This window comes from Leptospira sanjuanensis (assembly GCF_022267325.1).
GTDB classification, from domain to species: Bacteria; Spirochaetota; Leptospiria; order Leptospirales; family Leptospiraceae; genus Leptospira; species Leptospira sanjuanensis.
This window is the reverse complement of the sequence record NZ_JAIZBG010000003.1, coordinates 1-81,554: the sequence shown is the minus strand read 5'-3', so window position 1 is coordinate 81,554 and position 81,554 is coordinate 1. Positions and strand designations below refer to the sequence as shown.

The 81,554-nt window shown below is 40.5% G+C and carries 78 protein-coding genes and 1 pseudogene; 38 read left to right on the top strand and 41 right to left on the bottom strand.

What is annotated here, in order from left to right:
• From LFX25_RS20760 to LFX25_RS20735, 7 genes are all read left to right on the top strand, one after another.
• Positions 1-438, top strand: a 438-nt coding sequence (locus tag LFX25_RS20760; RefSeq protein ID WP_238732158.1) for a hypothetical protein, incomplete at its 5' end; no start/stop codon positions are given.
• A gap of 529 nt (positions 439-967) precedes the next feature.
• Positions 968-1,420 (top strand): LexA family protein, encoded by a 453-nt coding sequence (locus LFX25_RS21015; protein ID WP_406600556.1) that lies wholly within the window; start codon positions 968-970, stop codon positions 1,418-1,420.
• A complete protein-coding gene (locus LFX25_RS20755; RefSeq protein ID WP_238732157.1) occupies positions 1,404-2,669 on the top strand; it encodes a Y-family DNA polymerase in 1,266 nt (421 codons plus the stop codon). Before LFX25_RS21015 ends, LFX25_RS20755 begins: the two co-directional genes overlap by 17 nt.
• 72 nt (positions 2,670-2,741) lie before the next feature.
• Positions 2,742-3,458: an SOS response-associated peptidase gene (locus LFX25_RS20750; protein WP_238732156.1), complete on the top strand. Its 717-nt coding sequence runs from the start codon at positions 2,742-2,744 to the stop codon at positions 3,456-3,458.
• A 297-nt stretch (positions 3,459-3,755) separates the two neighbouring features.
• Positions 3,756-4,766: an AcrVA2 family anti-CRISPR protein gene (locus LFX25_RS20745; RefSeq protein ID WP_238732155.1), complete on the top strand. Its 1,011-nt coding sequence runs from the start codon at positions 3,756-3,758 to the stop codon at positions 4,764-4,766.
• A gap of 307 nt (positions 4,767-5,073) precedes the next feature.
• Positions 5,074-5,766: a hypothetical protein gene (locus tag LFX25_RS20740; RefSeq protein WP_238732154.1), complete on the top strand. Its 693-nt coding sequence runs from the start codon at positions 5,074-5,076 to the stop codon at positions 5,764-5,766.
• 196 nt (positions 5,767-5,962) lie between these two features.
• A complete protein-coding gene (locus tag LFX25_RS20735; protein ID WP_238732153.1) occupies positions 5,963-6,619 on the top strand; it encodes a hypothetical protein in 657 nt (218 codons plus the stop codon).
• A gap of 172 nt (positions 6,620-6,791) precedes the next feature.
• Here the strand turns inward: LFX25_RS20735 and LFX25_RS20730 are convergent, their stop codons facing one another.
• Complete coding sequence (locus tag LFX25_RS20730) at positions 6,792-7,649, bottom strand: hypothetical protein (protein ID WP_238732152.1); 858 nt, start codon at positions 7,647-7,649, stop codon at positions 6,792-6,794.
• Between the two features lie 217 nt (positions 7,650-7,866).
• Between LFX25_RS20730 and LFX25_RS20725 the strand changes: the two genes are divergently transcribed.
• The 3 genes from LFX25_RS20725 (at position 7,867) to LFX25_RS20715 (ending at position 9,167) form a co-directional block, all read left to right on the top strand.
• Positions 7,867-8,250 (top strand): hypothetical protein, encoded by a 384-nt coding sequence (locus tag LFX25_RS20725; RefSeq protein ID WP_238732151.1) that lies wholly within the window; start codon positions 7,867-7,869, stop codon positions 8,248-8,250.
• A 226-nt stretch (positions 8,251-8,476) separates the two neighbouring features.
• Positions 8,477-8,869 carry a type II toxin-antitoxin system RelE/ParE family toxin gene (locus tag LFX25_RS20720; protein WP_238732150.1) on the top strand — a complete coding sequence of 131 codons (393 nt, stop codon included), beginning with the start codon at positions 8,477-8,479 and terminating at the stop codon, positions 8,867-8,869.
• Positions 8,859-9,167: a helix-turn-helix domain-containing protein gene (locus LFX25_RS20715; protein WP_238732149.1), complete on the top strand. Its 309-nt coding sequence runs from the start codon at positions 8,859-8,861 to the stop codon at positions 9,165-9,167. The genes LFX25_RS20720 and LFX25_RS20715 overlap by 11 nt, the downstream gene beginning before the upstream one ends.
• A gap of 56 nt (positions 9,168-9,223) precedes the next feature.
• On the opposite strand, the gene LFX25_RS20710 is transcribed toward LFX25_RS20715, so the two are convergent.
• From LFX25_RS20710 to LFX25_RS20625, 18 genes are all read right to left on the bottom strand, one after another.
• Complete coding sequence (locus LFX25_RS20710) at positions 9,224-9,853, bottom strand: hypothetical protein (RefSeq protein WP_238732148.1); 630 nt, start codon at positions 9,851-9,853, stop codon at positions 9,224-9,226.
• A 7-nt stretch (positions 9,854-9,860) separates the two neighbouring features.
• A complete protein-coding gene (locus tag LFX25_RS20705; RefSeq protein WP_238732147.1) occupies positions 9,861-10,508 on the bottom strand; it encodes a hypothetical protein in 648 nt (215 codons plus the stop codon).
• A gap of 312 nt (positions 10,509-10,820) precedes the next feature.
• Positions 10,821-11,561, bottom strand: a complete 741-nt coding sequence (locus tag LFX25_RS20700) for a hypothetical protein (RefSeq protein ID WP_238732146.1) — start codon at positions 11,559-11,561, stop codon at positions 10,821-10,823.
• A 91-nt stretch (positions 11,562-11,652) separates the two neighbouring features.
• The gene (locus LFX25_RS20695; protein WP_238732145.1) at positions 11,653-13,326 is read right to left on the bottom strand and encodes a hypothetical protein; all 1,674 of its coding nucleotides are present in this window, start codon (positions 13,324-13,326) and stop codon (positions 11,653-11,655) included.
• A 53-nt stretch (positions 13,327-13,379) separates the two neighbouring features.
• The gene (locus tag LFX25_RS20690; RefSeq protein WP_238732144.1) at positions 13,380-14,027 is read right to left on the bottom strand and encodes a hypothetical protein; all 648 of its coding nucleotides are present in this window, start codon (positions 14,025-14,027) and stop codon (positions 13,380-13,382) included.
• A gap of 48 nt (positions 14,028-14,075) precedes the next feature.
• Positions 14,076-14,507 (bottom strand): hypothetical protein, encoded by a 432-nt coding sequence (locus LFX25_RS20685; RefSeq protein WP_135779663.1) that lies wholly within the window; start codon positions 14,505-14,507, stop codon positions 14,076-14,078.
• Positions 14,508-14,509: 2 nt separating this feature from the next.
• Positions 14,510-16,318 carry a hypothetical protein gene (locus tag LFX25_RS20680; RefSeq protein ID WP_238732143.1) on the bottom strand — a complete coding sequence of 603 codons (1,809 nt, stop codon included), beginning with the start codon at positions 16,316-16,318 and terminating at the stop codon, positions 14,510-14,512.
• Positions 16,299-16,526 carry a hypothetical protein gene (locus LFX25_RS20675; protein ID WP_238732142.1) on the bottom strand — a complete coding sequence of 76 codons (228 nt, stop codon included), beginning with the start codon at positions 16,524-16,526 and terminating at the stop codon, positions 16,299-16,301. The genes LFX25_RS20680 and LFX25_RS20675 overlap by 20 nt, the downstream gene beginning before the upstream one ends.
• Positions 16,513-17,298, bottom strand: coding sequence for a hypothetical protein (locus LFX25_RS20670; protein ID WP_238732141.1), 786 nt, complete (start codon positions 17,296-17,298; stop codon positions 16,513-16,515). Before LFX25_RS20670 ends, LFX25_RS20675 begins: the two co-directional genes overlap by 14 nt.
• Positions 17,299-17,371: 73 nt before the next feature.
• Positions 17,372-18,118, bottom strand: coding sequence for a hypothetical protein (locus tag LFX25_RS20665; RefSeq protein ID WP_238732140.1), 747 nt, complete (start codon positions 18,116-18,118; stop codon positions 17,372-17,374).
• A gap of 63 nt (positions 18,119-18,181) precedes the next feature.
• A complete protein-coding gene (locus LFX25_RS20660) occupies positions 18,182-19,630 on the bottom strand; it encodes a capsid protein (protein WP_238732139.1) in 1,449 nt (482 codons plus the stop codon).
• Positions 19,611-20,432 (bottom strand): hypothetical protein, encoded by an 822-nt coding sequence (locus LFX25_RS20655; protein ID WP_238732138.1) that lies wholly within the window; start codon positions 20,430-20,432, stop codon positions 19,611-19,613. The genes LFX25_RS20660 and LFX25_RS20655 overlap by 20 nt, the downstream gene beginning before the upstream one ends.
• A complete protein-coding gene (locus LFX25_RS20650) occupies positions 20,429-21,358 on the bottom strand; it encodes a hypothetical protein (RefSeq protein WP_135779655.1) in 930 nt (309 codons plus the stop codon). Before LFX25_RS20650 ends, LFX25_RS20655 begins: the two co-directional genes overlap by 4 nt.
• Positions 21,359-21,814: 456 nt before the next feature.
• The gene (locus LFX25_RS20645) at positions 21,815-22,204 is read right to left on the bottom strand and encodes a hypothetical protein (protein ID WP_238732137.1); all 390 of its coding nucleotides are present in this window, start codon (positions 22,202-22,204) and stop codon (positions 21,815-21,817) included.
• A gap of 181 nt (positions 22,205-22,385) precedes the next feature.
• Positions 22,386-26,900: an LPD1 domain-containing protein gene (locus tag LFX25_RS20640; protein ID WP_238732136.1), complete on the bottom strand. Its 4,515-nt coding sequence runs from the start codon at positions 26,898-26,900 to the stop codon at positions 22,386-22,388.
• A gap of 49 nt (positions 26,901-26,949) precedes the next feature.
• Complete coding sequence (locus LFX25_RS20635) at positions 26,950-28,518, bottom strand: hypothetical protein (protein WP_238732135.1); 1,569 nt, start codon at positions 28,516-28,518, stop codon at positions 26,950-26,952.
• 24 nt (positions 28,519-28,542) lie between these two features.
• Positions 28,543-29,244, bottom strand: a complete 702-nt coding sequence (locus LFX25_RS20630; RefSeq protein WP_238732134.1) for a FapA family protein — start codon at positions 29,242-29,244, stop codon at positions 28,543-28,545.
• Entirely contained in the window at positions 29,241-31,151 is a 1,911-nt protein-coding gene (locus LFX25_RS20625) for a hypothetical protein (protein ID WP_238732133.1), read from the bottom strand. The genes LFX25_RS20630 and LFX25_RS20625 overlap by 4 nt, the downstream gene beginning before the upstream one ends.
• Before the next feature lie 70 nt (positions 31,152-31,221).
• Between LFX25_RS20625 and LFX25_RS20620 the strand changes: the two genes are divergently transcribed.
• From LFX25_RS20620 to LFX25_RS20600, 5 genes are all read left to right on the top strand, one after another.
• On the top strand, positions 31,222-32,412 hold the full coding sequence (locus LFX25_RS20620; RefSeq protein ID WP_238732132.1) for a baseplate J/gp47 family protein: 1,191 nt from the start codon (positions 31,222-31,224) through the stop codon (positions 32,410-32,412).
• The gene (locus LFX25_RS20615; RefSeq protein WP_238732131.1) at positions 32,413-33,012 is read left to right on the top strand and encodes a hypothetical protein; all 600 of its coding nucleotides are present in this window, start codon (positions 32,413-32,415) and stop codon (positions 33,010-33,012) included.
• Positions 33,005-33,787 (top strand): hypothetical protein, encoded by a 783-nt coding sequence (locus LFX25_RS20610; protein ID WP_238732130.1) that lies wholly within the window; start codon positions 33,005-33,007, stop codon positions 33,785-33,787. The genes LFX25_RS20615 and LFX25_RS20610 overlap by 8 nt, the downstream gene beginning before the upstream one ends.
• Before the next feature lie 443 nt (positions 33,788-34,230).
• Complete coding sequence (locus LFX25_RS20830; protein ID WP_255717879.1) at positions 34,231-34,407, top strand: DUF6171 family protein; 177 nt, start codon at positions 34,231-34,233, stop codon at positions 34,405-34,407.
• A 30-nt stretch (positions 34,408-34,437) separates the two neighbouring features.
• Positions 34,438-34,734: a hypothetical protein gene (locus LFX25_RS20600; protein WP_238732129.1), complete on the top strand. Its 297-nt coding sequence runs from the start codon at positions 34,438-34,440 to the stop codon at positions 34,732-34,734.
• Positions 34,735-34,975: 241 nt separating this feature from the next.
• Here LFX25_RS20600 and LFX25_RS20595 read toward each other — a convergent pair whose 3' ends face one another.
• From LFX25_RS20595 to LFX25_RS20525, 15 genes and pseudogenes are all read right to left on the bottom strand, one after another.
• Positions 34,976-35,230 (bottom strand): hypothetical protein, encoded by a 255-nt coding sequence (locus tag LFX25_RS20595; protein WP_238732128.1) that lies wholly within the window; start codon positions 35,228-35,230, stop codon positions 34,976-34,978.
• 16 nt (positions 35,231-35,246) lie between these two features.
• Positions 35,247-37,574 (bottom strand): ParB N-terminal domain-containing protein, encoded by a 2,328-nt coding sequence (locus LFX25_RS20590; protein ID WP_238732127.1) that lies wholly within the window; start codon positions 37,572-37,574, stop codon positions 35,247-35,249.
• A 7-nt stretch (positions 37,575-37,581) separates the two neighbouring features.
• Entirely contained in the window at positions 37,582-38,094 is a 513-nt protein-coding gene (locus tag LFX25_RS20585; protein ID WP_238732126.1) for a hypothetical protein, read from the bottom strand.
• Positions 38,095-38,110: 16 nt separating this feature from the next.
• Entirely contained in the window at positions 38,111-39,238 is a 1,128-nt protein-coding gene (locus LFX25_RS20580) for a hypothetical protein (protein WP_238732125.1), read from the bottom strand.
• On the bottom strand, positions 39,235-39,486 hold the full coding sequence (locus tag LFX25_RS20575) for a cold-shock protein (RefSeq protein WP_135779642.1): 252 nt from the start codon (positions 39,484-39,486) through the stop codon (positions 39,235-39,237). Before LFX25_RS20575 ends, LFX25_RS20580 begins: the two co-directional genes overlap by 4 nt.
• Complete coding sequence (locus LFX25_RS20570; protein WP_238732161.1) at positions 39,462-39,986, bottom strand: hypothetical protein; 525 nt, start codon at positions 39,984-39,986, stop codon at positions 39,462-39,464. The genes LFX25_RS20575 and LFX25_RS20570 overlap by 25 nt, the downstream gene beginning before the upstream one ends.
• A gap of 27 nt (positions 39,987-40,013) precedes the next feature.
• A pseudogene (locus tag LFX25_RS20565) lies at positions 40,014-40,985 on the bottom strand (hypothetical protein); the annotation flags it as partial.
• A 578-nt stretch (positions 40,986-41,563) separates the two neighbouring features.
• Positions 41,564-43,003, bottom strand: coding sequence for a PBSX family phage terminase large subunit (locus LFX25_RS20560; protein WP_240009209.1), 1,440 nt, complete (start codon positions 43,001-43,003; stop codon positions 41,564-41,566).
• Positions 42,960-43,565 carry a hypothetical protein gene (locus tag LFX25_RS20555; protein WP_238732124.1) on the bottom strand — a complete coding sequence of 202 codons (606 nt, stop codon included), beginning with the start codon at positions 43,563-43,565 and terminating at the stop codon, positions 42,960-42,962. The genes LFX25_RS20560 and LFX25_RS20555 overlap by 44 nt, the downstream gene beginning before the upstream one ends.
• A gap of 57 nt (positions 43,566-43,622) precedes the next feature.
• On the bottom strand, positions 43,623-44,579 hold the full coding sequence (locus LFX25_RS20550; RefSeq protein ID WP_238732123.1) for a DNA-methyltransferase: 957 nt from the start codon (positions 44,577-44,579) through the stop codon (positions 43,623-43,625).
• Positions 44,576-45,493 carry a helix-turn-helix domain-containing protein gene (locus LFX25_RS20545; RefSeq protein WP_238732122.1) on the bottom strand — a complete coding sequence of 306 codons (918 nt, stop codon included), beginning with the start codon at positions 45,491-45,493 and terminating at the stop codon, positions 44,576-44,578. The genes LFX25_RS20550 and LFX25_RS20545 overlap by 4 nt, the downstream gene beginning before the upstream one ends.
• Positions 45,494-45,615: 122 nt before the next feature.
• The gene (locus LFX25_RS20540) at positions 45,616-46,557 is read right to left on the bottom strand and encodes a DNA-methyltransferase (protein ID WP_238732121.1); all 942 of its coding nucleotides are present in this window, start codon (positions 46,555-46,557) and stop codon (positions 45,616-45,618) included.
• A gap of 90 nt (positions 46,558-46,647) precedes the next feature.
• Positions 46,648-46,914 (bottom strand): hypothetical protein, encoded by a 267-nt coding sequence (locus LFX25_RS20535; protein WP_238732120.1) that lies wholly within the window; start codon positions 46,912-46,914, stop codon positions 46,648-46,650.
• 256 nt (positions 46,915-47,170) lie between these two features.
• Positions 47,171-48,364, bottom strand: coding sequence for a helix-turn-helix domain-containing protein (locus LFX25_RS20530; RefSeq protein ID WP_238732119.1), 1,194 nt, complete (start codon positions 48,362-48,364; stop codon positions 47,171-47,173).
• A gap of 5 nt (positions 48,365-48,369) precedes the next feature.
• Positions 48,370-48,708 (bottom strand): hypothetical protein, encoded by a 339-nt coding sequence (locus LFX25_RS20525; RefSeq protein WP_135779633.1) that lies wholly within the window; start codon positions 48,706-48,708, stop codon positions 48,370-48,372.
• A 767-nt stretch (positions 48,709-49,475) separates the two neighbouring features.
• On the opposite strand from LFX25_RS20525, the gene LFX25_RS20520 reads away from it, so the two are divergent.
• The 6 genes from LFX25_RS20520 (at position 49,476) to LFX25_RS20495 (ending at position 54,762) form a co-directional block, all read left to right on the top strand.
• Positions 49,476-49,901 carry a hypothetical protein gene (locus tag LFX25_RS20520; protein ID WP_238732118.1) on the top strand — a complete coding sequence of 142 codons (426 nt, stop codon included), beginning with the start codon at positions 49,476-49,478 and terminating at the stop codon, positions 49,899-49,901.
• 438 nt (positions 49,902-50,339) lie between these two features.
• The gene (locus LFX25_RS20515) at positions 50,340-51,089 is read left to right on the top strand and encodes a ParA family protein (RefSeq protein ID WP_118966442.1); all 750 of its coding nucleotides are present in this window, start codon (positions 50,340-50,342) and stop codon (positions 51,087-51,089) included.
• Positions 51,076-51,729 carry a hypothetical protein gene (locus LFX25_RS20510; RefSeq protein WP_238732117.1) on the top strand — a complete coding sequence of 218 codons (654 nt, stop codon included), beginning with the start codon at positions 51,076-51,078 and terminating at the stop codon, positions 51,727-51,729. Before LFX25_RS20515 ends, LFX25_RS20510 begins: the two co-directional genes overlap by 14 nt.
• Positions 51,730-52,212: 483 nt before the next feature.
• Positions 52,213-53,559, top strand: coding sequence for a DNA-binding protein (locus LFX25_RS20505; protein ID WP_238732116.1), 1,347 nt, complete (start codon positions 52,213-52,215; stop codon positions 53,557-53,559).
• A 165-nt stretch (positions 53,560-53,724) separates the two neighbouring features.
• Positions 53,725-54,177 carry a hypothetical protein gene (locus LFX25_RS20500; protein ID WP_238732115.1) on the top strand — a complete coding sequence of 151 codons (453 nt, stop codon included), beginning with the start codon at positions 53,725-53,727 and terminating at the stop codon, positions 54,175-54,177.
• Between the two features lie 69 nt (positions 54,178-54,246).
• A complete protein-coding gene (locus LFX25_RS20495) occupies positions 54,247-54,762 on the top strand; it encodes an endonuclease (protein ID WP_238732114.1) in 516 nt (171 codons plus the stop codon).
• A gap of 7 nt (positions 54,763-54,769) precedes the next feature.
• On the opposite strand, the gene LFX25_RS20490 is transcribed toward LFX25_RS20495, so the two are convergent.
• Genes LFX25_RS20490 through LFX25_RS20480 form a run of 3 tightly spaced genes read right to left on the bottom strand, consistent with a single transcriptional unit; the run spans position 54,770 to position 57,586 of the window.
• Positions 54,770-55,345: a hypothetical protein gene (locus LFX25_RS20490; protein ID WP_238732113.1), complete on the bottom strand. Its 576-nt coding sequence runs from the start codon at positions 55,343-55,345 to the stop codon at positions 54,770-54,772.
• A gap of 4 nt (positions 55,346-55,349) precedes the next feature.
• Positions 55,350-56,714, bottom strand: coding sequence for a kelch repeat domain-containing protein (locus LFX25_RS20485; RefSeq protein ID WP_238732112.1), 1,365 nt, complete (start codon positions 56,712-56,714; stop codon positions 55,350-55,352).
• The gene (locus LFX25_RS20480; RefSeq protein WP_238732111.1) at positions 56,711-57,586 is read right to left on the bottom strand and encodes an LA_3334 family protein; all 876 of its coding nucleotides are present in this window, start codon (positions 57,584-57,586) and stop codon (positions 56,711-56,713) included. The genes LFX25_RS20485 and LFX25_RS20480 overlap by 4 nt, the downstream gene beginning before the upstream one ends.
• A 321-nt stretch (positions 57,587-57,907) precedes the next feature.
• On the opposite strand from LFX25_RS20480, the gene LFX25_RS20475 reads away from it, so the two are divergent.
• The 4 genes from LFX25_RS20475 (at position 57,908) to LFX25_RS20460 (ending at position 66,476) form a co-directional block, all read left to right on the top strand.
• Positions 57,908-65,068 carry an RHS repeat-associated core domain-containing protein gene (locus tag LFX25_RS20475; RefSeq protein WP_238732110.1) on the top strand — a complete coding sequence of 2,387 codons (7,161 nt, stop codon included), beginning with the start codon at positions 57,908-57,910 and terminating at the stop codon, positions 65,066-65,068.
• Between the two features lie 16 nt (positions 65,069-65,084).
• The gene (locus tag LFX25_RS20470) at positions 65,085-65,363 is read left to right on the top strand and encodes a hypothetical protein (protein WP_238732109.1); all 279 of its coding nucleotides are present in this window, start codon (positions 65,085-65,087) and stop codon (positions 65,361-65,363) included.
• 111 nt (positions 65,364-65,474) lie between these two features.
• Positions 65,475-65,798 carry a hypothetical protein gene (locus LFX25_RS20465; RefSeq protein WP_118966451.1) on the top strand — a complete coding sequence of 108 codons (324 nt, stop codon included), beginning with the start codon at positions 65,475-65,477 and terminating at the stop codon, positions 65,796-65,798.
• A gap of 378 nt (positions 65,799-66,176) precedes the next feature.
• The gene (locus tag LFX25_RS20460) at positions 66,177-66,476 is read left to right on the top strand and encodes a hypothetical protein (RefSeq protein WP_238732107.1); all 300 of its coding nucleotides are present in this window, start codon (positions 66,177-66,179) and stop codon (positions 66,474-66,476) included.
• A 694-nt stretch (positions 66,477-67,170) separates the two neighbouring features.
• Here the strand turns inward: LFX25_RS20460 and LFX25_RS20455 are convergent.
• Entirely contained in the window at positions 67,171-67,569 is a 399-nt protein-coding gene (locus LFX25_RS20455) for a hypothetical protein (protein ID WP_238732106.1), read from the bottom strand.
• A gap of 116 nt (positions 67,570-67,685) precedes the next feature.
• Here LFX25_RS20455 and LFX25_RS20450 point away from each other — a divergent pair, with 116 nt between their 5' ends.
• Complete coding sequence (locus tag LFX25_RS20450; protein WP_238732105.1) at positions 67,686-68,105, top strand: helix-turn-helix domain-containing protein; 420 nt, start codon at positions 67,686-67,688, stop codon at positions 68,103-68,105.
• 5 nt (positions 68,106-68,110) lie between these two features.
• Here the strand turns inward: LFX25_RS20450 and LFX25_RS20445 are convergent, their stop codons facing one another.
• Positions 68,111-69,013, bottom strand: a complete 903-nt coding sequence (locus LFX25_RS20445) for an LIC10906 family membrane protein (RefSeq protein ID WP_238732104.1) — start codon at positions 69,011-69,013, stop codon at positions 68,111-68,113.
• A gap of 20 nt (positions 69,014-69,033) precedes the next feature.
• Positions 69,034-69,663 (bottom strand): LBL_2463 family protein, encoded by a 630-nt coding sequence (locus LFX25_RS20440; RefSeq protein ID WP_238732103.1) that lies wholly within the window; start codon positions 69,661-69,663, stop codon positions 69,034-69,036.
• A 197-nt stretch (positions 69,664-69,860) separates the two neighbouring features.
• Here LFX25_RS20440 and LFX25_RS20435 point away from each other — a divergent pair, with 197 nt between their 5' ends.
• From LFX25_RS20435 to LFX25_RS20420, 4 genes are read left to right on the top strand one after another with little or no spacing between them, the layout of a single operon-like run.
• Positions 69,861-70,250 carry a hypothetical protein gene (locus LFX25_RS20435; RefSeq protein ID WP_238732159.1) on the top strand — a complete coding sequence of 130 codons (390 nt, stop codon included), beginning with the start codon at positions 69,861-69,863 and terminating at the stop codon, positions 70,248-70,250.
• 1 nt (position 70,251) lies between these two features.
• Positions 70,252-71,748 (top strand): hypothetical protein, encoded by a 1,497-nt coding sequence (locus tag LFX25_RS20430; RefSeq protein ID WP_238732102.1) that lies wholly within the window; start codon positions 70,252-70,254, stop codon positions 71,746-71,748.
• The gene (locus LFX25_RS20425; RefSeq protein WP_238732101.1) at positions 71,745-73,109 is read left to right on the top strand and encodes a hypothetical protein; all 1,365 of its coding nucleotides are present in this window, start codon (positions 71,745-71,747) and stop codon (positions 73,107-73,109) included. Before LFX25_RS20430 ends, LFX25_RS20425 begins: the two co-directional genes overlap by 4 nt.
• Before the next feature lie 5 nt (positions 73,110-73,114).
• Positions 73,115-74,263, top strand: coding sequence for a hypothetical protein (locus LFX25_RS20420; RefSeq protein WP_238732100.1), 1,149 nt, complete (start codon positions 73,115-73,117; stop codon positions 74,261-74,263).
• Here LFX25_RS20420 and LFX25_RS20415 read toward each other — a convergent pair.
• Positions 74,260-75,888: a phage portal protein gene (locus tag LFX25_RS20415; protein ID WP_238732099.1), complete on the bottom strand. Its 1,629-nt coding sequence runs from the start codon at positions 75,886-75,888 to the stop codon at positions 74,260-74,262. The genes LFX25_RS20420 and LFX25_RS20415 overlap by 4 nt on opposite strands.
• 146 nt (positions 75,889-76,034) lie before the next feature.
• On the opposite strand from LFX25_RS20415, the gene LFX25_RS20410 reads away from it, so the two are divergent.
• From LFX25_RS20410 to LFX25_RS20375, 8 genes are all read left to right on the top strand, one after another.
• Complete coding sequence (locus LFX25_RS20410) at positions 76,035-76,337, top strand: hypothetical protein (protein WP_238732098.1); 303 nt, start codon at positions 76,035-76,037, stop codon at positions 76,335-76,337.
• Position 76,338: 1 nt separating this feature from the next.
• The gene (locus tag LFX25_RS20405) at positions 76,339-76,794 is read left to right on the top strand and encodes a hypothetical protein (protein WP_238732097.1); all 456 of its coding nucleotides are present in this window, start codon (positions 76,339-76,341) and stop codon (positions 76,792-76,794) included.
• A gap of 80 nt (positions 76,795-76,874) precedes the next feature.
• On the top strand, positions 76,875-77,813 hold the full coding sequence (locus LFX25_RS20400) for a hypothetical protein (RefSeq protein ID WP_238732096.1): 939 nt from the start codon (positions 76,875-76,877) through the stop codon (positions 77,811-77,813).
• Positions 77,814-78,056: 243 nt separating this feature from the next.
• Entirely contained in the window at positions 78,057-78,344 is a 288-nt protein-coding gene (locus LFX25_RS20395; protein ID WP_238732095.1) for a hypothetical protein, read from the top strand.
• A 37-nt stretch (positions 78,345-78,381) separates the two neighbouring features.
• Complete coding sequence (locus LFX25_RS20390; protein ID WP_238732094.1) at positions 78,382-79,062, top strand: hypothetical protein; 681 nt, start codon at positions 78,382-78,384, stop codon at positions 79,060-79,062.
• A complete protein-coding gene (locus LFX25_RS20385) occupies positions 79,059-79,397 on the top strand; it encodes a hypothetical protein (RefSeq protein ID WP_135779606.1) in 339 nt (112 codons plus the stop codon). Before LFX25_RS20390 ends, LFX25_RS20385 begins: the two co-directional genes overlap by 4 nt.
• 900 nt (positions 79,398-80,297) lie before the next feature.
• Positions 80,298-80,939 carry a hypothetical protein gene (locus tag LFX25_RS20380; protein ID WP_238732093.1) on the top strand — a complete coding sequence of 214 codons (642 nt, stop codon included), beginning with the start codon at positions 80,298-80,300 and terminating at the stop codon, positions 80,937-80,939.
• Between the two features lie 18 nt (positions 80,940-80,957).
• On the top strand, positions 80,958-81,371 hold the full coding sequence (locus LFX25_RS20375; protein ID WP_238732092.1) for an AlbA family DNA-binding domain-containing protein: 414 nt from the start codon (positions 80,958-80,960) through the stop codon (positions 81,369-81,371).
• Positions 81,372-81,554 lie beyond the last annotated feature (183 nt).

Below are 81,554 nucleotides of genomic sequence, written 5' to 3'. Positions count from 1 at the left end.
TCCTTTGATCCGAATCCAGTTTCTTTCATTCCTTCTTTTTATAGCGTTGATGAATTTTACAGAAATGTTATTAAATTTACTATGGCCGAAAAAGAATGTGTGCGATTCTGGATTTTTATAGAAAATACGAGTGAAGTTCCAATTTCAAGTATCTCGATTTCAATGAATATTGCGGTTTCGAATAAATTCTATATTTATGATTTCTCTGATTATCCTAGGCAACCTGCTCGATTTTCGGATTTAGATAATGTAATGATTGATTATTCGACGATGATGGTAGTCTTTACGTTGAAAAACGCACCTCTACCTATTCAATTACTTCCAATTTTAAAATGCTTTTGCCTGGTGAAAAAAAATGGTCAGAAGATCCTTTTATTATCGGTGCTACTGAAGATTCTGTTATTCATGTTAAAGCAACAGTTATGGGGAAACAAATAAAAAGACCTTTTGAATTTAATTTCGAATTAAATTTTAAGGTTCAAAACCTTGTTTATGGCAAAGATGATTGGATAGACTCAATAATTCGTTGTCATTCATAGCATTTTAGATTTAAAATAAGGGAAGATCCTTCCGATTATGAAGTGGGCTTTTTGAGATTCTGGCAATTATGATTTTCCACGATCGCGGGCCGATTCCCGTCACCGCAGTTCGAACTTTTTCGGAACTGAATCTTTCGTTGATAGCAACGACGGCTTTGTGAGTATGTCTGAACCCTCTTGGTAAAAGAAATGTGATTGTCGTGTCGCTTCATTCTTGAGCTCTGAAAGCATAATTCCATTTATTTGTATCTATAACCTTTCTTGAAGTATATATTAACACTGTTGCTGCAGTAAAATCGTATTTCAATAATCGTCAGAAAGCAATACCTTAAATTATGTTCTCCAAACTGCGAAAAAAAACGAAAAGTTTAGCGATCTAATTTGATTCCCGAATTGACAACGTTTGTATAGTAAACTAATGTGTATATGTGAATTTTTTTACTAATCATACTGAATTTAATTCCAAGAAAAAAAATGAATTCAGTCTTATAACTCCGGTACGGGCCGGATTCCCGTCGCCCGCCGACGAATACATCGAAAGGGTCTTAAACCCTCTGGAATTGCTCATACCGAATCCTGATTCCAGTTTTCTTGGAAGAGTTCTCGGAGACTCGATGAAAGATGTCTTCGTTCGAAACGGTGATTTGATCGTAGTGGATAAGTCCGAGGAGGCACTCAACGGAAGTGTTGTTGTTTGCACGCTTGACGGAAGTTTTTTAACGAAGATCCTGCGAATAGAAGGACGAAAACGGATGCTCGTTTCTGCCAACCAGCAATTTCCTCCGATTCCGATCACAAACGAGAATGAATTTTTACTCTGGGGTGTTGTTTCTTGGAGCTGTCATAATTTGTTAAGGGGGAGAGGTGTACGGCCTCGTTGACTGCAATTCGTTTTACTGTTCGTGTGAACGTGTATTCCGTCCGGAGCTCCGGACGCGGCCGGTAGTTGTCCTTTCCAACAACGACGGATGTGTGATTTCGAGAAGCAAGGAAGCGAAAGAACTTGGAATCAAAATGGGTGAACCTGCCTTTCTTCGAAAGGATTATTTCGCCGTAAAAGAAATCGAGGCGTTCTCTTCGAACTACGCGTTATACGGCGATATGTCAAGACGCGTTATGAACCTTCTTAGAAATTTTTCTCCGCACGTCGAGGTCTACTCAATCGATGAAGCATTCCTCGGATTTTCCGGATTTCAAAATGAAAAACTTCCAGAGGTTGCAAACAATATCTTTCAAAGAATTCCCAAATACACCGGAATTCCGGTTTCAGTCGGAATTGGACCAACGAAGACACTCGCGAAACTTGCGAATCACCTCGCAAAAAAAAAGGAGGAGTATCGCGGTATCTACATCATAGATTCTGAAGAAAAACGAATTGAGGCGTTAAAACAAGTTGCGGTCGCGGACATTTGGGGAATCGGTCCCGCGTATGCTCGAAAACTCGAAGCGGTTGGAATAACAAACGCTTGGGAATTTTCGCGTGCGAATAAACATTGGATTCGTAAACACCTGACCGTTGTAGGCGCGCGGATTGCTTACGAACTCAATGCGATCGAGTGTTCGACACTCGTAACCGTGGACCCCGCGAAAAAAACGATCGGAATCGCTCGTAGTTTCAGTTCGATGCGTGATTCTTTGGAATCCTTGGAAGGAGCGGTCGCGACCTTCGCGACGCGAGCAGCGTATAACCTAAGAAATCAAAATGGATACACAAACCTAATCCGGGTTTTCGTTCATACGAACCAGCACCGTCCGGATCTAGAACAGTATGCGTGCAACACTGAAGTCCCGTTGCCCGTACAAATGCAGGATACGATTAAGATCGTTCGTTTCGCTCTTTTCGGTCTCAGGAGAATTTATAGACCAGGTCTCCAATACAAAAAAGCCGGGATCATTCTTGATCGGATCACCACAGATATAGACCGGCAAGACGACTTATTCAGTGACTTTAACCGGATGCGCGACGAAGAAATCTCGAATACGATCGATAAAATCAATGTGAAGTTCGGAAAAGAAAAAGTGAAACTCGCGGTCGCGACCAAACAAAACGCTTGGTCCCTCCGGCAAGCCAATAGGTCACCACGTTATACTACGAATTGGAAAGAGATTCTTGAGATTCGAGCGGGGTAAGAACAAAGGATTTTCACGTGTGGACAAAAAAAATATTTTGAAAAATCAAAGAAGCCTAATACAGTAAGTCCAATGTGCTATCATAACTCGCTAACTGCATCGGCGCAGAAACTTTCTAATCGATTTAGCGCAGGCCTTATTGAACAACCGGATTTTCGTCCAGTCTTTCACGAAAATGGATTTGAACACAAACCGCGACCTGTAGTAACGCGGGGAGTTGAAAATTCATTTTTATATGCTGGATGGGGGTTAATTCCGAAATGGGTGAAGAGTGTTGAGCAAGCAAAACTAATGCAAAATAGGACATTAAACGCAAAGTCGGAAACGATATTTGAACTGCCTTCTTTTCGCGAAGCAATTTTAGAACGAAGATGCCTTATACCTTCGACAGGATTCTATGACAGCCAAGAAGTCCGAAAGAAATCATATCCGTATAGAGTGTATTTACAACACGAAGAGATTTTTTGTTTAGCGGGGATTTGGGAAGAGTGGACGAATCCCGAAACCAAGGAAGTGTTAAAAAGATACTCTATGCTTACGACACCACCCAATAAAAAATTCTCTCAGATTCATACACGAATGCCGCTTATACTTCCGCGCGAATTAGAAGACACATGGATCGATCCAGCCCTAAAAAGTAAACATGATATAGAACCTCTTCTTCAAATTTATCCCGAAGAAAACGTAGAATTCTATACAATCCGAAAATTCCGACCTGGTGATGAGTTTGAAGAAGATATACTTAAAAAAGTCGAATACGAAGAATTGAAACAACAAGAACTTTTTTAGAAAGAGCTCGCAGAGTGAGAATGAAAAGTATGCGTATCGATAAATCTAATACAAAAGGAAAGTTCTACTTAAAGGTATTCTAATTCGTTAAATAAATACTTTACAATATACTTTTACGACAAAATTTAATAAGATTTTCATAATTATTATGAATCGGAATGGATAATTTTAAAGAGCTGGAAAGGGGGAAAGGCTCTCAAATTTGAGATCGGATTCAAGCCTTTAAAATTCCATATTTTTTGTAGACTTAATGGAAGAGGGATGTCAATTATGAGTCCCGAACTATGAGGGGTGGGAATGAAATCTTTAAGACGTTCGAATCGTAAATCAATTAAGAAAAAGTCCGGACCGGAAATGCTATGGGATGCAATGAAAATACAATTCCCAAATTGGAAAGAATATACAAAACAAACTTTAGAACAAAAAGGAAAAGCCCTTCCGAATTGGTCTGACAGCGTTTTTGCTCCGTTTCCATCATTTCTCCCACTCGTATTTAAAGGAATTCCGGACAAGAACGATCCAAAGTATCCAGATAAAATTGCATTTACGAGCATGTTGACCGCGCTCATTCCTTGGAGTTTCACAAAAGGAATATATCGTTTCAGTCCAGAAATCTTCGAAGAGTTATCAGATTCTAAATTTCCAGATAAGGTTCCGGTCGAAATTTTGAAGCGATTGCCTCAGTGGTCAATTTACGTCGAACTGCCCGAAGAAAACGAATTCAACGCATTTGGATTTTTTGCCCATTTTGATTTTAATGGAATTTCGGAAGAATTCAAAATTGTTATAGTGTTAAAGAATCATTTACCGCAATTGCTTTCTTTCAGATTAGAAACAGAAACTTTTGAGGAGTCCTTCGAAAAAATGAAAGAAGGTATAAGGGGCAATCTAAAATACCTAACCTTGAATGATGGAAATGAAGCCAAATATTCCAAGCTAATTGAATCGCAATATATTGAAGATTTTAAAAAATTACTCCCGTACGTTCTTTATCTCTGCTCAGAGGACGCGGAATATAAAGGCTCCTTCTCGCATGAGAATTTTAGAAAAAGAGGAAACGAAAAAAATCCAGAGGATTTTCAAGAAACTTCAAGCGCGGTAGTTTGGGACGTAGGAGTTGAGATCAGTAGGCAACTAAGAGAGTATCGAAATTTAGAGAAATCTAAAAACGCCAGCGATGGAAAAAAGACCCCACATATTAGGCGAGCTCACTGGCATCACTTTTGGGTAGGAAACGGAGAAGAGCGTAACTTGATAGTCCGATGGTTGTCGCCAATTCCTGTGAAAATGGATATTGGAAAGAATTAAAATCAATTCCGGACGGGGACCAATTTGGATGAAGAAGTGAGAGTGGATCGGGACAGAATTACATATTATCGGAATTGGGGTAGGGGTAAACTCCGTGTAAATTAAATAAAAAAAGGGTAGGACGAGAGTCTTTTTTCTTGAAATCAATAGGCGCCTCGTCTTATGTTAGTTAGAACTTAATGATATTCGTATATTTCTCCAAGTTTATTGTTTAGGCGAATTACAATAAAAATGAGTTAGACGCCATAAGCAGTTTGAAAATTATCATTACTAAGCAAATAAAACCGTTATATAATAAAGATATCATATGACAGATAGAAACATTGAACCACATAGAATAACGAGACCTATTCAGTTACTGGCAGCCTGGCTAACTGGTTTGACCGTTGTTAATGCTAGTTTTTTAGCAAGTGCGTCACTTATTCATGAGCCGAATTGGATTCCAGCGATGTTATCTATTGCGGCAGTTGTAAATGTTCCGGTTTTTATCGTTAGTCTATTTTTGTTGCAGACGAAGTTTAGACCAGAAATGCAAGAAGATGAATTTTATTCTAAATATTTAGAAAAGAAATATTCATCTGATAACACCGTTGTTGCTGTAGACTTAGAAGACCAATTTAAAAAGTTAGCAGAAGAATTGGCTTCAAAGATACCTTCAGTCTCTAAAAATAATGAGAAGGAAGTACTTGAAATTCTGAGGAATTCAGAAATAGCGCAACTATCCGGTCGATTTTATAAAAGTAGGTCTATATCTGAATTATTTATGCACAAAGACGGTTGGGGTGAGATTGTAGAATCATGGAAAAGTGATCCTTCTTTTATAGCCGATATCAATGAACTTGTGCAAGCAGGGTTAGTTCACCTTTCAGGTGAAGGTGAGTATAAGGATGCAACATTGACGAGCATTGGTTACGAAGTCGCAACAAAGTTAAAGGCTGAAGGAAAATTATGGAATTTACGTCATAAACGAAGAATGAATGATAAAGAGAATAAGCAATAAATAAAAGTTGCTTACGGCGTCTAACTTCGTCTCCTCGCTCCGTTCGAGATCGCTAACGCGACTCTAGCTTCGGGTTTTACAACATTTCGCTTTGTCACTCGCCTTGCAGGGCAAGTCTCGCATAAGTGCTTGCGAACTCGAGAAACGTCGTAATACTTTGTTTGTTATTCGAAATTAATGGGACTAAGAAAAACATATGCCTACAGATATTCAATCCTTCTTTCGCTACCTGATTCCTGGATCCGTTCTACTGTTAACCATTGGTCCTTGGATACCGCCAACATTGCCAAATGTAGTCACGAAAGATCTCGCGACCATTCTTGGTAGCCTTCTCTTGTTGTCCATTCCCCTCGGAATTCCACTCTTCATTATTTATTTCTCCATTTATCACATTCCTTTCGAAAAACATTTTATGCAAATCGCAGAGGTTCATACGCTTTACGAAATTCCGGGTCGTACTTATACTTGGACGAGTCCATTAAAAAATCGTGACCATGTTGAAAGCACATCATCTTCCATCTGGTACTTCATCGACTCACAAACGCCTGCCTCAATGAATCACTGGCTCCGTGGGATCGGTGCCTACTTGCACTCACTTGGCGCTTGTTTGGTCGCTCTTATCATCGGGAGCTTCTTTGTTCATTGTGGCTGGTTTGATTTAAAAAGTCCTTCCGTTGAAATTATCGTAGCGCACACTTTTGCTGTCCTTTTCTTCGCCGTAACAATCATCGTCGCTCGTATCCACTATCGGGGGCGCTACATGCGTCGACTTCAACGTCTAATTGCTGATAACCGTAAGAAAATTATTAAAATCGATCGACGTGAAGGAAACAGTCGCAATAACTTCGCCTAACTAACGCTTGGAATCTTTCTCAATTTTTATTTATGGAAAATCGCGCTCCTACAACCGTGTATATATACTTTATGCGACAGAACATACATTAACGGAAGGTATATTGAACCCATGCAGAATTATCTGTTGTTGACCTAAAGGAGACTTTATGAATTATTTTCTATTAGTTCTTTTATACCTGCTTTTTACTTAAACTGTATAATAATACGAAGCAAAGACACGTAGATATTGTGTAATATGTAATTTCAAAACGAATTTGCCAAAAGTCCCAAAACACAACTCCGGCCGCTTCAAGAGCAATAATTAGATCTGAATTATTTTCATCAACTTGCAATCGAACCTCCGAACCAGAAATTAGATAAGAATTTCTAATTAACTCTCTATTGGATGACGAGAGATTCTCTGTCCTAAGAATTTCATCAAAACGTGCATTTTCAAAACGCTCAGGAGCGACCTTTCTTTCTACGTACCCGAATATACGCCCAACTTTATTATTGTCTTGTTGCTCTTGGGAAATAGAGGAAGTATTTTCGAATCGAATACGTTTTAGATATTCAAAAAGATGTATTAGCAAATCACGCAAAGATCGAAAATTTACAGTAAAGGTTTGAGGTTGCGGCTTGACATATCTTAGCTTGGGAAAATGTATCTGTGAGATCGTAAGCAATACATCCCTTTCACTTTTCACCATGTCAACATTCCAATCAGGAACTATTTCGTTTAAACGTTTTAGAAGCGAAGGGAGGTTATGTTTGAAGTCGAGAATTTGGTTCAAGGTTACAGTGCGATCAGTTACAGCGATATAGTATTTCAAAAACTTCTCAATGAAGGAATGACTGAATTGAAGATGATGAAATAAGTCCGGCATCGGAACAGTATCCGTGATAGTATCAGGAACTCCATTTTCAACAATATTCCAACGCACCGAAAAGCCAGGACGATATTCAGAGGATTTGAAAAAATGCTTCTCCAAATATGCAAAATCGTATAAAGCTGAATAATAAAGTCTTTGACACTCAACAATTTCCATTTCATTAGACTCCGATTTTAAATATTCGAACAAAACTTATAAGCTTGTCCGAGAATATTTGTTTATATCTAATTAGAAAATAATAACTAAGGAGAATAGTCTCTATTTTTTCGAATCGTTAGGTTTTGACTCGAAATGAAAGCATTGGTATACATACGCACGAACAATCATTGACATAAAAGTTATATTAGCAATACTTTAATCTATCAGGTAAATTATGGAAGAGTCTACTAATTTAGCGAAAGCTCCACTAACTTCGATTTCGGAAGAACTTGGAAAACTATTGGTTCGCGCATTAGACCAAAGCGATCATCTCTTTACTCGAAATAAGTTTTGTTTTCTAAATGGATATGTGGCTTCCGTGATAAAGCCTTCTGACGATTTCCTAAAGGTCAGTCAGAATAATTATATTGAATTAAGTATCGAGAAGTCCGAAGATTTTACAACTTTGCAAGACTTGATGCTGGAACTAACCAACGGCGTTGAAGAGATTAGTAAACGATTCTCCATTGATGATGTAGAAGGAGTAGCGGACTTTTTACTTAAAATCGCGCGGCTCCCACCGGAAATCAAAACCCAAAAATTCATTGAACCTGAATGACGCATCATTCACTTCCGATAATCATCATTTCTTCTCTCAAAATGAGACATAATTCTAATGCGACAGAATTCACATTATCGGTAGTCATATAATAAGCAAATATAAATTTAGTATTTTATCCCCGATCGCCCTTTCAAGCTGAATTATCGTATTTTTACTTTATTTTACTTTTTATTACCTTTCAAGTTTGACAAAGCAGGTGTAACATTATATTGTTACAGTGAAAATGAAGGAGACCTCAGAGTATCTCATCTATAAAGGTCCGGCTTTTTCGATCGAGTGGTACTTTGATAAAAACTCAAAGTCCATATCTATGGAATTCTTTGAGAGCCTTACAATCGACGAGCAAGATGACTTTCTTGTACTCGTTAAGAAAATGGGAGATTCCGGAAAGATATTTAACGAACAAAAGTTCCGAAATGAAGGTGATAAGATTTTCGCCTTTAAGCCGAAACCGAATAGATTCCTTTGTTTTTTCTCCGTGGGTAAGAAAATAATAGTCACGAATGGATTTCTAAAGAGACAAGATAAATTGCCCGCACATGAAAAAGATAGAGCGAAAGCGTTTCGGAAAGATTATTTAGAAAGGATTGATGCAGGAACATATTATGAAAAGTAAATCTACTTTCGACAGAATTATGCAAGACCCTCAAAGGCGAAAATCTTTCGAAAAGAAGTATAACGAGTTTTATCTTTCTGAAATGATAAGCGAACTTATGGAACAAGAACATATATCTGTGCGAGAGCTTGCGGAAAAGACCAATCTATCCCCAACCGTAATTCAAGATATTAAGTCAGGAAAAAGAGACAACCCTACTTTCAATAGCTTGATAAGTGTAATTGAAGCACTCGGGGCCGAAATAGTATTCAAAAAAGGCAAAAAAGAACTCTACCATGTTCCGAAAGTCCATGTGTAACCCTAACTTCCTTGAATGTATGTTCTGTCTTCTTGTTTGAAAATCAAACTTAGTATTCAAGAAATAGTACATAAGTAGACGCAAGCATTTTCATAATAAATAAGTTTAAAATAAATTTCGTTATTTTTCTCGATGTATGAATATTGAAAAATTTCAGGATTTTTTGTGGAGCTCGCCGGAAAATTATAGCTTCGAAGTTTTATTCTATTATCTAATTCCCAAGATTTTAAAGATGATGAAGTCGTTTCGTCCTTGCTTTGGAAATCTGTATGAACATACCAATTTCCTACAAAGTTCTTTTTAAATTCATGTCTATAAAGAGCATATCCGACACCTATAAAGTATTCTGTTAACCGCTCCTGATCGATTTTTATAGATTTTGTTAATTCACCTTTATAAAATATATCTTTTGCATTCTTGAAAACTGTGGATAAAAAAAATCTGCTTCTTTTGAAAGAAGCTATTACCTTTGACTCACTTAATTTATATCCTGTATCATTTACTCCAGCATTGATAGTTAAGAGATTTCTTACATATTCGTCATCCATTGACTTCGCATTGTTATGAAGGTCACAAGATGGCACAGTAATTAAATCGATTCTTTTATCAGGTGGAAAAAAAGATTTAGCTGGTACATGCTCCCTTGATGTTTCAATTTCATCGCATTTATAGCATTTTTCTTTCATGTTTCCTTTACTTTCTAAAGTCTAAAGCGGTTTGGTTCTCTACTCTTAAGAAATGGATATATAGTTTTGTAATGAAATAGTAATAACCTAGCTGAGTTAAGGAGGCTATTTTATTTATTTTTCCTTCTCTTATTCTTTCTTCTATTAAAGTTTTCGAGAAGCTGGATACTTTTGTGAAGTCAGCGACTAAGGATTTTGAATCGTCCGAGCTATTGGCGAAAGTAAAGAATTTATAATATAAATTATCAAATAAATCTTTCTCACTTTTTACATGATTTTTTACTTCAGAAAATGGATAACAACCTGCGAAAATAATTAAGCTATCATTTTCGCAATCGCATGAAGCAGAAATTATCACAGAAGGAGTCCTTAACTCAGAAAGATTGCCATTGTTATCTAAAATTAAAATTGGTATTCCATCTATAATATCACCTTGCATTAATACAGGGTGCGGATCTTTGGTGATTTGAATATTTATGCGCTCTTCGAATTTAGCGGAAAATCCTTTAATGGTGAGTTCTCTCTTTCGGAATTGTTTGAGCATTTCGTCGAGAGTTAGAACTTGTCCGGGTTCTGTATTAGGGAATGCTTTTTTGAATAGATTAATAAATTCTAAATTTATACTTGGCTGTGAAGTAAAATTCCAAAACGTCATAATTATAATACAGATTTTTTAATGATCGTTTTTTTCGATTCTATATAATTATCGTATAAGTTCTGTTCATCCTTATCAAGATCCCTCATTGGTCGTGGTTCAATGTCAATAAAGGGAATTAATTGGTTTCCTTTTGAAAATGAGTAATTTTCATCAGGCATTGTTTGACAAAGATTGTTAATGAAATATTTCGGATCATTTCTATGGACGGGGATTGCAAATATTTGAGTCTTCGTATAATCGCTCCGCTTCCCTCTTCCTTGATTAGCTTCGATTGTGGTAGCAAGAATAAACGCGTTGACGAAGCTCATTTTACGCCTCCCCTTTATTAAACAATGAATCAAGCTTATTAGAAATTACATTATCCATATATTCTAACAATTTAATGCTAGTCTCAATATTTGAACGGTAGCCTCTAATGAAATTTGAACCGAATCTATCATTAATATCAATATTAATTGTAAGTCCATATTCAATTGGTGTTAAATATGCAGGAATTGGATTCATTACGCTGGAATCTAAAAGATACTTTATGGTTGAAGAATATGCGTAATTTATAAAGAATTCATTGTTTAGCTTATGAACAAATCTAAAATTAAATTCGTGTAGATTGTCAAATTTTTTTTCTGGGAAAAGAACTTTGTTAATATGCTCCATTACACTTTTTTGATTTGGGAAAGGAAAAAATAGCGTAACGGTTAATCCGCAATATAAGAATGAATTTTGAGATAGATGATCGGCGATCTTAAACAAGAGGCTCTGATTACCATGGAGGTATTCAAAACACTTTTTCCAATCAGATTCCCACCCATTATCAAAATTTGTTATTAAGCTGATATTAGATTGAGCAACACTTAGGTGGGTATGATTGTTAATGGATGCCGCTTGAATTCTTGGAATTTCTTCTGGAGCTTCATCTGGTACTTGAATCATCGTAAAGGGTGTTACAAAACGGTTGTTAAGTAACTCCTCTAGATCAAATACCATTCTTCTTATATTCGGAATTTTTGGAAAAAAAACGGCTAATTGGCTATTTTCTATTCTGAAATTCATGATTCTTGACTATTATCGGCAAAATGGGTGTAAAGTCAATAAAGGTATTGAACCGATTTTGCTTCTTCTGCTCCATATATTTTTAAAAATTTTACTTTGACCTAATCAACATCCCACTCGGGTTCGAAAAAAACTTCGCCATATCCTTAAACATTCCAGTTATCGTTTGCAAATCGCTTACAATCATGGAAATCCCTGTTGAAACTACCGGAAGAACTGCCTTCTCAATTCCCCCTACTACTTGAGTCAGACCCCTCATTGCCTCCTTGTTTTCCTTGAAAAGATCGATCATTCCCTTGTTCAAATCATATCCGACCTGGGCCGCTTCCGCGCCGACGTCGGTCGCAAATGTCTCTTTTTTCAGGTTATCAAGTTCTAACCCCTTGTTGTAGCCCGCCTTAATGGGAGAGTTATCATTCCCAAAACCCTTGTACCCGAACTTCATATCCGACATTTCCGAGAAGCTTCCGCCGGACATTTTCTGAATGATCCCGCGTGTATTCCCGTCAAGACCAGAAAGAGCGGAGGTCATATACTTTCCGGGATTTTTTTCTGAATCGCGGATTGCTTTGAAGACGTCGCCTCCGTTTGCTTTCAAGGATTCCGCCATAGAGAGAGAACCGAAAATGCCTCCGCCAAACGCCCCACTTCTTCCCTGATCGGAAAGCTGTTCTGCAAGAACCATTTTTCGGGTAGGGTCCATTTTGGATCCGTCCCCGTGACCGAGTCCCGCTGAGAACTTCGCATAGTCTGAAATATCTCCGGAGTAGCCTTTCGAACGAAGCCCCTCAGAGATACTTGCAAGTTTTGAAATATACTCGGATTGGCGTAGCTCACCGAAACCAGTAGCATTCGCACCACCTCGCAAGTATCCAAGACTTGCGTTTTTCGATTCTTTTCTGATCGTTTCGAGCTCGCGAACAACCTCTGAAATCCCTTTTCCTTGGGAAGACGCAAACTGAATCGTATCGGAATCAATTTGGTTTCCTTTTCCGAAAACTGAATCGCCGGTGATGCGACCGCGCATAACGTTCGCTTGCGCGAGTTCGGCATTAGAAAAATAACCTCTGCCACCTCCGAGATAACCTCCAGTCGCTCCTATCGTCGCGGACTGCGATTGCATAGCGGCGTGATACTGCTCGCCAATTGCAGAAATTGTTTTTAGAATTCCACCTGCAACCGCGAATACTGCCCCTACAACGGGAAGCGCGCCCGCCGCCGAGGACATCGTCTGTCCTTTTACGGAACTGCCGTCAGTACTGCTTCCTCCCCCACTTCCAGGAAGGTTTCCAAGACCTCCTTTGTCGAGGTTTGCAGATTGAATTTTAAGTTCTGCTTTTTGAATCGAGAACTGTTTTGCGGAACTTGGGTTCGTAAGCCCTTGTGTGGGACTCTCACCTGTATCTTCTTCGCCATTTCCGTTTTTCTTTTTCTTCTTAGCGAAAAAGTCCTTAGCCGCAGAAATTTTTTTATCAAGAGTATTATAGTAGCCACCGTGCTGAGTCTCATCAAGGTCAGAGCCGTCTGCTCCGATCTTGTTTGCGGCCGCACTCCCGGAATGATATTTTGAAGCGGACTCTTTAAAACGTTTTTTAAAGTTCTTAGAATTCCAAGACTTATCCTTTCCGCCATTTCCGCCTCCACCGGAAGAGTCTGGAATCTTTACGTTCTTCTTGGCTTTTTTTGCAATTCGATCGAGTTCTTTGTCGACGCCTTTGAAATCAGGTTCCGCGTGAACTATTATCTCAATATGTTCACTAGACATTTTTTAACTCGGAATCAATTCGGTTGAGAATTTCTTTTTTCTTGAGTTCCGCCTCACGTTCCAGCATCTCTTTTGAATACCCGGCTTCTGTTTCCAGGATAGTTTTTAGAGTCGGGGATATATCCGTTAGGAATTTGTCGGGATGTGTTTTCTTCACCTGACTTCTTTGAGAAAGAAGATTGATTCTCCGAAGTAGCCTCTCTTGATCCACTCTCGCTATCGCTTCGACCAGGAATCGTTTCTGTTCTAGAAATAGGTTCCCGAGGTGTTTCACTCCTCTCGGCAGAATCTGATATTTCGTCATAAGAAGAAGATCGTAAAGGTTCTCCTCGTTTGAAAGCGCGTCGAGAGTCCCGATTTTTTTTTAACTCTGATCGAAAACAGTCTTCTTTCTTTTCATATTCTTTAAAGAGGTGAATCACAAACTCTTTGTCCCTGATTCGTTCGAAGTTCTCAAGATCAGGATAGGGAAAGTTCTCAGGGATTTCTTTGATAACGTGGTTAAGAGTTGTGGTTGCACGGATATAACCATAGGTGTAATTGCGGATGGATTCTAAATATGCACCGTTAAGACGTCTTGCGATCGCTATATCAATGTCGATTTCTACGGAAGGATCAGCGATATCTGCTTCGAACTTGTATGTCTCTCCTTCGTATTTTGCTATCAATGTAACTCGTGTATTCGGATCTAAAATTCTCATACAATAATACTAAACCGAATACACGAGAATCGGAAAACTTGATTGAGGTTAGTTAAACGCCTCCATAGGTTCCCAATCAACGAGTTCGAATTCAATCTCGCGCGCAGAAAGTTCGTTGTTAGAAATTCCGAATCCTTCCGTGTTCACTGCCCCCGTAAGAAGTCCAACGCGTTTCCCGGAAATCTTGTCGATAACGAGAATATCGTAGAGGTCGTCTGCGTGTTCGTCGTGATAGGTATCGATCACGACAACACCTTCAAGAGCGGTTTTAAGAATATGAAACTCACCCGACGCGGTTCCCTGCCAATCGAGGGATTTTAGTCCTTTCGGTTTTCTTGTACCGATAGCTTGAATTCTCTCCTGGTGGTTATTGATATTCACACGAAGAGATTTCATAAAACCTACGGCTTGCCCGTTAATTTTTACGATCGCGTCATTTCCTGTTAGTACCTCGGGGTTTGGTCTTGCGGATTTTGCCACGCTTAACCCCCGTTACTCGCGCCGCGCACGACATCGAGGTTTATCAGGAAAAACATGTAGTTGATCGGGGTTACGATCTTACCGTCCGGGAAGACAAAGTAGATTACGTCTCCGTCGCGGCGTATATCGAAGTCCTCGCGGAACGCTGGTTCTCCCGTGTAGATGTTGCGCGTAAGCCAACCGAACTGCGCGACATACACATTACGAAAACGTTGTATGACTGCGGTTCGAATGTCCGCGTCCGTTAAGTTGGAACCTAACGCGGAAGGGTCTGTCGGAACCTCACCGATGAAAGTAGAATCAAGCCACTCTCTAAAATCTTTTACAAGAGCAAGAGCCGTGCAGATAGTCGAGGCTTGGTTTTTGATAAGGTTCTGGTTTTGGAAACTAGTAACGGCAAACTCAAGCTTAAAGGGTCCGCCGTTAGGCTTTCTTGTAATGACAAGGCCGCCTGCGCGAAGAACTTTCTTGATTTGGGTTTTAGTAAGCTTCTCGGGTGCATCGACAATATTCAGGTCTTTGTAGGTGACAGTTTCACGAACGTTAGCACCGGCTTTAATCGCGTTGTGAAGAACGGACAACATCCAACCCGGATACGTTTTCAAAGTGATCCGATCGGATGCGTAACGAGTTAAGGGGGAGAAACCGAGTACTAAAAACTCGGAGTTTGTCGCCTTAATGTCGTCGATTCTTTGATCGACTGATCTCGTAAGATCAAGACCAGCACCACCGAATCTTTCGTCCGCGCCCTCGGGTGAGTTTGCGTGTGCGAGTTTATCAGCGAGGTAAAGAACTACACTTGGAAGTGAAGTACAAACGTTTACATAAAAACCTTTGCAAATCTCCGTATCAAAAACGGTATCGATCGCATCAAGATACGCTTGAGGCGTTGCGACTCCTGTGCTTCCACCGGAAAGATAAGCAAACGAAGCCATATCCGCAAGCGGCTTACGAACGGGACCCGACTTAATCTCAGCAAGACTGTTTCCGAGAAAGAATAATTCTTGTTGAAAGAGAAGACTCTTTAAAACTATTGCGGAAGTTTTGACGTCTACGTTTTCGCTGATGTTTATGTGATCGAGTGTGGAAGTCTTTTTGTCCGGCGAGGAAAGAAGAGTGATTTCGTATCCGTTTCTACTCGAAACAAAGCCGACAACCTCTTGTAAGGTTTGGTAGTCTTTAACAGGAACTGCAAGGTCCGCCGAACCATCCGTCGGCGCGGAACCTGAAAGTGTAACCCTTATGTCTGTCCCATCAAAAGAGAGAGATGCGTTTCCAGCGTCACCGACGTAACGTATTCGAAGCTCACTTGCTTCGAGTGGAGTCGAGGTTTGGATACCATCGGCGTCCCCAACCTGGAGAATGGTTCCCCCACTCGTTACGCGAAAACGTATCTGATTTCCGCGCGGTCCGGGAATGACCCCCCTTACGATCGCAGTCGTTCCCGCAAGGACTGTGTTTGCGGTAAAGCTAGCTCTCACGTTAGGCGCAACGTTTAGGGCTTTAATCGTCTGCGGACCCGAGGAAAACCTTGAGTCCTTCGAAGGAGAAAAAGCGTTAACTACCGCATCCGCTAAATCTCCGGAGTAAAGAACAGATCTGGCTTCGTCGGCTCCGCTAAACTCAAGGATTCGTTTAGAAGTTTCTTGAGTTAAATCGTTCGCATCGAATCCGTTGTCAGCCGGACCGATTAGAACGAGTGTATTAAGATCGGGTGATATACCCGCACTTTGTGATTTAGTACGAAACGCGCCTCGCGCGCCCGGCTGAATGTACCCTCTTCCGAGAAATTCAACGTCCCTTGTCCCCAAACAACCCCCTCCAAACCTCTTCAATAGGTCTGTTAGCGATTGCTTTTAGCTCCGTTTTGAATCTCTCCCGGAAGCGGGGAGAAATGGCAGTACCCTGTTCTTTTTCTTTTTTTAAAAGAAACTCGTCTGGGCTTGGAATTGCGTTTGGTTTAGAAAGATTTTTTGGATCCGCTTTTAATTTCTGAAACTGAAGTTCATCTTCTTTCAAGTCTTCTATCACCTAAATCAAAGCCTTGAAACTCTGTTCGGCTTTTATTTAGGAATACATCGAAAGACTTCATATCGGGAAATAACCAGGAAGGTTTTGTTCGAAAAATCGATTTGGTTTGAACAAGTCTTACCTTGATTTCAAAGCCCCAAAAAGGTTCCGAAAAGTCAGTCGTTGAAAGATTAGGTTCCGTGTCCTCGGGTAAGAAAACCGTAAGTCCCGGATAAAGGATCGGAAGATCATTTGCAAGAAGGAGAGTCACCGCGAGGGAGGCGTCATACAAAAACTTATTCGTGTTTCTACCTGCGTTCCCGGTTGCAAATCCAGTGACAATCACATCGGATTCAACGTTAAATTGAAGCTGTTGGAAGAATTTATTCCGCGAGAATTTATCAAGGAATGCTTTACTTGCAAGTCTTTGACTTTCAGGTAACTGCGAAATCTTTTCCAGATACTTCAAAAACTCATCCGAGTTTTGAAAATGCAGATCATTCAGTCCCAAAAACTGAGTGTGTCTTTCCGAAGAACATTCAATCCCGATCTTTGGAAATTTTGTATTCGTACCCTTTGTCGAGATTCCTTCCTGGAATAGCGGGTGTCCGTGTTCTACCGGAACATCCAAATTTCGTTTCGAAATTCCTGTGAGCGGAAGACAATCCCGAAAAAAGCTTACTACGCTGTCCTCGGGAGGAGCGGGATACGTGAAAAGGATCGCTCCTTTGTCCCGTCCGTCATCTCGCCGGACGCTTTCTTCTCTAAGGCTCATGTCCATAGAAAGTAAGAATAATCCAAAGATTCCAAAATCGGATTTTGATAATTCTTTAAACCAGATATTTTAGTTTATCCTAGGTTCTCTTTCTTTTCTTTAAAAGATCCAGTATCAAAGCCTTAGAATCGGAGGCAACAGCACTTCTTAGAATCTTAGATTTTAAGGCTTTGTTTACGTCTTCTTTTACACTAGCAAAAATCTTTTGAGCGGGGATTGCGGGTTGAAAGAAGTTTTTACTGAATTGATTTACTACGACGAACTTCAAGTAAGAGCGTTTCACATTTCCATTTTTGTATTTTTGTTCCGCGACAAATGCGTTACCGCGTCCGGTCATTCCCGGATCAATTCTATACTTGTATTTGTTTCTGGTTACCATTTGACCGTGGGCGTTTTCTTCTTTAAACGTCCCGATCTTTATAATCGCTGAATTGATTAAATTGTTTTTAGGGCTAACAGGCGTACCATTTTCATTTTTTCGAATCGGAACAATGACGTAGGGTCCATTCTCACCCGTACGTGCGCGACTTCCTCCGAGAAGTGAAGGACGCATGTCGTAACGCCCTCTCCCTCGTTCTAAAGTGGCAAGGTAATTGTATTTTCCTTTATTCGGATGATAAACCTTGTAGCCACCCGGAATTCTTCCGAGTAGTATCCCACCTCCCCCACCGGCCTTGTTCGACATCGCCATCCGGCCCCACCATGCAGGTTTCGCGGCGAGTGTTTTTTGGATGAGCGATTCTTTAGCCGAAGTCGCAATTTGGTGAAGTACCCTTTTTGTATCGGGAAACTTCCCTTTTTCAAAGAGCTGTTCGAAACTGCTCATCTAAAAAGAGGGGGACGAAAACTCATCCCCGAAATGTAGATTCATGAGTGAAAGAATTTATGATTAGATTCTCACAGGAACGTTAGTGAAAACCCTAAATTTCTCTTCCGCTAAAATCTGAAGAACGCTGTAATTCTCAACGACTCCAAGACGGGAACGTACCACTCCCCCTGCACCGTAAGGAAAAAGAGTTTTTGTAAATCCAAGAAGTTCGGAAAGAATCAAAGTTCTCGTATCATCTGAGGAGGACTTTGAGTTAAAGTCTCCCATGACCATAATCGTTGTTCCGGGAAGATCTTCGTTAAGATCCTGAACGATCGTCGTCGGACCCGAAGTATTTTTCTTCACCTCTCTCATGTAACGGATAAGCCCGGAGTTTGGTCCTGTTTCTCTAAAGATCGCGTAACGCGTCTCAGGAACCCCACCCACGCCCGGAGTTATGGTGAGTTCGGATGCTCCGTTTAAAGGAATCGAAATACTTTGTGCTGAACTTGCGCCCGACCAGTTCTTTAGATCCCCCGCACAAACTCTGTATTTGTAATCACCGACATAGGAACCTGTGAACAAAGAACCAGGAACTGAATTCAGTACAGAAATGTTAAACGAAGGCATCGCCGGTGATTGTGTATCGGAGGTCGGACCTTCTACCCAATGACCGTATTGATCTCTTCTTAGAGGCACTCCCCATTCGTGACGATCCATCCAAATGTCATCGTCAAAAAAGATAACCCCGTCTTTTGCGTTGGAATCAGCGACCCCACTCACGACGTTCGACATCGTTGTAGAACCCGGAGTCTGGTTGTTATTCTGAATTACAATTCCGTTGCCTGAACGATCATAGGTTTGGTCGTAAAGAGCTTTGGTAGCCGGGTGCATTTTAGCATAATTGGTAAGACCGAAGTGACGCGTACGAATTTGAGAGGAATAGTATTTCATCTGATCGACCGCAGGCAGTGATCCGCGACAATCCGTAAAATAATCTTTCCCTAACGCTTTAATCTGAGTTTCAAAACCGTCCTGTTCGAGTTTGTTTAGATCTTTTTTCCCAAACCAAATCCGGCGCATCTGAGACTCCATACCTCTTTTAAGCGCGGCGTTTGACTGTGCTAGTTCTGGATCTTGAGAATTATTTACCGTATCTACGACTTTGTTGTATGAGAAGCCTTCCGCGATATAGTTGACTTCGTTGTAAAGTCTTTCGAATACCGCGTCTCTGTATGTCGGTTCGTCGGACTGACCAATATACGAAGAGTTGTACCAACCGCCACCGTGTGACTTGTTTCGATTGTATTCCGCAATGACCTGATTGATGTTTCTTCTTGGAGTTTCTTTTAGAAACTTGAAGTCCTTGTCAGTCGAAACCGTTGCGACAAAAACTTTGTCAAGTGATTGCATCGAGAGAACAGCACCCGAAGAATTGAAGTCGATAAAGGGTGAGGCTCCGTTTTGTGCGGTGTTTGCCTCAAATGCTTTTTTAATTTCTACTAGTTGTTCAAAGCTGTGTGGACCCACTTTTTAACACTTCCTTATATTCGTTAAGGAATGCTTGGGCGCGGTCAGACAGTTTCCAAGTAGACTCGAAGTACGCCACGTCTTCGAGTTGGCATTTTCCTAACTCAATGCCTTTGATTATTTGATTACTTACCTTTTCTCGGTCAGCACCGGAGACGATTCCAGATATTACACCTGAACTACCATTCGGAGATGATTTCGTAACTGGATTTTTCTCAGTCTTCGGGTTTACAGCTAAGGTTCCGATTTCTGATTTAAGTTTTTGAACGGAGTTTGAAAGTTCCTCTGTTTCCTCAGCTCGATCGAGAAGATGTTCGATTGCGGCGGCAAGAGTCTCTTGACCGGATTTAAGAATCTCTAATGTGTTTTTAAACTCTTTGAAGAATTCAAGTTTTGCTTTTTCAATTTCTTTCTCTTTTTCCTCTTCTTCTTTCTTCTTTTTTTCCTTCTCTTTTTTCTTTTTCTCCTTACTCTCTTTGTCCTCGCCCTCCTCTTCTTCCTCGTCGTTGTCTTTTTCCGAACCGAGTTCTGATTTGTTTACCTCTTCGTCTTCATCGTCCGAATCATCGAAGTACGCGTTTATCACATCTTCCGCAAATGATCCGGCCTCTGAATCAGAAACCCCTTGTGAAACCGCCCACTCTTTTACCTTATCTGTCTCCGGCAAAACGCTTCCTGAATCCAGTAACGTCGTAACCTTCGATGCTAAAGACTGAAGATCTGGTGATCCTGGCTCTCCAGACTTCTTTAAAGGCTTTGACGCAATCCGCGACCTTAGCCTTTCTATCGCTTCCGAAATCATAATCTTTCCCCGCTCAATTTTAAAAAGAGTGCGTCGGTTAGATTTTCTAGGTCTTCTCCTTCGATACTATATTCCGAAGAAAGAATAGAACGAATCAGAGATGAACGACACTCCATGCCCTGATTTACTATGCGATCTTCAATATCGGTAAAAATTAAATCGACAAAACGGTCTTGTGCAATTGGATCTGATTGAAAGAGCCTTGTAAGGAACGCAAGTTTTCTTTCAATACGAGAAAGACGATCGAGTTCTATATTTTCTTGATTGGTAGACTCAGTTGGTGAAACCGTGACTCCGATGAGTTCAGACTTTTCAATGTCTCTTAGAAACACGGCTCCTTTAATCAGTTGAACAGAGGTATCTGGATTGATTACTTCTTGGAGAGGAGCGATCGCACATTTTTTTAGTTCAATCTTTCGAATTGTCTTCCCTTGATAGTCTTGTGGACTTGCAAAACCTGAAACCGAAGCTCCCCAGCCGTTAAAACCTGCCTGTAATCCTTTTTTTATCTCTTCCGCGAAACTGTTACCTGGAATGAGTCTTCCTTGGATATAGAGTCCGTCTTCTTTGATTCCAAGTGATGTTGGAAAATCGTCTTTGAGTCCAATTTGTTCCGGGCCGCCGATAATTGCTTTTGTTTTAGCGTCTTGCAAAGCAACGAGCACGGTTCCGGTAAGCGTTCCCTCTTTTTTTAGATCGCGGATCTCCTTGTCGATTAGGTCGGTGAGGTGGTTGTAGTCGAAGTATCCTTGCGAAGTGAACTGACTTCGCATGTTCATATCCGCATACGCAGATTTAAGGATGACCTCACCTTGTTTGTCTCTTCTTTCGGAAGAAGCCTTAACTAAAATCTTTATTGCACCTGTCCTGTCTTCGGGACTTGCTTTTAGGATTTGAAATGGATGTAAAAAGGTAGTCTCTTGCATGGAGACTACGCATAGTCGCTTTAACGCGATCGGAGAATTAAAATGATAAAATGATTAGTTTAGAAGTGTGTGAAGTAAGAAAATAATACTGATAAAGGCAGTTTGGAATTGATAATCGAGATTTAATTTTAATACAAACTTGAATTTAGGCTGAGGAATTTCTCTGACGTCCTCTTTTACTGCGAAGTCGCCTCTAAGAAATTTGAAAAGGACTCGGATATAACTACATTCATAAATGATAATCATCCAACCTTGTTCTGAAACTTTCAGATATTTTACGAAATGTGCAAAACAACCCTGGAGAACCCACTTCCCGTCCTTACCGATCCATCCTCGCATCGGTAGACCCATGTAGAATATTTTATAAATTCTTTTTTCTTCCATTTGAAATGTAGGACTCTTATCTAAAACAAATGAAATAGGCTAATTTTCAATTAGAATTACAGATTTTGAACGTTAAACAGAACTTGAGAACAAAAATATTTTAGCCTTTCCTTTTGAACTAAATTTTGGATTCCAATAGATTTTTGCCTGTGTCGTGGATTCGATTCTGTCCAAAACAACCCCAAAAAATACTCCAATCTCTGACAAATCCACTCCTCCCTCGTCAAACCACTTATCCACACTCGTCGTATCTCCTATCGTTAATACCGGATTTCCGTCAAAAGGAAGTATGACCTTTACAACGATATGAGATACCAATGAATTGATCCCTAAAACTTCCCCAAGGTTATAACTGCCGAGCGGGTTTGAAAAATCGATCTCCGTTTCTGAGACAAAAAGATTCTTCAAGATAGCATTCTCAAGAAATTCATCGAAGGAAAACGGCCCGAGAAAGGTCGGCACTTAGATTTTCGAAACTTGATTCGGATTCTCGTCGTGTCCTGATTCAAAAAACATCGATCGAACAAAACAAAAAGTGTCATACAACACACGCGAAATAAATCCGAGTGAGAACCAGAAAAGAAGACTGGAACAAAGTGTATACAGAAAGATCCCTTTAAAGATTTCATAATTTTTCATATTCTCAAGATTCTTCAATTAAAAGCGGAATCGGAGATTTCTTTTTCTTCTCTTTTACAATATCGCTAATCGTATCCAAGTTTTCTTGAATCGAAGATATTCTAGGCGCATTTACGTCAAAAGGCTTTGCGAATTGAAACTCACTTTTAAACACACTTATGAAATCATCGAATGCCTCGAAAATTCGGGTTCGCTCCTCTCCTTGTGGGTATTTCATATTGTATTCGTGAGCTAAAATAGGGTGTACATCATCTGTGACTTTGTTCGGTGCGACTAAGTAGGTATTTATCATATTTCTTTTTTCAAGCTTATCTTGAACATACGCTTCAAAGGCGCGAGCAAAGTATTCATTCGGTTTTTTGAAATCTTTTTTCCCAAGCGTGTGACCGTTTTTGTAAAAGTCAGAGAATTCCCCATTCGGATTTCTTTTAATTACGTTATTGATTTTTCTAACGGTTTTCTCAAACGCTCCAGATGGATTGATTGAAATATAATGAGTATCGGATCGATTCCTATCGATACCAGTACAGATATGATCGAAAAAGTGACAGAATTCGTGAGCGACCGACCCGTCCCCTTTCGTTTTCGTAATATTTATAATTTTATAACCAGATTCGTAGCTCGCGGCTTGTCCTGGTTTACCTCGCGCCCCGAAAGCAAGACTGAGATGTCCTTTTTCAATAGCCTTTTTTAGATCAATTTCTAAACAGTCTTCAAGATCCTTGAGAGAGGATACAAATCGAGTGATATGGTCTTTTGACGCTATATCATTCATATAGTGTCCAAATTGTACGGAACCAAATCCCCAATTTTCAGTCAGTGCTTTGCTGGATATTTCATCGGATTTAACGGATCTTCCGTTTTGTCGTATGATAACTCCGAGAGGGGATCGTTTTAAAATATTCTTATTTGGATTTTCTTTTCTACTACTTGAATTCTTCTTCTCCGCCCAAGACCAATCAGACTCCCTTACTTTATAAAGAGGATTATTGGACCATTCTTCTCGAGTAGGTAAATTCTTTAGAGTCGTACTTTCTTCGTATATTTTTTTAGCTTTTTCTTCGCTATAAAATCCCATTTCAGATTTAAAATCTTCAAATGTTGGATAGGCTTTTTTGAAACTTTCTATTCTTACAATTTTTTCTATTTTCAATTTCTCAAGATTATCGTTAAATAACTTAGAAGCCGTCTGTTCATCGAGCGGGTTATAAAGAACGGCTTTGTTCCAAACTTCGGAACCCGCTGAAGTGCTTCGATGCAAAATATTAAATAGCCTATCTCCAAAAACGCTTGGTAAAACTCTTAAATTCTCATCATAAATGCTAGTATAATAGTATTTGTTTAATAGAGGATATATCTCTCTTTTGATTTGATATAATTCTTTAACTTCACCGCGCTGAATCTTATCAAAAATAGTTTCAATTCCAGGAACAATTTTTCCGACACTATCCTTGTAATTCTTGGTGATTTCATTTAAAGATTCAGTGGATAAATTAGGTTTAGAAATCTCTTCTTTATACGTTTCAATTTGTGAAAAGATAATTGTTCCATATTTATTGTGAAGCGTATTCCGTGAAAATGAGTTTGCGTAGTCTAAGATTTCTTGAGTCGATTTAGATTTTAGAATTGGACTGAGAACTTTATTCAATAATTCCACATATTCTTTTCTCGCGGCTTCGGAATCGGCGGGCTTTGACGCAATGGATTCGTATATTTTTGATTTTAGAAAAACGAGTCCGCCGTCCTCGCCTTTATTTTTGTATTCCGTATATTCAAATGGAGGTAGAACTCTTTCTTTTTTAACAACACGTTCTGCCGTGACTGGATCGAGTTTTTCAAGGTCTGATATTTTTATGAGTTTTGAAATTGCGGCTAATTCTTTACGAGAACCTGGAACTCTTTTATTTACGTCTTTATATTCTTTATTTTTTTCCTTAGAATCAAGAAACGATTGAACGTTATTATGCTCACTTAACTTTTTTGATTCTTTGACGATCGTTTGAATTCTTTGCGAATCTTGCGTTTTAGTTCTTTCAAGATTTGGTAGGACATCGGTTACTTCAGACCGAATTGTATCATGCTCTCCTTTTGCGTTGTCATTTCCACGCATTGCTTCCGATCTTGCGTTTGGATTTTCTTGAGTAAAACCTTCTGTATGAGAGTTTGAAGATTCGGTAGATGTTCTTTCTTTCGGTTTATCAAGTATTACTATTCGAGTATTGACTCCCGTTTGGCGAAACGCTTCACTTCCTAAAAATGAGCCTTCAGGGAGGGGTTCCGATTCTCCTCCCATCTTATCCAGCCAATCTCTAAATTGTTTTGATTTTGAATCTCCCCGGAAAAACGGCCCCTCGGACATGATACTTACGAGACGGCCACCGGGTTTCAATAGAGCATACGCATGTTGAACATGAATTGCATCCTGCCCCTTTTCGAAGGGAGGATTCATAATGATTCGGTCATATTGTTTATCTTTGAATTCGAGAAAATCCTGACCGACAAGATTGAATTCTTTCTTTTGTAAAATCTCACGTAAAGGACCGTAATATTCGATTGTGTCGGGTTTTATACCACTTGAATCCAAGATGGTTTCTGATAAATCACCCTTTCCGGCGGAAGGCTCTAAGACTTCCATTCCTGGAGAGATTTCAGCTTCTTGAACTAGTCTTTGAGCTAATGGTTTCGGTGTTGGAAAAAATCCTGGGATCTTACTTCCGATAAGCTCATTTTCAAGTTTTTTGATTTCTCTTAATTTCGGATCTGGGCCGCGCCCTGTATTTTTATCAATGAGTCCTTGTAAATGTTTTCCTGCTGATTGGATTTTCTCGTAGGTGTCCAATCCAAGACGAAGCATACTAAGAGAACTATTGCTATAGTTATTTGAAGAGCTTTTTCCTTTAATGAATAGTTCGTATTTTTCACCTTTAATAGTGACCGATTTTTTAGATTTCTTATCAGCTCGCTTTGCATATAGACAATTTTCTATATTGTCTTTTAGATTATAAATTCGTTTAAGCTCTTCGGCCTTACTAAGATCTTCAATGTAAATCGTTTCATTTTCAGATCTTCTGTCTTTTAAAGTATAATTCAGAATAGTTTCGTAATCTTTTTTTGAAATTAAACCTTTCTTCAAAATCCATTCTAAATTATGCCAATAAATCTGGCCATCTGATCGAATTGAAGTTTCGTAATTTTGCTTTTCAAAAAAGGAATGCCTAAAAAATTTATGAAACCCAACAGAGACTTTAGAATCTAATGGTTTCAAATCATTTGAATATGGTATTCTTCGATAACTGTCTAGATATTTTGAAACCGACAAAATCACTTCTATATCTTTTTTACTTTTAATCCGTTTTAGATATTCTGGTAAAGTCCCCTCCTCTACCTCACCTGCAAGACCATAGAGCGCAGCTTGTATTCTACGCATTCGTTCAGCATCATCGTTCATAGAAGCCGCGATCCCTGCTCGTCTTCGTGTTGGATTCTGTCTTGAGATCGGAGGGCTTTCTTTGTACTGGATCGACTCTTCCATATTATCAGCAAGGAGTCTAAACTTTGAAGAAATTACCGACCTTTTGACCGGAGAGTCGTCATCAATCGGCTGGGGATTGTTTTTTTCGTTATATGTAAGAAGAGAATCGCTTATATAGGTTCGAAGAATTTTAAGAACAATCGAGGATTCTTTATTTTCGAGTTTTGTTATCTCTTCATTAACCTTTGTTTTTATAGTAAGAGGTATTTGTTTTCGTTCTAGGGAGGTTTTTACTCTCTCAATAAAGTTTTTGTCTGAAAGAGAAATACTTTCATTTTGTAGTTCTGATACGACGCCGGAAAGATAGTTTGAATTTAAAAAACTTGGTGCATTTGATTGAACATGATGTTCGCCTTTTGCGTTGTCGTTTCCAAGCATTGCCTCGGATAGAGTCTTTTTTGTTTCTTTTACTTTTTCAGAAACAAGGGATCGTATGATCTTATTTGCATTCTCTGAGTTTAGTTTTACAAAACGGTAGGAAAGATTTAGGATTTTATTCAGGTCGTTTTCACCCTTGTAAGCAAGATCCAAAAATTCTTTTGCCCTTGTCTCAAGACCGGAGGCGATGAGTGTATTTTTGATCTCGGTTATAAGCTCCCCAAGATTGCGTAATTTCCCCGGAGTAAAAACCGGCTTCAGATTTGGATTAACCTTTGGTTGTGAAAGATTAGTAAAAAGTTGGAGTTGGTCTTTTTCAGGTTCTTTTGAAGTTTTTACCGAATCCGTAACAAGATGAAATTCATCCTTACTTTCTGGATGATTTTCATTTTTAGGTGCGCTATGCGAAGAATGATCCTCTTTTTTTTCTGCGTGTATTCTATGAAAAGGAGTCTTTGGAGCGGCTTTGATTTGCCTCCAAGGATGATCGTGTCTTGCAAACTTCTTCCAAACAGATAAATCCTTGTGTATCGATTGCGCGCCATCAGGGAGTTTTTTTCCCTTGAGGATTAGCAAGGTTTCCCTAACGACTTCTTTTACTTCGGTCATTTCGGAAGAAGCTTAGAACGAGTTTAATAATCGGAGGAGTAAGACTTGTTTATGCGGTTTCTTGATATACGCTTTTCGAAGGACTCCATTTAAAGTTTAAAGTGGTTGAAGCTTTCGCTTGACCCGGAATGAAATCATCGATTACGTCTGTGATATAACCGAATTCTGAAACATCCTCAATCGGGATCGGATACGATTTATATGGATCGTTCAGGATTTGGAAAGGCATTCCGGGCCTTAGAGGAACAAAGCCGGTTTCAAAACTTCCAGACGAAACTTTTAGCTCTTCGCGGTTACAAAAGATTTTGAAAAGCAAATCTCGGATTTTAGAAAGTTCACCTTTGTAATTTTCTTTTTTTGAGGTGGTAGGGCTTTCCTCTTTAAATACGAGTCCCGCAACCTTAACGTGTAAAAGTTTCGGACCATATATCGCGCGTAGTTTGTCATCGTATTTTGGTTCTGATAGAATAGTTCCAAAGCTCTGAAACGTGTTTTGAATCACATGAACACCGACTATTACCGATTCTTCGGAATCTTCGATTCGATAATTTTTTAAATCATCTAAGACAAATTTGTAGTAAGCATCGATTCCAAAGTTTTCTAAATCCCGGAACTTTCCATCGTCTCCGAACATATAAAATGGAGTGGGTCTAAAAACTACTTTTGCTTCGGAGTTTCTTACCTCGTATTCTTCAACACTCGACGATCCAACCTCACCAAAGGCAACGCCTTTACCATATACTCCGTCAAGATCAAATGTTTCTAAAGGATCTACAAAAAGTTCGTAAAGCGGTTCTGAGACATACGATCGCAAAATTTCCCAAAAATTTATATACGATCCGATAGAAAAGGAAGACAAGACTTGCGATTCATAAGCGAAGAATTCAGTGTATGCTTTTTTTGGAAGAAGGATGGAAAGAATTGCATCCGGGTCCGGTGACGTGGTTGGCGCGAGAATATTTTTATCCGCGTACCGGGAGACATTCATCAGCTTACAAAAAAACTCATCCCAAAAGTTCCGTATAAGGTCTGAAAGCTGACCTTGTAAGAAGACTTTTGCGGCTTTCGTTATTACGCCCGCGTATGAATCCTCAGACCTTGACGCGGGTTCACCTTCTTGTCTTTGATATTCGATAAAGAATTCGGTTTCAGTAAGTAGGGTCTCAATAGGAGTTATGGTTACGTTTACAAAACTTTTTCCATCAGCGGAATACTCGCGCGTTGCGTTTTTCACCTTTCCGACGTTGAGTTTACGAAAGACTGGATTTTTTTCTTTAGTCTCACCTACATCGATATACAAGTAAACGATACTTCGAATCGGAAAGACTTCGCGGAATGGAATTTGCTCCCCCTCTTCGATTTCGGAAAGTGGAAGCGAGGATTCACCGCTTGTTTGAACAAAGTAGTTCTCTTGATACGGAATGGTTAAATAGATCCCGCCTTTTCCGGCGGATATGGATCTGTGAGACTTTATACTCGTAACGTATTCGGTTGGAAAAAACTTCTTCGAATCTTTTCCGGGGAGCCTGATTTCTAATGAAAAAGACTTCGGTGGAAGAAAGAATGAATTCCTGACTGTCTTAAATTCTTTTTCAACGGAAGATCCAAAAGTCGGCATGACAAAAAAGGATCTCTTGAATTTTTAAATCGGTGGGCCTGTTTTTGTCTGTGGTGATGGACCAGGGGAATAGGTATGTCCGTGATTTTTAGCAGAGACACCGGCTATTTCAACGTCTTCACTAACCGTTATCTTTCCGCTTTGTTCCGTATCTCCTTGAATAGTTAAATCCCCTTGGAAATTCGTATTCCCTTTGAATGTTGTTTCACCTTCAATTTCTAAATTCTCAATTTTTAACTTTGCTTTTTTGTTTTGAAAGTCGAGTGAGAACACTAGTTCTTGATTCTCGTTATAGATTTCGATTTTGTGGGTGGTTTTTCGTATGCAGTAACCGGATTCGTGAAAGTCGATAATGTCCTTTTCCGTATCAAGAAATGTGAACTTACTCCAAAACGTTTGCAGATTAGAAAGGTCGGAATCCTTTGTAGCGAATGGAAAAACTTGAGTAATGACGGGCGCGCGATAGGAGCCGGAAATAAACTCTAAAAGAACGAGTTGGTCTTTTTTGAGTCCGAACGCGCGTCCATGTGCGTTTCCGTTTTGGTTTATAAAAGGTCCAAAGTAGCGAACCTTTTTAAATGGCTCTCCAAAGGTTGTTATGACGTTTGCTCGAAAGCGGGGTAGAACTTCGGTTACGGTTGCAAGTAACGCGGGTGTTAGAAAAGAATCCGGCGACTGTGGACGCTCTTGAAAATCAAATGCGTCATTTGAGAATCCTTTTCTCATACCGCGATGATCGCACTCCCGCCGCTCACCGATTCTATTAAAAACATGGGAACAAAAGAATCGCCGTCTTGAAAGGTTCCGAAAAGTTTCGCATTTCTAACGCGAGGGTCCGACTTAATATTTCTAAGAAACTCTGGGATAAATTTTTTTCTCTCAATCTCATCGGGAAGTTCTCCCGGAGGAATCGGATTTCCAATCCAAGGAGAACCCGGAATTGAACCTTGAACAATATCGATGTGATCGAGCTTTTCATTAAGAAGAGCGTCGTCTCCTTCCACAAGAGCGAGATCCCCGGTAGGGGAAACCTCTATCCCTCTGTTCGGTGTGAGCTTTATATCACAGCCGATACGAGCAATTTCTAAGTCCTTCGGTGAAGGATTCTCAGGAAGGCTTGTAAAAATATTCGTTCTTGTCCCGTAGGGAATCTTAATCGCGCGGCGATCGAGGGTGGTATCTCTTTTCCCGTTGTAGGATGCTAACGCTTGTCCGAGACTTGCATCCCCTAATTCTTTTTCAGCGATTCTCTCCCAGGTGTCACCTGCGGATACGTGAAGGATCGAAAACTCGTTGTCAATACTTGCCTCATTGAGTGAGGCAAGAGTTTCGTTTAAAATTTCATCCGCTGAGAGTGCATACCTGTAAACGTCGTTATCTATCCACGCTGTAAAGTCTGCTCTCGGTTTCAGGCTCATCGCTTCATACGATCCTGAGTTATCCACAGGAATTACGAACTGACCAATGAGAGCAAAGAGCGCGGAACAGTCATTTCTTGACGTATCTATGTTTTGTCTGAATTCAGCCTCGATCGCGCGAGACTTACTGTATGCGTTATCGATCTTTTCTGAAATATCCTCTGCGTGAAACCCTCTTCGTTTTTTCTTAATTCCAAGATCGGATTTCGCGGATTCAAAGGTAACGCGCGCAAGTTTTCCTTGGGCGTTAAATTGATCTTTCATCCGGTCCCAAGAAGAGATTAGTCTTTTTGTTGAACTTGCAAAAACCTGTACACCTCTCGCTACTCCAAGCAATGCACCCGAAAGCTGTAAGGGAAGATTCACAAGATTTTCAAGTTCGTTCATAAGACCTGATATTGTTCTAAACGCGTTGAAATTACTCCGGACTAGCTGGCTTGTGATTTTTGTGTTTAGCTCTTTGACTACACATAGGTTTAAGGAATACTTGTAGGTGTTTGTGTCACCGACAGATCTTGTGATTGTAAATCCGTTTTGCGGAATCACAACCTCGACTGTGCGGTTACGGTCATAATCCCTGAAAACAAAGGCGTGTGTTTTCCAGGTGAGTCTTTTTTCAGAAAATATTTTTGTGATCTTTTGCGCTTGAGTGTCGTTTGAAGAATACTCAATCGCGTCAAGGCTCCTTGAATAATGAAGAAAATACATAAAGTCTTGAAACTCCCCAAGACCTGATCGAAACTCCCCTCCCCCAAGGCTCAAATAACTACTTCGAATCTTGTCGTAATAACTTCCGACTTTGTTTTTTACGATCGCCTTCCCGGCGGAAAATGCGGACTGAACAAATCCACTCCCTGAGTCTCCTGGTATGGAAATTTTTGGTTTCGCCGGAAGACCCAGATGATAGATGTGAAACTCCCCTTCGAGTTTTATATCGCTGTTGTCTTGTCCGTAATCGACAACGATACAACTACCAAAGGTTTTCTCTACCTGAGTTCTGTTTTTAAAATTTTCAGTATATGAAAGAGGGCCGTTTACAAAGAAGTATTCGTTATCATTTTGAAAAATCGAATACGTTCCGTTGGATTTTTTTTCATAGAAAGCAAAAGAGAATACATTTTGAGGTTCATACGTGGGTGCGAGGGAACCACTAAACGCTCCGCTCGTCACCGAATTAAAACCGGAAGTTACCCCGCCGACAACACTTGAAAGCATGTAAGAGAGAGTAGGGGAGAGATTCTAATCGGAGTTCTCCGATTATGATTTTTCGAGTACGGCTTTCTTTGTGGCTTCTCCGTATGTTCCTAAAATTTTCCTAGAATACGTTACCGCGATTCAGAATTCACTCCTTGCAAGTGGTTCTCGTCTTTCAAACTTCAACCCAGGATCTAGAATCTCAACGTGGATCGCAGCGATCGCTGGCGTTCTCGCGGAAGGGGATCTAAGAACCCTAAACGGTTTTTATTACGCGATTAAAGAAGGCGTCTATAACGCATTTGGATTTAAAAGACTCCCCGGTTTAACTTCCGTCGGAATCGTTCGAATAGAACACACAGGTCATACCGATCCAATTTCGATTCCCGTTTTTAAACTCGACCTCTTCGGTCTTGAGTATGAATCGATTTCGTCTGTAACGATTCCTGTAGGTCTCACCTTTGCAGAAATTGAAATCCGAGCAAGAAAACCCGGAACCGATTATAATATCCGAAGACTTTCAATCAATACACTTGAAGGTCTTGGAACAGTTAATATTGAACTTCCTCCAAACATACGGATCTGGAATCCGTCTGACTTCGCAGGAGGAACAAATCTTGAAACCGAAGAAAGCAGACTCAAACGTTTTCGAAACTTTATCGTTTCACTCGGTCGTTCTACAAAACTCGGAATCTATACAGCCGCGACCTCAATACCAGGAATCGCCGGTGTTCAACTAACCACCAATTGCAATCCGTATTCGGGAGCGTTCGAAATCGGGTGGATCAATTTGTATGTAAGCGACGGAACCTCAAACCCTCCACAAAGTCTTTTGGATTTGGTTCAAAGGACAATCGAGGGAGACCTAAAAGATCCTGAAAATTATCCGGGATACGCGGCGGCTGGAACACAAGTCGTTGTATTTCGAATTCCTGTTTTCGGAATCACGGTCAAGTTTCGTCTCGAACTTCAAAAAGAATCCCAACTTAAAGACGAAGACGCGTTAAGCATCGCTTTAAACCAGATCACAGTTTATCTAAACACACTTCCCGTTGGATTCGACGTACTTCTAAAACAAGTCGAGGGAACCATTCTAAAAGCACATCCAGACTTTTACCGAGTAACGATCGATGAGTTCTATGGAAAACTCAGTTTAAGTCCCGTTCCGAATCCACTTCCTGCACTTACTGACATTTCAGTTCCTTCCACGTATCTTCCGCGAACAGGTGGAACCTCGGGAGGGGTTATCTCAGGAACTATTGAACGCGTGGAGCCGACCTAAATGTCTCACGAAAATAAACTTCTAGTATCCATTCCTCAGATAAACACAACCGATCCGGTGTTTCGCGAGCTCTTCGGTAATCCCGATAAACCGGAGCTGAGTCCAGTTACAAACATAAACGATATAAACAAGGGTGCGCTTTTTAATTCGATTGAGTGGCATTTAAGATACCAAGACTTAGCGAGTCAATGCGCGGAGCTTTCGAAAGCGGAAGGATACTTTTTAAAACTCTGGGCTGAGTTTTTAGGAATCGAAAGACCCGTAGGTATGACCGACGAGGAGTTTGTCGGATACCTCATCGGATACGTTCTCTCCAATGAACCTACAATTCCAAAACTCGGAGAGGTGTTTCCTGCACCCGATTTTGTAGTTCTTCGGTGCGACGAGCTCGGATTTGCAACCGATCACTCAGCGAGTGATCTAGGACTAAACATTCCAGGTCCGGGAACAAAAGCAGTTTCAGGAATTATAACCCCCGATCGAGGCGCGAGTTATATCGTCGTAGATGATATGAGTCGTTTAACAAATCTTCAACTTACAGAAGCGACAAGGATTCTCGCCGCCGGAACTGCGGTGTTCGCGGGAGAAACCAATGGCTGAGGTTCAAATTCCTTTAACAAACAACGAAGTTAAAATCTATTATCACAATCAATTTCAAAAACTTTCTTCCTCAGATCTTAACCGTCTCTCAGGCGCGGAACCGCTAAACTCTAATTTCCCTGCAATTCTTACCTCAATACTTGCAACGATAGGAAGAACAACGGATACCGCGATCGGCTTTCAGGTAGCCTCTTCCGACAACCATACAATCCAGGTAGGACCGGGAATTATTATTCGTCCTGACTCAGTATATCTTTTTCCTTCGGTTTCGCTTACCCCTTCACCGGGTTCAGTATGTGGGATCTTTGAAATCTCACTTGAGTCTTTACTAACAGATAATTCCGCGGTACAGGTTTGGAATATCGAATCCGAAAGATTTCAACCCCAGGTAAGACCGACAAGAAAAACGTTTCAAACAATTCTCTTTGAGCAGTGGAACGCAATAGCTCCCCTCCCCTCGTCCACTCCGGGAAGACTCTCCCTTCTATCGTATGTGAAATCATCTCCAGCAGGTCCGATTACAAGTCTTTTGAGGACTCTTCCTGTTTACGATCCGGCACTAATCGGAATCGACGTGGAACTAAACCCAGGGATAGAAGATAACGACTCTCTTGCGTCCGCTATCAATTGGCTTTATGAATACATTCAAGATAAAGAATACATTAGGACTACTCCTTCGCCCGGATATGATAACGCGAATTTTCGGGTGAGGACACAAGGCAATCTTGCCTTTTGGAGCAAAAACGAAGGAGTGAGCTGGCTCCCTTTCGCATAACCCCACCTAACGGTCCTATCTCTCCGGTTCCCGGAGCGGGGGGGCATTGGGTGGGGAACTACGGATCAAACAGATATGATGTTTATCCACAAGGATCGTATTCGGTCGGAGATCTTTGGCATGTTGTGGATGCTCATCTTGATTTAGGAACTTCCGTTACCGATTGCGGACAGTGCGGCGGTCAAAACGAATGTTTTCAACTTGGACCCTGGTTTGATTGTCCTAAGTGTCCAGCCGGATATTCTAAAACGATTTCAGTCGGCTTGTGTTGGACGGGAGGAAGCGTTTTTGTTCCGTGTTGCACCTCGACATGTTGTATTAACAATTGCAATTCCTGTCACGTAGCGAATTGGTTTACGCGCTACCGCGTTTACAAATACGAATTTCTTCAATGGACTCTCGTTACTACCTACACGGTTCCCGGAAGGATTTGGAATTAGGATATGGAAGTTGAGTCCTTAGTTTTTTCCGAGAAGCGACTTTCCGTATGTCTTTCTTGCCCTCTTCTAATGAAGAGATTCTTATCCGAACAGTGCAGTGTTTGTTATTGTTTCGTGCGCCTCAAAACAAAACTGAAATCCGAGTCTTGCCCGATAGGGAAATGGAAAAGAGAATCCTGATATATGAGTTGTTGTAGTGGAGGAAAAAAATTGAACCAGGAACTTATTTTTCAACAGATCGAACAGTTTTCAAATATTGAAACGAACCTAAAGTTAAAAGAAAGCGTAGCAAGTAAACTTGTTCGTTCCCTTCTTTTAAAAGCAAAAGAACTGAAAAAAGAATTCTCGGAAAATAGCGAGGATCTTATCTTTCACAACCTTTCCCAAAAAGCCCTTTCCGCTTTCTATTCCAATCAAGACGTAGACTCAGTTCTCGAATCAGTTTCTAAGAGAGTATTTCAGAGTCTTAGTGAAGCCAAAAAATTAGCGGAAGAATTCAAGAGCTAAAAACCATGAAGCTAAAAAAGAAAATCAAATCCCTTCTCTTTCACCTTACCTATCCTAGACTTACTTCTAAGGTTCTTATCAATCGTTCTGGTTGGAATCTGATCCTTAGAAATCATTTCTCACCGTGGCTTTCAGTCACGGCGTTTCCGATTCTTTCACTCACCTTTGAGGGTCGTGAGAAAAACGGTCACTATGTTTCTTGGATCTTTGGATTTCTCGGATACTCGTTTGTATTCCTTTTCTATTCTAAGTCGCCAAGTTCGGGGTGTTGAAGTTCTCTTTCATAGTCTCCTAAGAGATCGCGCTTTTTTAGAAACTCTAAAAGAACATCATTTTCATGTTTTAGCGCGTCCCTCTCGACGAATGTAAAATCAATTGCGACGAATAAATCATCAAAAGATTTTTGAGTAAGAGCTTGGAAGTAAAGCCCTTCGGTGAAGAGTGCGCGGATTCTTAAAACGTCCGGGTGATGGCGGAATGGTTTTGTGTTTTGCATTCTAAAATTTAATATTCTAACTTGCTATCGGATACAAATAATCCTCTTTGTTACTTTTTGAAGGATCGTTTTGAGACTCTGCGCGATTGGGTGCATCGAATAAAAGACCTATACTCGAATCGTCTTCGATTTCTTTAAGTTTGGATTGAATCGAGTTTTTGATTATGGAAAGATCCTGTATGATTGTGCTAAGTCTTCCGATCATTGCTGAGGAACCCACTCCTTTGTCTTCCGCTACCGCGATCGAGGCCGCAAGTTCTTTACTAAATTCAGGAGAAAGAGCCGAAACGTTATCACCTAAAATTCTGTTATACGTTTTTTGAAGAGTATCAAGCATCGTATTGAGCATCTTTCTATTTGTCGCGGCCTTCTCCATAGAGCCGATTGAACGCAAAGCTTCTTTTTGTACGCTTGTCGCTACCTGCTCAAAACTGAAATTATCAAACTCCCCGCTAAGGAGTTCTTTGATATAATTTTGAACAACTGACGGACCCTTTCCCGGATACTTTGATTTGTTCTCTACATACCATTTGAACGCTTTTATCTGGATCGTCTGGTTTGGTTTGTCGTTTGAGTCTTTTCCAAACATTCCAATGACTTCGGCGACTCCTAAAGGAAGGGATCTGTCTTTTTTTGAGATTAGTTTAAAGAGATCCGGGCAGAGATTATTTAGTGCGAGACGCTTGTCGATCTCTCCGACTTTTTTCCCGAGCTTTTCCGCGATGGTTTTTGTATCCCATCCGTTTTTTTGCATCTCAGCGTAGGCTTTCGATTCATCGGTTGGGTTTACACTTCGCCTATGATTCTCACTTACCTGGGCGACAAGCCTGTCGTTAGAGGTTTGAAAAGATTTCGGGACAACGTGAACGGTGAAGTTATCAGGAAGTTTCCCTTCACCTATGAGTTCTTTTATAGCTTCGTACCGGTGGTGTCCGGCAACTACGGTCCACTGATCGTCTTTTAGGTCAACCGCCATAGGAAAACCAGGATCGTATCCGTTTTGGAAGATAAGAGCTTTTAAAGAATCGATTTGATTACGATCGTAATTCTCTTTGTCGGTGTACTGTTTGATTACTCTGAGTTTGTTAAAAGGAAGAGTTGTCGGAACCGAGTCTCCTTTTTTTGGGGTTTCTTCTTTTGCCTCTTTCTTTCTCGGGGTATTTTGGGGTACAAATTCTCTTTTCTGTCTTCCTTTTGGAAGTACCCTCCATCCCTCTTCTTTCTTAATGTGCGTGAGTCCATCGCTCCAAACGGATGTAGTATTGATAGGATCTGCGTTTCTTCCTATCTGCGCTTTTAGAATTCTTTCAAGTCGCGGTAGACAATCCTTTAGGACCGAGAGCGAGTTTTTTAAGATCTCTTTTGAAGTTTGATTTTCTATTCTTTTGGAATCAAAAAGGGTCAGATATGCTTTTTGGATAGGGAGCCTAGTTTCTTCTTTTTCTCTATGAATGTTATTCTCTAAAGAATCATTATTAGAAATGAGTGCAAGCCTAGATTTTAGGAATTCTATTTTAGGATTTTTTAATTCCTTCTTTGTCTTTCCGACTCGTAACCATTCTTTGAATTGTGAGATAGTGAGAGGGACAATGCTTCCAAATCCTTTCCAACCTTTTTCGTAGTTTGAAAGATAGGCAGTCTTCGCGGCCTTTTGATCGTGAAAACCGATCATAACCTTGTATTCATCGAAACTTTGGTCTTTGTTTTTTTGGTTGATAACGAATACAAGTTCGGATTCGTTGTCAGGACCAAGGAATACGTCTACATGATCGCCATCGGCTCCCGTTGTCCTTCTGATATATCCGTAATCATTTCGGATTTTAGTCTTCCAAGCCTTTCCATCTTTATCCTCTCCCGAGCGATACGATCCCTTTTTGTTCTCAATCGCTATATCAAGACCGTGGATTCGGACGTGATTTTTTTTGTAGTTCCCCGCTCGTAACTGTGCCTGTGTTGGGTTTGATTTTAAAACGTTTGAAATCGACCCAACACAGACAGACTTTTCTGTCTGTTTACTTTTCTCCGCATTGAGCTCGCCCTCTTCGTCTGTGACATCAGCTTTTTCTTTTAGAAAATCTGATAGGAAGTCAGCTCCGAGTTTTTTAAACTCCCGAGCCAATGCAAGACAGCCGTCTTTAGAAATCTTTTTATCCGAGGATCGAAGTACCGTCAAAAAAGACTTTCTCGAAAGTTCATTTAACTGCCCTTCTTTCCAAGGCTCAGAATCCTCTTCCATTGCCCACTCTTGCCAGAGTGGGTTTTGTTTCGTCATACCAAGATGAACTTTATCAAGAATCGTCTCAGCGAGGTCGCTTGTAATTTCTTCTTTTGTAAGAAGGGACAAACTGTTTCTATGATCCTATGATTTCGATTCTCTTTTGGTCTTCTCTAAATTTGGCGTATTCTTCAAAGAATGTTTTTAGCTGATCGCGGCTTAATGATCTCAAAAAACCTTGGATAGAACCTGTTTGTAAAATCTGATCGTTCGGTAGTATAAGAATGATCGGTTCAAATTTGTAGAGGGTTTTAAATGGGATAGCAACGTTTCGAGCCACTTTAGTCGCTAATTCTTCCGGATTTCTACAAGTGTATGGGTCGTAATGAAGAACCATAATTTGAGCCGGTGCCACAGCATGAATCTTGAATTTTGATTTCCAGGTGGAATACGCAAGTTTCAACATTTGATAGTGATACGCTACAAAAATTCGTAGGTGCATTAGTCTTAATCTGGTATCAGAAAAAGCATAATTCACTCTGATGAAACAGACTATTGCTTTGATTATCTCTTTAATTGGATTGAAAAGCTTTTCAAAAAATATTACCTTCGCAATGCCTTTCACAAAATAGTTTAGAACTAATCCCATTGTAATTCCTGATTTTTTATTCTAACGACCCCCGCCCGTTAAAATTCGATAAAGGTTTCATTTTGAAGATTCGCGGTTTATCTCTGTCCTCACCGCTTCCGCCCTCTACAAAACCCGTAACTCTAAACGTTGGGTGATAATCGTAGATTATTGTGTAACCTGACTTCGGCTTATCGGACAACCACTGGATTTTCGAGTCTCCGAATATGATAAAGTCCTCACCTCTTTTGTGGGACTTGATCCCGTGTTTTCCTTTAGAAAGGATCTGGTCCACATACGCGATCGGTGAATAAGACACGCGATCGTAGTAAGTGTTTTGATACGCGATAAACTCAGAGTGTCTAAGCGTAGAGATGAGGAGCGTGATAATGTCACCTTCACCCATCCGGTAGCCGCTACCCATGACGCCCATAAGTTCACCCTCTTGGAAAGTGATCTGGCTTCGTTCGAAAAGTTTTCTTGAATCGGAATCGTTTCGAAAGGTTTTGTAGGCAATCTTTACCGGGTTAAAAGTTTTGATTTTTATTCGGTGAAGACCGCTTACTCGTTTCGGGAAGATGATTGAGTTTAGAGAATGCCCGCTGAATTCAACCTCTATTGCAGGTTCGTTTTCATTCTCAGGGATTTTGAAGACTTCTACTACCCCGACGATCGCTTCTTTTTTTAGATCCGGGAATAGTTCGTATTCGTTATTTCCTATGACCTCAAAGAACTTCTCTTCGATAAGGGAAACTTTGTATTTTAAAAGGACTGCGTTCCAGTATTTGAGATTTTCTAAAACATCGAAGGACTCTTCCTGTATATGGGTGATTGTAAGGGGGGTTTGTTTATCTTGTGAGTGAAGAACTGCGCTCTCGACTTCGGTAACGGGTGCGAAACGGGTATAGATTTTACTTCCTTGGATCTTGTAAGCAAACTCTTCTTGAATAGTGAGAGTTTCTTGAAACGTCCTTATTTGTCCCTCTAAACAAAATTTGCAATCAGGGAGTCTTTCCTCCTGGGGACAAGGACAAGGAGTCAATCTGTACCAAAGAGCTGACTCACCGCGTCTCTCGAGTAGTTCCTCGTTTGTAAGTGGTGTAAGGACGTTCGGTTTTGTGGGAATCGAAAAGGGCGTTACACCGCCCTGACCGGATTTTCTCAAATCCTTTTGACTCTTGTGGCTTGAGTTTCAAAAACTCCTTTTACCTTGTCGTATCCTCTGCGCGTTTCAAACTCAACAGGGGTTCCGTTTTGGATTTCTTCTTCTCTTATACTTGAATATTTCGCATTGAAGAAATAGCTTCTCTGGTTTTCGGTTTCAATAAATCCGTATCCTCCTCGGTTAATCTCCTGGTTCCAAGGAATGTAACGTCTGATTGTTCCGGTTAAAATTTTTGATTTTGTTTCCAAGTGATAAATTCTGAGAGCCAATCCGATTGTTCGTCATAGCTACACATGGGTTCCTCCCAGACCCCACTTGAAAATACATCACTCTTCCTTATCGGGCCATATTTTCTCTCTAGTCGGATTCTTTCTTCATTGGCCTTCACCTCTTCTTCGTATCGTGCATCGAGCCTTACTCTTTCTTCCGCGTCTCGGAGTCTCCCTAGTCTAAAGATTTCATCAATTTCATTTTCCTCTCTTTCTTCTTCCTCTTCTTCTACGACTTCGTATTCACAACTGCAATTCGGGTGCATAGGACAACAGAGCCAGTAATTTCGATAACCTCTTTCGGCGTTTGATTTACCGATCCAGGTGGCAGTTTTAGTTTTCGGATCTCCGAAGAACTGATCTTGTCCGAGATAAACAAGACCAAGACTTTTCATGTATTTCTTGTCTTTTAGGTGATCGAGGGAAGGGAATACGCGAGCGATTTCCAAACGAAATTTTTTACACTCATCGCATCTCACCGGGTTTGTATGACTGTGAGGGCTTCCATAGTTTCCGCCGGATAATCGAACGTAAACGGCGGTCTCGCTTTCGTTTGCGAGCATGAGAAGCTTTCCATTATTGAAGTTTATCGCGCATTCTGTAAATGCGAACCTCGCCATATCGCGGTTTAGATGATCGGTTACAAGTTCCTCGTATTCTTTTTCTCTTCTTTCTCTTTCTTCCTCGGAAATCCCTTCTTCAAACATTCCAAGGGCTTCTTTGATCTCTGTGTCATCCGGGGAAATCATCATCGATTCGATTTCTTCCTCGGTAGCGTTACGCGCCAATGCTTCAACAATTTGGCGTCGATAAAGGTTCGTTATGAGGTCAAAGGCTTTTCCTTTTCGCTCTCCGTGTTCGTCATATATCGCAAGCCACTCGGCTCCTTTTGACTCAGCGTAGAGAAGTGCGTAGGTTTGTTCTTTGGTAAGTCCTACTTCCTCTCGTAGAACGTCTATATCTTCAAGTCCATGTAGGTTGTGCGCGACTGCGCGCTCTGAGAATTCAGGGAGTGTAAGCTGTTTTAAATCTTCGGGATCTTCTCCCTCTCCGATCATGTATTCGGCGATATAGCCGAGCAGGGTCGCTTTCTCTCTTTCTTGAAGATAGATTCGGTTCCAGTCGCGGGCTAAAAAATCGAATATCTCCTGATCTTTTTCGTCTAGATCCTCGCGGTAAACTACCCCCTCGGGGAATTCGATTTTAGTTTGTTTTCTGAGAGGCGTGTAGTCTTTCGAGGGTTCAGGAGTTACGGAAATCGATTTCGGAAAGTAAGTCGGCCTGACAAGTAACTCGCCAAAGAATTTTTTTCGGAGAGAGTCCATCGCATCCGACCACACGGATTTCTGAATTTCAAACTGCGTTATTTGGTTAGAATTTCCAAGTAACGCATGTTGGAGAGAAAGAAGATAGTAAAGCCACGCATAGGTAAGCTCTCTTACAACTCTGTATTCCGAAAATCTTGACTCTCGTACCATCGATCGAGCCTCAGTTTATTTTCTTTTTTGGTTTTGAAACTCACGAACGAGTCTTGATGCTTTCCAAAAAAGAATATGAAGAACCGTTTCGCGGCCCTTGTGATTCTCGATCGAGGAGCAGACACTATCAAAAAGAACCTGTCTTTCACTTTCCGGTAGACTTCCGATCAAAAGCGCGAAGCTAGTATCCTCCTCCTGCGTAATTTGCAAGAGTTTTGATTCCCTTAGAACTCGGATTCCTTTTGTAAAAAGTAGATGCAGGACTGTATCGCGGGACTGTTTGTTTACGACCGATGAAACAAGACTATCAAAGAGATTCTGAACTTTCGAATCTTCGAGTTTTAGAATTAGATTGGAAAGGAAGGTGTCTTGTTCGTTTTCATTTACTTCTTTGTCGTGCTTCAAATATTCCGGCGTTTCTGTTTCTGCATTTTCTTCAAAGATTGTCTCTGACCTTTCCTCGACTGGTTCTGTTTCAGAGCTTAATTCTTCGCTATATCGTTCTTCGGTTTGCATGATTTCATCCTTCAAAGGTTTCTTTTATTACTAAGAAGGAAGTATGAGAATCGGAGAAGGTTCTAATTTCTGGAATGCCTAAAAGACGGATGAATTCCAAGCCTTGCAAGTCTTTGATTTTGAATGTCTGAAAGAGTTACGGGTCTATTGTCTTCAATTTCTTTTTTTACTGTTTCCTTTTCTCTCGTGATGATCGAATTTTTTCTTCCAAGGATTTTAAGAGCGAAATACCGAAGACAGTCCATCGAGTGATCGGAATTTTTTGCGGGAACTTCAATCGCGTTTTTCCCGTCTTTTGCAGGAACCCATGAGTAAATAGAGAATTCTTCGATCGTATGGACACAGGTTCTAAAGATTCGAAGCTTGACGCCTTGCTTTGCGGAAAGGAGTTTCATAAGGGCTTGAATTCCCGTTGAAACGTCTTTGTCGGCGGCAAGTGTAGGGAGGCCGCACTCTGCCATCGTCGCGCGGTCTTCCGCGTCGTGATCTGCGACTATGAAAAGATTTGGTTTTCTTCTTTCTTTTATCTCTTCGCAGTGTGCGCGAACTGTCTTTTCGCGTTCGTAGTGTTCATCCGCTAAATACCAGGTTTCGTTAGATTTATCATAGTAAAGCCAGAGAAATACAAATGGATTTGTGTATCCGAAGTCCACTGCTCCGGCGCAGTCCCATGACTCTGGGATTTCGAAAGGCTCGACTATCGATTCTTCGAACTTGGGGTAAACAAGTCCCTCGACATCGATCCACTGACCGAGAAAGAGCCTTTCTCTTTCCGCTCCGGTAAGTTCCTCAAGCATCTGGACATACTCTTTGGAAAGAAAAGGATTGTCTAAGGGCGTCCATGACCTTCTTGACATCCGTGAAAGTTTATTAGCAGATAACGCGTTACTTGTCTCTGGGTCTTGTCTTAGAACAAAATACTTAAAGATCCAGTGGAACCTGTTTCGCGGGTTACAATCGACGATGAGTTTGTTTATAAGTTCTTCTCGAACGAGTGAGAGACGGGTTTTGATTTTTTGATATGTGGCGTAGGAGATTTGGGTCGCTTCATTGATAAAGATCGTACAAAATTCCGTTCCCATGATCTTTTCAACGCGGTCTGCGTCATCGAGGCCCGCGCCGTAAATCTCAGATCCGTTTGTAAATGTCAGAATATGGAGTGACTCGTTAATTGTATAATCGCGGTCCTCGACGAACCCCATTTCTTTAAGGCATGGAATGAGAGTTTGTTTCCAAACGGAGATTTTAAGGTGATTGAGTCTGTAACGTGCGATCAGGTGACGTGAGTAAGGTGAGAGCCAAGCTCTTGAGATAATGGCTTTTATGATAAGGTAAGTCTTACCACTTCGCGCGCCACCGTCGTAGCAGATCTCTTGTACGTATGGAGAAGACCAATCCTCGTCTAAGGCGCGGGATTGTTTTTCAGAGAAGAATTGATTTCGTTGAACGGTGTATGCGTTAGTTTTCTTCGGATCTATTTTTAGAAGAGATTTCTTCGACAACTACCCGGTTCCCGCCAAGTAGCTTCTCCACTGCACCGGGTCTTTCACCGACTCCGAGTACGACTTGAATGTTTACCTGGCTCTTTTCTTCCGAGTTACCGGAATCTTGTCTGATAGTATCAGGCTCACCGAGTGATCGGAAAAGTTCTTTGAGGACGGTGTTACGAGACTTGAAAAGAGATAATAGATCGGAGTTAGAAGCTTCTTCGTAAAGGATTCGGTTCTTTAGAAAATCTAAAAAGATAACAGACTCTTCTTTGATTCTTTCGAGAGTTTGGGCAAGATCCGTGACAATCTTCCCCTCTAATTCTCTCCTTAAATTTCCTGAAAATTCCTTACGGTCTAAATTCCAGCCATTCCCTTGGATGAGGTTATCGAGCTTTTTGTAAGTAAGTTTGAATCTCTTACAGATTTCCTCACGCGAAGTCCCGCGAAGAAAAAGCAAACGTATCTCTTCTTTGGTTTCTTCCGAAAGAACATCGTATCCTTTCTTTGATACAGGAGTCTTTCCTCCCCTACCCTTTGTTTTTTTCTTCGGGGGAGGATTTAACTTCTTCTTCATTGAATGGGAATTCTATTTCTTAGCGGATTATCTGAGTAGGCTTAGGAATAAAAAAGTTTAAGACGCTCTTTGAAGATAGCTGACCAGATTCTTATTTGCTTCCGCGCAGGACCTTTCATCTAGATCTATCCCTACAAATCTACGATTGTTTTTGAGCGCAGTTTTTCCGACTGTTCCCTCACCAGCGAATGGATCTAGGACGATTCCTCCCTCCGGGCAACCCGCAAGAACGCAGATTTCAAACAGTCTTTCGGGTCCGACAGCCGTATGTCTTCCTCTTGAATTCGGTGTAGGTATTTGCCAAACGGATCGCCTGCGAGCTGTGAAGTTTCCTGATTTGATTTTGTTTTCGAGTATCCGGTTCTTGACGGATGTTGGAGTTTCCGCTAAGTATCTTTCATATTCTTTTTCGCTATTAAATTCAAGTGAGCTGTGTTCACTCGCGGATGTTTCTTTCACTTTTGAAAAGCTGTGAATTTGATTGTGATGGATTTGAGAGATCGGAACCGAAACACTTTCAGCGTTAAAATAGTAAAGATCCATATCACGAACAAAGAACAAAACGTATTCGTGTGAGTTTGTGAATCTTCTTCTAACGGACTCAGGCTTACAAGATCCAACGTTACCGGAGTCCGTTGAAATAGATTTCGCCCAAATGATTTCCTGAACGAAGTGGTATCCTTCTTCTTTCATAAAGTCAACGAACCCGGAAGGGATTCGGATCGCCTGTCCGTATTGGAAGGAATCACCGATGTTTACAAACACCGTCGCGGAATCTTTTAGGTGTTTCGCGGCCTCTCTGAATACTAAAGCGAGATGAGAAAAATACTGCCTTGTCTTTCTTTCTCTCCCGATCTCAAGACTAACGGAGGGGTGCGAGTCATCTAAGTATTTTCGTTTTTGGAAATACGGCGGCGAGGTCACGAGGCAATCGAACTTCGGATAGATCAGATTTTTTTCTCTGTAGTCCTTTAGAACCGTATCAGCAGAACCGCAAATAATTTCAAAACTCATGCGATTCTCTCCTGACAAAAAAGAGCGATCTGTTCAAACAGTGCTTCCGAACACTCCCATTTCCCGCCTTCAAGTTCCGCGAAATAGCTTTGCGAGTAACCGAGTCCTTGAGCGAGCTGGAACTGAGTTAGTCCCGCCTCTTTTCGTAACGCCTTTATTCGAGAGGCCGTCTCTTCGTTTTCGGATTTAAAATTTTTGTCAAAGTATTTGGAACGGGCCGCCTTCGCGCACTCGCAAACCACTTCTTTAAACGCTCCGCGCCACTCATAATTCAGATTCTTACCGTGGACTTTAAGGAGGAACTTTCCGTTTCCTTGATCCGCCAAGTTTATCCGAAGATTTCGAATCTTTTTCTTAGCCCAAAGTTCGTGCAGGATTTCAATCGAATCCTCTTTGTTTGAACCCTTTCTGATTTTCTTTAGATCGCCTTTCAGTGTAGAGAGAAGGATTCCCGTTTTCTTACTGATTTCATTGAGTCTTTCTAGGACAATTTTTGTTCCGGTAAAAAACTCCGGACAAAACTCGCGATACGTTAAGAGTCTGTCTTTAAAATGATACTGACCTTTTCCGTAATTTTTTTCGGCTATATAGGAAACTGGATCTTCGGGGGAAACGATATACGCATCGATCGCCACCCATCCAAGTAGTTTTACCGCTTTGATTCTATGCTCGCCGGAAAGACAAAGATACAGATCTGAATCTGGAATCTTTTGAAGTGAGATAGGTTCGTGAAGCCCGTTTCGTTTTATATTCTCCGCTAATCGCCGGATGAACTCTTCCGTTTTAGGACGGAATATTTTTTCATTCTTTGGATGAAATTGAATCTTCTCCAAAAGAACCTTTACACGTTCGAGTTTTATCTCGTCTTGATTGGTTACTGACTCTATTACGTTACTGGAATTTGTTTCAAACACATCTCACGAATATTTATTTTTACTGAGAGAGTCCTTTAATTTGGATTTGTGATTAGGAAAAAGTTAAGGGATGGAATTTTGTGCGGTCCTTAATTTTTTCTAATGCGGCATTTGACAAATTTCTAATAGAAAAGCTTCTCGCTAAGCCTCTCGGTCGCTTCTTTTGCGTATGTTTCGTTTAGCTCTATCCCTGTGTATTCGCGTCCTAATTTTAAAGCCACTTCTCCGGTAGTCCCGGATCCAAAAAACGGATCAAGGACTCTTGCTGGAACTGGACCTTTCTTATGTTCACAAGAACTTTGGTCTTTCGATAAAAAAGAGCTCCCGCACTCAGAACAAACCCCATATTTACTCGTTCCTGCTTTGATACAGTCCTCAATAAGATCCTTCGGAAATGTCGCGGTATGAGAAGTTTTCGAGGGTTTTGTCGTTACTGTCCAAACCGACCGTTTGTTTTTTCTTTCTTTTATTGTCCGAGCGGTCTTCCCCCTCTTTCCATAAAATTCAGTTCGACCGTTATTAAAAATCTCTACCGCGCGAGGCCGGAAACTCTTGTGTCCGGGGATAAGAGAAAGGGTCGGCTCTGAAATCGCTTCCGCGTCAAAGTAGTAAATGGGATTCTTTGAAAGAAGAAAAATGTATTCGTGAGAAGTTGTGCAGCGGTCTCTTACGGATTGAGGTGTTGGATTCGGCTTATTCCAGATAATGTCTTGCCTGAGATACCATCCGTCTTCTTGCAAAGCAAATGCAAGCCTCCAAGGAATTCCTATAAGGTCTTTACGTTTTAGCTCTCCTGTTAGTTTGTCTTTTTTGGATTGGTTATTGTATGTGTCGCCTATTACGATCCAGAGCGTTCCGTCGTCTCTTAGAACCCTGTGGACTTCTTTAAAAGTGAGAACTAACTTTCTTATGTATTCCTGATACGTCTTCTCGTGTCCGATCTGTTTTACGTTCGAATAATCGCGTAGATTAAAATAAGGAGGCGAGCAAACAACCGTATGAAAATGTTTATCTGGAAGTTCCTGAAGTTTTTCGAAAGCGCAACCGATTAGAATTTGATTCACGAATACGAAGATACTTCGCAATTATAGAAATCGGTTTTTGGGAAAATGCTGGATGAATACCGTGCCCGATGTTCATCCAGGTAAGATCAACTAAGCGGCCGCGAGTAAAACCCCGTTCCTCCAAATTTTTGTTTTGGAAGGTCTGTTTTTTCTCGAATTACTATACACATATTTTTGCACAGAATATTCCACTCCTTCCGGTGCAAACGCTTGTAGCTTTTCGGCTTCGCTTATCGCAACCTTATCACCGTCTTTTCCATTAAAACACTGTCCGGTCGCACCCCAAAGACTCTTTTGGCCTTGTGCTGGCTTTAAATGTTTATAGATATGAAATTCAACTCTATCTGTTTCCAACATACAAATTCCTTCAAATTGAATTAAGCCGCGTCGCCGTAGTGAACTTTTCTTCTTCGACGTTCGTCCATGATCTTCAAAGCGTCTCTGTGACTTATCTCTAAGAGAGTCCCGTCTCTATCTTGGATAAAGAAGTTTCCCTCCAATGGTTTCGGACTTTTTGAATAACACTTTTCATGAACAGATCGAGTAAGCGACTTTCGTAGCTCCCCTACTCTATTTCTTAAATCTTCGATCTCTTCTTTTGAAATCATCTCTTTCATGCTGTTTTAACCTCTGGTTGAAACGAGTTTACTTTTAAGTCGCAAGCATTGACTCCAGGCGCGGTTCTATACTCTATCGGAGCTACCTCTGCAAAATACTTATTATAAACCATTCGTTTTGAATTTTCGTAGGAGGAAGGATCTCTATTGTTTTCGTAAAAAGCAAAGGACGCAGGTGGCAGTAAATCTTTTGCCCACAAAAGAAATGATTCGTGTGCCGACTTTGCAACTACCTGAATTTTTGCTTCTTTGTTTTTATTTGTGTGGAACTCGTTTGTCTTTTTTGGCTTCGTAAAATTCGCTTCTTTCTTTTTGTATTTGGGATACTCTTTTTGATTCTCATATTTCACTTCTTCCACTCGAATCAGGCGGGACCAAAACTTTAGAATTGTCTCAGGGCTTACACACTGCTTTCTCCAAAATATTTCGTAACCTTTTCTGTATTCGATTAAAATTGCGATCTTCTCGCTCACAGCTTCCCAAGATCCATTGGTCATCTTAAAAAGTGTCTTTAAACTATTCTCTTCTATAGTCGAGCTTCCTAATATGCCGCCATGTGAATCGTGATAGATTCTCTGAAAGGACTCCATCCATTCTTTCGGGTATGGTTCGACCTTTTTCTCAACCTGATTTGCTTTTTCAATTTTTGGCGGCGATTCCACTATACTCTCTCTAGAAGTTTGTATTTGGTTTTTCAATACTTCGTTCTTTAGTATTTCTTTATTAGTATTTAGTAGTGGCGGAGAAACGGATTGCGGGATCACCGTTTCCGGGTTTTCAGTAAGCGGCGAAAAATCCTCAGAAGCTAAAGCGGCTTCTTCAAAAAGTGCAGGTTGACTTTGATTCTCTTTTACTTTTTTTCTTGATTCGCGTTTACCGACGACATCCGGTTTCTTTGAATGCTCTGAGAAACGCCAATAAGGAGAGAGCTGTCCCGTTTTTGGATCCCTTTCCATAACGTACTCGGCATATCCATAATACTCAAGCTCTCTGAGTGCTGAATAGATTGCACCTTTTCCGTCCGAGCATATTTTTCTAAGATACGCAACTCTTACTTTGAAGTCATCGGGAAAACTAAGGATAGTGAGAAAATGACCTTTAGCGTTACCGCTCAATCTTTCATCACGGACAAAGGCGTTACTTACAACTGTGTAATTAGAAACATGTGGAACCCGCTCTATTGTTTTCATGGCTCTTAGTCCCGAAACATCCTGCGGGCCATGAACTCGTAAGTATCCTTCCGAATTTCATTGCCACTGATCCCGTATTCATCAGCCATGTAGTTTATGAATTTCAGAATTGATTCAATCTCAACCACCGAGTCTGTAAAAAATAATTTTTCATCTTGATCTAAAAACTCTAGGTGATTTTCCCAAATTTCGATCCTTATCCGTGGGACTTTCTTTGATACAAACCGGTAGTAGTGTTCTTCCTGCCAGCCGTACTTGTTTAGAATTTTCTCTATTTCGTTCCGTTCCTCCTTCTTTTTGATTTTTTCCGTATTTCGTTCTAATGTTGCCTGCGAATTATCCAACTGAGTTTATTCCTTCGTTTTACTTCTCTAAATACGCTTGGTTTATGTCTTTTAAAATTTCCGCTTTCGACTGCTTACGGAAATATGGCCTGAATTTGATTATCAGAAAGCCCACAATTCCGAAAATTAGTGCTGAGTAATAAAAAATGTTCATTTTTCTCTAAGGTTCCTTTTTCCAATTTACGCAGTTTTTGAAAGTTCACGGAATTTTACGTGACCGATATATCGAAGGTGTTGGTCGATAACCCACCCTGCGCAAATCGGACGGGAGAAACGGGAGTAAACGACCTCGTTCGTGAACCGATTGTACACTTCAAACAAGGGTTCTCCGTCCGGTCTTTCTCCGGCGGGCTGAATTCTATAAATTTCCAAGGGGTCCATCTTATACACCCCTCGGGATATAACGAAAAATATCTGGAATTAGTTTGAATAACCTTGAATTGTTAATTGAGAAGTTTTCGTATATTAGATTTTTTATATGTTGCGCGAGTGGCTTTTCGCTGTAGTATCGCAAGAAATGGAGTTTCGAAAATGTCATTCGTACGAATTTTGAATTCATACCCACAACAAAAGCCTGACTCACATTTGGTTGCACCGGAGTCGTTTTATGAAAAATATTCACGATCAATATCCTATTTGGGAATATTTCTTGATTTCCCGAACTTTCCTGTAATTGACACAGGAAAAAACTATATTTACCGTATTTTATATAATATATAATTTGTATAGACTTTATTTTGTATTATCTATAAATCTTAATGGACCGCATGAATTTAAAACTCGACCCTAATGTAGATTACTCTGATTCAAAAAATCGATATTTGTTTATTGAGGAGGTTCTTGGATTCGATGAAGATGCAATGACTATCCTTCTAGGCAAAATTAGTAAGCCCACTTACCATTCATACAAATACGGCAAAACTCTTATGCCTGTAGTTCGAGTCGAGATTCTAAAAAAAGAAGGCTTCAACGACAGATGGGTGAACTACAACGAAGGAGAACCATTCATTAAGGCAGGTAAAAATATAATAGAAATGAAAAGAGACACGAACTTCATTAAGATGCTCGAAGCCGAGAATCTAAAGGATGTTCTAACTCAGTTCTTGGACTCAAACCCTTCCTCAGATCGGATAAATTGGCTTCGGACTGCAATTGAATTTGCGGCTCAAAATTCGAATAAAAATAATCCGTAATATCTCTCGAAACTTGTTTCGCAACCGCCTCCAAGTCCAACTCCCCTCTTTTCGCCTCCTCGAAAATTTTATCGATCATTGCAAACACCGCCTGATCGCACTCTACTCTTGATTTCATAAGATCCCCTACTCTACTACGACCGAATAAATTATTTCTTTTAGCAGGGTCAAGAAAGCTGAAAGAGACAGATAGTTCAGGATATAATTTGGAAGCTAAACAAAATGATTTTCTTATTTTCCAGCAATTTCCATAGGAAAACAGACAGAAACACCATCTTGGTTAATATAAGTTCCTCAAAAAAACAGAGGATTTGAAATATATTGTTAAAGAATCTTCAAATGGGAACGCTCATTCCCATTTGAAAATTTCAAAAAATATACCTGACATAATTTTTTACGCTTTCGCAAAAATTCTAAGATTTCTAATCTTTTAAAATCATGAAAATAATTCCCATTTGTTCCGGGAAGGGTGGAGTCGGAAAAACCACTAACACCATATTTCTCGGTCAAACTTTGTCTTATTTAGGCTACAAGGTGCTACTTATTGACTTCGATTTTAATCGAAGCTTGAGCAAGTTCACACTTTCCCGCTTCGGAGTAAACGAGCAAGAGACAACTTTTAAAAACTCATTTAACATGCTTTTTGAGGCGGATGACTATTCAAAATACATATTTAAAACAGGCGAGAATTTTGATTTTATTCCAACCATCGAACGCCTCAAAAAGGTTGATTTAGAATTTTATGATGACCCTAGGCTTAAATATAGATTCGAAAATCTGTTACGCAAACTCGATTACGACTTCATTTTACTTGATCTACACAACGTTGTAAATGTTGTTCTTCTCGCTGCCATTCACAGCGCAGACCATATTATTTCTCCAATGGAATATGGAGATTGGGGACAAGAAGGAACCGATGCAATGTATAAAGTTTTTAAGGAAGTCGAATCAAGCTCATCCAAAAAAATCAAATTTACAGTCGTGCCTTCGAGAGTATCTAAAAGGAGAATTGAAGACCTGATTGAAGTTTGCGAGCATAACGGTCTTTCTGTTAGTAAGTTTGCAAACTATAATGACGATATCGTTCATTCTGCTTCGAACTTAGGAGAATTTTTAAATCCCAAAAAACATTCCGCATTCGAGCGATTTTTAGTTTTGGCGCATGAGGTTTCAAATGGCACAAAATAATATTCCCAACAGAAATGATCGGCTTAAAGAAAAGCTGAAAAACAAGAACTCAAAGGTAAAAGCTCAAGCTTCGGACAATACTGAGCTGGATACGATTAGCTCAGTCACTTCTATTGACCCGCAACTAAAAGAACTTAAAGAACACTACGAGTCCTTACTAAACGCACACCGAAGAACAATAAATGCCTCAATCGAATTCGGCGCATACCTCTCCAAAGTCAAGGACACCGTAGGACATGGCCATTTCATAGATCATATAGAGAAGAATAAATCTTATTTGGGATTTGATAGAAGAGCGGCTAGCAATTACTTGAGAATTTACAATGGCCAACATTTCATTAGAAAGGAATCTAAAACAATCCAAGATGCAATAAATGACATTAGAATCGCAACTGCCGGCCTGCCCGAACCCGAGTTCGAAAGGAAACTCGAAAGAGAAATCAACCCCCTAGAGTATGATTCAACTAAAGCAAAGAAACTGTATAAACTTTTCATTAAAAACGGCAAAGTCAAAAAAGGCATTAAGAAGCCGGTAGCAGATTATATTAGAAAATTCATTGAAAACGAAATGGAAAAAGAAAAAAAGAAATACGAGAATATAATTGCTGGATACCAAAATGACTTATCCATACTCAACTAACACAAATGGGAATGCTCGTTCCCATTTGATAGATAAAGCAACCGCACCCTCATCCTAAAAATGAAGTTTCATAGAAATCGAAAATTTTAAATTTTCTTAAAAAAAAGTCTTGTACTCGATTTTCAAATAGGTAAAGTTGTTTTGAATCTAAATCCAGATTCGTGTTCACAATATTCCACCTGCAAGGAAGTGAGATACCTTGCAGGGCGGAGCCCAAAAATCCTTTCTATTATGTCTCTTTTTTTAAATTATGTCCCATAAAATCCTTGACATTTATTTAGTACCCGATTCTAGTCCAAACCAATCTTAGGAGACATAACTAAGAGCGGCTTATCTCACATTTGCCGAATTGAACACGAATCGCGGACCTATCTCAAAAGGCTCTAAGCCCTTATCATAGTTCCCCGTTTCAAAATAGAGTAGGGTAATACCTTTACGGTGCCACGCCCAACCTATGTCTGGCACCGTAGAACGGAAAAAAATATGGTCGAGGACGTCAAACGAGCGACTGTGATCTCTTATACCATCGCGTCATTAGGGTTATCTGGGAAGAAAGAAAAACTCCTAACGGTAATTACGAACTTAGATATACAAGCTCGTGCCGAAGGCCGGGCAGGATGCAACGCTAAAAATAAAACTCTTGGTAAAATGTGCGGTTTAGCGGAAACTTCAGTTTCTAAATATATCAGAGAGTTTCGAAGAGAGGGCCATCTTGAAGCTGGAACTTTCCACGGCCATAGCAGAATCTTAAATTCTAATTTTCACGACGCCGTAATCAAAGAAAGAATCGAATATAAACTCTCTTCTTCTAGGACAAATGGACTAGGCAGCTCGGAAAATGAGTACGGAGCTGCCCCGTACCATCGTACGGGGTCTAGTTCTTCTAACACTTGTACTAACCAACCATCTAACAAAAAAGAGAGACTTTCACTTTTTAACGATTACTTTCAAAAACTTTCAGAGATGGCAAAGACTTTGATTTTGAAAGAGTATGGTGAATATACGGCGACACTGAATAAGGAGAAAGAAAAAGCAAGGCTCTGGTTTAAGGAAAATCAGGATCCGGAATTTGTTTTGGACGTCATTCGTAAGCTCATATTTATTCGGCGTTCACCGGAGTTTAAAACCGACTTACGTTTTTGGGGAACCATTTCGGTGAACATCGCTTGTGCGTATAGTTACAAAGACACGATCCTAACGACTTACCAAACTCTCATGAATACCAGAAGTGAAAATCCAACTGTGGAAGCAACTTCGAAAGAAAAAACCTACCAAGAATCGACATGGCGAGGACTTAGCGATTGGGCTTCGGAAAAACTGACGATTTCATCGAGAGAAATTTTGAATTCAGTCACAGCAAAAATAGAAAACAATGAAGTTCAGGTTTATGGGAATGTTCCAGAATCAATCCGAATGATAATTACAAAATATTTTTTGGAAGAAACAAAAGAGAAAATGACAGTACGCTTTTTAGATGCTCCGGGATCTCGAGAAAACAATAAGCCTCCTATAATCTCAGAAAATAAAACCCCGGAAACTAAAAGCGGCGAGACTGTTAAGAATCGAAAAGAGGTCCAAGAAAAAATCAACTATCGAAAGGGTAGTTATGAAGATTTTTTAGGAATCACAAAGCGACGAGTTTCGAAGTTGGATTTTCAGATATTGAAAGAAGCGAAATACACAATGGACAAAGGAATATTGGAATTTCAAACAGATATTCCAGAAAATCTGAAAATTCATATTCAACATTATTTCAAGGAGCTAATTGAAATGCCTTATTATGTTTTGTTTGTTGATTCAGAACTAAAACAAGATAGGGAAGTTGCATAGAGGAAAAGACTTGAAATCGTATTTTATGATATTCTAATGGTCAGCGCAAGAGAGGGGACGAATAATTATTGATAACGTAATATCAATAACAATATAGTTGAAGGTTCTCGTCCAATCCACAGGCTAAAGTTGACATATTCTAAAATAGGATAAAAAGGGGTTTTTATGGAAATGGAATTTTTCGAAAGTGACGATTCTGTTCTTTTGAATGCTTTGAATTCCATTGAGAAGTTGAAAAGTGAAAGTGATCTCGAATCTTTAAATGGTGAACAGCAAGTTGTTTTACTTGTGTGGAATCTTTACTATTCAGCTTTACGAGGGGAGCTAACTAGATACTTTCTTAGTTTAGATGAAATAAGTGTTCAACGGACATTGTTCTCATTAAAAAGAATCAAGGCAGGATCGATCGCAGATACCTTTAATGAGGCTTTGTTACTAAGTCCGGAAATTCAATGTGGATCGGATAAGGGGATTGATACATTATTAGGAGAAACGACAATCCAATTTATTAGCAGCTTGGAACTATTGGAGATGAGACTTGCAGAGTCGGATGCAAAAATTTGCAATTTAATCTTAGAATTTATTTCCAAAAATTCCGAATCCATTTATACTGAATAATAAACAAATTATTGATTTAGATAGGTGCTTGAATCGAATCAATAATTCGGCAAGTGGCAGTTATTTTTCATGTTGAAAGAAAAGAAAAATTTCGAGCACATAGCGCAAATTACTTTGCCAAATTATTTTAAAGAACTATCCAGTCGGTTAAAAAATCCGCTTCCTATGAAGCATTTTTCAAAAGAAGGTCTCGGAGAAACTGTAATTTTCAGTTCGATTAAGGATCACTTCGGATTAAAAAATTACGAAGATTTTTCTGGTTGTTATGTGTTCTCCGAAAGAGGGAATATCCAATACGTCAGCGTAACAAAGAGCATTTCTACTCGGATCAGACAGCACTTAAAAGGCACGAACCATTCCCCGCTGGCATATCAAATCGCTAAAAATAAATTGGATATGGGCTTGAGTAGAAATCTGTGTATGCAAAACGACAGATTTCTTGAAGAACACAGGAAAGCGCAAAAGCTAATCTCTACCTGGGATTTAGCGGTAATTGAAATCGCTGATCCGATCGAGCGGCGTCTTTTCGAGGTCTATGCCGCTCTCAAATTGAATACAGTTTACAATTCTTTTGAATCTGAATAAAATTAGGTCAAAATTTTCGTGATCTTATTTTAAAAAGTAAATTTAAAAAAATTCCAGCCACGACGAGGGAGTAAAAAATCATTTCGTTTCTTTCTCTTTTGCTCTCGTCCGATTTCGACTCTTTCAGAGTATTTAAAATTTCTTTTAATAATTCTTTTACTTCTTTCAACTGATCCGCTTGATTTCGTTCATTCTGCGAATTCATAGGGGTTCCACGAAATACAGTCGGAAGAACAATTTTTCTCTTTTGTCCTTGGTATGCGGCATCAAGTTCGGATTTGATCTCAGTATTTAACGACCAGTGTTTTTGAGCTTTTAGGAGATATTGAATAGCGCGCGAGTGATTTTTGCGTCTGTTTTCTTCTTTTCCTAAACAAAGCCATGACCTGGTAATAAGAAGTTCTGCGTTAGGATCAGATGGATTCTGTTCCAAAAGAAATGTCGAAAACTTCTCGGCTTCGAGACATCGACCTTCGTCAATCAAACGATTCCCGTCTTCGTAGCTTCCTGAAAAAGATTGTTCCTCTGCGATAATGGGTAAGAAAATGAATACAAATAAAAGAAAAGTTTTAGGAATCTTCATTTACTTACCTATCGATGCGGATTGCCTTGTGAGCATATCGCGTTCGGGGCATTTTTTGGGAATCGAGCGTCCAGGTGCTTGCGATCGGATTTTGAAGTCCGATGGAATAAACGGAATCCGTCGGAATGTTCAGAGCGGTCGCTCCACCGAATACAAAAAGTTTTCTCGTCTCGTAGGAAGCTTGTGTACCTGGAAAATATACGGAAACAGGAAGGATTGGTCCGATCGTAAACGCTCCGGAGCCTATTTGAGAAAAGTCGGTTCTGTTTGAGGTAGTAATCGATCCAACTGGTTGAAGCGTGCTTGTTCCTGTAGAACCGCCGATAACCGCAAACCACTCTGGATCAGTAGGGTAGGGGTCAGAGTTTAACGGTTTTACACAAGCGGCACCTGCTCCATGTCTTGCTAAATTGATCGAAGGTTCTCCCGCACTTGTTGTTGAATTCACAGAAGGAACATAGCTGTCCGACGTTGCTTGCGAAGAGCCGTCGTTTGTAAATCTTCCCCCCGTAAAAAGAATTGAACCATTGAGTCCGCATCCTGACATATCCACCCTTGAAAAAATTGCGGTAAGAGAAGTATAACTCTGCCAGATACCGGTTGGTCCAATGCCTGGATAGAAACGAGAAACCGTATTTAGGATGGTACCCGTTGTCATATCAGTCGTAGTTGTTCCTGCGATGATAAAAATCTCTTCTCCCACACTTGCGATTACACCACCTTGATTCGCTGTTGGAAGATCCGCGAGAGTCTTCCACTGATCTAAATATGGATCGTAAACTTCGGTTTTCTTTGAGGCAACATAAACACCGGCTTGTTTTTCAAGTCCGCCGATGACATAAATTTTATCCTTGTGGGAAACTACGTTTGCGAAAGCGCGGGGAGTTGGAATCGAAGTTACAGCCGGATACCATGTGGAGGTCACCGGATCAAAAAAATCAATTTGAGAAACTGGATTTGCGTCCGCACCGATTCCGCCGACAATCCAAAGTCCGCGAGTTCGATTCGGGAAATCGCTTACCCAAGTTTTAAATGCAATTGGTAAGCCTTGGAGATTTTCGAGGTCCGACGAACAAAAAACATAAGCTAAATAATCGGTGTTTGATTCAAGGTTTTGGAGGACCATAGAATGAATTTTTGCATTTTCGAGACTTGTGGTCGCCGACTCGATCCCGCCTTTCCCATATACAACGGAACCGGGCAAAGAAGCGGAACACTCCCAGGAAAGAGTAGCAGAGCGAGGTCCAAGCTGAGAGACAGCTGCGAACGTAACTTTGGCCGTTTCCGCATCATGAATCGATGAAAGCGGGGAGTTCTGACAAGAAATGAAAAGCGAAAAGGAAAATAAGAAAACAAGAATGCGAATCATAATAACAACCCCCAGGAGATTCGAAGACCGGAGCGACAAAGCGAGTCACTTGCTTCAACTGTGCATTGAGAACGAAGTCCAAGGCGAAGTCTTGAGCCGTTACTGAATTCCCAAGCCCAGCCAAATTCCCCTAAAACCTCGGGGTCGATCCCGTTCTGTGATTTCGAGTTATGTGTCCATTGAACTCCGGTGATACCTCCACCAAATAGAAAATACGGTGAGGATGATCCCCACTGTTTGCCTAAGTATCCGGATTGATTCCAGAGTGTTATGGAGCCTTGTGCAGACGGGGCTAAAGAAAGTTCAGAAAGAAAACCATAAAACCAAAGTGGTTTATTAACGAACCCCTTTTCGATAAAAAATCCTAACCCTGCGGTTCCGGGGTTCGTTCGATTCCATTGGCCGAGGTTTCCCTGAATAAGAAAACTTCCGCCTACATAGAGTTGATTTTCGCCGGAACGGCCTGATAGATATTTTTCCGGAAGTTCGGGAGCTTCGGATTCATTTTCTTTTGTAGATAGGTTTTGAATTTTTGATTTTTCGATCTCAACGAAACCAAGATCGGTTCGGAAAATATAGCGGTCTTTTTTGCGTTCAACGATGATTCCTCGAATTGAGGAGCCGTCAGTTAGTTGAAATTCGGAGAACAGATAAGAGCTTTCTGGTCCCTTTTTTTGGTAGTCGATCCTTTGGACTTCATACTTAGGAATTCTGTATTGTCTACCTTTCCAGCGAACGTTTACCACATCCGCACTTTCGTTTATCTCTTCGATAAGGAACGCCTCGCCTGTTTTAAGAAGCAATTCCGATGCAAAAAGCGAATAGGGGAGTATCAAAGCACATGCAAGAAAAATAATATAAGAAACTTTCACCTTTAAATCCCGTAAATACTTAAACCAGGAATTAAAATTGTGTCTTATTTGTAAATTGTTTAATGCGAATGTTTCAAAGGAAGTAATGAATACGAAATATCAAGTTATAATGTATCTTTCAAATTGCGGTTTATACCTAAATAATACTTTATTGAAAATTATAATTCATAACTTCACTCAATCTTCGAAAATTCAAAAAATAATACCAAACTTACGGTATCTTTTGTAATGGTGTCAAAATAGCCGCAAAATAATGTAGCCTAAGAGACATAGAGGCTTGTTGCAGTTTGCGATTATGAAAACGAAATTTCGGGGTTAGGGATGAAATCGAGAATTGCAAAAGTTATCTATCTTGTTGTTTCCATTCTATTTGTATTAAATTTTTCCTTTGTAGATGGTGTTCGAAATTTCTTTAGCGCGGTCGCTTCGGCTTTTTCATCCGGAATTCCACAGGCTCTCACTGTGATCCATGCAGGTTCGGATGGTTCTGCAAGTACTCAATACGAAATCGAGATCCCAAAAGGTACAAAAGACGTAATTCCTAAGTTGTCGCTTTCCTACAATTCCAATGGTAGAAACGGGATTGTAGGTATGGGCTGGGATTTAAACGGAATTCATTCCATTTCTCGAAATCCTTCTTACGGAATTTACTATAACGGATCGGATCAATATATCTCTTCCCTTGCCGGTGAATTGATCGATGTAAGCGGAAATAAAACGAAGTATCACAGCCGAAAAGAGTCTTGGATCTTATTCGAGCCTCAAGGAACTTGCGGAGACGCTCCCTGTTCATGGATTGCAACGGATAAGTCCGGTAGAAGATTTTTTTTCGGAGGAAGTTTAGATTCCCGAATTCCAGCGTTAGGAAGAACTGCGGGGTCGATTCGTGAATGGACTTTGAGTCGAGAAGAAGACGTCCACGGAAACGGTTATAACATTCAATATTCTTCTATAGACGTTACCAACGGTGATTATTATCCAGATTCGATTACATACAATGATCGAATTATCCGGTTTGTTTACGAAAACCGAAACGACAAAACTTCGAATTACATTTTAGGAACTTTGGAGCGGATCCAAAAGAGACTCGATAAAATTGAAATCTTAGTTGCGGGTAGCGTATTTAGAACGTATGATCTCGATTATTCTTACGGTCCGGTAACGGGTCGAACTGTACTTCGGACGATTAAGCGTTCGGGCAGTAATACGTTCGGTTCTGAAAATTTTGACGACTTGAATTTCACATATACGAATCAATCGGGTAGTTTCTCGATCGGAAGTCTCGATTATCAAGTGTTTACGGACACGACAACGATGAACGTTTTCATTCCGAACATTGCTGTTGATTTCTTAAACGTTTTTTTTAATAGTAGTCTTCCTTACCACCCTTCCGCACTGGATACAAATATCGATGCGTCTCTCCAATACGTTGTTAAAGTTCCCGTTCCGGATCGAAACGCATGTAACTTAGGTGCCGCATCCTGTCTTTGCGCTTTGTTGGTTCCATGTTGGGGAGGAAATCAAGGTTTCTTTGAATATTTAGCCGGGAACTGTGCGGGCTTTTTGGGTTGGGGCGGGCCGGATGCTTGTGTGAACGGTGTGAATTCCGCTTTAACGGCTTGGTTGCCTATGGATCTGAACGGTGACGGCATATCGGATTTCGTCGCGATCAACGGTACCGAAGAGAACGGATCGATTCATTTAACCGGGCATATTCAACGGATCGGACAAGGTCCAATTACATTTACTAGTTGGAATATTCCAATTCATTATAATACCTATTATCAACCCGTCGATTTAAACGGGGACGGTAAAACGGATTTCGCATACGAGGATGGAGGAAGACTTTGGGGGATCTACTCCAACGGAACCAGTTTTAGCGCACCTGTCCTTTTTGGGAACGTTAGCTTGGTCGGAGCTAACCGCAATATGAGCGTTTTTAGTCCGTACGAATATCGATTCCATTACGGTCCGAATAGTACGTCTCCTCAAGCGAGCAATCGTCCGGCTGCGGATTTTTTTGCGGATATGAATGGCGACGAATTGACCGACTTTGTTCATGCGAATGGAAGTAGTTTTTCCATTTACATCAACCGGGAGACGTACTTTGATAATCCGATCGTTATTGCAGGGGGTAACGATTTCTTTCTAAATGCTATGGTCGATATGACGGGCGATGGAAAGGCGGATTATCTTCAGCTTATCCAGACTTATGATAATCCAACATTGAGCGCCTTGCAGGCTCAAAAAGCTGCGTTGGATACTTTGATGGCGCAGTATCAAGCGGACCACACAAGAGCGAAAGCGGTTGCCGATTCTTTTCCCGTTTCGGCGACCGGGAATGTAATCGTTGAAGCGGAATTTCAAAATTTCATCGCTTATTTGGATACAAATGGAAATAGCCTTCTTGCGGATTATTACGAACTGAACGGCAGTGCGTACGATTACGATAGCACCGACCTTACAAATCTTCAAACCGTGCTGGAAAATATCGTAAGCGCGAAAATGAACTTCGTAGGCGAACAGAGTTATTCGATTAACTCTCAAATCGGAGCGATTTACGCGCAAGGCACAGTGGGACTGGCGACGTACGCTCTTCAAATCAGAAGTTTTAATTTGAGTAACGGCACTTCTCAAGTTAGAACGTATTCTATGTCCAATTCGATCGATCCGGAAAGAAGCACGCTTGCGGATGTGAACGGGGACGGAGTGCTTGATTTTGTTTCGTTTCCGGGAACTCAATGTGTCGTATCGATTTTTATGGGGAATGGTTTTTCCAGTCCGATCGCAACGAACCTAAATGCGGGGACAGGTAAGAACTTAGTTCAGTTTAATTTCGGAGAAGTGAACGGCGACGGGTTGTCCGATTTGGTGCTTTTTAACCGCGAATCACAGAGATTTGAAACCTATCTTTCCAACGGTAACGGTAATTTTACGTTGAACGGCAGTTATTCGTTCGGCGGTTTTTCTCCCCAAGAATATACGGATACTAACGGTATCGAGAGGGCCGATCAATATCAAATTTCTTTACAAGACATGAACTTGGACGGGATTTCCGATCTAAGTCTCGTTTTCTTGAACGTAGGAAAGACGATGGGAAAGGTTTATTATCGATACAGTTCCCCGAGAAGCACCGGAGAGGATTTACTCCAAGTCGCATCCAATGCTTCCGGAAATCAAAGTTCGAGAGTGCAATACGCGCTGACAAATCAGCATCCAGGAGCGACACAACCGGGAACCGGTAATTATCCAAACGTGCCAAACGTTTCTCCCGGTTTTTTGGTCGTTCAATCGGAAATAGATATGTCTACGGGTGTTACTCATCGAAAAAATTATTCTTATTCGAATTTGAGATACAATCAAGGTACAAGGGGAGTCGCGAGAAGTCTCGGCTTTGCTTCAATCCGGGAAACGGACGTAAACACGGGATTTTACAAGATCACGGATTACTTTCAAAACGATTATCGGCTGTCCGGTTCTCCTCAATCCGAACGAAGTTACAACGCATCCAATAACTTACTGCGATCAACTGTTTATTCGGCTCATTCGTTTCCGAATCCTTTCGGAACGGAGATTGCGGTTCCCGGTTCTATTGTTTCCAATCTATATCAAAATGGAAATCTGCTGACCACATCCGTTAAGTCTGTCTCTTATGATTCCTACGGTTTTGCAACGAGCGATTCGGAATCGATCGGGTCCCATTCTATCACCAATACGACTCAGTATTCTCATGATACGACTGCGTGGAGAATCGGAAGGGTCGTTCGATCCAGAAAGAATGTGGACGGAACCTGGACAGAGGATTCTCAATTTCAATACACGGGTGATAATCTCACTTCTAAAACTCAATTTCCCGCGAGTGCTTATCCTTTGACGACTTCGTTCGGTTATGATTCGTATGGGAACGTGATTTCCGTGAACGATCCATCCAGCGGCTCGAATACGATCGCATACGATTCTTTACTGAATCATTTTCCGGTTACAAAAACAAACGGACTCGGGCATGTTACGACTGCGACTTACGATTCTACAACCGGCCTTGAACTTTCGATCAGTGATCCGAACGGCTCCGTTACGACGACGAATTACGACGCCTACGGAAGAAAGTTGAACGTGATTTATCCGGGAGAAACAAGTCCCAATGAAACATATACGTATGAGAATACGGGAAACTACGACTTAAACAACTTAACAAATAACGAATCGGTTACGAAAAGCATTCGGGACAGCGTAAGCGGAAGCGTTAACGTTTCTAAAATTTTCCGCGACGCTTTCGGCAATACGATTCGAACGGAAAATAATACCGCCGTTGCCGGCGTGAATACGATCGAAGAGTTTCAATTCGATTATGCGATCGGTAAATTGATCCGTAAATCGCAACCTTATTTGAGCGTTCAAACTCCTCAATACGTTTCGTTTCAATACAACGATCCGGATGGAGGTTTGTCGTCGATTGTCGAGCCTTCTTCGACTGGAACGATTTTGACAACAGTTTCCAAAACAGGATATACGGAAACGAAATCGAAAACCTATCCGGACGGACAAACGGAAGTTCGAAGCGAGACGATCAACGAACTCGGTCAAACCATAAGCCGAACGGAAAACGGTAGAACGATTTCCTACGTTTACTCTCCGTTTGGCGAGATTCGTTCGGTTACGGACGTATCCGGCGTTACTACAAATATCACGTATGACAGCATTGGGAGAAGGATTTCCACCCAAGATCCGAACTCGGGGACGATTTCGTTCAGCTACGATTCGCAAGGTAGAATTGCGAGTCAGACAGATGCAAGAGGAAAGAGCGTTCAATTTACCTATGATTCCTTGGGAAGAATTCTTACCCAGAATACGAACGGCGGCGAAACATCGATTGGGTATTCATACGACGACCCGAGTGTTCCTTTTTCAAGAGGCAGATTGACGAAGGTTGTGGATGGAAGCGGTCAGACAGAGTTTCGGTATAATCAAAGAGGGGAAACGATCCAAAAGACGAAGATCGTGGATGATATAACGGCGATCTTCAAAACGGACTATGATTCTTTAGGAAGAGTGGTTACGAACACGTATCCAGACGGAACGAAACTTCATACAATCTATTCCCCGACAGGAAGTATTGCAGGGATCACGATGGATTCAGCGGATGGGACAAGCGTAGGCCATACGGTCGTAAGATACGAAGGGCCGGCATTGAACGGAAACGGAGATCCGATCGTAAGAAGAGTGACGGGGAACGGAGTGACGATGGAGATCGCGTTCGAACCGACGGACCAAAAACCACTCGCATTAACGACCCGAAAACCGGACGGAACGGTAATCGGAAACGTAGAATATACGTATGACGGGAAAGGACAACTGACGCGGATCGAAGATCGATTGAATCCGACGAGAAGTCAAAATTTTACCTTAGACAATTTAGGCAGAGTGACCCAAGCGACGGGGAAATACGGAACGCAAAGCTATTCATATTCTGCGAACGGAAACTTGATGCAAAAAGGCGCATATACCTTGAGCTACGGTGATCCACAACACGCGAATGCGGTGACTCAAGCAACTAGCGCGAACACCGGAGCGATGAGCTACGCATACGACGCGAGTGGAAACATGACCAACCGTAACGGAGACGTGTTACGCTACGATAGCTATGGAAAACTGACTGAGATTACACCGAACGGAACGACGGAAACAATCCGCTATACCTACGACTATACCGGAAGCAGAATCAAATCGATTACGAACAATACGCTGACGACGAGTTACTTTTTCGGGAGCGATTACGAGATCGTGAGGGTATCGGGAACGCCTGAGAAACATACGCTGTATGTGAAAGGAATCGAAGGGGAAACGGTAGCTCAGTTGACGAGGGAAGATGCGACGTTGCAGTTAGCGGAGGCAAGTCCGTCGTCAAGAGCAAATTCCATCGGATCGTTTGTCGGAAGAATTTTAGGAACTCATACAAGTGACGACGTTGATTCGGCAGAATCAATGATTTCTGTTTTTGTGGGAACTCTAACAAATCCATTTTGTAAAGACGTTGCGATTGATTGTGGGAACTATTACAAGAATCGAATTCAGGGAAAACTTGTTTCCGTATTCGGAAATTCTTCATTCTTTCAAGGAGGAGTTCCCACACGTCTATTCAACGCATTCTACTTCTTGATTCTCTTAGGAATTCTCTATTTCTCCTATCCGTATTTCCTGAAAGGGAATGCACTTTTACAAAACCTCTCTTGGAGAGGAGTCGGAACCCCAGCGGTTATTGTTGCGTTATTTGTGATGACTTCTCTTCCCGGATGCGGGATCTTGCCCGGAACCGGAGGAAAACAAGGTGATCCTCCTTGGTTATTGGCGATGGGATCGAACTTAGCATCAGGAGTTCCGAATATTCAAAATCCAGGAGCTACAACATCGGGAGGTGGGCAAACAGGTGGAACACCTGTAAACGGAATGTATTTCTATCATCCGGATCACCTTGGTTCGGTAACAACCATCACTGACGGATATGGAAATCCAGCAAGCGGCCCCGAACCTGGAGTGAGTTACGTATCCTACGAACCTTACGGCTCCATCAACCGAAACGACTCGTATGGCCCGGATATATTCCGTTACAAATACACAGGGCAGGTGGAAGACAAAGAGACAGGTCTTTACTTTTACAAATCTCGTTACTACGATCCAACGCTCGGGAGATACTTGCAAGCGGACTCTGTTGTTGATCCCAAGTCAGTGAACGGTCAGAATCGATATATGTATGTAGAAGGGAATCCGGTTGGAGCTACCGACCCATCGGGACACAGTTTGGATTTAACATTTTATGCAGCGTTGTATCAATATTCACAATTGCCGAATAATCCGCAGAAGGAGCAAAGTAATCTAATGCTTCTTTACTTACACAACCAGCAAATCCGAAATACGTCTGGACCTGGGTGTCCGGTGAGTGGTAAAAATCCGGCAGTATTTGGTAATTTCCAAGGTGATGGAAGATGCGGAGGGAGTTTGCCAAAGAAAGTTGAATTTGATATGATCTTAATTTTATCAATGTTAAAAGACCCAACGCTTGCTCTTGCCTATTATTTTTTAATGAAACCTAATTCAGCTTTGACGATCGTCGACCGCTCTGGCATCGCGCATGACGAGGACCACAGTTGGAGATCAACACCAAAGGTTATGCATGCTAACGAAGAGTGGATTAAAAAGTCTTGGGGAAACTATTATTCCATCAATGAACAAGAAGCTGCCTACAAAAGAGAATACGATGCACTTCCAAAGAGTTATGATCGCTATGGCGGGACAGGAAAGTCAATGATTGCAGGTGTCAATTATGCAGCAACGACCATATTTGATTTTGAAGCATTGGTGCTGGGAACGACAATCTTTGCAGTTCAAAATATTGTTGGTTATGTTTCGCGTTTTGTAAATCACGCTCTATTTGTTCCAAAAGGACGATACAACAATTTATGGAAACCTAAAAAATGGAGATTATGAAAGGAGTATGGGAATTATGAAACTGAAAATCTTGACATTGCTTTTACTGAGTTTGCTGAGCATTGATTGCCAGATCGGAACGCGTGAAGATGCTTGCAAATCAGATTTAAAAAGAGATTATTCGGCTAGTTTTTGTGAAATATTAAACATAGCACCACTTGCAAGGAGCAGTGATGGAACGAACACTGATGGAATAAATAATCTTATTATTGGATGCTTATTATACCATGTTAAGGTAAAGGAGTGCGAAAAGGAAGGGAATCAATACGTACCTGCTTTGTATAGCAAAGAATAGAAAGTCTCGATCTCGTTGCTTTTGAGTTAAAGCGTTAAGATTTTTCTAGTGTGATAACACTTTCTCCACAATGGCTCGTTACAATAATTTTTGGAAACCAAAGAAATGGATATGAGAGTATATTTCGTAAAATTGATAGTAATAAGTTTAATTTACTTGGTTTTTTCAAATTGTTCTATTGGATCAGCTAGAGATGCATGTAAGAATAATTTGAAAAAAAGAAGCTTGTTCGAGCCAAGTGATGACAGTTGTGAGTTTGTTGTCGTTGTAAGTCCATTGACTGCCGAAGGCTCAACGATTCCCGAAAGTTTTGATGCACGAAAAAATGCGTTATTGACGACATCCATGCTCAACTGTTATCAATATTACGAAAAACTTCAAGAGTGCAATAAAGTGGAGAAGAAATATCTTCCCGCAATATATAGTAAAGAATGATTGGTGCCTTGATGTCTAATAAAATTGAGCATTTAATTCACGTTGTAAGTTTATTGACATTCTTGAACTGTTTTATAGGAACGCAAAGAGATGCTTGTAGATAAAATTTAAAGGAAAACGGGGCATTTGGTCCCAGTCCAGACAGTTGTGAACTTTTGCAATTAACTGCGGGGTTGCCATTACCCAATAATACCGCTGAAATGATTCAGGGTCGAGCGGAAACTTTGAATTTTCTACTTATTAATTGTTATCGTTATTACGAGCGACTTCAAGAGTGTAACAAAGAAGAGAATCGCTATATTCCGAGCATTTACGGAATCAATTCTAATCCTACGTCGGACGCAATTTCTGAAAGGATAGTTAGGGAAAAATGATCCCATGAAATTAAAAATATTACCTTTGATTCTTTTGCTTTTGGTTTCTTGCATTGCTGACTCAGAGAGGGTAAATTGTCGAGAGGATTTAGATAGTATTACTTTTGAAAGGGATATGATCTTAACCTTGTTGCTATCGGAGGCAGGAAAGGACAAGGTAAGTGAAGAGCAATATGCAGCAAACAAGTCATTGAATTTCGCATATTACTATTTATTAAATGAGAAATCGCTTGAAAAGGAGCGAAGATGTGAGGGTGACTTTTTTATTAAGCTATTTTCCCCAGAATCAAAGGATTTCAAATAATGAAAAAGATAGATAATTAAAATATCAGCCCACTATGAAGTTGATTATTGCGTAAATCGGCTCTAATCAAAGCTGATGAATTAAGCGCAAGTATAAATAGAAATTGCTCTGGGCTATTGCAGTTTGTAGTCGGGTGTATGCCTAATTAAAGAGATTTACTAATTCTTAAATGTTATCAATGCCATGTGAAAGTGAAGGAAATCTAAATACAACCGCATTATTTGGGAATGAATAGTTTTATACATAAGGAAGATTGGTGTCTTTGAAATATTTGAATACAGCAGTAGCAATGCTTTTGAGCTTTTTCTTTATGGGCTGTATGACAGCTAAGCAAAGCTGCTACGCAAGGAGTTCGGAAAAATTTAAAAATGGAACCAATCGCATCAATTGGCTAAATTCAAACTTTTAAATTTCAGGCGGCCATAGAGGATTATGCAAAGAAATTAAAGCTCCATTTTGACGTTTCTTTATAAATTCAACGGCTTTGCGTAGCCAGGTAGAGTTATGAATGGCGTGTATCTCGGATGGAGTGAATATTCGATTTAATTTTATTTCAACTTCCCGTATCTGTTCATCGGTTAAATTTGAAGGTGTTATATTTCTGAAATTCGAAAACATAAAGTACTCCGATAGTGATTACGATAAAAAGATATTTAAACGTGCTTTTTAATATACAAGCATCATTCAAATAGCCTCAAATCTGATGATTCTTAGTTCGATCCCGATCGGAGGGACGTCCTTTTTTCTTTGGTTGACGATTGTGTTTAACTCCCAGGCTTTCGATATAATCGAATACACGCTTGTTATAGGTGTCTTTATAGAAAGCGAAGTAAACCGTGGAGTAACTGACAGGGATTCGTTTTAACTTATGATAAATGTCTCGAATTGGCCGTGTTAAGCCAACGGATTGTAAAGCTTTCATCAATTTATCTCCATGCAATGGCTCTCCGTCAATGACAGAGAAATTCCCTTCTATTGAGTCTAATTCAAAATTTGGATAAGATTCTTCTATAGCTTCTAGTTCGGGAATTTTATCCCTGACTAATCCGAAGTATGGAAGGGTCTGTCCGAAAGACTGACTTTTGGATTGCATAATTCATACTCTCGATTTTATTTAACTGTGCCACGTAAAAGAGTGCGCACATTGTAAAATGAAGAATATCCGTAACGGATAAAAATCAATCAAAAAATATCCATAACGGATAATTTATGAAGCTGTTTGAAAATTTGAATACACCTGGACAAAGAATTCACTACATCCGTACTGCCGGTTTGGATGGCATGAAAAAGTTAAATCAGGAGGAGTTTGCAAATTCGATATTTACTTCACAGGCAAATTTGAGCAGAATTGAAACTGATTTTGCGGAACCGACGGAGATGATGCTATTTGTAATACAGACAATTTATGGATTTAAAATGGATTGGATTTTAACTGGAAAGGGACCAGTTAAAGCAATCGATTATTTAGATAAAAATGAGCTTATAGAAAAATTCGAAGATTATGATAAGTTAATTAGGAAGTTAGAAAAAGATTCAAAATTGAAAGAATCAATCGATTTATTAATTAAGCTATCAACAGAGAGCAGAGAAGCGGTTGAGAAGATGATAATTTTATTATCAAAAAAATAACCCGCTCACTTAATAAAAGGGTCATAACGCCTTGCGAGAACTTCAGCTCTCTGTTTCAAGCCCAGTTCAGTTTTTGATCGTAGTGTCAGATCTGAAAAAAGCACACTTGAAGTAAATCTTAGTTTATATTGGAAATTATTTATTCTATAGCCTGCCGGATCTACAATTTTAAAAACGGTCAAAAAGAGAGGCAATGAGAATTGATTAAATAAAGGTACTTTCTTCCCTTCGATGACTGAATATTTTATTTGAAATGCATCGAATTGTAGGATCGCTATCGACCAAATTGTAACAGAAACCAAAACTCCGACTGACACTAAATAACCGATAAATATCCCAAACATCGGTAAAATGTAAAGAAGTACAGCTGCAAAAAGAAGTAAGTTTAATATTCCACCTAACAAAAGGCTTAGTCGAACTCTTTGATTCCCTGAATCTCTTTTTAACAAGTAGGTGAGTTTAGAAATTGAAACTATTCCGTAAATAAATATGTATATCATAAATAAATGATAATGTATTGTTGATGTATAAGAAAAAGTCTCAACGTTCTCAATTTTTGAAAATGAACAAGTTAGAGCCGCTGTAACGAAATAAATACTTAATATTGTATTCAATGAAAATTGGAACTTGTTCAACTTATGGTTCTCGTCTGCGATCAATGAAATAATTCTATATAATAAAATTGGAAACAATACAGGTGGTATCAGCATCCAATCTAAAGCAATTTGCCTATATTCGATACTCACGATATGTCTAGCCGAGAAAGCAAGTAGCCAAATTGAAATTAAAGAGCAGAGAGTAAAAAAGGCTTTTTGTATTTTTTTGTTTTCTTGGATTCTATAAACGTAAAATCCTAGAAAAAAGACAAACACGGATGAGACAATACATAGGAAAATGGAAAATTTCATCTGTAGATACGGCAAAAATATTACAATTTTGCGGCGATATTTTGTAAAGCCTTTTCTCCTATTTCTATTAATTGGAAGAAGGCTCGTTCTCCATTTAAAAAACATCCTGGATAAAATACATAATCACTGAATTCTTTTGAGGCAATTGCACCATTGTCAAAGTAAACGCGATAGAGCCCTTCCCATTTTGGATTTATCATTCCGTAAACCAAATTGAATTTTTGTTCCAAACAATACTTAGCAACAGCGCGAACAGCGATCTTAAATCCTTGCGCTCCTAATATTGTTTTTTTAAAAGTTACAGAATTCCAATCGGCTACATTTAATTTCGAAACTCTATATTGTCCACCAGAGGGGTATCTGTTTGCGATCTCTAATGGAATCAGATTTTCTTTTGTTTTCCAAACAATTCGGGTCGATGCTTGAAGAATTCCTTCGTATGTTACAAAAAACCATCTAGACCAGCGATCTAAATCAATTGTTTTATATTCAGAATATCCGGCTTCCCGATAAATTCCCTTTCCGAATTCTTTAATTGATTTTAAAATCTTTGGATCATCGCCATTTTCCCAGATGTGCAATTTAAATCCATTTCGTATGCTTCTTTGCTTAATTTCTAGTGAATGTTGGTTTTGGATTTTTGTAGTCATAGAGGAATTATGTCTCATAAATGCCAAATTCAACACAAATTTCTATTTTGCAATGGCTACCATTAAACTTTGTAAAACAAAGAAATTGAAATTTTACGATGATAGAATACTAAATTAGAAAATTGTAAAACTAAAAGGCGGGGAATACTCAATTTATGTTATTCTCCGATACACGGATTCCATCCAAACTTCTTCGGATGGAAATACACAGAGCGATATTCCAGTTATTCCAACGAACAGGCGTTGCAATCGAGCGAGAAGTTGAAGACTTTGAATTCGAATACCAAGTACAACAACCACAAAAACTCACCAAAGCCTTCAAACAATCGGATAACCTTGTTTCCATACCGATTCCGACAGGGATCGCGTTTAAGTATGTTGTAATCCTAGGATCGTATTTAGCAGATGACACCGCCGCCGGAGTTAAGAAAGGTGATCCGGCTCCGCTTGTCGTAAGGATCAATGGGTCCGCGCAGGACCACCCTGTTCCGGGTGGATTCATGGCTTGGACGGGCGGAATCAATTCTCTTCGGGTCGCAACGAGCTACGATACAAATCAAATTTTAGTCGAGGTATATCTCGGGTAAGATGCTCGCTGTTTTTGATTATCTTCTTCGCGGGATAGGATCAAAGGTAAGGATTGGCAAAGGAGGGCCGCTTTTGAAAGGAGATCCTTCCGGAGTAGAATTACGTCTTCCCGATGATACGGGATTCGCTAGACTGAAAGTCGGCGAACCTGAAAGCCCGAATGACGCGATAAACCTAATCTGGGTTCGCGATCATGTTCTTTCTAGCTGGAATACTCCGGTTCAAAATTTGATAGAGTTAAAAGCTATTCCCTCGATTGAAAGAAAGGATAAGCAAATTCGAGAGGTAGAGGATGAACTTTCCTTTTATCAATTTGATTCGGAATCTTTTGCGGTATCGCCGGACACAGTCGATCCGAGTCGAACTATCCTACCAAACGATTTAACATCTTCTCTTCCGGGTCGTTGGATAAAGACAACAAGCCGCGCACAACTGCACTCGCAGCTTTTAGGTCTTGGAGTAGGGGACGATCATCCACAGTACCAAAGAAGAAACGAAAAAAACTCACCCCTAGGATTTCCGGGACTTAGTGAAGACGCACAGAATCCAGGAATTCAAATTGTCTCCGGCGGATCCGTAGTAAGCACTATAAAGTCCCTCGCAAGTTCTGCGAGAAGTTTTCTTTTACCGGATAAAAGTGGAACACTTGCGACAGATGAAATTTTTATAGGATCAAGTGAAACGTTTTCCGGAACGAAGGGGTTAGTTCCCGCTCCGGGGATTTCTGATCGAGAAAGATTTCTTTCAGGGGACGGAACCTGGAAAACAAACTTCGGATCTCTTAAAAATTCGGAAGTCATTTCTTCCGTATATACCGCGAATAAGTACGAAAGAGTATTGGTCGAGACAGCGAATAATTCCGTACTCATAACTCTTCCGCAAAACCCACAGGATAACACCGTAATCGGAATTTTGGATCTTTCTAACCACGCTGGAACAAATCCGATCACGCTTCAAAGAAACGGTCAGAGAATAGAAGGGTTTGAAGAGGACTGGCAACTCGATCTTGACGGCGGGTACTGGGAACTAGCCTATTCAATAGAAAGGGGAGGCTGGTTTTTTCTTTCAAATCCCTCGTACAATAACGTATCTCCTTCTTCCAATTTTTTAACGGATTCGCCGACCTTCTCTGAGATCTCTTTAGCTCCATCCGCGCGAGCAGTGAAAGAGTATGTCGATACAAAAGACTTAAACTTCTTTCAAACCTTGGCAACAATCGGGACAGAACAGATCGGATCAGGACACATGCCCGCTGGAACACTCGTAAAGAAAGCCTGGTTTGAAGGAGTTACGGACACGTTAGGTCATTGTACTATTTCGACAGGACTTGGAAACTCGATTGCGGGGTTAAATTTTTCAATCAAAGATAGCCTAGGTCAATGGGTTAGAAAAAATAATATGACAGCGTTTCACGACGATCAAGGACACGTCGGCGTTCAAGCAACCGATTCAGAATTTTGGAATAAGCCAGTCAGGTTTTGGATAGAGTATAAGTGAAAAGTTTTAAAAACGATTATTTAAAAGATAATCTTTTGAGAGAATATTCTCAAGGTCTTGTAACTCAAGAGAGAAATGATCGAGTCAGCGCAATGAATTCTTTGCAAGAAATACTTAGTCAGAAATTAAATCAGACTGAAAAAGGAACACATGACGGACTTGCAACATTAGACTCAAACGGAGTACTTTCCGAAAGTCAATGGCCGCCAAGTCAAAATACGGGTAACGTATTTATCTTTCGTCCTGGTGAGACGCAAAATTCAAGCAATATCTTTGGTACTTGGGTTAGTCTAGGAATCGCAATCGCACAAACGAAAGGTCTAAAATACATTCAGTTTGACGATTCTTTGCAATCGATCAATATCCCTGTCGACAATTTCGATTTTTCGGATTGTATTCTACTTCCCAAAAAAAGAAAAAATCCGTATCTCAATGTGAATTTTGCATCTGGTTTTTTAATCGGTGCGCTTCCGCTTGAAGTGATCGGACTCAATCTGCAATTCTCTTCTCACTTTTTCGATCAAGCTGGAAACAATACGCTTTCACTTACAGATTCCTCTCTCGATTACAATAGCGATACGTCGGACGGAATTGAATTTTATTCAAATAGTCTCACTTTAAATCTAAAAAATTCACAAATTACAAGTAACTCAAGGCCGGTATTTAATCTAAATAACCGCGTTCTAAATGTTATAGGAATTTCCGGTTTTTGTAACGTAGGTCAAGACACAATAAAAGGAGATTCTTTCGCAACACTTAGCGTTATAAACAAAGGATCAGCGTTTTTTGGAAATGGAAGTATCGTTCAACAGCAAAGTCTGTTTCAAGGTATCCGTTCCGATTTAGATTATCTTCACTCGTTGGAAAAAACTCTCCTTTACAAAGGCGAATTGATAAGTAGAAACTCGGCAGGAGACTTGTCGGCAATACCACCGGGACAAAATGGTGAAGTAATCATCTATGATTCAAATTCGGACTGTGGACTTCGTTCAGTTGCGTTACCTCCCTCGATCGCAGCTCCTGGAATGAAGACCGTCGTTGACTTTATAAGACAATCGTCACCAAGCACACCACTATTAACTGCTGGAAACAGAACGCTTGACTGCTCAACTTCCAATCTATTTCGAATCACTGGAGGAAACGCAACTTTAACACTCTCAAATCTTGTCGAAAATCAAATCGTAAATGTGATCGTTGAGTCTACCGGTTCTTCGTATACAATTTCCTGGTCTGGCGGAACATTTCTTTGGCCGAATGCAAGTGTTCCTGTTCCGGCTCTCGCCCCCTCCCGAAAAGATTTTTACACTTTTATAAAGGTCGGGAGTTTGATATTTGGATCGTGCGTTTTGAATATGGGATAAAGAAAATGTTTTTGCCTTTTGCTCTGTTTCAAAGCAAGAACGAAAACGCGGTCGTTCATCCTTTTGTACTTCCCGCGATCAATGTCGGAGCTACAATTTCCGCTTTGATCCAAGTAGGGAACACAGTCTTTGTTGCGGGCGATTTTAGTTCTATAGGTGGAGTTCCCCGAAACGGGATTGCAGCGGTTGATGTAGTAACGGGGAATATACTTCCGTATTTTACAAACGGCGGTCTTGGGGGGAGTAGTACTTATTTAGCGTTTCATTATACAGGAACGATCCTCATTCTTGGGGGAGGATTTACGAACTTCAACGGACAAGCGCGAAGCGGGATCGTAGCAATCGATCCTTCGAGTGGAAATATACTTCCCTGGTACCCGTCCGGAGGAGTAGGTGGACCGTCATTTTTTATTACCTCATTCGCTCAGAAAGGAAATGTTCTGTATGTAGCGGGACATTTTACTTCGATTGGTGGAGTCGCGCGAACTAGGCTAGCCGCGCTTGATTTGAATACAGCGAATACATTGACTTGGTATCCAAGCGGAGGAGCAATTTCCGGGTTTCCAAAAAAACTTTTACTTTCGGAAGACGGAAACACACTTTTTATCGGTGGAACGTTTCTTCAAATTGGAGGACAAGCAAAAGCTCGTCTTGCGGCGGTTGATGCAAATACAGGATCGGTTTCTTCTTTTACACCGCCAACCTTTTCAAGTTCCAGTTCATCTACTCCGTTTGTAGAATATCTAGCGCAGGTAGGATCAAAACTATTCATCGCGGGGGATTTTACGTCCGTATCCTCGCAAAGTCGTTTAGGATTTGCGGTTCTAGATTCGAACACAGGAAGCCTTCTTCCTTTGAATATTTCGTTATCTGGAAACCCAGGGTATACGATATATACAATCGCAAAAAAAGACACCGCACTTTATCTTGCCGGATATTTTTCGACGGTTGGAGGTCAAACGCGCTATTCGATCGTATCCATTGATTCGGGAAGCCTTTCCGTTCTTGCTTGGTATCCAATTGGAGGAGTAGGAGCTGATTACTCCATTTCTAAAATGTATCAAACATCCATCGATTCCGTTTGGGTGATCGGTTATTTTAATCAAATCGGAGGATTCGCGCGAAACGGGATCGCAAAATTAAGTCTGTTTTAAAAAACAAGGTCCAAATCTTTTTCAGGATTCTCTTCTTCTTGTGAATCAAAATTACTCTCCTCGTTTTCTTCAAAGGACAAATCCTCGTCCGGATCTTCGTATTCTGTTTCAGGATTTTCTACATAACCCGAATAACTTGTTTCTTGCCGTATCATTTGAAGATTTTGTTGGAAAACAGGATTTAAAATTACCGCTCCTGCAAGTTTGTAATCGTCGGAGGAAACACCATACAGGTCGGAAAGAGTTTCACCAATTGTCGGCTCGTCTTGTTCAATTCGTATCTCATCGAGTAGCTTCCAGTTAGATACCTCGTCTTTGTATTTTTGAATCTTGTCTTTTTCGTCCTCCGGATCTTTACCTGTAAACTCACAGACGATTCCCCCGAAGTCATCCTCTCTAAAACTTTTTAACTTCGAAAATGCAGACTCGAAGTAATTCAAAAGGGAGAGTTTTGCGCGTGTAAGACTCAGTTTACTTTTCTCCGTCTGATTTGCTTCTGATAAAGATTGAGAGCCGATAAGTCTTAACCCTAATTCGGCTTGGTCCATTCCGTGTCCCATAAGTACGAGAGAAACGCACCACTGCAAAAGCTCCTTAAATACCATTTCGTTCGGGATATTGAGAGGAGTCCATTTCACTTCCCCGGCGGATGTCGCGATGATCGGGATTCTGTGAGAATCATCGAGACCGCTAATCATCTCTTGCCATTGAAGTTGCAGCGACTCAAGGCCGTCCTGAGAAATGTCGCCTTGGAGTGAGAGGTATCCCGGAGGGTGCTGTCTTGAAAATGTATCTCTGTTAAACTTTAGGGAACGGATAACTCCCACAAGATCGAGCATACAGGCTTCGAGAGGGGAGAAGCCGAAACCTCTCATCGTTACGTCCGAGAGGTGGTTTTTGTGAAGATAAAGAATTTCGTTTGGACCGAACGTCTCGACAACGTTGTCATCGATGATCTGAACAAACGCGATACTTTTGTCGCCTCTGTAACCTTTTGCAGAATCGACTGTGAAGATCGTTCCCGGATCAAGATATTTCATCTCGATCAGCTTTCCGAAAGAGTTAAAGATTAAATAATAGGCGATTGAATCTATTGTAAGTGTATCGCGAAGCATCATCTCAAAAACTGAAACAAGATGATCTCTGTTCGCCCAACCTGGAGTCAGATCCCCCATTTTGTCGAACCAGCGACCGCAGGATTTCATTCTTTGTAAAATTTCGTCTGTGACCTCAAGGTCTTCGTCTTCCATCCGAAACCAAAGACCGGATTTCGAGCTGATACGCGCGAATCGGCTAAGATCTTCAACTCGGACGGTGTGTATTGCTGAGATAAGTGATGTGGCGTAGCTTGCGTTACGTAGGTTTGAAATAGGAATGCGCCAGGAAGGACGAAGATTGATCCCGTCCCTCATCTGCTGCGTTTGGTCATAGGTATAAATCGGCTGTCGTCCGGCGATCTCGGCAGAATTTACCTGGTTGAACCATGATTTAGCAAGACTGATTAGTTTTTCGTTTACCTTGCTTGTTTTTAGCTGAATCTCTTTTGACTGTTCAATTCGATTTCGTTTAGCGAGGTTTTTTTCGTAATCCTTGCCTCGCGGTCTTCCAGGTCCAGCGTTGTTCATCTAGAAACAGTAATGTTAAAATCTGAATCGGTTTATTTTTTCCGAATATTTCCGCGTTAAAAATAGGGTTTTAAGAAAATGGAAATCGGTATGAGAGTACAATTCCCTTTAAACCGATAAATTAGATCTTAATGTAGCTTGGACGTATGAAGAAGAGTTTAACCTTTGGAGACTTTCAACGGCTCAAGTTTCAAAACCAGTTTACCGTTCCGGGAACTTCTATCTTAAATTCGTCTGACAGACAATATTTTCTTACTCACATACATGCAAGCGGACCCTGGACCATTCACGTAAAAGGAAATAATGCTGATTCGGAAATGACTGTTTACGACCGAAAGGGGAGTGGAGACTTTCAGTTTCTTCTTCCACTTTGCGCCTCTGAAGTTTCATTCACAGGTGTATCCGAAGTATCCGGCTTTTGGATAAACGCAACAAGGGTGTCATTTTAAAATGTTTGGTTCTTCAGTCGTAAAAAAGAAGGTTCTTGTACATGGTAAAAACAAAGACTTCATGGCCTATCGGAACACTAAGACCGGCGACGATGTTCTTACGCCTCGTGAGAAAAAAATCGAAGTTGCTAAACAGAAACGAAACAGAATCCAGCATACAAACACCCACTCCGAAAGAGAAAAAAAACTCATTGAAGAAATGACAGTACGCCACAAGACCTTTGAGACAGAAATCCGCGAACAAAGAAAAACATACGGCTCTGGCCCTAAAATTCCAAAAGCAGGTATGATTATGAGGGTTTACGCAAAAGGAAAGGTAAACGTGGGAGGTATGCTTGCAAAAGTCAAAGAAGTAGCGAGTGATGGAAAATCCGTTGTTTGTGAGCTTACTTCCGGGAAAACATATTCTCTTCCGATAGAACACCTTGAGTTTGCTAAGTCTTCTCTTCTCCGATGAAAAGAAGTTAGATACATTATTCGCGTGAGAATACACGCGCTCTTTTTGTTTTTACTTCAATTCGTATTTCGAGAGGGTCTTTGAGTTTTGGTTACGGTGGCGACCTTAACAAAAATGCCGAGGATTACGAGTATCACGACCTTTCTCAGCGAATCTATCCCGAGTTAGAAAAAGCAAACTCGCCCCTTCCTTCCTGGGGAACATTCATTCACCCGGACGAGATTCGACGTATCATGTTTTATGGTAACGAACCGCTTATGACAACGCGCGGTTCACAGCTCGAAGACTTCCAATTAAAAAATTGGATCGATCAAACCGTTTGGGCTTTCGCTCAAGAAATCGGATGGGATATATATCCGCGACTTTGGAGAAGTAGGCCGATCGCCGGTCAAAAGGGGAGATTTGATTTAGATCCCGTTGCCGGACAAATCGAATCGTATGCGGAATGGGATGATACCTATGACTACGACTCGTCGAAAGCAACGAACTTCTTTTTGAAACTCAGAAACAAAAATATCTCTCGGATTCATCGATGGGTTCTTTCGTATCCGTATTCAGGTTCTACTATCCTAGATCTAACAGACAGAGCTACGATCAAACACAGATCGGGTCTTCTTCAAGCGGTTTTTACGCGAGCTCCTTTTGGAAGTTTGGGTCCACCTATTACCGGAATTCAAGGCTTCCGTGCGATGAATCAATCGGGAACTCTTCCAGGTGCGTTTCAGGTAGATTACACAACCGGTTACGATCACGCTTCCCGCGTTCCTCGAGAGCTCAAAGAAATGTCTCTCAAGTATTTTATGATCTGTTTAATGTCATCATACGGAGAAGGAATCGTCGGAGGTCTTTCGAGCTATTCGACCAACGTAGGTGTGATTTCGGAGAGTTTGACCCTAAGTCTCTCGGCGGAGAACGCATTTTTTTCCCCGAGAATCAAACAATTTACAAATGAACTGAAAGAGTGGTGGAAGAGTGGAAAACTCCGGTATTCCGGAATCTCTATGGGAGCTTTGGGATAGCGTATGTCTGATTTTGACCTAAAAGAAAAAGAAATTCACACTTTCCTAGGCTTACTTAGCACTCTATTCTTGATTTTTATCCAGGCCGTTAAATGGCTTTTTAGAAAAGACGAGAAAAAGAACCAAACACCGGAAACGATTGTTCAAAGTTCTTATTTTTCTAAAGTGAAAGAGATTGCGCGACTTGACGTTTTCCTTGAACGAAATCTTTCTCTTTCCGCTTCGGAGCTCCTTCTTAAAGATTTGTTATCTCTCTACAGACTAGCAAAAGAGAAGTCTCTTGAATCAATTAAGGTTGAGTTCGCGCACTACGGAACCATCAGCAGTGCCGTCGGAAACGCGTTCCAAAAGTTCATCGATCACGTTGCAGAATTTAACGGAATTAGATTGGTTGTAAAGTTCCCGACCGATTCACCGGATGCAGTCAATCTCTACCTTCGTCTTCAAAAACACAGAGCCAAAACAGACGCTGGCCGCGTAGAATTGTATCTAAACGATTACTCGGACGTGGGTAAGAATAAACCTCTCTAATCTTCTCCGATACTAAAATTAGTTCCATGTTAAGGGCATGGAATATTCAAAATTTGTCCATGCTCTGATTGAGGAAACCAAGGCTCGCTATTCAAATCAAAATAAAAAACCAAATGATCCGGTTTTGAATTTTGAAAAGGAACACACTTTAATCGGTGTTCGAGGTGTATCCGTTTTGAATAACGAAGTGGTTCTAAACGATGACGCATCCGATCGCTTCAATGACCTTCTTTTTAATATCTATCCCGGTGGCAAGTCTTGGGGAAGTCGTGTTGTCACCTTGGACCCTGGGAAAGTTTCGAAGGAAACTTTAGAGAAATACGGGGTGGAAGGAGGAGAAGCAAGAGTAGAGGAGGGCTTAGTTCTTGTTAAGATCGGATCTCACAAGCACCACTTAGCTTTTAACCAAGCATCCAAATTTTGTTTTCGAAGAGACGCAAACTCGGATCATATCTGGAACGAAAAAGATCCTCTCTTTTGCGATTTCAGGGGGTTCAATATCCACGCACAAGGAATGAAAAAAGATTACGTGGGCGCGAGTTCACTGGGTTGTACAGTTACCCGCGCAACCTGGGAAGAACCGGAGTGGCTTGAACTCATTTCAGTTTTTCAGGGAGCGGAGAAAGTAGAGAAGAAGCGAAACCCTATGTACAAAGGATTTTGTTACGCATTCTACAACCAGGATTCAGCAAAAAATATCTTAGAAGGGCGGCCTTGAGTAAAACAAAACTCAAAGCACACGAAATTTTAAAACTTGATCCACAATCCGAAGAAGCAAAGAAACTCGAAGCGGAACTTCAAAACTCTTTTGTCGTCGAGAAGAGTCTTTTACGACCTACGAATCAGGCATTTTTCTTAGGTCTTTTCTTTCTTATCCTCGGAATCATAACACTTCACCACTACCCGAATGCGAAACTTTCCGAAGGATTCGGCGGGATAAGCGTGTACGGACTCTTTTTTGGATCCGGGATTACGCTCATGAGCTGGTTCAAAACAGGGGAGATTTTGAAAGCTGTCGGGGACTTTATCTCGAAGGCGAGGGGAGGACACTGATATGAGGGTATTTCCTTTTCTCATATTGATTATCGTGGTTCAATGCTCGACGGTTTCTAAGTTTGAGCGATTCGAAAAGAAGCTAGATACTGTGATTCAGGAAAAAACGAAGTCGTTAAACGCGCTTAAAGCAAAAGAGAATAGAACTGTTGAGGAAAATCGTAGGATCGAGTTTTACGAATCCGAACTTTCTTCTTTGGATTCTCTAAAAAGTGAGTTTTCGGGAATGAAAGAGGCGTATACGGATTTGGAAAAATCGTATTCAGACCTCCGATGGAGGTATTACAAAACTGTTGTTTTTAGTTGGCTCGGGCGGATCGGCTGGATATTTGTTGGGCTTATTGTGTTGGTTTTTTATTGCGCTAAGTATTACTTCCAAATCCACGGCTAAGGAATTCTGTCTTCTCGTTTTTGGTTAAAAAATGTCCGTCAAAAGTGTAATCATCTTTCTGGCACCATATCGATTCTATTTAAAACATCCTGTTTTGATAAAATATGAAATAATCGCATACTCCAGTAAAATATGTCAAAATGCCGTTTTGGGTCATTCTGCGGGACTTTACTAAGGTTCATTTTTGCTTGAATCCTAAATGTATTGCATTAGTCTTGTAAAAAATACATAAAATTCTTTTCTTTAATCGAATTTTAACGATAATTTAGAAAGGAATCTAACCTATTACTTATGCGCTCTAGAGACCTAAAACAAACTGAAGAAGAGATCGACAAAGCCATTAGGGAAGGAATTGAAACCGTCAACTATTCTGAGTTAAATCATTCAGAAGTATATGACCCGTACATTGTTCTAAAAGCATTAGATAAAGTGAATGATCTAATGAATGATTTCAATCAACATGGTCTTTCACCCGAGGCTCTTCTGAAACGTATACAGAGGGCGCGGGATTGAATCAATATCAATTAGCAAGAGAAAGAATCAACACATTCATAAAAGATACAGGATCACTTAAAAACGATTTAGATTTATTGGCTTTTGAAAGAGCGAAAATAAATTTTAAGTTAATTGATGCTTGGTTAGATACTAATAATAAATTGGTATCTGATTTCGATTCTTATATCGACTTGAGGGACACAGAACGTAAATTAGGCGAAGCTTTTAAAAAATATTGGCATACTGTACTTTTCTATAGATCCTTTTACTTCCTCACTGATAATATTAAATTTTCAAAAATTATATCTCTCGAATATTATTTTTGTAATCGAATGGGAGTATTGCAAAGGACAGGCGTAAACCCGTCTCTTTCGATCGACTCTCAAAATGTAAGCCAGAGTTTATTTTATAAAAATCCGCTTTTGCATTTTTTTGGTTTTAAAATTCTTTCTGAGATTCTTTCGAGAACGTCTAGTCCGATGACTCCCGCGGGTTTACAGTCACTTGCTCTTTTTCCATCGATAATCTTTGATTCATTGCATCGTTTCGAAAATAATCATGGAGACGATTTAAGGGATTATTTTGATTTGAAGAATCATTTAGATAAGGATCGTTTTTTATCGAAAGTGTTAGAACTCATTGATAGTAAATCATGAATTCTTAAAGGCTGGTATGTGGATAAGGATACTTTTGAGACTTTACTGAATAAGCCAGAAAGCGAATTATTGGATTTTAAATCACAGCAGTATGTTTTTGTCAATGCTGTTCCCTATGTGAAATCAGAGTTATTAAAAGATATATTGGCATTATCTAATTCTACGGCTAATGGTACTGCATATATTCTTATAGGTGTAAATGATTCAGAAGGATTTCCCAAGGAAGTAGTTGGTATTGATGAAACCTTGGATGATTCCGATATTCAACAATTTATAAATTCGAAAATCAATAAACCTTTAAAATTTCTATATTATACTTTTGAATATAACGGCCTTCGTGTAGGAATTATTGAGATTCCACATCAAGAACCTCCTTTTTACATCATTAAAGATTATGGGAGTTTAGAAAGGCTCAGGGTGTATATAAGGTGAGGTTCCAGTACTGATATAGCGACTCCGGAAGAAGTTATGCAATATGGAATTTCCAAGAACGAAATTTTAAAACCACCTTCAATCGAATTGAATCTTGGAGACTATGATAGTGAGTGTATATATAATCCTCTTTGTTTTGAAGTGAACTCAATTAGAACTGTTCCTACTATCGATCAGATGAAA

What these genes read in the sequence shown, in the direction of transcription:
- LFX25_RS20750 (WP_238732156.1), top strand. Translation starts at nt 2,742, where the DNA reads ATGTGCTATCATAACTCGCTAACTGCATCGGCGCAGAAACTTTCTAAT.
- LFX25_RS20745 (WP_238732155.1), top strand. Translation starts at nt 3,756, where the DNA reads ATGAAATCTTTAAGACGTTCGAATCGTAAATCAATTAAGAAAAAGTCC.
- LFX25_RS20740 (WP_238732154.1), top strand. Translation starts at nt 5,074, where the DNA reads ATGACAGATAGAAACATTGAACCACATAGAATAACGAGACCTATTCAG.
- LFX25_RS20735 (WP_238732153.1), top strand. Translation starts at nt 5,963, where the DNA reads ATGCCTACAGATATTCAATCCTTCTTTCGCTACCTGATTCCTGGATCC.
- LFX25_RS20730 (WP_238732152.1), bottom strand. Translation starts at nt 7,649, where the DNA reads ATGGAAATTGTTGAGTGTCAAAGACTTTATTATTCAGCTTTATACGAT.
- LFX25_RS20725 (WP_238732151.1), top strand. Translation starts at nt 7,867, where the DNA reads ATGGAAGAGTCTACTAATTTAGCGAAAGCTCCACTAACTTCGATTTCG.
- LFX25_RS20720 (WP_238732150.1), top strand. Translation starts at nt 8,477, where the DNA reads ATGAAGGAGACCTCAGAGTATCTCATCTATAAAGGTCCGGCTTTTTCG.
- LFX25_RS20715 (WP_238732149.1), top strand. Translation starts at nt 8,859, where the DNA reads ATGAAAAGTAAATCTACTTTCGACAGAATTATGCAAGACCCTCAAAGG.
- LFX25_RS20710 (WP_238732148.1), bottom strand. Translation starts at nt 9,853, where the DNA reads ATGAAAGAAAAATGCTATAAATGCGATGAAATTGAAACATCAAGGGAG.
- LFX25_RS20705 (WP_238732147.1), bottom strand. Translation starts at nt 10,508, where the DNA reads ATGACGTTTTGGAATTTTACTTCACAGCCAAGTATAAATTTAGAATTT.
- LFX25_RS20700 (WP_238732146.1), bottom strand. Translation starts at nt 11,561, where the DNA reads ATGAATTTCAGAATAGAAAATAGCCAATTAGCCGTTTTTTTTCCAAAA.
- LFX25_RS20695 (WP_238732145.1), bottom strand. Translation starts at nt 13,326, where the DNA reads ATGTCTAGTGAACATATTGAGATAATAGTTCACGCGGAACCTGATTTC.
- LFX25_RS20690 (WP_238732144.1), bottom strand. Translation starts at nt 14,027, where the DNA reads ATGAGAATTTTAGATCCGAATACACGAGTTACATTGATAGCAAAATAC.
- LFX25_RS20670 (WP_238732141.1), bottom strand. Translation starts at nt 17,298, where the DNA reads ATGGACATGAGCCTTAGAGAAGAAAGCGTCCGGCGAGATGACGGACGG.
- LFX25_RS20665 (WP_238732140.1), bottom strand. Translation starts at nt 18,118, where the DNA reads ATGAGCAGTTTCGAACAGCTCTTTGAAAAAGGGAAGTTTCCCGATACA.
- LFX25_RS20655 (WP_238732138.1), bottom strand. Translation starts at nt 20,432, where the DNA reads ATGATTTCGGAAGCGATAGAAAGGCTAAGGTCGCGGATTGCGTCAAAG.
- LFX25_RS20650 (WP_135779655.1), bottom strand. Translation starts at nt 21,358, where the DNA reads ATGCAAGAGACTACCTTTTTACATCCATTTCAAATCCTAAAAGCAAGT.
- LFX25_RS20640 (WP_238732136.1), bottom strand. Translation starts at nt 26,900, where the DNA reads ATGACCGAAGTAAAAGAAGTCGTTAGGGAAACCTTGCTAATCCTCAAG.
- LFX25_RS20635 (WP_238732135.1), bottom strand. Translation starts at nt 28,518, where the DNA reads ATGCCGACTTTTGGATCTTCCGTTGAAAAAGAATTTAAGACAGTCAGG.
- LFX25_RS20630 (WP_238732134.1), bottom strand. Translation starts at nt 29,244, where the DNA reads ATGAGAAAAGGATTCTCAAATGACGCATTTGATTTTCAAGAGCGTCCA.
- LFX25_RS20625 (WP_238732133.1), bottom strand. Translation starts at nt 31,151, where the DNA reads ATGCTTTCAAGTGTTGTCGGCGGGGTAACTTCCGGTTTTAATTCGGTG.
- LFX25_RS20615 (WP_238732131.1), top strand. Translation starts at nt 32,413, where the DNA reads ATGTCTCACGAAAATAAACTTCTAGTATCCATTCCTCAGATAAACACA.
- LFX25_RS20610 (WP_238732130.1), top strand. Translation starts at nt 33,005, where the DNA reads ATGGCTGAGGTTCAAATTCCTTTAACAAACAACGAAGTTAAAATCTAT.
- LFX25_RS20830 (WP_255717879.1), top strand. Translation starts at nt 34,231, where the DNA reads ATGGAAGTTGAGTCCTTAGTTTTTTCCGAGAAGCGACTTTCCGTATGT.
- LFX25_RS20595 (WP_238732128.1), bottom strand. Translation starts at nt 35,230, where the DNA reads ATGCAAAACACAAAACCATTCCGCCATCACCCGGACGTTTTAAGAATC.
- LFX25_RS20585 (WP_238732126.1), bottom strand. Translation starts at nt 38,094, where the DNA reads ATGGGATTAGTTCTAAACTATTTTGTGAAAGGCATTGCGAAGGTAATA.
- LFX25_RS20555 (WP_238732124.1), bottom strand. Translation starts at nt 43,565, where the DNA reads ATGAAGAAGAAGTTAAATCCTCCCCCGAAGAAAAAAACAAAGGGTAGG.
- LFX25_RS20550 (WP_238732123.1), bottom strand. Translation starts at nt 44,579, where the DNA reads ATGAGTTTTGAAATTATTTGCGGTTCTGCTGATACGGTTCTAAAGGAC.
- LFX25_RS20535 (WP_238732120.1), bottom strand. Translation starts at nt 46,914, where the DNA reads ATGTTGGAAACAGATAGAGTTGAATTTCATATCTATAAACATTTAAAG.
- LFX25_RS20530 (WP_238732119.1), bottom strand. Translation starts at nt 48,364, where the DNA reads ATGAAAACAATAGAGCGGGTTCCACATGTTTCTAATTACACAGTTGTA.
- LFX25_RS20520 (WP_238732118.1), top strand. Translation starts at nt 49,476, where the DNA reads ATGAATTTAAAACTCGACCCTAATGTAGATTACTCTGATTCAAAAAAT.
- LFX25_RS20515 (WP_118966442.1), top strand. Translation starts at nt 50,340, where the DNA reads ATGAAAATAATTCCCATTTGTTCCGGGAAGGGTGGAGTCGGAAAAACC.
- LFX25_RS20510 (WP_238732117.1), top strand. Translation starts at nt 51,076, where the DNA reads ATGGCACAAAATAATATTCCCAACAGAAATGATCGGCTTAAAGAAAAG.
- LFX25_RS20505 (WP_238732116.1), top strand. Translation starts at nt 52,213, where the DNA reads ATGGTCGAGGACGTCAAACGAGCGACTGTGATCTCTTATACCATCGCG.
- LFX25_RS20500 (WP_238732115.1), top strand. Translation starts at nt 53,725, where the DNA reads ATGGAAATGGAATTTTTCGAAAGTGACGATTCTGTTCTTTTGAATGCT.
- LFX25_RS20495 (WP_238732114.1), top strand. Translation starts at nt 54,247, where the DNA reads ATGTTGAAAGAAAAGAAAAATTTCGAGCACATAGCGCAAATTACTTTG.
- LFX25_RS20490 (WP_238732113.1), bottom strand. Translation starts at nt 55,345, where the DNA reads ATGAAGATTCCTAAAACTTTTCTTTTATTTGTATTCATTTTCTTACCC.
- LFX25_RS20485 (WP_238732112.1), bottom strand. Translation starts at nt 56,714, where the DNA reads ATGATTCGCATTCTTGTTTTCTTATTTTCCTTTTCGCTTTTCATTTCT.
- LFX25_RS20475 (WP_238732110.1), top strand. Translation starts at nt 57,908, where the DNA reads ATGAAATCGAGAATTGCAAAAGTTATCTATCTTGTTGTTTCCATTCTA.
- LFX25_RS20470 (WP_238732109.1), top strand. Translation starts at nt 65,085, where the DNA reads ATGAAACTGAAAATCTTGACATTGCTTTTACTGAGTTTGCTGAGCATT.
- LFX25_RS20465 (WP_118966451.1), top strand. Translation starts at nt 65,475, where the DNA reads ATGAGAGTATATTTCGTAAAATTGATAGTAATAAGTTTAATTTACTTG.
- LFX25_RS20460 (WP_238732107.1), top strand. Translation starts at nt 66,177, where the DNA reads ATGAAATTAAAAATATTACCTTTGATTCTTTTGCTTTTGGTTTCTTGC.
- LFX25_RS20455 (WP_238732106.1), bottom strand. Translation starts at nt 67,569, where the DNA reads ATGCAATCCAAAAGTCAGTCTTTCGGACAGACCCTTCCATACTTCGGA.
- LFX25_RS20450 (WP_238732105.1), top strand. Translation starts at nt 67,686, where the DNA reads ATGAAGCTGTTTGAAAATTTGAATACACCTGGACAAAGAATTCACTAC.
- LFX25_RS20445 (WP_238732104.1), bottom strand. Translation starts at nt 69,013, where the DNA reads ATGAAATTTTCCATTTTCCTATGTATTGTCTCATCCGTGTTTGTCTTT.
- LFX25_RS20440 (WP_238732103.1), bottom strand. Translation starts at nt 69,663, where the DNA reads ATGACTACAAAAATCCAAAACCAACATTCACTAGAAATTAAGCAAAGA.
- LFX25_RS20435 (WP_238732159.1), top strand. Translation starts at nt 69,861, where the DNA reads ATGGAAATACACAGAGCGATATTCCAGTTATTCCAACGAACAGGCGTT.
- LFX25_RS20430 (WP_238732102.1), top strand. Translation starts at nt 70,252, where the DNA reads ATGCTCGCTGTTTTTGATTATCTTCTTCGCGGGATAGGATCAAAGGTA.
- LFX25_RS20420 (WP_238732100.1), top strand. Translation starts at nt 73,115, where the DNA reads ATGTTTTTGCCTTTTGCTCTGTTTCAAAGCAAGAACGAAAACGCGGTC.
- LFX25_RS20415 (WP_238732099.1), bottom strand. Translation starts at nt 75,888, where the DNA reads ATGAACAACGCTGGACCTGGAAGACCGCGAGGCAAGGATTACGAAAAA.
- LFX25_RS20410 (WP_238732098.1), top strand. Translation starts at nt 76,035, where the DNA reads ATGAAGAAGAGTTTAACCTTTGGAGACTTTCAACGGCTCAAGTTTCAA.
- LFX25_RS20405 (WP_238732097.1), top strand. Translation starts at nt 76,339, where the DNA reads ATGTTTGGTTCTTCAGTCGTAAAAAAGAAGGTTCTTGTACATGGTAAA.
- LFX25_RS20390 (WP_238732094.1), top strand. Translation starts at nt 78,382, where the DNA reads ATGGAATATTCAAAATTTGTCCATGCTCTGATTGAGGAAACCAAGGCT.